The sequence below is a fragment of the Streptomyces sp. GDS52 genome (assembly GCF_052246875.1).
GTDB classification, from domain to species: domain Bacteria; phylum Actinomycetota; class Actinomycetes; order Streptomycetales; family Streptomycetaceae; genus Streptomyces; species Streptomyces cathayae.
In genome coordinates, this window is record NZ_CM125966.1 from 6580485 (window position 1) to 6694881 (window position 114397).

Sequence of the window (114397 nt, forward strand, 5' to 3'; positions counted from 1 at the left end):
GAAAGTCAGCGTGCTCAAGAACTCGAACCCCACCGTTTTCTGTACGATCTCGCGGGTGCAGACACCTCCCGAGGACGGCGCCGCCGATCTCCTCGCCCCTGTCCCCGCCGGACGGACGGGCGCCCTCGTGGGGTACGCACGCGTATCGACGAAGGGACAGCTGCTCGACCGGCAGATCCACGCACTCACCGAAGCGGGCTGCATCCGGATCTTCGCCGACAAGCAGTCAGGCAAGAACGCCGAGCGCGAGGAACTGTGGAAGACGCTCGACTACCTCCGCGAAGGAGACACCCTCGTCGTCCCCTCCCTGGACCGGCTCGGCCGCTCCATCCAGGACCTCATCGCCATCGTCTCCGGCCTGCGCAAGCGCGGCGTCGGCTTTACCTCGCTGCACGAGGCGCTCGACACCACCACGCCGGGCGGGCGTCTGGTGTTCCACGTATTCGCCGCCCTCGCGGAGTTCATTCGGGAACTCATCGTGCAGGGCACCAACAAGGGCCTGGACGCCGCCCGCGCCCGCGGCGCCCGGCTGGGCCGTCCGCCGGCCATGACCGAGGAACAGGTGCGTCACGCCCGAGACCTGCTCACCCGCCCGGGGAACACCGTCACGTCCATCGCGAAGCTCCTGGGCGTCAGCAGGAACACGATCTACAAGTACGTGCCCGACCTGAAGGGCGAACGGGTCGCGCTCGCGGAGGCGACAGCCACAGCCGAACTGCCCCGACCTGCGAAGTCGTCGGAGTAGTCCAGCCGTTTGCGGCTGGTGACGATCCTGCTGGCCAATTCAGGTGTGTGTGGCCCGCCTGAAGGGGCCTGCTTGACACCTGGCCGTAGACACCTCGCGATGCCAAGACGTCAAGTTGTCCGGGCCTTAACCGGGGGCGATCGAACAGTCGCGATCACCGGGCGCGAGAATCACGGCATGGTCATGGCACGCCATTTGTATGCCTCTACTCCCGTGGTCGACGGTCTGCCGCTGCTGGCGGAGCCGGAGTTCTGGGCCGCCCACCTGATCGACCTGTACGACGATGCACTGGTGGAGTCCTTCGGTGTTGACCCGGCGGACGTCGAGGGCATGCTGGAGCGCCTGTGTGACAAGGCCGCCTGGCCGATGTTCCGAATTCCGCTGGCGGGCGGACACAGCGTCCTCGTGCACTACAACAGCGGTGAGGAGTACACCTCCACCGACTACTTCATCGCCCACCCCGACTGGCGGACGAATGACCTGGTCCTCGCCAGCACCGACGAGGACCGCATCGGCCCCGGCCTGTGTTGGGCCGAGCTCGCTGCTCTCCTTGACACCCCAGGGGACGGAGAAGGAGTGACCGACCCGCACGCCCGGCTGCTTCTTCTGCTGCCCGTGCTGGGCGACACGAACATCCCGGCCGAAGCCGTCACCCTGGTGAAGGACGCACTCATCGCCCACGGTGCCCCGGACGACTGCGAGCCCCTGGCCCGCCTTCTTCTCCAAGGACACCCGATGTGGGGAGTCGCCCCCTGGTCCTACGACGAGGACGAGCGCGCCTGGATCTGCGCCGGCGAACAAAGTCCCCGCGAAACGCCGCTGGGCGATCACCTCCCTGACACGCAGCGCGCGGCCCTGGAGGACTGCCTCACGCCGGTGGGCAGCTGCTCCGGTCAGGCGGCACTGGCTTCCGGTACCGGCGCGGCCACGGGGAACGCTCGGAATTCGTCATAGTTCTCGCCGTGTTGGAGACAGTGGCTTTATCGAGCAGTAGTGACGTCGCTAGTCGATGAGTTTGGGAGGCACCAGGTCTCTTGCCAGGGCTGTCGGTGGCCAGTTAGATCTCCCCGCCCACGGCCGCCTGACGGGGAACCAAGTGGCCGTGGCTAGACTCACTGTCAGTGACGAACAGGGTCCCCTCATCTGGGTGGGCCCCGATGTCCACGGTTCTTGTGGTGGCGCCGTCGGCCAAGAGGCCTACTTGGGTTTGAGTGCTCTGCTATGCGGCGGGACGGTCGCTCGGACGTTCTTCAGCGGCCGTCACACGGGTCGTCGTCCGCAGACACCGGCTTGGTGTCGGCCGCCAGGCAGGAGGAGTACACCCGCGGCGGCGTGGGCCGCGGCTTCGGTTCCGACGTGGCGCCCACGGCAATGATCGCCCCGGCACCGACGAAGGTAAGCCCTGCCATCGCGGCGAGCCAGGTACCGCGGCTCACCGATCGCCACGGAAGTGGTTACGGAGATCGTCACGGCAGTCGCCCTCGGTGCCGACCTGGACTCGCGAGAAGACCAGCACTCCGTCTTCCTTGCCTTCCTGCTCGGCCTTGGCCCGCTGCGCCTCGATGTCCGCGATGCGCTCGGCGCACTCGGCACTGACGGACTTCTCGGGCTGCGGCTCCGGTGCTGAGGAGGCGTTCAGTGTGGCGGTGGCGGCGAGGCCAGCCGCGCACAGCACCGCCCACGCGGCAACCCACGAGCGGCGGCTCATCCGTATCGGCTTAGGTATCCAGGCATCCTACGAGGGCCGCGGCGGGCTATCGCCGAATCGCGGCTTCCTCGTCGACGAGACCAACGACGGAGCCAGCTGGCATCGCCGACGAGGGCGACGGTGTCCGACCGATCGCGCGTCAGCTTTGGCCGGCTGCCATTCAGCCTCGACCGCTCACCACATGTCGGGGTACGGGCTCATCTGCAGAGCGAAGTACAAGATCACGTACACAGTGCCGACGACCGGGGCGCGGTATGTCAGAGAGTGGTCCGCCAGCGGGGTGCCTCGTCGTCGGGCCGGTGTGGGCTGGCGAAGTGGAAGGGCACGTTGAAGTGTTCTGCCAGGGCGGTGCCGGTTTCCACGGCTTCCTGCGCCTCCGGCCAGGGCGGTACCTGCCTGTTGAGGGCCCGCAGATCCGACCCGTGACGGATCCAGGCCAGGTCGACCTCGTGCTGCGGATCGTCGAGGACGGCGATGAGCACCACGAACCAGCCGTCGGTGTCCCCGTCCCAGACCGCCTCCAGCGCGGCCAAGCGCCCGAGCAACCGACGGATTCTGGCGGCCAGCGTCTCCACATCCCGCGGTAGTGCCGGAGCGCGGTCGATCCGACCGGCCAGCTCCTGATACCGAGCCATCACCGCACGCTGACAGTCGTACAGGCCAGGTCGCGGCGCCGGGGCCTCCTCCAGGGCCTGCACGGCCTCCATCGTGACCCGGATTGCCCGCAGACGGTCATCGCGCAGGACAAGACCGTCCACCCGCTCGCGTACCGACTCCGGCAGCACGTCCCACCATGTCTCCATCCCGGCATTACAACCCTGCGGGGCACTGTCGACCGCACCGGGGCCACCGCCGTCGACACTGTGTACGTGATCTTGCACTTCGCTCTGCAGATGAGCCTGTACCCCGACACCACAGCTGCGGCGACGGCCGTAGGGCCGAGCCCGCGTGGTGGCCTGCCCCGGCACTGCCGTCATTTCTCTTCGACATTCACGAGCCGGCTGATCGACAACTGACTCCGGAACCGGTCGACAATCGCTGTTCCTTGAGATGCACGAAGCCAGAGACAGTGGTAGAGCTGGCCGATCATGCGGTTGAAGAGGTTTCTCTGGGCAGCTGCGCGCCAGTCTCCTTGCTCGCGTCGTCGCCGGTAGTGGGTGTTGGCACCGGCGGAGGCCCGGAGCGAGGCGAAGGCCTAGAGGTAGCCGGCGTGGTTCAGCCGGTCGTTCTTGACCCAGCGTCGGGTGATGGCCGACTTCTTGCCGGAGGCCCTGGTGATGGGTGAGGAGCCGGCGTATGCCTTCAGCCGGCGGGCGCCCTCGATCACGCTGACGCGATCGGCCGGGCCCCGCAGTCCGACCTGCAACCTCCCATCAGCCAATCCCTTCGAGAGAGCTGCACCTACTTCGAGTTATGCGGTGAGGGAGAGGTCGAGGCGGGCGAGGTGCCCGGTCCGGGTGCGGTCGAGCGGGTGGCCGTTCCACCAGGCGTCGAGACGGAGCAGGTTCAGCGCGACCGCGGAGAAGGCGTGTTCGAGGTGTGTCTTGGGCAGGCCGCGGTAGCGAGCGCGTCTCATGCCGGTGACCGCGACGGCCTGGTGGATGGTGCCTTCGATGCCGGCGCGGGTGCCGTACTTGGTGCGCCACTGCTCGCTGATCTGTTCGGCGCGGGCCTGGTCGAGGGCTTCTTGCCGTTCGCGAGGCTGGAGGGAGAGCGAGCGGCCTCCGGTCCTGGAGCGGGTGCACCGGTCGCGGACGGGGCAGGCCTGGCAGGTCTGCTTGTCGAACTTGACGACGATGGCCGGCGCCCCGCGCTGGCTGGCGGGGCTCCACCAGGTGCTGGTGCTTCCGCGCGGGCAGACGGCCTGGCGCTTGTCCCAGTCGATGGTGAAGGCCGTCCGATCGAATCCGGCACCGGCGCGGGCCTGGGGCGAGCTGTTCAACAGCACCGGGGTGACCAGGGCGACGCCGAAGTTGCGTTTCACTGCGACGATGAGTTCGGCCGACGGGTAGCCGGAGTCGAGGAAGTGCTCGGCCGGCAGCAGGTCACGGGCGGCCAGCAGCTGATGGATCGGTTCGGTCATCTCCGCGTCGGTGACCGTGGCGTCGGTGGTGGCGATGTTGGTGATGATCCGGGGCGCGGGTTCGCCGTCGGCCGGGTCAGGTACCGGATCGTCGCAGGTCTCGCTGATGTGGACCTTGTACCCGGTCCACCAGGAGCCTTGCTTGAGGCCGTAGCGTGCGTCGGTGTCGTAGGGAGAGGCGAGGCGGAGTCTCCCGGGCGGGAGATCCTCGCTCTCCCGCCGCTTCACCTCCGTCCCCGCCGCGGTGACGGTGCGGTGGTAGTTCTGCATCCACACCGTGCGCAGAACCCGTAGCGCCGGCAGATCGCGCAGCCACACCGGTGCGGCCGGCGAGCGGACCGCCTCCAGGAGTGCGAATCCGTCCCGGCCGTAGACCAGGGCCATCTCCGCGCGCTTGGCCTTCGAGGCAGGCGGGTGCCACGAGTCGGTTCGCTGCCCGTACCGTTCGGCCCACTCCCGAACCGGCACCGCATCGGCCGGCCAGTCCGGGGCGGCACAGGCCAGAGCCTCCAGCGCGGCCCGCAGCGTCTCCCCGGCCAGCTCCAGCCTGTTCAGAGGGCGTTTATGCAGGCCAAGGCACATACGCGCCTTATACGAGTGTCCCGCTTCATTACGGATAGCCCGATGCGCGAAGAACGTCGCCCGGCAGGGCGGTAGCCTCGCCACCCGTCTCATCCGCTTCTGGGTTCGGAAACCCGTCTGGCGTAGAGATGCAGCAGAACCTCCCAGCCATCAGCGGAACGAGAAGTTCCGGCATGCCCATGCTCAGGCTGTGCTGTGAGTGAGCGCAAGCCGTATCCCAGCGACCTGTCGGACGCCCGATGGGCCCTGATCGAACCGACGTTGACGGCCTGGCGCAATGCCCGTCTCGAACGTCGCCCCACCGGCCAGCCGGCGAAAGTCGACCTGCGCGACGTGTTCAACGCGCTCCTCTACCTCAACCGCACCGGAATCCCCTGGAAATACCTCCCGCACGACTTCCCCGGCCACGGCACCGTCTACTTCTACTACGCCGCCTGGCGCGACGAGGGAATCTTCACCCAGCTCAATTACGACCTCACCGCCCTGGCCCGCGTCAAGGAAGGCCGGAAGCCCGAGCCGACGGCCTCCGTGATCGACACCCAGAGTGTCAAGACCTCCACCAACGTGCCCGTGACCAGCCAGGGAACCGATGCCGCGAAGAAGATCGTGGGCAGGAAGCGAGGCATCCTCACCGACACCATCGGCCTGATCCTCGCCGTGACCGTCACCGCCGCCGGCCTCTCCGAAAACGCCCTGGGGATACGCCTCCTCGACCAGGCGAAAAACACCTATCCAACCATCGCCAAGAGCTGGGTCGACACCGGCTTCAAGAAGACCGTCGTCGAACACGGCGCGAAACTTGGGATCGATGTCGAAGTCGTCGACAAAAACCCAGGAACCCGCGGCTTTCACGTCCTGAAAAGACGTTGGGTGGTGGAGCGGAGCATCGGTTGGATCATGATGCACAGACGACTTGCCCGCGACTACGAGACCCTCGCCGCCAGCTCCGAAGCCATGATCCACATCGCTTCGATCGACAACCTCGCCAAGCGCATAACGGACGAGGTCACGCCAACCTGGCGAGGAACCTACTAGGGCATAAGTGGCAACCCGGTCACATTAAATGCCCTCTCAGGCCAGGGAGCACGTCAAGCCGTCCGTCAATCAGGGGCGCGGCATGCCGTCGAGGACCGCTTGGAACGCGTCGGTGACCGGACAGAGCGCGTTGTCGAGCTCGTCGATGTTGACCGCCGCTGCGCCCGCTGCGGCCCACTGCCGGAGCACCGCGACGTAGGCCGCCTGCACGGCTCCGCCGATCGCGGCCGGAACCGGAGCGCTCGCGTCGAGTCCCGTGCGCTCCTCCACGTAGCCGCTTACCACCTCGGCCCATACGCGCCAATGCGCAGCAGTCTCCGCGACGAGCGCGGCGTCCCGGTCGAGTACCCGGAAGCGATCGAGCCACGAGGTCGGTGCCGCCGCCTCGGACAGCTGTGTCGACCGGACGACCGCCGACCGCACGGCAGCCATCACGGGCGCGTCGTCGGCGTCATGGAGCGCTGATCGCAGTCGTTCGACGGCACGATCGAACTCGCTCCACACGATCCCCGCCTTCGAGCCGAAGTAGCGGAACAGCGTCGAGCGTCCGACGCCGCCCGCGATCATGATGGCTTGCAGTGTCGTTGCCTCATAGCCATCACGGAGCAGGAGTTCGAAGGCGATCTCCGTGAGCGCCTCGCGGGACGAGGCCGGGGGTCGTCCGCGGCGAGGACGGGAGGTAGTCATCATCCGAGCGTAGGGCAGGGTATTTTTGGGACTGGGTACCATTATAGATTCAGTGGTCGGTCACACACCGGCCATCCGCCGGGAGAAAAGTGCTGAAGGAGCGAATGATGCGCGCATGGCAGTTCACCGAAGTCGGAGCACCCCTCACGCTGAACGAGGTGCCGACGCCGACGCCGGCCGCGGACGAACTCGTGGTGCATGTCCGCGCCGCTGGGCTCTGCCACAGCGACATCGGGTTCCTCGACGGCACACTGACGCCGCTGCTGCCGTTCCGTCCGATCACGCTCGGCCATGAGATCGCGGGCGTCGTCTCCGCCGTGGGATCCGACGTCACCCAGTTCACCGTCGGTCAGAAGGTCGTCATCCCCGCGGCCATCGAAGGACCGGGCACCTCGAAGAACGGCGGGTTTGCGGACGAGGTTGTCGTCCTCGAACGACTCGTCGTCCCCCTGCCCGAGGGAGTGCCGTTCGACCAGGCGGCAGCTGCCACGGACGCAGGTCTCACCTCGTACCATGCGGTCTCGGTGCAGGGAAAGGTCACTGCTGGCTCCCGGGTCGGGATCATCGGCCTCGGCGGGCTCGGCTCACTCGGCGCGCAGGCTGCGCGCGCACTTGGCGCGACGTTGTTCGTCGCCGAGAAGAACGAACGCGTTCACGACTTCGCACGCTCGCTCGGCGCTGAGAGGGTCGCGAACGACATCACCGACTTCGCCGGCGAGGACCTCGACGTGGTCATCGACTTCGCCGGCTTCGGAACGACCACCGACGGCGCGATCCGCTCCGTTCGCCGGGGCGGCCGGATCGTCCAGGTGGGCCTCGGCCTCGCCCGAGCCGAGATTGACCTGCAGGCACTCACCCTCAACGAGGTCGAACTTGTCGGCTCGCAGGCCGGAACGAAGGAGGACTGCGCGGCGGTGCTGGACCTCGTCGCCGAAGGAAAGCTGTCCTCGCGCATCACCGAAATCGGGTTTGAGGAGATCGCCGACGGGATCGGCCGGCTCGAGCGCGGCGAAGTCATCGGGCGGCTGGTTGCCACGTTCGGATGACATAAAACAGCGTGACTGGCGCTGTCACAGTATTGGGTGCGTAAGTTTCTGACGGCCCGCCGGGGCTTGAGCGCCGGCCCGAAACCCCGGCCCCACCACGCCCCGACGCGCCGTCAGAGACCCACGTAATCAACAACGTGACAGTGCGCCCCTGGAGCGCTTCGGTGAGGTCGGCAAACGGTTGGCTGGGCGTTGTCACGTTGGTTGACCGGGTGGGATGATCTTCGGGTTGATCAGGCTGCGAGGGGTCGTCTGTGGACAGCGCACCGTCGTACAGGGGGCACCGGTACCCGGTCGAGATCATTGCCCACTGCGTGTGGTTGTACTTCCGCTTCCCGCTGTCGTTCCGCGAGGTGGAGGAGCTGATGCTTCAGCGTGGTGTGCTCGTCTCGTATGAGACGGTGCGGCGCTGGTGTGGGAAGTTCGGCCAGGCCTACGCAAACGGACTACGCAGTCGCCGGCCCCGGCCCCGGCCCCGGCGACACATGGCACCTGAACGAGGTCTTCATCAAGGTCAACGGTGAGCTGAAGTACCTGTGGCGGGCCGTCGACGCCGACGGCAACGTGCTGGACATCCTCGTGCAGAACCGGCGGGACACCGCCGCGGCCAGGCGGTTCTTCCGCCGCCTGATACAGAAGACCTGTTCGGTGCCCCGGGTGGTCGTCACCGACAAGCTCCGCTCCTACGGCGCCGTCCATCGCGAGGTCATGCCCTCCGTCGAGCACCGCAGTTCGAAGTACCTCAACAACCGGGCGGAGAACAGTCACCAGCCCACGCGGCAGCGTGAACGCGCTATGAAGGGCTTCCGCTCTGTCGGCGGGGCACAGCGATTCCTGTCCGCGTTCAGCGGCATCTCACCCCACTTCCGGCCCCGACGCCACCTGATGACAGCCTCCGGCTACCGAGCTGAGATGACCGTCCGCTTCGCCATCTGGGACCAGATCACCGACGCCGGCCGGCCCACCACGGCCTGAACACAGGCCCGAGCCGCAAGCCCCCACGCCCCGACACACCTTCAGGCAACGACCCACCCGACAACGTGACAGCGCCGCCGGTACTCAAGCCCCTCATCAGCGGTCTGGCGATGCCTTCGGTCCCGGTGACACCACCCCCGGATCATGAACGACAAGGGGGGAGGTCATGCCGGGCCCGAAGGCCGGAGGCCCCATTGCGGAGCCACGAAGAAGGTAACGGGGGTGGGAGGCCCGCAGTCGGAGTGCGGGAAACGGATGAATGCCCGCCCAGCCGGGAATAGCGGGCCCGGGTCGCTGTTGATCACACCATGACTTCTGAGACACGCGAGGCATTCGGACGGGTCGGCATCTGGAGCAGTGCCCTGCACGGGTCGCGGGCAAACGACGCGGGCAAAGAGGCGATCGCGGACGCGGTCGCCGAGCTCGAAGAGCTGGGGTACGGCACTCTCTGGATCGGGGGTAGTCCCTCGCCCGACGACGCCGCGGCTGTCGTCGCCGTCACCCGCACGGTCACCGTGGCCACCGGCATCCTCAGCATCTGGGACCACACCGCCGAGGAGGTGGCGGCGCGAATCGCAGCGATCGACGCGAGCGCGCGCGGGCGATTCGTCCTCGGCCTGGGCGTCAGCCATGGCCCGATGGTGCCGCAGTACGCGAAGCCGTACAGCGCGATGGTGGCCTACCTCGACGCACTCGACGCCGCCACCCCGCCCGTGAACTCCGGACATCGAATCCTCGCGGCGCTCGGCCCGAAGATGCTGAGGCTCGCGACCGGCCGGGCGCTGGGCGCACACCCCTATCTCGTCACCACCGAGCACACGGCGGAGGCACGCGAGGTGCTCGGCCCCGACGCGCTGCTCGCCCCGGAACTGTCGGTAGTGCTCGACACCGACCTCGACCGGGCCCGCACCACTGCGCGGAACATGCTGGGGATGTACCTTCGACTGCCCAACTACACCGACAACCTGCTGCGCCTGGGGTTCGCGGAGAGCGACTTCGAGGGCGGCGGCAGCGTCCGTCTTCTCGACGCCCTCTTTGCCCTGGGCGACGCCGAGCACGTGAAGGCCCGGACGCGGGAGTACCTCGACGCCGGCGCCGACCACGTCGCGCTCCAGGTGCTCACCGCCGACGAGGGCGGCGCCGGCCTGCCGCGGGCCGAATGGCGTCAGCTGGCCGGGGCACTCGCCGACGAACTGTAGAGGACGGCACGCACGGGCAGCCGGAGATGGGGGTGCTGCCACTGTTGACTCTCATCTCGTTGAGCTGGTCAATCTCACGAGGCGGACGAATGCTTCTCAACCAACGCCAGTAAAGTACCAGCTCAGCACCGCTCAGGCCCGACACCAAAGTGACCCAGCAGCACGGCAACGGAGCGAAAGCCAGCACGTGAAAAAGACTACGGATACGCCGGATGACGAGGAATTCGCTTCCGCCTGCGGCCGGGCGTGGGACATTCTGATCCCCGCCCGCTCCCGCCGAAATCCCAGTTTTTCTGATGCGTTCGGGATGTTCGAACTGGCAGCCTGCGGACAGGTGGGCGGGGTACCGAAGCTCGGAGGGCCTCAGCGCGCGACGCGTGACCGCCCATGCCGATGTTCGGGACAACAAGGACCAACTGCACCTCGCCGGTGGCGAACAGCTCGAGGTGCCCGCACTTGGGGCAGCGGAACGCCTCTATCTGTCGCCGGGGCCGACTCATCCGCTTGGCACCCCCCCCGAAAATCTCCCGCTCCAATGCGCCCTCGATCCAGCGCGAGTACCTGCGCGAGTGCAGTGGTTGAGTCCGATGTCCCGGTCCGCGGGGAGCGCCACGGACCGGGACTCCGGGCCGGAGCCGGCGGGATCACCAGCATCCCTGTCCCGCGGGGTCCGCGGACGGCCCCGCGGGTGAGAGGTGGCATCCGGGCCCGTACGAGGAGTCGGCGCTGAGCAGGGCCGCCCCCAGCGGGGTGAGGACATGGGTCACCGTGTTCGCTGTCCGCAGGGATGCGATCAGCCCGGCTTCCCGGAGGGCCGTCGCGTTGCGACTGGCCGTGGGCGCGGCGAGGCCGGTCCGCCGGGCCAGTTCACCCGTCGTGCAGCCCTCCTCGACCATGCGGAGGGTCAGCGCACGACCCGGGCCGAGCACGCGGGCCAGGGCGCGGTCCGCGGCCTGGCCGGTGCGGGCGACCGTCCACCATCCCGCCCCTCGGGAGACGGGATAGACGAGCGTCGGGTCGAGGGTCGGATCGATGAGGGCGACCGGGGTGCGCCAGCAGAAGACCGACGGGATCAGGAGCAAGCCCCGGCCGTCGAGGTGGACGTCACGCTCGACCGGGTAGTCGGCTTCCAGCACGGGCGAGTTCCAGCGGAGGGTCGGTCGCATGCTGTGCAGCAGGCCATCAGCTCCCCCGTCGAGCAGGGAGCGTGCGCGCACCGCCCGGTCTGCTTCGACGAGGGCCCGGATCCGGGGCCAGTACGGGGCGATCGCCACGCGGTGGTAGCCGAGCAGCGCGTGGCCGAGGTTGGTGACGGCAGCCAGGTCGCCTTCGGCCAGGGGGCGTATCCATGCCGGCAGGGCGGGAAGGACCGCCAGCTCCGCGCGTAATCGCTGGGCCGGGGTGGCGAGAACGGCGTCGACTCCTACCTCCGGGCCATGCATCCCTTCCGGCGGGGTGAGGAAGTCCGGGAAGTCACTGCGAGGCGGGGCGAGGCAGCGGATCAACTGAGCGTGTCCGGGGGCGAGGTGGCGGAGTCGAGCCCGGGTCCGCGCGCGCCAGGGGTCGAAAACCGCCTGCCCGTCGCGGTTGCCGAGCAGGTTGGCGCTGAGTACCGCCTCCCATAGGGGGTCCGGCCCCGGCGCCACCTTCGTACGGAGCAGGTCCTCAGTGGTGAAGTGGACTCTCAACATGCGACGTCCCGTCCCCTCGTCTGCTCTCGGCCCGGCAGAATTCTGCATGCCGTGCGCCGTACTGACCATGGTTATTGCAGCCAGAGGGAAAGTCGTGGCCCAAGGCTCCTCCTCCCGACACTCTGGGCGCACGACAGGGTTCCCGAACCCGACCCCCTTCGGAGGAGAGTTCATGCGCAAGGTAAAGGCTGCGGTTGCCGCGGCCACGACGTTCGCGGCAGGCATGATCGCACTGGCGCCCGCGAGTCCCGCTGCGGCCGCGACCCCCACATGCGACTGGGTGGCCTCGTACAGCGGAGCCTGGGTTCCCGTCTATCGGACGGGTACCAACGTCAACTGCAACCTGGTGCAGGGCACATACGGCGAAGCCGTCCGGCAACTGCAGACGACGCTCAACAAGTGCTACAAAGCGGGTCTGACGGTGGACAAGTCGTTCGGCCCCGCCACCCGGAACGCGCTCATCAAGGCCCAGCAAGCGGCCGGTACGCCGGCGGACGGGGAATATGGCCCGAACACCCGCAAGGCGATCAAGCACGAGCCGCTCAGCGGCAGCACGAACTGCGTCCGCGTTCCCTGAGGAACCTGACCGACCCCATGTGAGCCCCGGAGGCCTCGTCACCCGGCTCCACGCAGAGGCGATGCCCGGCGCCTCCGGCATCCGAAGCGGTGCCGGAGGCGCCTCGGCCTGTCCGGCGACAGCAGCACCGGGCACCTGGCCCCGGAGACCAGTTGCTCCGGGGTCCGGGAGAACCATGCCGGGGCCGTGCGGTCCTGGCCCGGCTCGGGGTCGGCTTCCGCAGTGTCGGCCTGGTCTGGGCGGACGCCGGATACACCAACTCCGTTGCCTCCAGGACCGTTACTCAGCGCTACACGCCACCTGGCCGTAGCTATGCAAGCACAGGGCCGTGATCCCCGTGGGTTCAGGGAAACCGAGGACTCTTCAGCTCGCCCCCCGGGCCCAACGGTGTGCTTCAGGTCTGTGCATCCGTGGGTTCGGTCGGAACACGAGAGTGCTGAGCGAGCAGGAGGGCTTCGGCCGTGACATCGGCGTCGACCTGCGCCGGTGTTCTGTCGCTGTATTCGAGGGTGTCGTACTCGTCATCGAGTTCCGCGAGCCGTTCGGTCAGCGGCAGCTCGTGTCCGAAGCGCTGGTGGATCCGGAAGGCCAACTCTCGTGGGGTCAGCTCGCCGGTCAGCATCCGGGCGGCAAGTGCTCGTGCGGCGGCTTCCTGGCCGCCAACGCTGCCAGGCGGACAGAAAGCGAGTCCCAGTTCGCCGAGTGCTGGGGGAAGGAGCTCGGGGACGTCGTAATCCGCCTCCGCGCGTGTGCAAGCGGCAAGGATCCGCAGGGCGGGACCGTCGAGGCCGGCAACGAGTGCATCACAGGCGGCGTTGACGACGTCAATGGCACGGCTCTCGCCGGTGCTCCAGAGAACGGCATGGTCCTGAAGCGCACGGGCTGCTGATTCGGTCGACGGCATCTGTCCATGATCTCGTCACAAGGTGGACCAGGGCGAACGCATTTGGTCACTGTGATGCCTGCTCGGCGGCCTCTCCCAGAAGTGCGCGAGCCGAGTCCGCGTAGCGGATGGCGGTCTTCTCGTCGATGCCGAAGGCGAGGTGGAGTGGGTCGGCGCCATGGGTGAGGGCCTCTTCGAGCTGGCGGTCGACGCGGAGCCGTTCGAGGGTGGCGGTGAGGTTGCGGGTGGCCCGGGTGGTCCAGAGCTTGCCGGCCGGGCCGAGTTCGACGGCGGTCTTCTGGGGGATCAGCAGGTGAGGGCTGGCCGTGGTCGGCCAGCGGCTGCGCCGGTAGTCGAGCCAGTCCAGGAGAGCACGGCGGGTGAGGTCGTCGAGCGGGCGGATGTGACCGCCGACGGTGATGCGCCGGTTGCCGATGTCCACATCGTCCAGCAACATCGTGCGGATCGTCTTGAGCCGTGCCGCGTGGACGGCGGCCAGGGCGATGATGAGCTGGAGGTCCGGGGTGGTGGCGGTGGCAATGACCTGGTCGAGGGCCTGGATCACGCGGCCGGCCTGCCGGGGGACACGGATCCGGATCGTGGGGTCGCGGAAGATCCACCCGTTCTTCTTCGCCTGCCGGAACAACGCCCTGGGTAGCCAGGCCGACGCCGTTGCGTTCCATGGTCTGGATGAAGTCCTCAACGACCTTGTGGTCGAAGGTGTTCATCCGCCGACTGCCCAGCAGCGAGTCCAGATGCACCACCGACGCCGGCCCCGGATCCCGCTGCCCGGCCTTCCACTCCGCGGTGTACTCCTCGAACCGCATCGCCCCGCACTTTGCCGATCCGGTCCACCCTCGCCTGAGCACGTGGCGCCGCCTTCATCGCGTTGTAGACCTTCGTCAAACGCGCGACGGCCTCGTCCTGGGTCGCAAAACCAGACTCCTTCACCTGCTTCCCGGCCGCAGACCGATACCGGATCTTGTAGGAGTGCGGGCACTCCGACCACCGCGACCGCGGATGCTCACACTCCTTGAAGAACGACCCCGTCCCGCGAACCAACGCAGCGGAAATCACGGTTGCTGATTCTTCCAGGACCGATGCTGACAGTTTGCTGACCGTCAGCAGTTCAGAAAGCCGCTGACCTGCACTGATGCGTGCAGCATTCGCTATGTTCTGGAACGGGATCGGCCGCACCCAGGAAGAGATCGAACAGGCCCGCCAGGACTGGATGACCGGCACCCGCTTCGGCGAGGTGAAGGGCTACGACGGCGCCCCACTGCCCGCCCCCGAGCTGCCGCCGGTGCCGCTGAAGCCGCAGGGAAGGGTGCGTTGACCTGCGGGAACGCCTGAGTCCTGGTGGCTGGTGGGCGGGAGGTGGGCGGGCGCTGCCTCCCGCCTTCCGGTCGCTCGCGGGAGGACGGCTGAGCGGGGTGCGGACCGGAGCCGGGATGGCAGGCGGTTCCCCGGTGTGGCCGTCTGTGAGCAGCTGTGGCCGGGCTCTTGCCGACCTGATGCTGACTTCACTGACGCCTCGTCAGCTGAGATCGAGGCACTCTTCTCGCAGCTCCCTCGCGCGCGGTGGCCTTTACGGATTCGGTGCCGGCCGGACGAATGCCGACCCGGTGGGATCCGGTGACGAGCGCGGCCAGGCGCTCCTCTTTCGGGGAATCCACTGTGACTGCCCGGGTGTTCACGAGATGTTCCCTTCCGCCAGTGCGCGCAGTCCCGCCGCCGCGAGCAGGGGCACCGCGTCGCCGACCGTTTCGAATCCGTGGCCGATGGTCATTCCGGCCTGGTGGCGGGCGTGGATGCCTTCGGCGATCACGGCGATCTTGAAGTAGCCGAGGCCGAGGTAGAAGGCGAGCCGTCCCAGATCCCGGCCGGAGACGCGGGCGTAGTGCTCGGCGAGGTCGCGGGGGGAGGGGAGCCGGTTGCTGGTGGAGGCGGCGGAGCCGCCCAGTACCGGGTCGAACGCGGGGTCCCGGTAGGCCAGGGTCATGCCCAGGTCGGCGAGCGGGTCGCCGATGGTGGCCATCTCCCAGTCGACGAGGGCGCGGATCGTACCCGGGTCGGCCGGATCCAGGATGGCGTTGTCGATGCGGTAGCCGCCGTGGACGATGGCCGCGCCGCTCTCGGCGGGCACCTCGGCGGCCAGGCGCTGGTGGAGGGTGTCGATGTCGGGCAGGTCGCGGGTGGCGACGCGTGACCACTGGTCGCGCCAGCGCCGGACCTGCCGGGTCAGGTAGCCCTCGGGCCGGCCGAAGCCGGTGAGCCCGGCCTCCTCGTACGGCACGGCGTGCAGCCGTGCGAGCACCTCGACGAGGGCGCCGGCGCAGTGGTCGATGTCCGTCTGGGAGAGGGCGTGGAGGTCGTCGTGGGTGCGCAGCACCGTGCCCGCCACGTGGGAGACGACGCAGAACGGCGCGCCGAGCACGCCGGGGTCCTCGCACAGCGCCACCGTCCGGGCGACCGGTATGCCGGTGCCCTGCAGCGCGGCGACGATCCGGTACTCGCGCCCCACGTCGTGCGCGGACGGCGTCAGGACGCCGAGCGGGGGGCGGCGCACGACCCACCGGGAGCGGCCGTCGGTGACCAGGTAGGTCAGGTTGGAGCGGCCGCCGTGCAGCAGTTCGGCCCGCAGCGGCCCCGCGGTCTCCGGCACACGGGCTTCGAAGTACTGCTGGAGGGCCGCCAGGTCCAGGCCCTGGGGGCTCGTCGCCTCGGAGCTCACGGCTGCGCTCCCGCGGTCCGGCCGTCCAGGTGGCGTCGGACGACCCGGCGGGCGATCGCCCAGCGGTGGGTCTCGGAGGGGCCGTCGTAGATGCGGAACGGGCGCACCTCGCGCAGGAAGCGGGAGAGCAGGATGTCCCCGGAGACGCCCAGCGCGCCGCAGATCTGCAGCGACCGGTCGACGACGCGCCACACCGCCTCGGCGGTGAACGTCTTGGCGATCGCGGTGGACTGCGCCCCGGAGCGGCCCTGGTCCAGCTCCCGGCAGGCCTGCAGGATCAGTCCGCGCGAGGCGGCGACGTCGATCTCGTTGTCGGCGATCATCTGCTGGACCATGCCGAGTTCCGCGAGCCGGGAGCCGAACAGTTGCCGGTCGGCGGCGCGGGCCACCGCGATGTCCTGGGCGCGGCGGGCGATGCCCAGCCAGCGCATGCAGTGCGTCATCCGGGCGGGGCCGAGCCGGACCTGCGCGTACTCGAAGCCCTTGTCGACCTCGCCGAGCACCGCCTCGTCCGGCACGACGCAGTTGTCGAAGAGCACCTCGCAGTGTCCGCCGAAGAAGGCCTCGTCCAGGGTGTCGATGTGCCGCACGATCTTCATCCCGGGGTTGTCGGCGTCGACGAGAAACATCGTCGCCCCGCCCCGGGCCCCGGGTTCGCCGGAGGTGCGGGCCATGCAGATCGCGTACGCCGCGCCGTCCGCGCCGGTGATGAACCACTTGCGGCCGTCGATCCGCCAGCCTTCGGGCACCTTCTCGGCGCGGGTGGTCAGTGCCGAGGGGTCCGAGCCGGCGCCGGGCGCCGGCTCGGTCATCGCGAAGCACGACCGCACCCGCCCCTCGGCGAGTGGGCGCAGGTAGCGCTCCTTCTGTTCCGGGGTGGCGATCGCCTCCAGCATGTGCATGTTGCCCTCGTCGGGGGCCGCGATGTTCAGGGCGAGTGGACCGAACAGCGAGTAGCCGGCCTCTTCGAACACCAGCGCGCGACCGCGCATGTCCAGACCGTGGCCGCCGTATTCCGAGGGGACGTGCGGGGCGAAGACCCCGGCCCCGCGTGCGGCCTCCTGAAGGCGCGTCCGCAGTACCTCCCCTCCGGTGGCGGGGACCCCGCCGTGCTCCTCCTCGGCCGGGATCACCACCTCGCGGACGAACTTGGCCGTCCGGCGGGCGAGCTCCACGACCTCGGGGCTGTGGTCCGGGTTCACGGGCAACGGTGCCTCCTGACGCCAGGCAGGTTCGTGCACTGCGCGACCCGGCAGCCTGGCTAATAGACGTTAGCCACATGAGAGCGGGCTATTGCGCTGCTTGTCAAGGGCAGCAGGGATTCACCCCCTGGTTGTCTTCAGATCCCGCTAACATGTACTAGCCGAATCTCGCAGCCCACGCCGAGGAGTCTTCCGTGCCGCAGCCCCGTATCCATCGAGACACTGCTGCGAACCGGCCCGACGGCACCTCGCGCGCCCACGCGATCCGCGCCGCAGCCCTGGAACTGTTCACCCAGCGCGGGTACCAGGCCACCACCATGGCCGACATCGGTGCGGCCGTCGGTGTCCGCGGGCCGAGCCTGTACAAACACGTCAGTTCCAAACAGGCGCTGCTCGCGCAGATCATGATCGGCACGATGGACGCGCTGCTCACCGCCCACCGGACCGCCGTCGCCGGGACCGAGGACCCCGCCGAACGGCTCAGGCGCGCCACCGAGGCCCACGTCCGCTACCACGCGCGGCACCGACTCGAGGCATTCGTCGGCAACCGGGAGATCCGCAGCCTCGAGGAACCGCACAGCACCGCGGTCCTGGACCGGCGCGACACGTACGAGAAGGCGTTCCGCGAGCTGGTCGAGGCCGGGGTCGCCGCGGGACGCTTCCACGTCGCCTCGGCCCGCCTGGCCTCGTACGCGATCCTGGACCTCGGGATGGGCGTGGCCGTCTGGTACCGCGAGGACGGAGAGCTGACGGAAGATCAGATCGTGTACCAGTACGGAGACTTCGCCCTCCTCCTGGTGGGCTCCGGGTGACCTGTTCGCGCCGGCTTTTGGGTGCGGGCCCGGGCCGGGAACGGGAAGGGCACGTCCGCCGGGACGGCGGAACCGTCCTGCGCCCCACGGCTCCCACCCGTGCCCGGGCGGGGAAGACGAACGGTTGACCCAAGGTCACTCGACGACGGCGTCCGACCGCCGTGAGGCTGATCGTCCGCGAGGTCGCGTCGCCGGGGACAGTGGACGGCGAGCCGTTCCCCTCGGCCCCGGTGCGGGCGGTGGCCGGGCGGCTGGCATGATCACGGCTTTGCTGGGCCTGCCCGGCGTCGAGCAGGCGTGCAAGGACCTGGCCGGGCTGACGGTGGCGGCGCACGGCCCGATGGCCGGCTGAAGCCGCGCCGAGTTCCCCCACTGGGCCGCGCAGAGCGAGTCCTGCGGCACCCGGGAGACGGCGCTGGAACGCTACGGCACCAGCGTCGTGCGGGACTTGATGGGCCGTGACGGCTGCCGGAACGCGGTCCGTGTCGGGGTCGGCGGGGACTTGAGTGCCGACATGAAGGTCACCGATCCCTATGGACGGCACTGGGTGATCCAGTGCGAGCACCGGCGCAGCGGCTTGGCCGGCTCTGCCGGGGGCACGCCGGACCTCTAGGTCCTCAACGGCACCGCCCGCTCCGTCCGTGGCGCCGACATTGAGGTGATCGTGACGAAGATTGGGTTCCCGCACCAGCCGTAACCTTCGCCCCACAGCAGTGCCTCCACGTGGTCGACCGCGCTGTCGTGAACATCCTGCGGCCGCATCCGGCCGCACCGGATGGCGTCCCGCCGGGTGGTGCAGCCGCTCAAGGCGCCGGAATCCGCAGGTCGGGGACGGTGGCTCCGCCGGGCCGGGCGTTCGACTCGCCTCAGCAGGGCGCTTCATGGACTGCCGCCTCTCCGGAGATCGTCAGGGGCCTCGTACCGGAACGCGTAACGCTTGATCCCCTGCACCACGATGCGGGACACGACCCCGCACCGGCGACGCCGGGTTCACCGGACGTCGGTTTCCGGTGCGGCCCCGCCCGTTCGGGTGCTCTCCGGGCTGCCGTACGCGTGCCGACCGCGGCCGGGCCTACGTCTGCCTGGACGTCGAGTGGCGCCCCGTATGCCGGGCTGCGACACCGTGCCCGGGTCGGCCTGTCCCCGTCGTGACCGGGAGTCGGGCAGGCTCTGCCGCTTTTTCCCCGGCCGGCCCCGTCTTTGGGGCCGGCCCCCGCGCTCCGCCGCCTCGCGATGGTTCCGTGAGCCTCCCCGCCCCCGGGCCGGTGCGTCCCGGCTCCGAAGACGCCCGGACGGGGGGGGAACCGTCTTCTTCGCGGAGGGGGTGGCGGTGGACGAGGGGGAGAGTTAATCTACAGCCATAAGGTTATTTGGTTGCGGCGGACGGAAGGTCCGCGACTGCTTGAGAGGTGAGAGCGGTGCCGGCGAACGAGAGTGTGCACGAACTGGTCGTCCGACGGCGTGACCGGGTGGCCCAGGACGTGGTGCGTCTGACCCTGGCGCGGCCCGACGGCGGCGACGTGCCGACGTGGGAGCCGGGCGCGCACCTCGACCTGCTGCTCGACGACGACCTGGTCCGTCAGTACTCCCTGTGCGGCGACGAGTCGGACCGGTCGCAACTCCAGGTGGCGGTCCTGCGTGAGCCGGCCGGTCGCGGCGGCTCGGCGCACGTGCACGACCGGCTGGCCGAAGGGGACGTGGTGCGGGTGCGCGGCCCCCGCAACAACTTCGCCCTCGTGGACAGCCCGGAGTACCTCTTCGTCGCCGGCGGCATCGGGATCACCCCGCTGCTGCCCATGATCCGCCGCGCGGAGGCGGCCGGAGCCCGCTGGACCCTGCTGTACGGCGGGCGGACGCGCTCCAGCATGGCCTTCCTCGACGTGCTCGCCGAGCAGCCCGGCGACCAGGTGCGCGTCCAGCCGCAGGACGAGTGCGGACTGCTGGACCTGGAGTCGGTGCTGGGGGAGCAGCGGGACGACGTCGCGGTGTACTGCTGCGGACCGGAACCGCTGCTGGCGGCGGTGGAGAAGCTCACCACGTCCTGGCCGGAGGGGAGCCTGCACCTGGAGCGCTTCGCCCCCAAGGAGTTCGAGGACGCCCCCGAGCCGGGGAGCTTCGTGGTGAAGTTGGCCCGCTCCGGCACCACGCTGACCGTGCCCGCCGACCGCTCCCTCGCCGACGTGCTGGACGACGCGGGGGCCGCGCTGACCACCTCCTGTCGCGAGGGCACCTGCGGCACCTGCGAGACCCCGGTGCTGGAGGGGCGTCCCGACCACCGTGACTCCCTGCTCTCCGAGAAGGAGCGGCAGGAGGGCAGGACGATGATGCCGTGCGTCTCCCGCTGCCTCTCCGCGACCCTGGTGCTCGACCTGTGAGCGGCGGGGTGGTCCGGCGCCCGGCGACCCCCGCGGGCGCCGAGGGACCCACCGGCCGTCCGACGCCGTCCCCACGTCCGGGACCTTCCGCCCGGACGGCCCGTCCCCTTCCGCCGCGACACCGCGGTCGTCCTTCCCCGCCCACGCGGACCGAGGTCGCTCGGTCGATCCGCGCGGTGCCCACCTTGCCCCGAACGAGGAGAACCGATGGACACTGACCTTTTCGAGCCCGACCACGAGGCGTACCGCGAGACCGCGCGGTCCTTCGTCCATCGGGAGGTCGTGCCGAACATGCAGCGCTGGGACGAGGAGCGCTGCGTGGACCGGGAGACCTGGAAGAAGGCGGGTCGCGCCGGACTGGTGGGCCTCTCGGTGCCGGAGCGCTTCGGCGGCGCGGGAGAGCCCGACTTCCGCTACCGCGTGGTGCTGTGCGAGGAGATCGCCCGCGTCGGCGCTTCCTCGCTGCAGTCCTCCTTCAGCACCAACGACGACATCGTCCTCGGATACCTGCTGAACCTCGCGACGGAGGAGCAGCAGGAGCGGTGGCTGCCCGGCTTCGTCACCGGGGAGACCGTCGGGGCGATCGCGATGAGCGAACCCGCGGCCGGAAGCGACCTGCGGGGCATCACCACCACCGCCGTCCGCGACGGCGACCACTGGGTGCTCAACGGCTCCAAAACCTTCATCACCAACGGCATCCTGGCCGACCTGATCGTGCTCGTGGCGCGGACCGACCCGGACGCCGGCAGCAAGGGCTACAGCCTCTTCGTGGTGGAGCGCGACACCCCCGGCTTCACCCGCGGGCGCAAGCTGGACAAGGTCGGCCTGCAGGCGCAGGACACCGCGGAGCTGTTCTTCGAGAGCGCCCGCGTCCCGGCCGCCAACCTGCTCGGCCCGGTCGGCAGCGGCCTGGCCTCCCTGATGCAGAATCTGCCCCGCGAGCGCCTGGGCATCGCGGTGGCCGCGCAGAGCTCGGCGGAGGCGGCGTTCCGCTGGACCCTCGACTACGTCCGTGAGCGGCAGGCGTTCGGCAAGGCGATCGCGGAGTTTCAGAGCGTCGGCTTCACCCTGGCCGAACTGCGCACCAGCATCGAGGTGAGCCGCGCCTACCTGGACCGCTGCGTCAGGGCCGTCAACGCCGGAACGCTGAGCGCGGTGGACGCCGCCAAGGCCAAGTGGTGGGCCACCGACATGCAGTGGAAGGTCATCGACGCCGGTGTCCAACTGCACGGCGGCTACGGCTACATGAAGGAGTACCCGATCGCCCAGGCGTTCATGGACGCCCGCATCCAGCGGATCTACGGCGGCACGAACGAGATCATGAAGGAGATCATCAGCCGCGATCTGGTGCGCAACTCCTGACCATCGGCGCGACCGCGGGCCACAACCCCTCGCCGTCCGCGCGCGAACGATCCGATCGCGCGCGGACGGGGGCCCGCGGTACGGCGTCGAGGAACCTCCGGCGGGCACGTGCGGGTGCCCGCCGGAGCCGGACCGGGCGGGACGGCGCAAGGGGCGCCGTCCGCCGGACGGACGACACGCGGCGGCAAGGCGACGGCCGGGCGCGGTGACGGGCGAAGGCCCGCACCGACGGCCGGGGCGACGACACACGACGGAGCGGGCATGACGAAGCGTTGGGGCATCACACTCCCGGTGGCGGGACTCTCGATCGCGGACCAGAAGGAGTTGGTCGCCTCCCTGCCCGACCTGGGCTACACCGACGTCTGGTCGGCGGAGGCGGACGAGACCGACGCCTTCACCCCGTTGGCGCTGGCCTCCGCCTGGGCGCCCCGGCTCCGGCTGGGCACCGCGATCGTGCCGGTCTTCACCCGGGGGCCCGCCACGCTGGCGATGAGCGCCGCGACCCTGGCCGCGGCCGCGCCGGGACGGTTCGCCCTGGGCGTGGGCACCTCCTCCGACGTCATCGTCGAACACTGGAACGACATCCCCTTCGAGGAGCCCTACAAGCGGGTCCGGGACACCGTGCGCTTCCTGCGCGCCGCCCTGCGCGGAGAGCGGGTGGACGAGACCTACGAGACCTTCGCGGTCCGGGGCTTCACCGCCCGGCTCGTCCCCGAGGAGCCGCCGCCGGTGCTGATCGCCGCGCTGCGCCCCGGCATGCTGCGGCTGGCCGGCCGGGAGGGGGACGGGGCGATCGTCAACTGGCTCTCCGCGCGCGACGTGCGCACGATCGCGCCTTACGTGCGCGAGCGCGACCCGGCCAAGGAGATCGTCGCGCGGATCTTCGTGATGCCCGGCGCGGACCCCGAGACGGCCCGCGCCCTGGGCCGAAGGATGCTCACCGCCTACCTCAACGTCCCGGTCTACCGGGCCTTCCACGAGTGGCTGGGCCGCGATGATGCCCTGGGACCGATGTGGCGGGCCTGGGGTGAGGGGGACCGCCGGGCGGCGCTGCGCGCGGTGCCCGACGAGGTGGTGGACGAACTGGTGATCCACGGCCCCGCCGAGCACTGCCGGGAGCGGATCGGTGAGTACGTCGACAACGGGGTCACCACGCCCGTGATCCACCTCGTGGGGGACCCGCAGGACCCCGTGCGCGCCGTGCGTGACCTGGCTCCCGACGGCTGAGCGGGTGCGGGTGCCGGGCCGGGCCTCGCGGGCGACGGACCTGCGCAGGGGCTGGCACCGGAACCCCCGCGCCTCTATGATTATCTATAGTCATTAGTTTAATGAAGGCAGGCTGCCCTCGCGCTTCGGCGCCCGTCGCCGTTCTCGCGAGCCTGCCGCGCACCCGCGCCGCCGCGCGCCCCTGGAGCCTGTCACCCCTGCCCGTCAGGGAGCCGGCACGTCCCGGCGGAACGGCCCACCCAGCGAGGCGGAAGAAACGAGGGAACTCCATGGAACTGGACCGACGGCAACTCTTCATCGGCGGACGGTGGACCGAGCCGGCCGACGCGAGCGGCCAGGACGTCATCGAGGCCGCCACCGGCAAGGTGCTCGGCCGGACCGCGATGGCCTCCGCCGCGGACGTGGACGCCGCCGTGGCGGCCGCCCGCACCGCGCTCGCCGGCCCCTGGGGGAGCATGCCCGCCCAGGAGCGGGCGGACCTGCTGGACCGCTTCGCCGCCGCGCTGAAGGCCCGCGGACGCGAGATCGCCCCGCTGGTCAGCCGCGAGAACGGGATGCCCCTGTCGCTCTCGATCCCGGTCAACGGGTTCAGCGCCTCGATGACCGTCGCCTACTACGCGCGACTGCTGCGCGAACTGCCCGAGACGGACGTGCGGCCGAGCCTCATCGGAGAGACCGTCGTGCGCCGCGAGCCGGTGGGCGTCGTCGGCGCCATCACGCCCTGGAACTACCCGCAGTCACTGGCCGCCATGAAGATCGGACCCGCGCTGGCGGCCGGCTGCACGGTGGTCCTCAAGCCGGCCCCCGAGACCGCGCTGGACGCCTTCTACTTCGCCGACGCCGCACAGGAGGCCGGACTCCCGCCCGGCGTCCTGAACGTCCTGCCGGGCGGCCGCGAGGCCGGGGAACAGCTCGTCTCCCACCCGGGCGTCGACAAGATCGCCTTCACCGGCTCCACGGCGGCGGGCCGAGCCATCGGCGAACAGTGCGGACGACTGCTGCGCCCGGTCACCCTCGAACTGGGCGGCAAGTCCGCCGCGATCCTCGCCGAGGACGCCGACCTGGCCGCCTTCACCGCCGCACTGCTGGACGTCAGCCTCACCAACAACGGCCAGACCTGCCACGCCAGCACCCGCATCCTGGCCCCCGCCGCCCGCTACGAGGAGATCGTCGACGCGGTCACCGACACCGTCCGCGCCCTGCGCGTCGGCGACCCGCTCGACAGGGCGACCGAGGTCGGCCCGCTCGTCAGCGCCGCCCAGCGGGACCGCGTGCGCGGCTACGTCGACCTCGGCGTGCGCGAGGGCGCCCGACTCACCACCGGCGGCTCGGCACCCGTCGACGGCCTGACGGACGGCTGGTTCGTACGGCCCACCGTCCTGGCCGACGTGGACAACGACTGGCGGGTGGCGCGCGAGGAGATCTTCGGCCCCGTGCTGTGCGTGATCCGCTACGAGGACGAGGACCACGCCGTCGCCCTCGCCAACGACTCCGACTACGGACTCGGCGGCACGGTCTGGACGGCCGACCTGGACCACGGCATGGACCTCGCGGCCCGCATCCGCACCGGCACCATCGGCGTCAACCAGTACGGCGTCGACCTCCAGGCCCCCTTCGGCGGCGTGAAGGCCAGCGGCCTGGGACGCGAGATGGGACCGGAGGGGCTGGCCCCCTACCACTCCCTGAAGTCGGTCTACCGGCCCGCGCAGGCCGCGACCGCCTGAGCCCGGCGCACGGGCCGCACCGGCGACAGCCGACCGGCCCCACCCGTACACCACAGGAGACAGGACACCCATGAGCAACTCGAAGGAGACGGCCGCGGCGGCCGCGACGCTGGAGCGGCGCGGCCACGTGGGCATCATCACCCTGAACCGGCCGCAGGCCATGAACGCGGTGAACGCCGCCCTCTCCGCCGCCGTCGGCGCGGCACTGGAGGAGATCGCCGCCGACCCCGACCTGCGCGTCGGCGTGATCACGGGCGCGGGCCGGGCGTTCTGCGCGGGCGCCGACCTGAAGGAACTCGCCGCCGGACGGCCGGTGTCGGCCGAGGACCACGAGGAGTGGGGCTTCGCCGGACTGGTGCAGCACCCCATCGACAAGCCCCTGATCGCCGCCGTCAACGGATTCGCGCTCGGCGGCGGCACCGAGATCGTCCTCGCCTGCGACCTCGTGGTCGCCGCCGAGGAGGCCCGCCTGGGCCTGCCGGAGGTCAAGCGCGGCCTCATGGCGGCCGCCGGCGGCGTGTTCCGCATGCCCCGACAGGTCCCCGCCAAGGTGGCCGCCGAACTCCTCTACACCGGCGAGCCGATGACCGCCCAGACCGCCCTGGAATGGGGACTGGTCAACCGCGTCGTGCCCGGCGAGCACGTGCTGGCGAGCGCGCTGGAACTGGCCGAGTCCATCGCCGCCAACGCGCCCCTGTCCGTGCAGAGCACCAAGCGGCTCCTGCGCGAGAGCCACGCCTACGGCTCGGACCTGGACCCGCAGCTGTGGACGCTCAACAACAAGGAGATGGGCGCCCTCATGGCCAGCGAGGACGCCAAGGAAGGCCCGCGCGCCTTCGCCGAGAAGCGCGCACCCCGCTGGACCGGCCGCTGACCTACGGTCCTTGACCACCCCGGACGCCCGCACAGCGACCCCGCGGACGTCCGCACCCCACCCCCGTCCGCACCTCTCCCAGGAAAAGGAAGTCCCATGAACGACGCCGTGATCGTGGATGTGATCCGTACCCCCTCGGGCAAGGGCAAGCCCGGCGGGCAGCTGTCGGGCATCCACCCGGCCGACCTCCTCTCCCGGGTGCTGCGCGCCCTGGTGGAGCGCAACGACCTCGACCCCGCACTGATCGAGGACGTCATCGCCGGCTGCGTCTCCCAGTCGGGCCAGCAGACGATGAACATCGCCCGCAACGCGATCCTCGGCGCGGGCCTGCCCGAGTCCGTCCCCGGCACCACCATCGACCGCCAGTGCGGCTCCAGCCAGCAGGCCGCGCACTTCGCCGCGCAGGGCGTCATGTCGGGCGCCTACGACATCGCCATCGCCTGCGGCGTGGAGTCGATGAGCCGGGTGCCGATGTTCAGCAGCTCGCAGGGCCAGGACCCGGCCGGCCCCGCGGTCGCCGCCCGCTACCCCGAGGGCCTGGTCAACCAGGGCATCTCCGCGGAGCTCATCGCCGCCCGCTGGAAGCTGGACCGCGACGCCCTGGACTCCTTCTCCGCCCGCTCGCACGCCCGGGCCGCCGCCGCTACCGCCTCCGGCGCCTTCGACAGCGAGATCCTGCCGATCACCGTCACCGACGCCGACGGCACCGAGCGCACCCTGACCACCGACGAGACCGTGCGCGCCACGACCACCGTCGAGGGACTGGGCGGCCTCAAGCCCTCGTTCCGCGACGAGGCCATGGGCGCGCGCTTCCCGGAGATCGACTGGTCCATCACCCCGGGCAACTCCTCCCCGCTGACCGACGGCGCCTCCGCCGCCCTGATCATGAGCGCGGCCAAGGCCGAGGCGCTGGGGCTGCGTCCCCGGGCCCGCTTCCACTCCTTCTCGGTGACCGGCTCCGACCCGCTGCTCATGCTCACCGGCGTCATCCCCGCCACCGAGAAGGTCCTGGCCCGCGCCGGCCTCGGCATCGACGACATCGACGCCTACGAGGTCAACGAGGCGTTCGCCCCGGTCCCCATGGTCTGGCAGCAGGAACTGGGCGCCGACCCCGAGCGCCTGAACCCGCGCGGCGGCGCCATCGCCCTGGGCCACCCGCTGGGCGGCTCCGGCACCCGCCTGCTGACCACCCTGCTCAACCACCTCGAGGCCACCGGCGGCCGCTACGGCCTGCAGACCATGTGCGAGGGCGGCGGCATGGCCAACGCCACCGTCATCGAGCGCCTCTGACCCTCCCCCTTTCACCCACCTCGTAAGAAGAAGGGAACAGCCGTGGACATCAACGGCAGCGTCGCCCTGGTCACCGGCGGAGCCTCGGGCCTGGGCCTGGCCACCGTCGAGAAGCTGGTCGCCTCCGGAGCCAAGGTCGTCATCGTCGACCTGCCCTCCTCGCCCGGCAAGGAAGTCGCGGAAAGGCTCGGCGACGGCGTCGCCTTCGCCCCCGCCGACGTCACCAGCGAGCAGGACATCACCGCCGCGCTGGACGTCGCCCAGGAACTGGGCACCCTGCGGGTGGCCGTCAACTGCGCCGGCATCGGCAACGCGATCAGGACCGTCGGCAAGCAGGGGGCCTTCCCGCTGGCCGACTTCACCAAGGTCCTCCAGGTCAACCTGATCGGCACGTTCAACGTGATCCGCCTGGCCGCCGAGCGCATCAGCCGCGCCGAGGAGATCGACGGCGAGCGCGGCGTCATCGTCAACACCGCCTCCGTCGCCGCCTTCGACGGCCAGATCGGCCAGGCCGCCTACTCCGCCTCCAAGGGCGGCGTCGTCGGGCTCACCCTGCCCGTCGCCCGCGACCTCGCCTCGCTGAAGATCCGCGTGGTCACCATCGCGCCCGGCCTGTTCGAGACGCCGATCCTGTCCGGACTGAGCGACGACGCCAAGGCCTCGCTCGGCGCGCAGATCCCGCACCCCGCCCGCCTCGGCAACCCCGTCGAGTACGCGGCGCTGGCCGCGCACATCGTGGAGAACCCGATGCTCAACGGCGAGACCATCCGCCTGGACGGCGCCATCCGGATGGGTCCGCGCTGACCTCCCGTCCCCCTGGCGTCCACGGCTCCGCACCTGCGTCGCGGACCCGTGGACGCCGTCCCCGCCCGGCACCGCCGGTGCACCCACCCGGCTCCCCACGGAAGGGAACCCCGTCATGCGCATCGGCATGAAACTGGACTACAGCGGCGGCTTCGTCGAGGCCGTCGAGGAACTGCGCGACCTGGAGCGCGTGGGGCTGGACGTCGTCTACGTCGCGGAGGCGTACAGCTTCGACGCCGTCAGCCAGCTCGGCTACATCGCCGCCAAGACCGAACGGCTGCGGATCGCCTCCGGCATCCTGCCGATCTACTCCCGCACCCCCACGCTGATGGCCATGACGGCCGCCGGACTCGACTACGTCTCCGGCGGGCGCTTCACCCTCGGCCTGGGCGCCTCCGGCCCGCAGGTCATCGAGGGCTTCCACGGCCTGCCCTACCAGGCGCCGCTCGGCCGCACCCGCGAACTGGTCGAGATCTGCCGCAAGGTCTGGCGCCGCGAGGCCGTCGTCCACGAGGGCAAGCACTACCGCATCCCGCTGCCCGCGGAGCAGGGCACCGGTCTCGGCAAGCCGCTCAAGCTGATCAACCACCCGCTGCGCGCCCGCATCCCGGTGCTGCTCGCCGCCATCGGCCCCAAGAACGTGTCGCTGGCCGCCGAGATCGCCGAGGAGTGGGAGCCGATCTTCTTCCACCCCGGCAAGGCGGCCGAGGTCTTCGGCCCCGCGCTGGACGAGGGCCGGGCCCGACGCGACCCGGAACTGGGCGAGTTGGGGATCAGCATCGGAGTCCCCGCCGCCGTCGGCACCGGCACCGAACAGGCGCTGCACGCGGTCCGCGCCCAACTCGCTCTCTACATCGGCGGGATGGGTGCCAAGGGCAAGAACTTCTACAACGACCTGGCCTGCCGCTACGGCTACGAGGAGGAGGCCGGGCGTACCCAGGACCTCTACCTGGCCGGGCGCAAGGAGGAGGCAGCCGCGGTGCTGCCCGAGGAACTGGTGCGCGCCCTGTGCCTGGTGGGCACGGAGGACGAGGTCGCCGAGCGGCTCGCCGCCTACGCCGCGGCCGGCGTCACCACCCTGTCCCTGCAGCCGGTGGGCCCCGACGCGGGCGACCGGGCCGCGCGCATCGCGCTCGTCGAGAGGGTCGCCGCACTCGCCGCCGGCTGACCGGCTCCCCCCCCCCGCACGTAACGTCGACAAACCCGCCCCGCACGCCGCGGGGCTCGAGGAGGACATGATGCCCGGACCTTTGGACGGCCTGCGGGTGGTGGAGTTGGGGGGTCTCGGGCCGGGTCCGCACGCGGCGATGCTGCTCGCGGACCTGGGTGCGGACGTGGTGCGGGTGGAGCGCCCGCGCGGGGGTCTGCGCACGGTGCCCGAGGGCGCGGCGGACTGGCTGCTGCGGGGCAGGCGTTCGGTGGCGGCCGACCTGAAGGACCCGGCGGGTCTGGAGGTGGTGCGGGCGCTGGTGGAGCGGGCCGACGTGCTGGTGGAGTGTTTCCGCCCGCAGGTGGCCGAGCGTCTCGGGATCGGGCCGGAGGCGTTCGTGGAGCGCAATCCCGGTCTGATCTACGCCCGGATGACCGGGTGGGGGCAGGACGGGCCGTGGGCGCAGCGGGCCGGGCACGACATCAACTACCTGTCGGTGACCGGTGTCCTGCACGCCATCGGCACCTCCGGCGCCCGCCCCACCGTCCCCCTCAACCTGTTGGGCGACTTCGGTGGCGGTTCCCTCTACCTGGTGATGGGCATCCTGGCGGCCCTGCACGAGCGGCACCGTTCGGGCACCGGCCAGGTCGTGGACGCCGCGATCGTGGACGGCACCACCTCGCTGGCCCAGATGATCTGGGCGTTCCGCGGCACCGGCGTGTGGGACGACACCCCCGCCCACAACCTCCTCGACTCCGGCGCCCCCTTCTACGACACCTACGCCTGCGCCGACGGCCGGCACGTCGCCGTCGGCGCCCTGGAACCCCAGTTCTACGCCCGTCTGCTGCAAGGGCTGGGCCTGGAGGCGGCCGATTTGCCCGATCCCCAGGACCGGGCGGGCTGGCCCCGACTGCGCGAGACGTTCACCCGTGTCTTCGCCACCCGCACGCGCGACCAGTGGGCCGAGGCCTTCGCCGACACCGACGCCTGCGTCACCCCCGTGCTGACCTTCGCCGAAGCCACCACCCACCCCCACCTCACCGCCCGCACCACCCACATCACCCCCGACGGCATCCCCCAGGCCGCCCCCGCACCCCGCTTCTCCCGCACCACCCCCACCCCACCCACCACCCCACCCACCCCCGGCGCCGACACCCACGCCGTACTCACCGACTGGGGCATCACCCCATGACGCCGGACGCACCCGCACCACGCCCCGAGGAGCCACGATGAGACGAGGCCTGTACACCGCCGACCACGAGGAGTTCCGCGAGGTCGTCGCCGAGTTCGTCCGAAGGGAGGTCGCCCCGAACCTGGAGCGCTGGGACGAGCAGCGTCTCATCGACCGGGACGTCTGGCTCGCCGCGGGCGAACAGGGCCTGCTCGGCCTCGCCGCACCCGAGGAGCACGGCGGGGCCGCCCTGAGCGACTACCGCTACCGCAACGTCGTCCAGGAGGAACTGGCCAAGGTCTTCGCCTCCTCGCTGGCGTCCGGCTTCTCCCTCCAGGACGACATCGCCATCCCGTACCTCACCTCGCTCGGCACCGAGGAGCAGAAGAAGCGCTGGCTGCCCGGGATGGCCGCCGGCAAGCTCATCGGCGCCATCGCGATGACCGAGCCGGGCACCGGCAGCGACCTGCGCGGCATCAAGACCTCCGGCACCCGCGTGGACGGCGGCTGGCTGGTCAACGGCAGCAAGACCTTCATCACCAACGGCATCCAGTCCGACGTGGTCATCGTCGTGGTGCGCACCGACCCGGAGGGCGGCTCGCAGGGCTTCAGCCTGCTGGTGGTCGAGCGCGACATGCCCGGCTTCACCCGCGGCCGCAAGCTCGCCAAGGTCGGCCTGCACGCACAGGACACCGCCGAGCTGTTCTTCGACGACGTGTTCGTCCCGGACTCCCACGTGCTGGGCACCGTCGGCGGCGGCTTCGGCCAGCTGGTCTCGCACCTGCCGCTGGAGCGCCTGTCGATCGCCGCGCACGCCCTCGCGCTCGCCGACGCGGTCCTCGCCGACACCATCGAATACACCCAGCAGCGCGTCGCCTTCGGACAGCCCATCGCGGACTTCCAGAACACCCGCTTCGAACTGGCCGAGCTGAGCACCGAACTCGACGTCACCCGGGCCTTCGTGGACCGGGCCGTTCTGGCCCACGGCGAGGACGACCTCACCGTGGTCGACGCCGCCAAGGCCAAGTGGTGGGCCACCGAGGTGCAGAACCGGGTCGTCGACCGCTGTCTGCAACTGCACGGCGGCTACGGCTACATGCTGGAGTACCCGGTGGCGCGCGCCTTCCAGGACTCCCGTATCCAGAAGATCTTCGGTGGGACCAACGAGATCATGAAGCAGATCATCGGTCGGGACCTCATCGGCCGCAAGTGACCCGCCCGAGCCCCTCGGTGCCCGCGCCACGCCCCTCGGGCGGCGCGGGCACCGGTGCGTGACGACGGCGTGCGACGACGACGCGTCCTGTCCCGGTGCGGGGTCGGTTCCGCACCGGTGCGTGACGTCGTCGCACACGTACGACCGGGCCCTCGCGCACGCGCGACCGCGGGAACGGACGACGCCCCGGTCGGTTCCGCCCTCTCCTCTTGCCTTGGAGGGTGCGGAACCGACCGGGGCGTCCTGCACGCGGACCGGTTCAGGGACCGGCTGCGTCCTCGGCGTCCGCCAGCCGGGCGGTGCCGTCCAGGGCCACCCGCACCGGGACGCCGGCCAGCTCCCGTCCGGTCATCTCGGCCAGGTCGTCCGCCTCCTGGCACACCGCCAGGGTCCGTCCGCCCTGCGGGGTGCGCACGCTCAGGAACGCCCGCTCGGGGCGGCCCTCCCGGTCGTGGAGCACCGTCCACGCCTCCAGCGCACCGGTGCCCTCCCACTGCACCAGCGCCCGGGTGCGCGGCTCGCGGTCCACCTCCGCCTGCACGTTCTGCGCCCGGAAACCGGCCTGCGGCGGCCGCGTCCCGTACACGCCCATCGCGTGCTTGGTCAGGTAGCCGCCGTTCGCGGTCACCAGTCCCACCGCCCCCGGCGCGTCCCGCAGCCGGGCGGCCATGGCGGCGATGGAGTGGCTGACGTAGTTGTTCCAGGGGCCGCCCGCGAAGGTCAGCCCCCCGGTCACGGTCAGCGGACGGGAGGCGTCGTCCAGCGCCAGCCCCAGTTCCCGGGCCGCGATCTGCACCGCGGAGGGGAAACACGAGTAGACGTCGACCAGATCCACGGAACCGGCGTCCGTGCCCGCCAGTTCCAGCGCCCGTCGCCCGGAGATCCGGATCGCCGGGGAGCGGTGCAGCTCCCCGCGCGCGCCCAGTTCGAGGGTGTCGTTCGCCTCCGCGCCGGACTGCGGGAAGATCCAGCGGTCGGACGGCACCCCGTGACGGCGGGCGGCCTCCACGGAGCACAGCAGCAGCGCCGCCCCCTGCTCCACCATGTTGTTGGAGTTCATCAGCTTCGGATAGGGCCAGGCGATCCAACGGTTGTCCGGCGAGGGCGTCAGGATCTCCTCCGCCGTGTGCGCCCGCCGGATCCAGGCGTGCGGGTTGTCCGCGGCCACCCGGCTGAAGTCCGCCCACAGCCGTGCGCCGACCCGCAGTTGCTCCTCGACGGTGCGGCCCGCGTCGATCCGGTGCGCCTGCTCGAACAGCGGGTACACCCAGGACGGCGGCTCCAGCCCGATCCGCTTCTCGCCCTGGCCCAGCAGCGGACCGGAGCCGCCCAGCAGCGGTGCGGCCGGCACCGTCTCGTCCTGCACGGTCCAGGCGGGGCGCTCGCCCCGGGCCCGCAGCCGCATCCGGGTCCGCCACGTCTCCGCCCCGCCGATCAGCACGACGTCGGCGCGTCCGGCGGCGATGTCCGACGCGGCACCGTTCAGCAGCGCCTGCGGGTTGTTGCCGCCGTCGGCGGTGTACGCGGTGTCCCGGGGGGAGGCACCGACCCGCTCCGCGAGCAGGGCGCCGGGGTCGCGGTAGCGCCAGGACAGCATGCGCACCAGGCGGACGGCGTCCAGCGACTTCAGCAGCGAGGTGCCGCCCGAGTCGCGCTCGGCCTCGCGGGCCGCCGCGGCCAGCAGGCCGACCGGTTCGAGGGCGTCGTCCCGCTGGTTGAGCTGCCCGGTGCCGACCAGGACGGGGGTACGGGGGTCGAGGTTCATCCGCGCACCGCCTCCAGGATGCGCCCGCGCGCCTCTGACCGGGGCCAGCCGGCAAGGATCATCGTGGTGACACAGGTGGGACGCCACGCGCGGGCGATCTCCTCGCAGATCTTGTCGACCGGTCCCACCAGTGCCACGTCCTCCACCATCGCCGTCGGTACGGCCTCCACCGCTGCCTCCTTGCGTCCCGCCAGATACAGGCCCTGAATCTCCGCGCACACCTCGCCCCAGCCCATCCGGGCGAAGACCTCGGTGTGGAAGTTGGCGTCCTTGGCGCCCATCCCGCCCGCGTACAGCGCGATCATCGGTTTGATCCTCCTCGCCGCGACCTCGACGTCGTCGTGCTCGACGATCGGGCAGACCGCGGCGACCTCGAAGTCCTCCGGTCCGCGCCGGGCACCGGGGCGGGTGAACCCCTCGTGCAACGCGTCCCGGTAGAACGCGTCGCTCCGGGGCGAGAACCACAGCGGGATCCAGCCGTCGGCGATCTCCGCCGCCAGCGCCACGTTCTTGGGACCCTCCGCTCCCAGCAGCACCGGGATGTCGGGCCGCAGCGGGTGGACCGTGGACCGCAGCGGCTTACCCAGCCCGGTGCCGCCCGGATGCGGCAGCCGGTAGTGGCGGCCCTCGTAGGTCACGGGCTCACGGCGCTCCCAGACGCTGCGCAGGATCTCCACGTACTCCCGGGTGCGCTCCAACGGCCGCGGGTAGGGCTGCCCGTACCAGCCCTCGACGACCTGGGGTCCGGAGGCGCCCAGGCCGAGCATCACCCGGCCCCCGCTGAGGTGGTCCAGGGTCAGTGCCGCCATCGCCGTCGCGGTCGGGGTGCGGGCCGAGATCTGGGCCACCGAGGTGCCCAGCCGGATCCGCGAGGTCCGCGCCCCCCACCAGGCCAGGGGGGTGAAGGCGTCGGAGCCGTAGGCCTCGGCGGTCCAGAAGCTGTCCACGCCCAGCGCCTCGGCCTCGTGCAGGCGCTGCTCGACCTTCGCCGGTGGGCCGGAGCCCCAGTAGCCGGCCTGGAATCCGACCTTCATGCGCGTGCCTCCGCGGTGTGTGGGAGCGACCGGGGGCGGCCGGCGCGCTCCGTGTCGGGTGCGTCCACGAGGGCCTCAGCGGTTGCGGTAGACGGGCGGGCGCTTCTCCAGGAACGCCTCGACCGCCTCCTGGTGGTCCTTGGTCATCGTGCTCAGGATCTGGGTGCGGTTCTCCAGCTGGACGGCCGAACGGAAGCTCGGGTTCTCCAGGTTGGCCCACAGCACGCTCTTGGTCATCCACACCCCGAACGGGCTGTTCTCGGCGATCGCCGACGCCCGGTCCAGCGCCGCCTCCAGCAGTTCCCCGTCCGGGACCACGGTCGACACCAGGCCGATGCGCTCGGCCTCGGCGGCGTCCAGGGTGCCGCCGGTGAGCAGCAGTTCGGAGGCGCGCGAGAAACCGATCAGACGCGGCAGCAGCCAGCTGACCCCGATGTCGCCGCCGCCCAGGCCGCGCTTGATGAACGAGGCGTGGAAGGCGGCCGAGGAGGCCATCACCCGGATGTCGCAGAACAGCGACAGGGCCATGCCGCCTCCGGCCGCGGCCCCGTTGACGGCGGCGATGATCGGCGCGCGCACCCGGCGGAAGGCCTCGCCCAGGTCGACGATGTGCTCCTGCACCCGCAGACCGGCCTGCGGGCGTCCCTCGTCCGGCACCGCGCCGGGCGCGTCGCCGTAGCCGCGGAAGTCGAAGCCGGCGCAGAACGCCCGGCCCGCCCCGGTGAGCACCACGGCCCGCACCCGCGAGTCGTCCCGGACGCGGTCGAGGACCTCGTGCAACCCCTGGATGAGCTCGGAGGTCATGGCGTTGAGTTTGTCCGGCCGGTTCAGCCGCACGAGCAGGATGCCCGGACGGGGCTCCTCCGTCTCGATCACTGTGCTGGTCATCGGTGCTCCTTGTCCCGTCACGATGAGATCGGCCCGGCCCGGCCGAGGCTGCCGCGGTGGTCGGCACGGCGGCGGGAAGGGCCGTCGAATTAACCTAATAGCATAAGATTCAACAGGCAAGGGTTGCGCTGGTGTCGCGGTTCAGTGCATGCGCTTGTCGTGGATAACCAGAAGGCTTTAGGTTGGTGTGGGGGAGTGGGCCGCCGAGGACCACCGGACCCGCCGACGACCACCCCGGACCGGACCGGCGCCGCCCCGTGGGCGCGGGCCCGCCGGTTCGGACCCGCACCGCGCCCGGCCCGGCCGCGGGGGCCCGACGGCCCCCGCGCGACCGCCCGACATCGAGGACCCGCCCCACCGCACGACGGAGGAAGGCCGACACCCGTGAAACTCTCCGAGGCACCCACCGCCGGACCGATCACCCCGGACCCCGACGGCCCCGACCGCCCCTACTGGGACGGACTGCGCCGGGGCGAACTGCGCATCCCCCGCTGCCGGGACTGCGGCCGCCACGTCTGGGCCCCGCAACGCATCTGCCCCGGCTGCCGAGGCGCCGCGTTCGACTGGCCGGTCGTCGCCCCGACCGCCACCGTCTTCTCCTGGACCCGCACCTGGCACCCCTTCCTGCCCGAACTCGCCGACCACGTCCCCTACACCGTGGTCCTGGCCCGACTCGACGAGGTCCCCTCGGTACGCCTGCTGGGCATGCTCGTCGACGACGAGAGCACCCTGCGGATCGGAGCCGCCCTGCACGGCGTGATCCAGCCCGCGGGCCCGCTCACCCATGACACCCCCGTCCTGCGCTGGAGGCTCTCGGCATGACGTTCCCACTGCGCGGCGCGACGGCCGTGGTCGGCATCGGGGAGACCCCGTACCACAAGCGCGGCAAGGCGCCGCTGGACGAGGACGGCCTGCGGTTGCAGGCCATCGTCGAGGCCTGCGAGGACGCGGGCGTGGACCCGGCCGACGTCGACGGCTTCTCCACCTACGGCCACGACGCCGACGCCACCGCGCTCGCCCCCGCACTCGGCACCCGCCGCCTGCGCTGGGCCTCCCAGGTGGCCGGCGGCGGAGGCGGCGGCCTGGGCGCCGCGCTCCTCCAGGGCGCCGCCGCCCTGGCCATGGGACAGGCCCGGTACGTGATCGTCTACCGCGCCCTGGCCCAGCAGCAGAGCGGACGACTGTCCGCCGCCGTCTCCAGCTACTTCTTCGACGAGCACTACCGCGCGCACGGACTGGTCTCGCCCGCCCAGGTCTGCGCCCTGCGCACCCAGCGCATGATCGAGCACGACGGCGTCCCGGCCGAGGCGCTGCGGGCGTTCGCCCAGGCCTGCTACGTCCACGCCGGGCGCAACCCGCTGGCCGCCGGACGGGACGTACGGCTGACCGACGAGACCTACCTGTCCTCGCGCATGATCTCCGAGCCGCTGCGGCTGTTCGACTCCTCCCGGGAGAACGACGGCGCCGGGGCCGTGCTGCTCACCACCGCCGAACGCGCCCGGGACCTGCGGCAGACCCCCGCCTACGTCCTGTCCGGGGCCCAGGGCGCGGGGGAGGACTGGGGCGAGCTGCACGAGAACGACCGTGACTACTCCTCGGCCGGCCTCGCCCCGCTGGCCGACGAGCTCTGGGCGGACGCGGGCATCCGCCCCGAACAGGTCGACGTCGCCCAGATCTACGAGAACTTCACCGGCCCCGCCGTCGCCGTCATGCTCGACCTGGGACTGGTGACCAGGGAGAACATCGGGGAGCTGCTCACCGTCGAGAGCCTCACCGCCCCCGGCGGCCGCCTCCCGGTCAACACCGCCGGCGGCAACATCGCGGGCGGGTTCGTGCACGGCATCGGTCTGGCCGCCGAGGCCGTCCGGCAACTGCGCGGCACCTCCTCCAACCAGGTCCCCGGGGCCCGCGTCTCGCTGCTCACCGGCGGCCCCGCGGCCCCCCTGGTCAGCGCCGTGGTGCTGGGCGGCGAGGACACCCTCTGATTCGTGGGGGCGGAGGTCACCGGGCGCGCCCGGTGACGTTCACGCGGGGTGATCCGGTCGGACGGGGTCGCGGGACCACTCCAGCCGGTCCGTCGTGGTGCCGCCCGTGCGGGTGGGACGCGGTTCGGTGTGCAGCACGAGCCGCGGACCTTCCCACGAGATCCGCCGGGTCAGGACGTCACCGACGTGTTCGACGTACAGCGACATCTCCACGTGGTGCAGGACCAGGTCGCCGCGGAGCGTGTACCGGCCCGCGTAGCCGACGAAGCCCAGGGCGGCCGCGCCCCGCTGCTCGTCGGTGGCCCGGGTGAAGGAGAGGCCGTCGGGCCAGGGGCGGTCGCGACGCATCAGCAGCGCGCTCATCCGCCCGTCGGGCCGGTACTCCAGCCGTCCCAGCGGCCCCGGCCCCAGCGGGTGCCCGACGACCTGTCCGTCGACCAGCCGGGTGTGGTCGACCAGGTTCCAGCCGCCGAGCAGCGAGGCGGCGAGGCCCTGGGCGGTGTGCTCGTCGGGGGCGTCCTCCTCGGGAGCCGGTGCCAAGGGGGAGGGGACGCGGCTGTCGGGCGGCGTCCGCCCGTCGGGGGTGTGTGCGGCAGGGGGCATGACGGTCCGATCGTTCGGCGGCGGACGGCCGCTCCCGGCGGTCGGCGGGTGGCCGACCGCCGGGAGGGCGGAGCTGGGTCGCGCGCGGGACGTGGGTCAGGCGGCGGGGGCGACCTCCTGCGGTTCGGTGGACGGGGCGGTGCGGTCGTGCATGCCGGTCCGCGGCACCAGCACGATCAGCAGCGCGGCCAGCAGCGCCGCCGCGGCGAAGAAGTAGAACACCCACGAGGTACCGAGCGAGGAACCCATGATCAGACCCACCAGGATCGGCCCGAAGACGGCTCCCAGCCGGCCCAGGCCCAGCGAGGCACCCAGAGCGGTGCCGCGCGCCGCGGCCGGGTAGTAGACGCCCACGAACCCGGCGACCGCGGCCTGCGAGGAGGCGCAGAACCCGACCACCAGCACCATGGCGAAGACGACGGCCTGCGGGGGATGCATCGTCAGGGAGGTCACCGCCAGGGCTCCGCACAGGAAGCCGCCCGCGATCACCGGGCGCGATCCCCAGCGGTCGGCGAGGCCGGCCAGGACCAGCATGCCGATCGTGCTGCCCAGGTAGAAGGCGACCAGGAAGGTCAGCGCGGAGCCCAGGTCGTAGCCGGAGGCTCGCAGCAGCTGCGGGATCCAGGTGTTCATGCCGTAGCCCAGCAGCAGACCGCAGAAGCCGATCACCGGGAACAGCAGCGTCGCGACCCGGAACCCGGGGGCGAACATCAGCTTCAGCGAGGAGGACCAGTTCGGCTTCTCCGTCACGGTACCGACCGCCGGCTCCGGAGGCAGCTCGACCCCGTAGCGCTCGGCGAGGGCGCGCGCCTCCTCGTGGCGTCCCCGGCTGCTGAGGAAGGCGAGTGATTCGGGGATCTGCCGGTAGACGATCGCGAACAGTGCCAGTCCGATGGCACCGCCGAGGACGAACAGGGAGACCCAGCCGAAGTTCGGCAGCATGAAGATGGCCAGGAAGGCGACCAGACATCCACCGATGGGGAAGCCGGTCTGGACGACGCCGTTGTAGAACTGCCGCCTCTCCACCGGCACGTACTCCATGGTCAGGGCGATGACCGAGGGCAGGGCACCGCCGAAGCCCAGGCCCGCGAGCAGGCGGAACAGTCCGAAGACCTCCACGCTCGGGGCCACCGCGCACAGCAGGGTGAACACGCTGAAGCTCGCGACGCAGGCGAGCACGGTCGGGCGCCGTCCGATGAGGTCGGAGACGTAGCCGGACAGCAGGGCGCCCACCATCATCCCGATCAGGGAGAGGCTGCCGATGACACCGGCCGAGGCGAGGGTGATGCCCCACTGCTTGTCCTGGAGCAGCGTCGGCAGCACCGCGCCGTACATGCCGCTGTCCAGTCCGTCGATGAGCGTGATCGCCAGACAGGCGAAGACCACCGACCGGGCACCCGCCGAGATTCTCGGACGCACTGCCGAGCTGGGTCGAGTCAAGGGAAACTCCTTGTCGTGGAGCAGACGTCCGCCGATCCGGGGGTCTGCGGACGGTTCTGGGTGGTGGAGCTCCCCTTCCGCGGGCACCCTCCCGACGGGAGGAGGCGGCGCGGACCCGGTGCCCCGGTGTCCCTCGGAGGCCGCCCCGAGGAAGGGGCGGCCGGGACACGACGGACCGCGTGCGGAGCGCGGCGGACCGTAGGTGTGTCAGGACGGGCCGACGGGCCTCGGCGACGGCACTCGGGGTGGCATCGACGGCGGCCGGTCGGGAGGATGGGGGTGCCGGACGGCTGCGGGCCGAACGGCGGGGGAGAGGAGAGCGTGGCGGAACTCAACGAGGCCGACGGTGCCTCCGGGAGAGGCGGCGGCCGGGAATACTCGGGTGAGACGTGGCCATTTAACTTATGCCCGTAGTTTAAGGTCAAGGGTCGGGCGGGGGGATTTTTCCGCCTCGCGCGATGCGCCCTCCCGGCGGCCGCGGTCGTGTCACGCTCCCGGTGCCCGCGGGGGGCCTCGTCGGGGTGGCGGCGGGAAGCGGGGGAGGGGCCCCGAATCGCATGATGGTGCAGGTCGGGGCGTTCCGCTGTGGAGTGCGCGGTGGACCTCGCGGTGCGCGGACGGGGGCCGGCGGGTCGTCACGGTCAGGCCGGTCCGCCTCCGGGGTCGCGTTGCCGCGGACGGGGTGTCGAACGTACACCCGTAAGGAAGCGCAGAGAATCTACGGAAAGAAGGTTAGTGGTCGTCCGCTCGAAGGCAACGACGAGCGCCGGCCCGGCCGACTCCGGTGCGAGAACCGGAGCGGGGCCGAGCCGGCGTACGGCGACGACGGTGGGGCGCGGGCGCTCAGTGCCCGGACATGCCCCCGTCCACGGCGAGGGTCGTGCCGGTGATGTAGCTGGAGGCCGGGGCCGCCAGGAACACCACGGCCGCGTCGAGCTCCCGCTGGGTGCCGGTGCGGGCCAGCGGGCTGGTCGCGCGCAGGAACTCGTCCAGCGTCTCCGAGGGCATCTCGGCGATCATCTCGGTGGCCACGAACCCGGGTGCGACGGCGTTGACCCGGATGCCGCGGCGCCCGGCCCACTGCTGGGACAGGTCCCTGGTCAGCCCGATGAGGCCGGCCTTGCTCGCGGCGTAGGCGGCCTGCGGCAGCACCGACTTGATCAGGCCCAGCACGCTGGCCACGTTCACGATGCTGGAGCCCGGCCCCATGACCCGCGCACACGACTGGGCCATCCAGTACGCGCCCATCAGGTTGACGTCCAGTACCTGACGGAAGTCCTCGGGCCGCTCGCGCAGCGCGGGCACCGCGGAGGAGACACCGGCGTTGTTGATCAGGATGTCGAGTTTCCCGAAGCGCGCGACGGCCGCCGCCACCGCCTCCTCGCACTGCTCCGGGTCGGTCACGTCGGTGGCGACGACCAGGCACTCGCCGCCGAGCGCCTCGATGCGCTCGGCCGTCTCGCGCAGGCGGTCCGCGCGGCGGGCCGTCAGGACCACCTGTGCGCCGGCCTCGGCCAGGGCGAGGGCGAAGCCCGCGCCCAGCCCCGAACTGGCGCCGGTGACCAGCGCGGTCCTGCCGTCCAGCCGGAACAGGTCCAGCACGCCGTTCTCGGGAAGGGGGCGCTGTGTCGTCGTGCTGCCCATGTGCCGTCCTTGTCTGTCCGGCCCGGACCGGCCCGTGAGCCGGGGTGGGGGAGAAGGGGTGCCGGGAGGTCTCCGGCACGGGGGAGGCGCGGGCGTCAGCTCGCGTCGTCGGCCGCGAGCAGCCGCTGGGTCTCCCGGTGGAAGACCTGGTTGGCGACCTCGTTGCGACCGAACACCATGGGGCCGGCGTCCTGGCTCGCCAGCGCCCGCTGGGAGCCGCGCAGCAGCGGGAAGTCCTCCGCGTGCAGCACGTCCAGCAGGATCTGCCAGTTCCGCTGCCAGCGCTTGTTCCAGGTCTCCTCGTCGTAGGGGGTCTCCTCCAGACGCGGCACGATGACCCGCATCTCCATCCGGCAGCGCCCCGGGTCGACCGGGTCGGGACGGAAGGTCAGCAGCTCGAAGTGGTTGTCGGGCAGGCGCAGCAGGGTGCTGTTGGGCAGCAGCAGGTGCGACTCGGTCACGTGCTTGGCGAGGCTCTGGTCGCCCGGGTCCTCGTCGATCCAGCGGTCGATCGTCTTGCGGGGCGCCAGCCAGCGGCAGTGCCGCCCGTAGTCCTCGAAGGCGTAGACGTTGGTGTGGACGATCTTGCCCGCGGTGTTCGGGTGCGCGTACTGGATGTGGTAGCCGTCCAGGAAGGCGTCCTGCATCAGCTTCCAGTTACACGGCTCGTCGAAGCCCTCGGCACGGAAGGAGACCAGGTTGTCCAGCTTGTACCCGGCCAGGACCTCGTCCATCTCCGGGCCGAGCCAGGCGGCGACGTCGATCTCGGCGCCGACCGAGTCGATCACCCAGATGAAGCCGTGTCGCTCCTCGGCGGGCAGTTCGAGCAGCCCGAACTGGCTGCGGTCGAGGTCGCCGAAGGTGTTGTCGCGGGTGATGGTGCGCAGGGTGCCGTCGGTGTCGTAGGACCAGCGGTGGTAGCCGCAGGAGAACAGGCGGCACTTGCCCGACGCCGCCTCCTCCAGCAGGGCGCCCCGGTGCCGGCACTGGTTGACGAAGGCCTTGATGCCGCCGTCCGGCTGACGCACCACGATGGCGTTGTTGCGCGGGAGCTGCAGGGTGATGAAGTCGTTGGGCTCGGGGATCTCCGAGCTGTGCGCGACGATCGACGGGACCCGCGCGAAGATCAGCTCGCGCTCACGGGCCGCGAGGTCGGCGTCGGTGAACTCCGTCGGGCTGAAGGAGACCGTTCCCTCGAACTGGTCGGTCGTGTCGTTCCGCAGGTGCTCGAGCAGGCGACGAATTCGCTCTTCGCGCTGTGCATCAAATTCCGTCACGTCGTCCTCCTGTACTGTCCGCGTTCCTTGCGCCGCTGCGGTGGCTCGGGACCTCAGAGGCGGATGCGGTCTCGCGACGCGGGATGCGAGACACGCGACGTCGGTTCCCCTTCTGCGTCGACCCCGCCGAGGAGGCACGGGAACGGCGACGAGTGGGGCGTGGGGCGTCTTGTGGGCGAGGTGGGCCCCGGTCCGCGGGCGGTCCGGTGGCGCATGCTCGCCGCCGGACGCACCCGTCTGCGAAAAAGCTCACTTAATCTTATGGCTGTAGGTTTCTGGGGTCAAGTACACGGCGAGGGGCTCTCGGTCGTCGGCCGGGTCGCGGCGCCCTCCCCCGGCCCTGGGCGACGGGTCCGCGAGGTCCGGCCCGGCCGGTGGGCGAAGGGGTGTGCAGGGTGGTCCCGGCGGCGGGTCGATCTGCGCCTGCCCGTGTCGGGGGGAGGCTGCCGGACGCGCCCGGGAGTCCGCGGAAGACGAGAGGCGGGGCCCCTTCCTCCTCGGGGAGCCCCGCCTCGCGTCCGCCGGTGCCGGTGCGCCCGTCAGGCGACCGTGGCAGGTGCGTCGACCGGCACGCTGAAGCACACGTCGGTCTGGTCGTGGTGGAAGCCGACGCTGCGGCAGGCCCGCACCAGCGGCTCGTCCAGCGGGTCCACCGACATCTCCACCTCCCGCGCGCCCGCCTCGGCCAGCCGCTTCAGCGCCGCCGCGAGCAGCGCCCGTGACACCGTGTGCGCCTCGCCCCGGGTCGGCGGCGCCAGCAGGTGCACCGATCCCGGACCGTCCGGCGCCTCCCCGGCCAGGGGGTGCGGGGAGTACGCCACGAAGCCCAGCACCTCCCCCGACGCCTCGACCGCCACCAGCACCTCCGGGCCGACCCGGCCGGCGCCGCGGCCGTCCTTCTCGGCGGCGGCGAGCGCGGCCACCACCGCCGTGTCCGACTCCGGGTGCAGCGGGCGCAGGTCCACCCCGGCGGGCGGTTCCGGCTCCGGCACGCTGCCCGGCCGGTGCATCGGCCGGATGATCCGCCACGCCGCGTCCTCGGGCACCGCGCCGAACCGGCGCGCCATCCGCTCCGCCGCGGGGTGCGAGCCGTGCGCCCAGGCGCGCAGCGACCGGACGCCCTCGCCGGCCCACCGGGCCGCCCCGCCGCGGGCCAGCCCCAGCTCCTCGAACAGCAGGGTCGCGATCCCCAGGGACCGGTACTCGGGGCCCACCACGAACTCGGTGGTGGCGGTGCCGTCGCCCTGCGAGGTGATCCGCAGGAAGGCCACGATCGCCTCCTCCCCGTCCGGCGAGCCGACGGCGCCCACCTCGTCGCTCATCCGGGCGACGAGTTCGGTGACCCGCCCGGGGCGCGCCCCGTCCGTGCCCGCGGCCGGGACCGGCTGCACGGCCGAGAAACCCTGCTCGGCGTCGAAGTCCGCCGCGTCGCGCAACAGACTGACGACCTCCGGGTCGGTGCCGAAGGAGGTGCCCCACTCGTACGTGATCACAGAACGTCCTCGGATGTCGGGTCGTCGCCCCGTGGCGCCGCCCGCGGTGGACGGTGCCGGGTGCCGGAGTTCGGGCGGCCGCGGATGCGGTGCGCGGGCGGCGGGTCCGAAAGGGGCGCTCCCACGCCGGTGCGCGGCGACGACGGTCTCAGCAGCTCATTACCTCCAAGCTATAGGCCGGATGTGGTGCTCACAAGCCCGGGTGTCTCGATGAATCCCTTGTGACGGCAGGCGAGTGTGGTGATCCGACGCCCGGGGAAGAGTGATCTGAAACCTATGGAAAGTCGGTTAATGGGAGGGTGTCCGCCGAGGGGATCGGGCGGTGATCTGTGAGGTGCGGGGGGTGGTGTGCGGCGCCCTGCCGGGTTCGCGCCCGGCGCCCTCTCGGCGCGTCGCCCGGGAGTGGGGTGCGGTGCCGGATCCGTCGGGGCGCCCGCGACGCCGGGTCCCATCCGCCGCCGGGGTGCGGGATACTGCGGCCATGGCCCGACCACTCCAACCTCTGCTCAGCCGCGAAGCGATCGTCGCGGCTACCTTGAAGATCATCGACGTGGAAGGGATCGAGGCGTTCAGCATGCCTCGACTGGCGAAGGTGATGGGAGTCCGAGCGCCCTCGCTGTATCACCACTTCAAGAACAAGACCGAACTCATGACCGAGGTGGCCCGGGCGATCATGGTGGACACGCCCTTCCCGCGCCGTCCCGCCGACGAGAACTGGCCTGACCTCTTCGTCGCCCTCGCCCTGAACTTCCGGCGCTCGATCCTGCGCCACCGCAACGCGGCTCCCATCCTGCTCGAGTACCTGCCGCGCGACGTCCTGATCGCCATGTACGAGAAGGTGGCCCGCTTCCTGGAGAAGGCGGGCGTACCGCAACACCTGCACGTGCTCATCCTGGACGGCATGGAGAAGCTGAGTCTGGGCGCCAGCCTCAGCGAGGCCATGAAGACCCCGGAGAGTCAGGCGCAGATCTTCCCGCACGTCGACGCCGAGGAGGAGCCCACCCTCACCTCGGCCCTCGCCGCCAACGAATGGAGCGCCGAGCAGATCTTCGAACAGACGATCCGGAGCTTCCTGGCCGGCGTCATGCAGCTGGACGCGGCCCCGCGGGCGGAGGCGCCCGCTGGGCATTGAGCCCCCTCCGGGCCCGAGCCCCCGCGCCGGGGAGCGAGGCCCCGCAGGGCGGTGCTCTCCGGCCGGGTGGTGAATCCCCGCCGTACCGCCGCGCCCCCTTCCGTTCGGGAGAGGGGTGCGGCGGCGTTCCGGCCCGGTCGCCACCTGTCGCGTCGCCCCGAACCCCCTGCGTACCGCCTGTCCGCCGAGGTGCGTGGCGGGGTCGGTGGGCGCACTCTCGCGGGTGCTTCCCTCCCGAACCCTTGCCGCCCGTTATCTAAGGGCTTTAGGCTGAGGATGAGTTCACGCCAGGAGCGTCGACTCTGGTTCCGCAGGGGGCGCGACGGCCCCCACGGTCACCGATGGGGAGGCACGTCCAGATGTCCACGCAGTCCCAGGAGTCGCAAGAGTCCCAGGAGTTCCACGAGCTCTACCGGCGGCATGTCCAGTACGTCCTCGACGGGAACGTCGAAGCGTCCTTGGCCGACATGGTGCAGGAGAACATCCCCCAGGTCTTCCGCGGAGTGACCGTCCCCCGCGGGAAGGTCGACTCGCTCCGCGTCGTCGACATCCGGCGCGAGGGCGCCACCTGGGTGGGGGAGACGGTGTACGACACCTCCGACGGTCGGATCGGCCTGCGGTCCGTGTGGGAGTCGCGCGACGGCTCCTGGAAGGCCGTCGCCCTCGAGAACTTCCCCCCGGAGGCCGGGGACTGACCCCGGCGGGCGCCTTCGACGCGGACCGGCGGGCGTCGAAGGGCCGGTGCGGGAGGAGTAAGTCCGCCCGATCGGGAGGACATCCCGCAAAAGCCTTGTCCGCGGTACCTGAAGCCCTTAGATTAAGCGACCACGGTCACACGAAGGATTCCCGCCACCTCGGGGATCGCGGGCCCGGTACGCCGAGCAGCCGGTGACGACCCCGTCCGCCCGTGCTCCGAACCACCGGTGCACGCCGTACCGGGCGGCCCGGCCGGGCACGAGACCGGCCGACGGCCCGCCCGGACCGTCCGCCGGCAGCCGGTGGACAGCAGGCCCCTCGACAAGGCACCCCCCGACCACACGACGTGTGACTCCCTTCATCAGAATTCTTCCGACATGTGCTCGGGTGTATCCGCTGCCGCTCCGCCAAAGGGGGCGACCCGTGGAACGGCTCGAGGTGGCGGAAGCGATCGTGGACAGAGCGCAGGAGGAACAGACGTGAGCGGAACGCTCGTGAGCACCCTGACCTGGTGGGCTCGGAACATTCCCGACCAGCCGGCCATCGATTTCGACGGCGACGTGCTCACCTACCGCCAGCTGGAGAGCTGGGCGGACGGGATCGCCGCCGATCTCGTCGCGGCGGGAGTGGGCCGAGGAGACCGGGTCGCCCTGGTGGGGCAGAACTCCCTGGAGTGGTGCGCGGCCACCCTCGGTGCGCTCAAGCTCGGTGCCGTCGTCGCCCCCTTCAACCACCGCATGGTGGCCCGCGAGCTCGCCGGGCTCCTGGAGGACTGCGAGCCGACCGTCGTCTACGGCGACGACGCGCTGCGCGAGCGCCTGGAGGAGGCCCGCCGGGAGCAGCCCGGGGTCGTCCTCAAGTCCTTCCAGAGCGACGTCCGGTCCCTGCGGGACGGCACCCACGCCCCCGTCGTGCCGCCGGTGTCCGACGTCTCCGAGACGGTCGCGATCGTCTACACCAGCGGCACCACCGGCAAACCCAAAGGCGTCATCTTCACCCACGCCACCATCGCCGGCGAGATGCACGAGTGGTCCCTCATGGAGCCGGTACTGCCCAACGGCCTCAGACCCCTGCTCGTGCTCCCGCTGTTCACCGCGGCCGGCCTCGTGTGGGGACTCTTCCGCACGATCCTGCACGGCGGCACGCTGCTGCTGCAGCCCCGCTTCGACCCGGCCCGGGCCCTGCGTGTGCTGGCCGACCAGAAGGTCACCACGTTCACCGGCCCGCCCATCCTGTTCGAGCAGGTCGCGGCACAGCCCGGCTTCGCGGAGGCCGACCTCACCAGCCTGACCACCGCCCACGTGGGCGGCGCGCGGGTGCCGGTGGACCTGCTCGCCTCCTGGCAGCGCAAGGGCGTCTCGCTGCGCCAGATCTACGGCCAGACCGAGATCGGCGGATCCGCCACCGTGATGCCGCGCGACGAGGCGATGGAGCACCCGGAGAAGTGCGGCTGGGGCGGCGCCTTCACCAGGATCAGGGTCGTCGACCCGGAGGGCGTCGACTGTCCGCCCGGCATCCCCGGCCAGATCCTCCTGCGCGGACCGGGGATGATGCCCGGCTACTGGCGCAACGAGGAAGCCACCCGCACGACCATCGTGGACGGCTGGCTGCACACCGGGGACATGGGCGTCCTCGACGAGCGCGGCTACCTGACCTTCGTCGACCGCATGAAGGACATGATCATCTCGGGTGGGCTGAACATCTCGCCGACCGAGATCGAGAACGTCCTCCAGGAGATGCCCGGCATCGAGGAGGTCGCCGTCATCGCCGTCGAGGACGCCAAGTTCGGCGAGACCCCGGCCGCCCTGATCAAGGCCGACGGTCCGATCGACCCCGCCGACGTGGTGGCCCACTGCAACGAGCGCATGGCCGACTACAAGGTCCCGCGCTACGTCGTCCTCCTCGACGAGGCCCTGCCGCGGATGGCCAGCGGCAAGATCGCCAAGCGCGACCTCAAGGCCACCTACGCCGACCTGCCCCGCACGCACGGCAAGGTGCGCTGACCCGAACACGGAGGCCGTTGCCGATGAAGGCCAGGAAAGTCGCGTTGGTGACCGGCGGCGGGCGGGGCATCGGAGCCGCGGTGTCCCGCAGACTCGCCGCCGACGGCTTCGCGGTCGCGGTCAACTACGCCCACCGCGCCCGCGAGGCGACGGACGTGGTCGAGGAGATCGAGGCCGCGGGCGGCCGGGCGGTGGCGCTGCGGGCCGACGTGTCCGACGCGGACCAGGCGGGCGACCTCGTCGCGCGGACCGCAGAACTCCTCGGACCCGTCGCCGTGCTCGTCAACAACGCGGGAGTCAGCGCGGCCGGCTCGGCGCGTTCCCTGCCGCCCGGACAGTGGGACCGCGTGCTGGGCGTCAACCTCAGCGGCGCCTACTACTGCACGCACGCCGCGCTGCCCGCCATGTACGCGGCCGGCTGGGGACGCGTCCTGTTCTTCGGCAGCCCGAGCGGCGGGCGCGCGCTCACCCCGACGACGGGTGCCTACGCGGCCTCCAAGGCGGGGCTGGTCGCCCTGGCCGGGGTCGTCGCCAAGGAGGTGGCCCGGCGCGGCATCACCGTGAACACCGTGGTGCCCGGTTACGTGGAGACCGACATGGTGCGCGCCGCCGGCGACCGGGCGCGGGAGAGCCTCCAGGACGGCTGGCCGCGGATCCCCGCCGAGGCGGTGGCCTCGGTGGTGTCCTTCCTCGCGGGCGACGGTGCCGCGCACGTCTCCGGCGAGGAGATCGGGGTGTGGGCGGGCGGCCCCGTCCAGTTGTGAGCCCCGGCAGCGGGTGTCGGCGCGACGGACCGTCGGTGCCCGCCCGGGGTCGACCTCCGCCCGGGGCCCTCGCCCCGGGCGGTGCCCTGCCCGTTCGTGGGCCGGGCGGTTCGGATCCCTCGTGAGACGTCGGCGCGGTCCGCGGTGCGGCCGCGCCGGACGTCCGCGGCAGAAAGGACCGTCGGATGACGACTTCCCGGCCCGCGCACGAATCGGCCGCGCACGACCCGACCGACCCCGACCCGCGTCCCCCGTCCCCGGACGCGGCCCGGCGGGCACGCCCCGCCGAGGGCGACACCGTGACCCGGAGGACGTCGTACTGCCGGTTGTGCCCGGCCAGTTGCGGGGTCGAGGTGGAGACCGACGGCACCCGCGTGCTGCGCGTGCTGGGCGACCGGCAGCACCCGATCTCCCGCGGCTTCACCTGCCCGAAGGGGCGCAGGGCCGCCGACCTCCTGCACGGCCCCGACCGGTTGACCTCCTCCCGGCGGCGGACGGCCGCGGGCGAGCACGAACCGGTCGACGCCGACACCGCGATGGTGGAGGTGGCCGCCCGGCTCACCGGGATCGTCGAGGAGCACGGGCCGGACGCGGTGGGCCTGTTCATCGGCACCCAGCACCACTTCGCCACCCTCACCCCCTTCATGGCGCGCGCCTGGTTCCGCGGCCTGGGCTCCCGCAAGCTCTTCTCCACCATGACCCTCGACCAGTCGGCGAAGTGGCTGGTGAAGTCGCGCATGGGGGTGTACGCGGGCGGCCCCCAGTCGCTCGACGAGGCCGACGTGTGGCTGCTGGCGGGCACGAACCCGCTGGTCTCCGTCAACGGGGGCGACGGGGACGGCGCGCTGGTCACCAATCCGTCGGCCAACCTCAAGGCCGCCCGGGACCGCGGGATGCGGCTGATCGTCGTCGACCCGCGCCGCACCGAGACCGCGGCACGCGCCGACCTGCACCTGCGACCCCGCCCCGGACACGACGCGCTGCTGTTCGCGGGGCTGCTGCAGGTGATCCTGGGGGAGGGGCTGCACGACCGGGACTTCTGCGACCGCCACGTGGAGGGACTGGACGACCTGCGGGCGGCGGTCGCCGAGGCCACCCCCGACAGGGTCGCCCGCGTCTGCGACGTGCCGGTCGAGGAGCTGGTGCGGGCGGCCCGGATGTTCGCCGCGGCCGAGCGGGGCATGGTGAGCACCGGGACCGGCGTCTGCATGGGGCCGCGCTCCAGCATCGCCGAACACCTGGCCGCCTGCCTCAACGTCGTCTGCGGACGCTATCTGCGCGAGGGCGAACCCGTGCCGGGGCGCGGCGTCCTGATGGGCGAGGGGCCGGCCCGCGCGGAGGTGGTCCCCGCGGACCGCGAGTGGGAACGGGGATTTCGCAGCCGGGTGGGCGGACACGGCCTGCTGCGCGGCGAACTGCCGGCGGCCCTGCTGCCCGACGAGATCCTGCGGCCCGGACCCGACCGGATCAGGGCGCTGGTGGTCTCGGGCGGCAACCCCCTGCTCGCCCTGCCCGACCAGGACACCGCGCGGCGCGCGCTGGAGAGCCTCGACCTGCTGGTGTCGATCGACACCCGGATGTCGCAGACCGCGCGCCTCGCCGACTACGTCATCGCCCCCACGATGCTGTACGAACGGGCCGACCACACCGGGCTGATGGAGACCTTCTTCCCCCGCCCGTTCGCCCAGTACACGCCCGCCGTGGTCGCCCCGCCCCGGGGCGTGGTCGAGGACTGGCGGGTCTTCTTCCGGCTCGCGGCCGAGACGGGAGGGCCCCTGCGGTTCGCGGGCCGGGACCTGGACACCTCCCGACCGCCCTCCTCGGAGGAGCTCCTCGACCTGGTCGCCTCCCGCGGCCGGATCCCGCTGGACGAGGTGCGCACCCACCCGCACGGCCTGCTCGCCGGGCACCCCGGCACCACGGTGGGCCCGGCCCGCGAGGAGCGGGCCGGGCACCGCCTGACCCTGCTGCCCGCCGACGTGGCCGCGGAACTCGCCGCCGCGCTGGCGCCCGTCGCCGCGACGGTACCCGTGGGGGCCCGGTCCGCGGGGGCCGAGGGCGGGGCGGGCGAGGGTGGGGCGGCGGGCGGCGAGGACGCCGAGGAGTTCCCGCTGCGGCTGGTCGTGCGGCGGATGAGGGAGGTGGTCAACTCCCTAGGGTCGGCGGTCGCCGGTCTGCCCCCGCAGTCGTACAACCCGGCCCACCTGCACCCGCAGGACATGGCGCACCTGGGCATCACGCACGGCGCCGCGGTGACGATCCGCTCGCCGCACGGAACGCTCGAGGCCGTGGCGCACGAGGACCCGAGCATGCGACCGGGGGTCCTGTCGATGACCCACGGCTGGGGAGGCCTGGAGACGGGCGGGGACCCGCGGACGACGGGCAGCAACGTCACAACCGGCTCACCTCCCTGCACCACGGCGCCCAGGCGGTCAACCACATGCCGACCCTGACGGCCGTCCCGGTGTCGGTCACCCCTGCCCCGCCGGGTCTCGCCGACCGTGAAGAACCTTCCCCTTAACCTAAAGCCTTGAGGTTATTATCTAACGTCTGTAGGATATTTTTCGGATGGGACGACGGCCACCGCTCCGGGCGGCGGCATGACGCGAAAGGGCTGACATGGCAGGCTGGGACTTCGCGAGTGTCTTCGAGGCCGTGGCCCGTGTGCACCCCGAGCGCACGGCGTTCGTTCACGGGCGACGACGAGGCACTTGGGCGCACTTCGACGACCGCGCGGCCCGGCTCGCCACGGTGCTGGAATCCGCGGGCCTCACCGCGGGCGACGTCGTGGCCGAGTACATGCGCAACGGTCCCGAGTACCTGGAGACCTTCTTCGCCGCCGGCAAGTCGGGCCTCGCCCCGATGAACACCAACTACCGCTACGTCGAAGACGAACTGGTGCAGATCTGGGCCGACGCCGACGTCAAGGCGGTCGTCTTCGACGCCGAGTTCCGCGAGCGGGTCGACCGGGTGCGCCACCGCCTGCCCGGCGTGCGGCTCTGGCTCGAGGTCGGCGAGGGCACCGACTGGGCCCCCTCCTACGCCCGCGAACTGGACGCGCACCCCCCGCGGCCGCACGGCGGCGGACGCGAAGACTCCCTGATCCTCATCTACACCGGCGGCACCACCGGACACCCCAAGGGCGTGATGTGGCGCCAGGGCGACATCCTCTCCCTGCTCAACGCGCAGAACCCCCGACCGCTGCCCGACCACGGCGACCGCGAGGCCGTCGAGGCGCACCTGGCCGGACTCACCCGGGAGATCCGCTCCCTGGTGGCGAGCCCGCTCATGCACGGCGCCGGACTCTTCTACGCCATCTCGGCACTCAGCGGGGCCGGCACCCTCGTCATGACCCCGGGGGCGCGCTTCGACGCCGAACAGCTCCTCGACGTCATGGACGGCGAACGGGTCCAGTCCCTCGCGATCGTCGGCGACGCCTTCGCCCGGCCGATGCTCGCCGCCCTCGACGAGAACCCCGGACGGTGGCGCCTCGACGGCCTGCGCGCCGTGTTCTCCTCCGGCGTGATGTGGAGCCGCCCGGTCAAGGAAGGGCTCCTGAACCACATGCCGGCGGCGCGCCTGCTGGACGGACTCGGCTCCTCCGAGGCCTCCGCCGTCGCCTCGACGGTGTCCGTGCGCGGGGACGTGGCCGACACCGGCTCGTTCGTGCCCTCCGACCGGGCCGCCGTGCTGCTCGACGACGGAACCCTCGCCGAACCCGGCGACGGCAAGGTCGGTCGCCTCGCGGTCACCGGCTGGATCCCGGTGGGCTACCTCAACGACCCGGAGAAGTCCGCCCAGGTCTTCGTCGAGGCCGCGGGCCGCCGCTGGTCCGTTCCCGGCGACCTGGCCCAACTCGACGCCGACGGGCGGATCCAGCTCCTCGGCCGTGGCTCCAGCTGCATCAACACCGGAGGGGAGAAGGTGTTCGCCGAAGAGGTCGAAGAGGTCCTGAAGCAGCACCCGGGCATCGCGGACGCCGCGGTCCTCGGCGTCTCCGACGAACGCCTCGGCAGGAAGGCCGTCGCCCTTCTCCGGGCGGGGGAGCGGCCGCCGTCGGAGGAGGAACTCCACACCCACGCCCGCGCGCACCTGGCGGGCTACAAAGTGCCCAAGCACATGGCCTACGTCGACTCGCTGGAACGCGCGGACAACGGAAAGCTCGACCACCGACGGCTGACCGGCATCGCCGAGAGCAAGTGGGGGGACGGCCACGCCTGACCCGGACCGGCGGCCGCAGCCCGGACCGCCTCCCCCGGCTTTCCCCGCCGACCGGGGAAAGCAGCCGGCACGGAGCGGACCCCCCCGCACGGCGGCGAGATTCCGGGCGAACGCGGGCAGCGGGCCGCCCCACGGGAAGGACGGCACCGGCTCACACCTGCCTCCCCTGGGGAAGCCGGCGTGAAGAGCGTGAGACCCCCATCGACGAAGAGGCACCCGATGACCACCGAAGACCCTCCGGCACCGCAGCCCGCCGGCCCGCTCGGGCCGTCACCGGTCCGCCCCCCGGGCAGCGTGCGCCGTACTTCGACGCTCGACACGCGGTGGCCCGGAGGATTCGGCACCGGGCTCCACATCGACGGGCGGGCCCGCGACCTCTACACCCCGGCCGACGGAAGGCCCCCGCTCGTCGTCGCCGAGGACCGGCTGCGCGTCCGATTCACACCGGCGAGCCGGGTGATCGAGGAGATCGAGTCGACCCCGGCCAGGAGCGAACTGACCCTCCTCACCGGCGCCCGCTGCGGCGGCGGATTCCGCACCCGGCTGGCGCAGGCCCTGCCGCGGGAACGGGACACCGGGACCCCGCTGTACCTCATGCTGGACGATCTCGCCGCGGTATCACTGATCGCGGACTTCGCCGCGACCCGGTGGCCGTCTGCCGGGCCCGGCACACACCGGGCCGCGGCGCGCCCGCAGGAAGGCGTCTGCACGGGATTCATGCCCGGATCCAGCGCCCTGAGCCCCGACCACGTCCGGAAAGGCGGCGACCGGACACGCCGGGTCGTACCGCTGCCGCACCCCGACGACCCGGCGGGCTGGCACGAACTGGCCGCACCCACCGAACCGTCGATGCGCCGGGCCCGGCGCATCGACGTCACACCGGGCGAGGTCATCGGCGTGGACGCGATGTTCCAGGACAGCGCGACGGTGCCCGAGGGCGGCAGGAGGGCTGTGCACGAATACCGGCTGCACGCCACGGCCCACGCACGCACCGGCGCCCTCCTCACCCTGCGGGCCGAGCCGCGCATCCTGCCCTACGACGAGTGCCCCCTGGCCGTGCTCAACCTGGACCGTCTGCTCGGGACACCCCTGGCGGACCTGCGCACCACCGTGCCCAGGGTGCTGCGCGGCACCGACGGGTGCACGCACCTCAACGACGCCCTGCGCGCGTTGGCCGAGGTGCCCGCCCTGGTGGCCGCGCTGCACCGGAGCGCGCAGGAGTGAAGACGCCGGGACGGCAGGCGAACACCCGGGAGGAACGGCCCGCCAGGAGCCTCGTCCCCGGAGGAACCCGACATCCCGGGCAGGCCACGCGAGGCGAGGAGAGAGGTCCCCACGTGCACTCACTGCAGGGGAAGGTCGCCCTGGTCACCGGAGGCGCCAGCGGAATCGGGGCGGGCGTCTGCCGCCACTTCGTCGACGCGGGTGCCTTCGTGGTGGTGGCCGATGTCGATGAGGAACGGGGCCGCGGCCTGGCCGAGGAGCTCGGTGATACGGCGGTGTTCCGCCGCGTCGACGTCACCCGCGAGGAGGACATCGCCGCGGCGGTGACGGACACGGCTGCCACCCGGGACGCCTGGACTGCCTGGTCAACAACGCCGGCCGGGTGGGGTCCCGGCGCTTCGCCGAGGACATCCCGGCCGACGAGTGGGACGAAGCCTTCCGGCTGCTGTGCCGCAGTGTCTTCCTCGGCATCAAGCACGCGTCCCGGGTCATGCGCGACCACGGCGGTGGCAGCATGGTGAACACCGGCAGCGTCGCCGGCCTGAGGGCCGGTTACGGCCCCCACCCTTACGGCGCGGCCGAGGCCGCCGTTGTCCAGCTGACCCGCAGCAGCGCGGTGGAACTCGCCCCTCACGGAATCCGGGTGAACGTGATGACGCCCGGCGGCGTGGCCACCCGCATCGTCGGCCACGGCGCCGGCCTCACGGGATCCGCCCTGGACGACAGCGTCGAACGGGTACGGGAGAGCCTGCGCGACTTCCAGCCGGTTCCCCGCAGCGGCGAGCCGCAGGACCTGGCCGCCGTGGCGGCCTTCCTCGCCTCCGACGCGTCGAGTTCCCTCACCGGACAGGAAAACGTCGTCGACGGCGGCCTGTCGCTGGGCAGGTCCTGGCCCCCGGAGATCCAGGCACACGCGAGGAAGGCGTCGTCCCGGACCGCGCCATGAGCATGGGCGGGGCGGCACGCGTGCCGCCCCGTCCCTCCCCCGGATCCCCGGGGACAGCCCGGACGACCGTGCTGTCCGCCCCTGCCCCTCACAAGGAGGAACACAACGTGAGCACACCAGACGCAACTCCCCCCGCCCCCGCGAAGGCCCCGGCCAAGGACCCCTGGGACCTGCCCGACGTCTCCGGGCTCGTGGTCGGTGTGCTCGGCGGCACCGGACCGCAGGGCAAGGGCCTCGCGTACCGGCTCGCCCAGGCCGGCCAGAAGGTGATCATCGGCTCGCGCGCCGCCGAGCGCGCGCGGGCGGCCGCCGAGGAACTCGGGTACGGCGTCGAGGGCGCCGACAACGCCGAGACCGCCCGCCGCAGCGACATCGTGATCGTCGCCGTGCCGTGGGACGGCCACGGCACGACCCTGGAGTCCCTGCGCGGGGAACTGGCCGGCAAGCTCGTCGTGGACTGCGTCAACCCGCTCGGCTTCGACAAGCAGGGCGCCTACGCGCTCAAGCCCGAGGAGGGCAGCGCCGCCGAGCAGGCCGCGGCCCTGCTGCCGGACTCCCGGGTCACCGCGGCCTTCCACCACCTGTCCGCGGTACTGCTCCAGGACCCGGAGATCGACCGGATCGACACCGATGTGATGGTGCTCGGCGAGGTCCGCGCCGACGTGGAGATCGTGCAGGCGCTGGCCGGGCGGATCCCGGGCATGCGGGGCGTCTTCGCCGGGCGGCTGCGAGGCGCCCACCAGGTGGAGGCGCTGGTCGCCAACCTGATCTCCGTCAACCGCCGCTACAAGGCACACGCCGGGCTCCGCGTCACGGACGTATGACATCCCGGGCGGCCCCGCACCGGGCCGCCCGGAAGACGCGCCCAGGCCCCGCGATCCGGCTGTCCAGGCCGCGGGAGCGCTCCGGCCATCGGGGCGCCCCGGCCACCGGAGCGGCGGCGGACCCCAGGTGCCTGGTCTTCTCCGGTTCGTTGATCGGGTGGGGGAGCGGTCGGAGCGGCGCGGCTCGGCCCAGGGCTCGGTGCGGGCGATGCTCGTTGTAGAAGGTTCCGAACCCGCGGAGCGCGTGGAGGAGGTGGCCGACGCTGCTCGAGGAGGACCTGGCCGCTGTCACGGAACTCCGGCCTCGGGCAGCAGGTCGGCCCCGGAGACGACACCGGTCACCTGGCCCTCGCTGTCCACCACGGGTACTGAGCCCAGGTGTTCGCGGGAGAGGGTGCGGGCGACGTCCGGAAACGGTGTGTCGCCGGTGACCGGGACGGTCGGGACGGCCATGACGTCGCGCACACGTGGTGCCTGCGGTGCCCGGTCGCGGTTCTGTGGCTGAGTGGGGGCCGGGGTCGGTGCTGCCGGAGACGCCCTCGCTCTCGCCTCCGACGCCGAGACGGAGGCGAGAGCACCGGGACAGCGTCGCAGCAGATCCTGGCGGTGCTCTTCCTCCGGTGTCCAGGAGCGGCGCGGAACGGCGTGACGGGCTTCTCGCGCGGCGGCTCGACGTTCGTGGTCACTCACCGCAACCTCCCGACGGAGCAGTCGGTCTTCCACGCGGCCCGTGTCACATTGATCCCGGGCTCATGCCCTGTGCCCTGCAGCGACCCACACAGCGCGACAGCGCCGACATGAGAGCGGAAACTTGGAACAGGGCCGGACGTGAGGGGAGCCCATGGCGGGATTCCGGGATTTCCTGACGCGTTTTCGCCGTCGGGTGCCGCCTGGCCGTGCGGCACCCGGGGGTGTGCCCGCGGATCGTTCAGCAGAGGCCGCCGCCGAACTGCAGTCGCCGTTGGTGCTACTGGAGCAGGCGGAGGCCGAGGCGCGGGCCGTGCGTGAGCGGGCCGCCCGGGACGCTGCGAGAGTGCGGGCCGAGGCCGCGCGGCAGGCCGAGGAGATCGTGGAGCAGGCACGTGCTCGCGCCCACGAGGTGCGGGCGGAGGCCGCCGTCCGGGCACACCGCTCCGCCGAGGCCGAGGCGGCCGTGCTTTTGAGCGACGCCGAGCAGGAGGCGGCACGCGTACGCCGGCGGGCTGCGGCACGCACACCCGCTCTTGTGAACCGCGTGGCCGCACTCGTCATCGAGGAACTCGGCACCGGGGAAGACGTCCCCTCTCCGATACTCACCCGGGACGGGCAGCCCGGGGAAAGGGGCCCGACGTGAGTGCCGGATGGGTGGCCGGGACCACGCGGGCCCGGACCATGCGGTCGCGATGCCTCGGCGCGACCGGACTCCGGGAGGTGGCCTCCGCCCCGACGCTCGACGCCGCGCTGCGCTACCTGGGAGGCACGGCCTACCGGCGCGACCTCGCTCCCGGGATGTCGCTCGCCGAGGCCCAGCAGGCAGTCGCGGCAACACTGCTGTGGCACCTGCGTGTCCTCGCGGGCTGGCAGCCACGCGGCGGCGCGGCGGTGATCCGAGTGCTGGCGGCAGGGTTCGAGATCTCCAACACCGAGGAGCATCTCCGCAGCATGTCCGGAGCGGTTCCCGCGCGGTCCCACCTGCCCTACGTCCTCGGCGCGCTGGCGACAGCGTGGCCCCGGCTGGCCCGGACCGGAGCGCCGGACGCGCTCAGGGCCGAACTGGCCACCTCCGTCTGGGGCGACCCCGGCGCCGACACGTCGGCCGCGGTAGCCACCGGGATGCGGGTCTCCGCCGCGGTGCGTACCGCTGACTCCGTACCCGAGGCCGCCCGTTGGGCAGCGGGACGGCTCGCTCTGCTGATCGCGCGCGAGGTGTTCCTCGTCGGCCGCCCGCTGACCGGACCCTCTGCCCGGACGGCCACCCGGCTGCTCGGGCGGGCGGCGGTTGCGGCTTCCTCGTTCGCCGGCTTCCAGCGGCGGCTGCCGGAGCCCGCGCGCTGGGCACTGGACGGGCTCGACGCCGCTGAGGACCTGTGGCGGGCGGAGACCCGGTGGTGGGAACGGCTCGCTCGGGACGGCTCCGAGCTGCTGCGCGCATCTCGCCCCGGCTCCGGGCCGGTGGTGGGCGCGGTCGCGGTGCTGTCCACGGACGCCTGGAGGGCACGCGGGGCATTGGAGCTGGCCGCGCGGGGCGGCGGATCGCCGGAGGCGCCCGATGCTCCGTCCTGATGCCATGGGCCCTGTCCGCATGCAGCGGGTGGCGGTCGTCGCCCCTCTGCACGCTGTGCGGGAGGCCCTGGTGCGCGTCGCAGAGGCGGGTTGTGTGGAGCTCGACCGTTCCGACGGCGCAGCCAGGGGTGAGGCGGCCGACCGTCTGCGGCGCCTGCGCTCCGGGCCCGCGAAAGCCGTCGTCAGCGCCAGTCCCCCCGACCTCGACGCCCTGGAGCGCGCGGGCCGAGCCGATCTGCTGGCGGGGGAGGCACAGCTCGAGGAACGGCTCTCCGGCGTGGTGCGGCACGGTGAGGTCGGGGCGCTCGCCGGCTGGTGCCCCGTCGTCGACGTGCCCGCGACCGCCGAGCGTTTGGCCGGGGCCGGGGCGTCGCTGGTGCCGTTGAAGGCACCACGCGGGGCCGACCCTCCGACCCTGCTGCGCGACGACACCAGCGCGATACGGCGCTCGTTCACGCCGCTGGTGCGCACCTACGGGACAGTGCCCTACTCCGACCTTGATCCCACAGTGCCCGCGGGCCTCGTGTACGCGGTGATGTTCGGCGTCATGTTCGGCGACGCCGGACACGGCGCGCTGCTGCTCCTGGCCGGGCTCCTGCTGCGCACCGGCCGCCCGCGCCGGGCGGCGTCGCTGCGCCCGCTGTGGCCGTTCGTGGCCGGTGCGGGCCTGACCAGCGCACTGGCCGGGGTGGCCTACGGCGAGTTCTTCGGCCCGACCGGCGTCCTGCCGGTGCTCTGGCTGAACCCGCTGGACGAGCCGATACGGCTGCTGGCCGCGGCCGTCGTGCTCGGCGCCGTACTCCTGGCGCTGGCGTACGGGGCCGGGGCGGTGAACCGCTGGAGAGAGAGCGGGCCGTCCGGCGCCCTTCACGCGGTGTCCGGCATCGCGGGAGGGGCGCTCTACCTCGGACTCGTGGTGGTCGCCGGAGCTGTCTGGCTCGGCCGCTCCGGGTACGCCCTCGCCGGGGCGGGCATCGCGATCACGGGGCTGGTTCTGGCCGGAACCGGAATGTACGCCGCCACGGCCGGCGGCCCGGGCGGCGTCGCCCAGACCGGTGTCCAGCTCTTCGACGCCGTCGTACGGATCGGCTCGAACCTGCTGTCCTTCGCGCGGCTGGCCGCCTTCGGGCTCACCCATGCCGCGCTCGGCGACGTCGTGTGGCGCGGCACCACGGCGCTGGCGGGCGGAGGGCCTGCCGCACTCGTGGGGGCCGTGGCGCTCTTCCTCGTCGGCAACGGCCTGACCTTCGCGCTGGAGCTGCTGGTCGCCGGTGTGCAGGCGCTGCGGCTGGAGTTCTACGAGCTGTTCTCCCGGGTCTTCGAGACACAGGGCCGGCCCTTCCGGCCCTGGAAGGTGCCCGTTCAACGCACGGAGGTGATGTCGTGATCGCCTGGCTCATCGCTCTTCCCGTCATCACGGTGGTCTGGCTCGTCACCCGGCTGCTGGTGCGCCGGTCCGCCCGCGCGGCCTTGCGGCTGGTCCTGGCCGCCGACGCCCTCCTGTTCGCCGGGGCGCTCGCGCTGCTCATGGTGGCCCTCAGCGGCGGGGACGCACGAGCCGCCGCCGCAGCCGAGACGGCACAGAACTCCGGATCCGGCTCCGCCGCACTGATCGGCGCCGCGATCTCGGTGGCCGCGGCCTCGATCGGGGCGTCGATCGCCGTCGCCTACACCGGCGCAGCGGCGCTGGCGGCGCTCAGCGAGCGGCCCGAGCTCTTCGGCCGGGCCATGGTCATCGTCGGCCTCGCCGAGGGCATCGCCATCTACGGCCTGGTCGTCGCGATCATCCTGATCGGAAAGGCCTGACATGGGACGCGTGGCCGCCCTAGGCGAACAGGTGCGGGTGGCCGGATTCGCGCTGGCCGGAGTCACCGTGCTCCTCGCGGAGGGGCCGGACGCCGTGCGGGCGGCGTGGCGGACCCTTCCCAAGGACGTGGAGCTGGTGATCCTCACCCCGGCGGCGGCCGCCGCGCTCGGCCCGGAGCCGTCGGAGGCCACCGCGCCGCTGTCTGCGGTGATGCCACCGTGAAGGCACCCGTCCCGGGCCGGGTCGAGAGCGCACTCGAACCGGTCCGTGCCGAGCTGCTGCGGGCCGCCCGGGCAGAGGCCGCCGACCTGCTGGCCCGAGCCGACCGGGACGCCACGGCGCTCCTCGAACACGCCCGCGCCGAGGCCCGCGCCCTGCTGGAGGACGCCCACCACGAGGGGGAGGCCCAAGGGGCCGCTGCCGGACGGGTCACACGCGCGCGGGCCCGGCGAACGGCGCGGGCGCGTGAACTGACCGCCCGCAGGGAGGCGTACGAGGAACTGGGCCGCCGTGCCACCGCCCACGTCCGGGAGCTGCGGCACACGGCCGACTATCCGCTGCTGCTGGAGCGGCTGACCCGGCACGCGCGCCGGCTCCTGGGACCGGACGCCGAGACGGCCGTGCACTCCGGCGGAGGCCTGGTCGCCCACGCCGCAGGCCGGCGGGTCGACTGCACCCTCGATGCCCTGGCCGCGCGGGCGCTGGACCGGCTCGGAGCGGAGGTGGAGAGCTTGTGGACGCCGTGAACGCCGACCCCGCCGCGCGGATTCTGCGGGTGGCCGGACCGCTGGTCGAGGCGGAGTACACCGACGGCACGGCGATGCACGACCTGGTCTTCCTCGGCGAGGCGGGGCTGCCCGGCGAGGTGGTCGCGATCAGCGGTGGCGTCGTCACCGTCCAGGTGTACGAGTACACGGGTGGGCTCGCCCCCGGAGACCTCGCACGGCCGGGCACGGGGCCGCTTTCCGCACAGCTCGGTCCCGGGCTGCTCGGAGGCGTCTTCGACGGCTTGCTCCGGCCGCTCTCCGGTGCGGGCGACTGGCTGGCCCCCGGCACGAACCGGTCCGCCGGTGAGGAGCGCGCCTGGCCGTTCGTCCCCGGTGTGGAGCAAGGGGCACGGGTCGCGGAGGGCGAGGCGCTGGGGGAGGTGCGAGGAACGGGGCCGGTCCGCGTGCGGGTACTCGTACCGCCGGGCGTCGCGGGCGTGGTGGAGCGGATCGCGCCGGAGGGAACCCGTCCGCAGGACGCGGTCGTGGCCCGGGTCGACGGCACCGACGTACGCATCGGTGCCACCTGGCCCGTACGCCGTCCGCGGCCCGTACGTGAGCGCGGGGGAGAGCCGGAGGCCCTGAGCACCGGGCAGCGCGTGATCGACCTGCTCTTTCCCGTCGCCCGCGGTGGCACGGTCGCCGTCCCCGGCGGCTTCGGCACCGGGAAGACCGTGCTGCTGCAGCAGATCGCCAAGTGGTGCGACGCCGACGTGATCGTCTACGTGGGCTGCGGTGAGCGCGGCAACGAGATGGCGGACGTCATCGCCGAGCTCCCCGAACTGGAGGACCCCCGGACCGGCGGACGGCTCGCCGACCGGACCGTGACCATCGCCAACACCTCCAACATGCCGATGATGGCCCGTGAGGCGAGTATCCACACCGGGACCACGGTCGCCGAGTACTTCCGGGACATGGGGCTCGACGTCGTGGTCATCGCCGACTCGACCTCGCGGTGGGCCGAGGCGCTGAGAGAGTTCGCCTCCCGGACCGGCGCGCTGCCCGCCGAGGAGGGGTATCCGGCAGGGCTGGCCTCGGCGATCGCCGCGTTCTACGAGCGTGCGGGAGCCGTGACCACACTCGGCGGCGAACGCGGCTCGATCACCGTGATCGGCGCGGTCTCCCCGCCGGGCGGTGACACGACCGAACCGGTCACCGCCCACACCGAGCGGTTCGTGCGCTGCCTGTGGTCACTGGACCGCGACCTCGCCTACGCCCGGCACTACCCGGCCCTGTCCTGGTCGGGATCGTTCTCCCGCGACGCGGCGGCCCTCACCGCCCGGCAGGCGGCGGACGACCCGGCCTGGCCCGCGCGGCGCGCACGCGTGGCCGCCCTGCTCGCAGAGGCGGACCGGCTGGCCGCTCTCGTCGATCTGATCGGCATCACCGCACTGCCCGACCGGGAACGTGTCGGCGTCCTCGCCGGACGGCTCGTCCGCGAGGGCCTCCTCCAGCAGAGCGCCCTGTCGGCCGAGGACGCCCACTGCGGCGCCGACAAGACCGCCGCACTGGTCGACGCGGTGCTCGCGGTGGTCGACCGGTGCCGGGAACTCGTCGACTCCGGCACCCCCGCGGCCGTCCTCGAGGACGTGGACTTCGGTCCGGTGCTCCGAGCACGCGAGGAGGTCGGCCCGCACGACACCGAGGGCGTGCGGGCACGACGGGACGCCCTGCTCACCCGGCTGCAGGAGGTGCGGTGACATGAGCCTCGGGGACGGAGGCGACCGGCCGTGACCCTGTGGGGCGATGTCGAGTACACGTCCGTCCGTGAACTGCGCGGTCCGCTCGCCGTCCTCGAAGGGGTCGAAGGCGTCGGCTACGACGAGTTCGCCCGGATCACGCTGGAGACCGGCGAACAGCGGCACGGACTCGTCCTGGAAGTGGACCGGGACCTCGCCGTGGTGCAGGTGCTGGAGGACACCACCGGCATGGACCCGCGAGGCACCCGCGTGGCTTTCACCGGAGGACCGCTGCGCATTCCGGTCGGTCCCGCCTGGCTGGGCCGGGTCTGCAACGGGCGCGGCGAGCCGGTCGACGGAGGGCCTCCGGTCTTCGGACGGACCAGCGCCCCGGTGGGCGGCGACCCCCTCAATCCCGTACGGCGTGAGCCGCCGTCCGAGCCGGTCCTCACCGGTGTCGGCGTGGTCGACGCGCTGACCACACTGGTGCGCGGGCAGAAGCTCCCGGTGTTCTCCGCCGCCGGACTGCCCCATCTGGAACTGGCGGCCCAGATCGCGGCCCAGGCCACCGCCGGCGGTGAGCCGTTCAGCGTGGTCTTCGCCGGCATGGGACTCACCCACCCGGACGCCTCCTTCGTCCGGGACGCGCTGGAGGAGCGCTCCGCCACCGGCGACCTCGTGCTGCTGCTCAACACCGCCGACGACCCCGTCATCGAACGGATCCTCACCCCGCGCCTCGCCCTGACCGTCGCCGAGGACCTCGCCTTCACCGGCGGGCGGCACGTCCTCGTCGTCATGACCGACATGACCAGCTACGCGGAGGCCCTGCGGGAGGTCTCGGCGGCGCGCGGCGAGGTCCCGGCCCGTCGTGCCTACCCCGGTTACCTCTACAGCGACCTCGCCTCTCTCTACGAGCGCTGCGGCCGGCTCCGCGGACGGCCCGGCTCGGTGACCGTCCTGCCCGTCCTGACCATGCCCGCCGGTGACATCACCCACCCCGTTCCGGACCTGACCGGCTACATCACCGAGGGACAGATCGTCCTCTCCCGCGAAACGCACGCCCTGGGCGTGTATCCGCCCGTGGACGCCCTCTCCTCACTGTCCCGTCTGATGCGCAAGGGGGCCGGACCGGGCCGCACCCGCGCCGACCACCTCGACGTCGCCGCGCAGATCCTGGCAGCACTCGCCCGGGCCCGGCAGGTCCGTGAACTCGCCGACCTGGTCGGCCGACCGGCGCTGAGCCCGGCCGACCGCCGCCATCTGGTCTTCGAGGAGGCATTCCTGCGCGGTTTCGTGAACCAGCCGAGCGACGCGTCGCGGTCTCTGGAGCAGACGCTGGAGGACGCCTGGCAGGCGCTGTTGACGCTGCCGCGCGGCCAGCTCTCCATGCTGCCCGCCGCCCTGCTCGACGAACACGGCGCGCGGGAGGCCCCGGAAGACCGGGACGAAGTGTCCGACATGCCCGGGGAAGAAGGGACGCCTCCATGACGGCCCCGCCCCGGATCCCGCCCTCCCGTGCCGGGCGTCTGCACCTGCGGCACCGTCTGACGGTCGCCCGCCGGGGCGCCGACCTCCTCGAACAGAAGCTGCGCATCCTGCGCGCCCGCCACGAGCACCTGCGCCGCGCGGAGGAGAGCGGTGCCCGCCATTGGCACGACAGCGCGGAGAAAGCGGACACCTGGCTGCTGAGAGCAGTCCTGCTCGGCGGCGAATCAGTGCTCGACAGCGCGGCCGCCGGGGTCGGCCCGGCGAGCATCGCGGTCGTCGAAACCGTCACCATGGGGGTTCGTCACCCGTCCGAGGTCACCTGCTCCGTGCCCGACCGCACGCCCACCTCGGCCCCGCCCGCCAACACCGCCCTGATCCACGCGGAGGCCGCCTTCCGCGAAGCACTCCGAGCGGCAGCCGAGTACGCCGGAGCCCGGGCGGCCCGGAGGATCCTCGAGGCCGAACTGACGCGTACCCGCCGACGCGCCCGAGCCCTGCGACGGCACTGGATACCCCGCCTCGAGTCAGCGCTCGCCCGCGTCGAACTCGCCCTGGAACAGGCCGAGCACGAGGACGCGGTGAGGCGCCGCTGGGCGGCTCGTATCCGGGAGGGCGGCGGAGGGGGCGGTGAGTGAGGGGAGCCGCGACGGCCGAGCCCGGCTCGCAGGGTCGTCCCCGTTTCCCCGGTTCCCCCACCGTGGTGCCGTCACCGATGCGACCCGGCAGGGGTGCCGTATCCGAGCGGCCGGACCGCCCACCGGAACGGAGAAGCGCCATGCACCACCGCACGGTCGCGGAACTCATGACCCGGAACGTGGTCCGGGCACCGCGTGAGCTGCCGACCGCTGTCGACACGTCTGCTTCGCGGACATCGAATCCTCCTCGGTCATCGAGGGGTGCACGGCGCCGGGGGGGAAGTGGCAGCCGTGGTTCAGCCTTTGGCGAGCGGGTCGGAGTGCAGCGTGCTCAGACGACGCCGGTACTCCTCCTCGTCGATCTCCCCCCGGGCCAGCCGCTCGCGAAGGATGTCCTCCGGGGTGGGTGGGGGCGTGGCGAGGGTGTGGGTGTGTTCATGGGGACTGTTGACGGCTCGGAGGAGCAGCACGACGGCCGTGATGATCAACGCCCAGAACAGAACCATGCCGACCGACATCGCGAACCAGCCCCAACCGCTGACGCCGTGGTCGTACCAGAACATCATCGCCACTCACCTGCTTCGGTCTGTCGGCAATCAGGGCCGACCGGGCTCCCGAAGGACTTCCTGCCTTCACCTGCATTGTCCCTCTGCCCGGTGCGGCGCTCCGGGGCCGGACGGCCCAGGACCAGTGGGCCGTTCAGCCCCTATGCGGCAGGGGCACCCGAGCGCAGGCTGGAGAATGATCCACCGGGGGAGGCCAGAAGCGCCCATGGGCGCTCTCGAAATCGTCGGGCTCCTCGCCTCGGCCGTGCTGATCGCCGCACGGGGCCGGTGCTTCCTCGGGCCGCGCCGGGCCGGCATCGCCCGGCTGCTGGGTGACGGCGGTGTCGACACCGCCCCTGGACCCTGCCGCCGCCACCCGTCGGCTGAGGGGAAGGCCCCCGTGCCCGTGGCCGTCGCCGGACGACCCGCAGGAGTCCTGGCCGTTGCCGACACCGTCAAGGACGACTCCGCGGCCGTCATCACCGTGCTGCAGCGCCTGGGTGTCGACGTCGTCATGCTCACCGGGGACAACGCCCGCACCGCCGCCCAGGCGGGCGTGGACCGGGTACTGCCCGAGCACACGGACGAAGAGATCCGCCGCCTCCGGGGCGGGGGCCGCACCGTCGGCATGGCCGGCGACGGCATCGACGACGCCCCGCCCGGCCACCGTCGACGGCGTCCTGGCCATCGAGGCCGCCGACCTCACTCCCGTCTCCGGCTCTCTGAGCGGTGTCGTCGCCAGCGCCTCCCGGCTGCGCCGCCGGCACACCCAGCCGCTGCCCGAGACCGAGCCGCCCGTATCCAGCCCTGGGCCGAGTCCACTGCCGACCGTGCCCCGACAGCACAGCACAGCCACCGCGGCCGCGGGCCGACACCGCCCGGCCTTCCGGGGCGGCGACACCACGGTCGCGGACCCGGTGTGAAGCATGCGGGTGGACAAGGCGACCGCCACCGAACACCGGCAGACCGAGCACGGCACCCACTACCTCTGCCGGGGACCTCCGTGCGGCCTTGGGCCGACCGGCCCTTGTATCGCCCCCGGACAGCCCATGGGGTCTCGACCCGATCCGGCGGATGCTCGAGGTGGCATGAGGTTCGGAGGAGTTTCGCGATGACACAGCACGACGTGACCGACCGACCCCCCGTCCACGCCCTGCTCGCGGACGGCGCCACCGTGTGCATCCGTCCCCTGCGGCCCGGTGACCACGATCAGATCGCGCGCACCTGCGCCGATCTGCTGGGCTGCTACGGCATCCCACAGATCCCGTGGGCCTGGGCCGTGACCGAGGACGACGCAGTCCTGGCCGCCGACCGGCTGCGCGGTGCCGACGGCCGGGTGGTCATGAAGGCCCACTGGCCCGGGCTGGTGCACAAGAGCGAGCAGCACGCCGTCCACCTCGACCTGCGAGGCGATGCGCAGATCCGGTCCGCCTTCCGGGACCTCAGGACCCGCTTCGCCGGGCTGATGACCGGTGTCGTGCTGCAGCCGCTCGCCGCTCGCGGCACCGAGCTGTTCGCCGGTGTCGTCCAGGACCAGGTCTTCGGTCCCCTCGTCCTGTTCGGGCTCGGCGGCACGGCGACCGAGGTGCTCGCCGACCACGCCGCCCGCCTCGCTCCGCTCACGGACCACGACGTACACGACTTGATGACCTCCCCGCGCTGCGCCCCGCTCCTGTTCGGCGCGCGCGGCGACGGTCCCGTCGACCTCGGCCGGCTGGAGCAACTGCTGCTGCGGCTGTCCCGCATGGCGGCGGATCTGCCGCAGCTCGCCGAGGCCGACTTCAACCCGGTTCTGGCGACACCGGACGGTGTCACCGTGCTGGACGCCCGGGTCCGGCTGGTGCCGTGCGGGCCACAGGACCCCTATCTGCGCCGACTCCGGTGAGGAGGGAACAGACATGATGCACAACAAGGTCGGCTCCGTCATGACCACGGATGTCGTCCATGCCGATTACGGCACCCCGTTCAAGGAGGTCGCGAGGATGCTCGCGGACCGCCGGATCAGCGGACTGCCGGTGATCGACGAGGACGACAAGGTCATCGGCGTCATCTCCGAAACCGACCTGGTGGCGCGCCAGGCGGCCACGCCCGGCCGTCACGGACGGCGCCTCGCCAGGCTGACGCGCGGTGCCCGGCGTCAGACCGCGAAAGTGCACGCCCGCACCGCCGGCCAGCTGATGACGCGGCCGCCGGTCACCTCGCACGCCGACGACACCATCGCCGAGGCCGCCCGCACCATGGCCCGGCGCCAGGTGGAACGGTTGCCGGTGCTCGACGAGGCGGACCGGCTGGTGGGCATCGTCACCCGCCGCGATCTGCTCCAGGTCTTTCTGCGCCCCGACGCGGAGATCCGCACCGAGGTGATCGAGGACGTACTGGTGGACACCCTGGGGCTGCCGCCCCGCGCCGTCGACGTGTTCGTGGTCGAGGGCGTCGTGACGCTCACCGGTCATGTGGAACGCAAGAGCGAGAAGAGCGTGGCCCTGTTGATGACCGCGCGGATCGACGGTGTGGTCGGGGTCGTCGACGAGCTCACGTACCGACTGGACGACGCGCGTCTGCGTACCGGGGAGCCGCAGATACGGCACGGCGTGGCCGACGACCGGCCGCGCCGGTGAGGAGAGGAGGCGCAACGCCATGGCCGGCACCGTGTTGGTCACCTACGGAACCACGAACGGATCGACGGCACGGATCGCCGAAACCGTCGCCGACGTCCTGCGGAAGGAGGGGTTGACGGTCGAGACCCTGCCCGCCCGGTCCGTCGCCGGTGTGACGTCGTACGACGCCGTGGTGGTCGGTGGCGGGCTGTACGCCGGACGCTGGCACAAGGACGCCCGTCGGTTCGTCCGCCGGCACCGCCACGAACTGGCGGAACGCCCGGTGTGGCTGTTCAGCAGCGGCCCGCTGGACGCTACGGCCTCGGAACGGGACATCCCGCCGGTACCCGGTGTGAGGAAGGCCGTCGCCGAGCTTGATGCCAGGGAGCACGTCACCTTCGGCGGCTGCCTCGAGGAGGGCGCGAAGGGATGGGTCGCCCGGATGATCCTCCGCAACGGAAAGGGCGGGGACTTCCGCGACTTCACGGCGATCGAGACGTGGGCGGCACATGTCGCCGACGACCTGACCCGCGGATGAGGACCGGTCCCCGTGCCCGCGACCGGCCGCTGTGCCGTCCGTGAACTGCCGCCCCACCGGCTGCCCGCCCCACGCGGTACCGGCCGCTGTGGTCCTCCGCACACGCCTTCGACGGTCATCGCGGAGAGTCGGACCGGGCGGCGCCGGCAGAGCCCACGCCCAGAAGCAGGGCATGAGTCCGGCTGTGGCCGGGGCGAGCATCCACGGCGGTTGCGCGGACACCGCCGGCCCACTGGCGTGCGGTGCTGACGTGCGGCTCAAGGCGCCTTCTCCTTGCTTCACGGAAGGGATCGCCCCGTTCCCGGACTCGCGCAGCTGCCGAGCAGCCGGACACGAGAACGCCCCGGCGATCCGGTCAGTGACGCGCGTCCGATCCCCGTACCACGGCGACCGGGCAGTGCGCGTGGTGCAGCAGGGCCTGGCTGACCGAGCCGAGCAGCAGGCCGGCGAAACCGCCGCGCCCCCGCGCGCCGAGGACCAGGAGCTGGGCGGTCCTGCTGGCCTCGATCAGAGCCTCACGGGTACCGCCGTGCACCACCCTGGGCTCGACCTGGACTCCCGGGTACGTGTCCCGGTGACCCGCGAGTGCCTCGGACAGCAGGCGTTCCTCGCTCTGCGCGAGCGCGCCCGGCTCATTCGCGTACGGCAGCGCGGGGTCCTGTGGCGGGGGCACCGGCGCGTTCCACGTGGTCCAGGCGTGCAGGGCGATGATCGAGGTCCCGCGCAGCTCGGCCTCGGCGAAGGCGAAATCGATCGCCTTCTCGCCCGCGGGTGAGCCGTCGACCCCCAGCACGATCGGTCCGGCGGCGTCCGGCTGCTCCCGCACCACCAGCACAGGGCACGGTCCGTGTGCCGCCAGGTGCACCGCCGTCGAACCCGCGAGCAGCCCCACAAAGCCCCCCATGCCCCGGGATCCGACGACCACCAGCTCCGCGGCACGCGACTGCGCCTCCAGTACCGTCAACGGCTCGCCCGCCACCATGACATGCGTGACGTGCACCTCCGGCACCGCCGACCTGGCGCGTTCCACCGCCTCGGCCGTCAGCCGCTCGGCCTGGTTGCGCACATCGCTTTCGGGCGGGCCGAAGGGCGACGGCCCCAACGGCGCATGCAGGGCGGGCCAGAGGAACGCGTGGACCACGCGCAGTCCCGCGCCCCGCCACCGGGCCTCGCGAGCCGCCACCTCCGCCGCGGCGAGACCCGACGCCGAGCCGTCCACTCCCACTACCACCAGGCCGCTGCTCACCCGCGCCTCCCTGCCCGCCAGCCTGCCTTCCTCAAGCCTCACCCGGATGATGCGCTGCCGCCAGAGGACCGGGCGGCCGAGCGTGGTGCACCGGCACCCTGACGCCCCTGGCGCGAACGGCATCCGCCCGAAGCCCGGATTGTGGCGCTCCGGAACTGCCACCACGATGAAGACATGGCTGCCATGCGTCCCGCCGGCCGTTCCGACGCCTTCCGTGCCCTCTCCGAGCGGCGCGGAAGAGCCGGTGAGCGGCTGGTGGAAAACCTGGCCCGGGCCAGGGCCGGCACGGTGGACCGCCCCGAGAGCTGGGCCCCGGCGGTCGCCGCCGGCCTCGGCCTGCCTGCCGCCGCAGCACTCGGACCGGCCGCCTACTACGCGGACCTCGTCGCCCCGCACGGGCGCCGTCACATCCGGGTCTGCTCGGCGACGGCGTGCTTCGCGGCGCGGTCAGGACGGCATCTCCCCCAGGTGGAGCAGGAACTGGGCGTCACCGTGGGCACCGTCTCACCGGACGGAGAGACGTCACTGCAAACCGTCCGCTGTCTGGGGTACTGCTACGCCGGCCCCGCCGCGCTCGACGGGGCCGTGCCCTGCACGGGTCCCGCTCTCGCCGCCCAACTGGCAGGGCACGAGCCACCGTCGGATCCGCAGATGCCAGTGGCCGACGACACCGGGGCCCCCGTGCTGCTGGCCGGAGTGGTCGCGGATGAGCCGGCGTGGCAGGTGTGGCCGCGGAGCGTGGTGGCCGGCAGCCCTGAGCAGGTCCACGGGGAGGTGGCCGCCTCCGGGCTGCGCGGACGCGGGGGAGCGGGCTTCCGGGTGGCGGCGAAATGGGAGGCGGCGGGCCGGGCGCCCGGCACCGTGCTGGTGGCCAACGGAGATGAGGGGGACCCCGGGTCGTACGCCGACCGGTTGCTGATGGAGGCCGACCCGCGGCGGGTGCTGGAGGGCCTGGCGCTGGCCTGCTTCGCCTGTGGTGCCCGCCGGGGCGTGGTGCTGGTCCGCTCGGAGTACCCGCGCGCGCTGGCACGGATGCGGGAAGCGGTCGAGGAGGCGTACGCGGACGGGCACTTCGGCCCGTCCGTGCACGGCACGGACACGGCCCTGGACGTCGAGGTGGTGCGGGGCGCCGGATCGTACGTCGCCGGTGAGGAGACCGCGCTGATCGCGAGTCTGGAAGGGGACCGGGGCTGCGCCCGGCCGCGCCCGCCGTACCCGACCGCGCGCGGGCTCCGGGGCGCGCCGACCGTGGTGAACAACGTGGAGACCCTCGCAGCCGTCCCCTGGATCGTGGCCCGGGGCGGCGACGCGTACGCCCGGCGCGGGACGCCGGAGGAGACCGGCACGAAACTGGTCTGCCTCTCGGAGCGGTTCGCCCGGCCGGGGGCCTACGAGGTCGAGCTGGGTACCTCGCTGCTGCGGATCGTCACCGAGCTGGGCGGTGGCATGAGGGACGGCAGCGAGCTGACCGCCCTCCAGGTCGGTGGACCACTGGGCGGATTCCTCGCCCCGGACGCGCTGGACGTGCCGCTCACCACGGCCGGCCTGGCAGCCCGCGGTGCCGCACTGGGCCATGCCGGCCTGGTCGCCTTCGACCGGCGTGTGGCGCCGCAGGACGTGCTGCGGCACGTGTGGGAGTTCGCGGCGGCGGAGAGCTGCGGCGCCTGCTCCCCCTGCCGGGTGGGCTCACGCCGCGGTCTGGAGCTGGCCGGGGCCGGCACTGCGCCCGGTGCCGAGTGGGGACGACTCGCGCGGGTACTGGCCGAGGCGAGCCTGTGCGCGTTCGGGCGGCGCATCCCGCCCGCCGTGCGCAGCCTCGCCCGCGTCTACGGCGACCGACTGGCGGTATGGGAGCCATGACCGGAACCGAGATCCAGGTCGACGGCACGAGCGTTGCCGTACCCGAGGGAGCATCCCTGCTCGCGGCCGTGCGGGCGGCCGGGAGCGATCTGCCCGCCCTGTGCTCCGACGACCGGCTCAGCCCGGTCGGCTCCTGCCGTACCTGCCTCGTACGCGCCGCCGGGCAGACCGTGGCGGCCTGTGTGACCCCGGCCGCCCCTGGTGTCCACGTCGAGACCGCGACCGACGATCTGCGGCAACTGCGCCGGGAGGCGGTGGAGGTCATCGCCTCCGCCCTGCCGCACCGAGCCCTCGCCGACGGCAACCCCGGTGAACTGGCCGAGGTCTGCCGGTCGATGGGCATCGGCCCCGACACCGCACAGGGTGCCGGAGGCCGGGGCGGGGACGACTCCCACCCCTACGTCCATCTGGACCGGGACCTGTGCATCGCCTGCGGCCGGTGCGTCCGCATGTGCGCCGAGGTACAGGGCACCTTCGCCCTGACCCTGGTCGGCCGGGGCGCCGACACCGTGGTCGCGCCCGGCACCGGCGGGCCCTGGGCCGAGTCGGACTGCGTCGCCTGCGGCGGCTGCGTCGACACCTGCCCCACCGGCGCGCTCACCGAACCCGGCCCGGCGCGCGGACTCACCTCCGCCCACCGGCCGCCGGCGACCCGTACGACGTGCGGCTACTGCGGTGTCGGCTGCGCCCTGGACGTCGTCACCGCCGGCGGCGAGATCACGACCGTACTGCCCGCCCGTGACGGCCCGGTCAACCAGGGCCACGCCTGTGTCAAGGGCCGCTTCGCCCACGGCTACATCACCTCCCCCGAACGGCTCACCCGGCCCCTGCTGCGACGTGACGGCCGGCTGGAGCCCGTCAGCTGGGACGAGGCGCTCGGGCATGTCGCCCGAGGGCTGCGCGCGGCCGTCGCCGCCGGTGGCCCGGAGTCTGTTGCGGCGATCTCCTCGGCCCGCGCCACCAACGAGGAGAACTACCTCGTCCAGAAGTTCATGCGGGCCGTCATCGGCACGAACAACGTGGACAACTGCTCCCGCCTGTGCCACTCCCCGTCCGCCGCCGGTCTGACCGCCTCCTTCGGTCTGTCCGGCGGCACCGACAGTTTCGACGACGTCGAGCGGTCCGACTGCCTGCTCGTGGTGGGGGCCAACCCCGTCGAGGCCCACCCGGTGGTCGGGGCACGGCTGCTGCGGCGCGTGCTGCACGGGGCCGAGCTGGTGGTCGCCGATCCGCGCGCCGTGGGCCTCGCCGCGCACGCCGATGTGCATCTGCGGCCCCGCCCGGGCACCAACGTGGCGCTCTTCCACGGGCTCGCCCACGTCCTGCTCGCGGAAGGCCTGACCGACGAGGCGTTCCTGCGGGAGCGGGCCACCGGTCTGCCGGAGCTCACCGAACTGCTGGCCGACTACCCGCCGGACCGGGTCGCGGACATCACCGGTGTGCCCGCCGCCGACCTGATCGCCGCCGCCCGGCTCTACGGCGGGGCCCGGAGTCCCGCGATCGTCTACGGCCTGGGGGTGACCGAGCACCTGCACGGCACGGACGGGGTGCGGACGCTGGCCAACCTGGCGATCCTGCGCGGTGCCGTGGGCACCGACAGAGGGCACGGAGTCAATCCCCTGCGCGGCCAGAACAACGTGCAGGGCGCCTCCGACATGGGCGCGCTGCCCGACCTCCTGCCCGGCTACGGCGAAGTGACCGACTCGGCGGCGCGGGCCCGGGCCGAGGCGGTGTGGGGGGTCCCGGTACCCGAGCGGCCCGGCCTGCGCATCCCGGACATGTTCGCCGCCGCGCGAGCGGGACGGCTGCGGGCGCTGTGGGTCATCGGAGAGGACGTGTGCGCCACCGATCCCGACGCGAACAAGGTGGCCGAGGCCCTTCGGGCGTGCCCGCTCGTGGTGTGCAGCGAACTGTTCCTGTCCGAGACCGCACGCCGTGCCGATGTGGTGCTGCCCGTCGCCTCCTGGCTGGAGAAGGACGGCACCTTCGTCAACTTCGACCGCCGGTTCCAGCGGGTCCGCCCCGCCGTGCCCCCGCCGGGAGAGGCGCGCAGCGACTTCGACGTCGTGCACGCCGTCGCCTCGGCGATGGACGCCGACCTCGGCTGTCCGACACCGGCCGCCGCCCTGGCCGAATGCGGCCGCGTCGCGCCCCTCTTCGCGGGCTTGTCGCACGACCGGCTGGACCGGGAAGGCGCTGTGCCGTGGCCCTGCCGGGACCCCGGCCGGCCCGGTGAGGCGAAGCTCCACCGGGACCGGTTCGCCACCGCCGACGGCCGCGCTCACCTGGCCGCGGCTCCCTACCTACCGCCGGGCGAGCACCCCGACGACGACTACCCGCTCATCCTGGTCACCGGACGCCGCTGGGCGCACTACAACTCCGGCAGCATGACCCGGCGCGGCGCCAACCTCGCCCTCGACCCCGTCGACCTCCTCGATCTCCACCCCGGCGACGCCCACCGCTACGCCGTGCGCGACGGTGAACCGGTCACGGTGGAAAGCCGGCACGGCAGGGCCCGCCTCATCGCCCGCGTCGGCGAGCAGACCGCGCCCGGCCAGGTCTTCTGCTCCTTCCACTTCCCCACGAGCGGGGTCAACCGCCTCACCTCCCACCACGCCGACACCGTCACGTCCTGTCCCGAATACAAGGTCACGGCGGTCCGCGTGGTCGTGACGTGACAGAGAAGGAAGCCGGACGCTCCGCAACAGGTACAGGGATTCCTCTGCGGACAACAGGGGGTGGGGACGGCGAACCGACGGCTTCCGGCACCGTGGACGCGCCCCTGGTCCAGACCCTGCCGACCGGGGAGGTCTTCGCTGCGCTGAACACCTCGCCGCGAGGGCTGACCCCGGCGGCCGCGACGGCGTTGCAGGCTCGTCTGGGCCCCAACGAACTTCCCTCCGCGCACCGCAGGCGGCTGTGGCGGGATCTGGCCGGTCAGTTCACCGACCTGTTCGCCGTCGTCCTGCTCGTTGCCTCCGCGATCACTTTTCTGGCCTACGGGCTTCAGGAACCGCGGGATACCGGCACGCTGCAACTCGCCGTGGCGATCCTGTGTGTGGTGGTGCTGAACGCCGCCATCGGCTTCGCCCAGGAGTACTCCGCGGAGCGCACGGCCGAATCGCTGCAGGCGATGGTCAGACACACCTGCCGGGTGCTGCGCGACGGAGAGAGACGCGAGGTGTCCTCTCAAGAGGTGGTGCCCGGGGACGTGGTCGTCCTGGAGGCCGGGGACGCGGTGCCCGCGGACTGCCGTCTCGTGGAGGCACACGAGGTCTCCGTGAACAACGCGGCGCTGACCGGGGAGAGCGGTGCCGTCGGTCGCACCGCCCACCCCGTGGCGGCGTGTCCGGTGCTCCAGGCCCGTAACTGCGTGTTCATGGGCACCGATGTGGTGGCCGGTTCCGCCAAGGCCGTGGTGTTCGCCACCGGCGCGGCCACCGAGTTCGGCAGGATCTTCCGGCTGACGGCCGCGGCACCCCGCCGGCGGACCCCGCTGCAGCGCCAGGTCGCCCTGATGGCACGCAGGGTCGCGGGGACGGCCCTGGCGATCGGAGCACTGTTGTTCCTGGTGCGCCTGCCGACGGGGCAGCCGTTCGTCGAGACCTTCGTCTTCGCCCTCGGCGTCATGGTCGCGCTCGTCCCCGAGGGACTGCCCGCAACCATGTCGGTGTCCCTGGCGATCGGCGTACGGCGCATGGCCCGGCGGCACGCCCTGGTCAAGCGGCTGCTGGCGGTGGAGGCACTGGGGTCCACCACGGTCGTGTGCACGGACAAGACCGGGACCCTCACCCGGGCCGAGATGACCGTCGTACGGGTGTGGGCAGACGGAACGGAGCACGCCGCGACCGGCGTGGGCTACGCACCCGACGGCGAGGTCACCGACCCGGCACCGGTGCGCGGACTGCTGCGGGCGGCGGCCCTGTGCTGCAACGCCCGATTGGTTCCGCCGTCGGACGGGGCGGGCTGGCGGGTGCTGGGCGACACCACCGAGGGGGCGCTGCTCGTCGCCGCGGCGAAGGCCGGGCTCGACCTGGCCGTCGAGGAAGCCGCGGCACCGCGCGTCGCGGAGTATCCCTTCGACTCGGGCCGCAAGCTCATGAGCACCGTGCACCAGGACACAGACGGCGGCGGCCACCGTGTGTACGTCAAGGGCGCACCACAGGAGCTTCTCGACCGTTGCGTCGCCGCCGACCGGGCGGGGGAGTGCCGCCCCCTGACCGACGCGTTGCGAGCCGAGGTCATCGCCGCCGACGATGCGCTGGCCTCCCAGGGACTGCGCGTGCTGGCGGTGGCTTGGCGGCCGGTGCCCGACCCCCGGCCGGGCCGGGCGACGGCCGAGTCGGAGCTGACGCTGCTGGGGCTCGTCGGGATGCTCGACCCGCCGCGACCCGAGGTCAGCGACGCGGTCGCCGCCTGTCGGCGGGCCCGCATTCGGATCGTGATGGTCACCGGGGACCACCCGTTGACCGCCGAGGCCGTCGCCCGAAGGGTCGGCATCGTCACCGGACCCACCCCCACCGTGGTGACCGGTGCCGAGTTCGAGGCGCTGGACGACGACGACCTGGACGCGTTGCTCGACCGGCCGGTGGAACTGCTGCTGTGCCGGGTCAGCCCTGAGGACAAGATGCGGGTCGTGGCCGGCCTGCACCGGCGTGGCGAGGTCGTCGCCGTCACCGGCGACGGCGCCAACGACGCCCCGGCCCTCAAGCACGCCGACATCGGCGTGGCGATGGGCGCCTCCGGCACCGATGTCGCCAGGGAGGCCGCGGTGATGGTGCTCCTCGACGACTCGTTCGCCTCCATCGCCGCAGCGGTGCGGCTGGGCCGGTCGGTCTACCAGAACATCCGCAAGTTCCTCGTCTACCTCTTCAGCCACAACATCGCCGAACTCGTCCCGATCCTCGCGGCGACCTTCGCCGGCTTCCCGCTGGTGCCCATCAGCGCCGTGCAGATCCTCGCCATCGACCTCGGCTCCGACGTCCTGCCGGCCCTGGCGCTGGGCGCCGAGCCGCCGGAACCCGACGTCATGGACCGCCCACCACGGTCACGGAAGGAACAGCTGTTCTCCAGGGCCGTCATGGGCCGCATCCTGTTCCTGGGCGGCATTCAGGCAATCGGTGTGACCGCCGTCTTCTTCTGGCACATCCATGCCTCAGGGATTCCGTATTCCGAGTTCACCAAGGACGACACCGCCTACCGGGAGGGGATCACGATGGTCCAGGCCGGGATCGTGGTCAGCCAGTTCTTCAATGCCCTCGCGGTGCGCACCGACCGGCAGAGCCTTTTCCGTATCGGTGCCCTGTCCAACCCCTGGCTGCTGGCCGCCGGCTGCTTCGGCATCACCGTCATGGCGGGTATCAGCTACCTGCCCCCGCTCCAGGCCCTGTTCAACACCGCCCCGCTGGGCCTCGGCGACTGGGCCGTCCTCGCCGGCCTCGGCGCGCTGCTCCTGGTCGCCGAAGAGCTCAGGAAGGCGTGGGTGCGTCACCGCCGGCGCACGGCCCCGAAAGGAGAGTGGCGATGAGAGTGATCATCGTCGGCTGCGGACGGGCCGGTTCCCTGCTCGCCGCCCAACTCGCCGTCGAGGGCCATGACGTACGGATCGTGGACCGTGCGGCCAGGGCTCGCAGGCTGCTGCCCGCGGGGTTTCTGGGCCGGTTCCACGAAGGCAACGGATACAGCCGTACGGTCCTTGAGGCCGCCGGAATCGAGCACGCGGACGCGTTCGTCGCCGTCACGTCGGGCGACAACAGCAACATCGTCAGCGCGCGGACGGCCAAGGAGACCTACCGGGTGCCGATCGTCCTCGCCCATGTCCACGCCCCTCGCAGCGCCGACATCTGCCGCGAACTGGGTATCCCCGCCATCGCCAGTGTCCGCTGGACGGTGCACCGGATCCACCAGATGCTGCTGCACCGCCACCTCACCCCCGATCTCGCCTTCGGCAACGGCGAGACACTGCTGATCCGCTCACAACTGCCCGGCTACCTCACCGGGCGGCGCCTGACCGAGCTCGATGCCGACGGCGAGATCCGCGTCATCGAGGTGACCAGGGCGGGCCGTTCGTTCGTCCCCGCGCACAACACCCCTGCCGAGCCCGGAGACCTGGTCACCTTCGCCGTCGCCGCCACGTCGCTCGGCCGGCTGCGCGGCTTCCTGGACAAGGAGCTGGGTACGTGAAGGTCCTCATCGCCGGCGCCGGACGCCTGGGCACACAGATCGCGCAGGTCCTCGCCGCCGCCGGCAACGACGTCGTCCTCGTCGACATCGACGACGACCGCATCGCCGAGCTCGAAGGCCGGCTGCCCGTGCGCCTCCTGGCCGGGGACGCCTGCGAACCCGGCTTTCTCGAGCATGCCGGGGCCCTCACCGCCGACCTCGTCATCGCCACCACGGGCGACGACGAGGACAACCTCGTCATCAGCTTCCTCGCCAAGCGGCGGTTCGCCGTGCCGCGCGTCGCCGCCCGCGTCAACGACGCGGAGAACAACTGGCTCTTCGACCAGAGCTGGGGAGTGGACACCGCGGTCCCCGTTGCCATGCCCCTGATCTCCCTCATCGAGGAGGCGACCGGTGCCGCCGACACCGTCGCGCTGCTGCGGCTGAGCAAGGCGGGCGTCGACGTCATCGAAACCGCCATCACCGCGCGGTCCCGTGCCGCGGGCCGCACACTCGCCGAGATCCCCCTCCCCGAGGGCACGGTCGTCGCGACCGTCGTCCGGGAGGGACGGCCCACGGTTCCCGCGTCCGGGATGCGGCTGCGGCCCGGCGACGAACTTCTCCTCGTCTCCCACGCCGCCACCGAGCAGGAGATCCGCGCGGCCTTCCAGTAGACGGAGACTCGCCGGTCAGGGCTGGACGTCGAGTACGTCCGGCACCGGGCGTCGCGGGGTGTCGGGGCCCTTGGGGCCGTATCCCAGGCGCAGCACGATCTGCATGTGTCCGGCCCTGGAGCGCGGCGGAGCGTGGTGGGCAGGTGCCGTGGCCGCTCACTGTTCGGCCGGAGTGATGCGGCGTCCGGTCAGGCGGGTGGGCCGGATCGACACCCACATCTCGCGTCCGTCCCCGGCCCACGGTGCGGTGTGGGCGCGTTCGGTGAGCCGTCGCACCTGGTCGGGCTCGGTGACCACCCGGGCGGGGCCGACGGCGAGCACGCTCCAGCCGCGGCTCATGGCGTCGTCCACATGGTCGACCTCGAACGCGATCTCCGATCCCACGGCCGCCGCGGGCACGGAGTCGGGAGCGGTCCGGAAGGCGATCGTGTCGTCGAGGACCTCGTAGTTCACCGGGACCACCGCCGGCCCCTCGGGCGTGGTCACCGCGATGCGTCCCACCCCGTGTGTGGACAGCAGGGCCCGGCACTCCTGTGGTGCGAGGTCGCGCAGTTCGGGGTGGAGCAGCGCGGTGCCCCGGCCGGGTGGCAGGCCGACGCCGCTGCCGCGCAGTGCCTGGACGCTGGTGCCCAGGGCCGCGGCCAGCCGGAGGAGGGTCGCCGGGCTCGGATCGGCGGGGTGTTCCTCGAGGTAGGCGAGGTAGTCCGGTGCCATCCTGGCGCGGCGGGCCGTCTCCTCCCGGCTCAGGCCCCGCCGGGTGCGTTCGGTGGCCACCCGCCGGCCGAGGTCGCCGGGGTCGGGTGCGCCGGCGGGCGGGGGCGCCCCGGCCCCGGCCCCGGCCCCGGTCTCGGTTTCGGTTTCGGGTTGGTGTCCGAGGTGTTTGATGTGGGCGTCGGGGCCGGGGAAGACGAGTGTCACCGCCTGGGTGTCCGACCAGCGCACGTCGTAGGGAGGGGTGCCGTCCTCGTGGTGGAGTCCGACGATCTCGCCGTCGCGCCGGGGGGCGCCGGTCGCCGGGCCTTCGATGACGAGTTGATCGCCGAGGTGAGCTCGCATGATCGCCGCCCTCAGCCGGTGATCTCGATGCGGTGCGGCTCGGTCTTCCGGGCCTTGGGGACGCGCACCGTGAGGACCCCGCCGGTCAGTTCCGCGGTGATGTGCTCGGTGTCGACGTTCGGAGGCAGACTCGTGCGGTAGTCGAACCGCCCGACGTGCCGGGTCTGCCGGCGGACCACACCCGTGCGTTCCCTCTCCTTGATCTCGCCGTGGACGTTGAGCTCGCCGTCGCCGACCTCCACGCTGATCTGGTCCTTCTCCACGCCGGGAAGTTCCAGCTCCATCAGGTAGGCGTCCTCGGTGTCCTCGACGTCGGCCAACGGCGCCCACGCCCCTTCCCCGGCCTCGGCCTCGGGAAAACCACGGCCGGGGAAGGAGGCGTGCATGAGCTGATCCACGCGGATGCGCAGGTCCTCGAGTTCCTGGAGGGGGTCCCATCCGGAGAGCGAGCCCCTGCCGCGGTGTGCTGGAAGCGTCATCGGTCATCCTCCTTGGTTTTCGATCCACAGCGCATCCGGCCGCAGAGACGGATCCGCTCCTCACGAAGCCGGGGACCTGGACGGGCGTCCGACCCACAAGGTGTCCCCGGCCGGGGCGCGGACCGGGTCACATGGACCACCCGACTGCCGGGCGGGGGCCCGGTCGCGTCGTGCCCGTGCCCTCGACGTCGCGCTCGGCGATGTCCACCAACTGCCGGCCCAGGTCCTGCAGGGCCCGGCCGGCCGCCAGCTCGTCACCGATCTCCGGCACGTCCGGGTCCGCCGGATTCCGGCGTGCGGTGCCGTGCCCGGTGAGCACCGTGATCCCGGTGTCGACCACCGCGCGGGCCTTTGTGGTTCCCCCCTCCTCGAAGAGGTAGAGGCGAGCCTTCCATTCCAGGGTGTGCGACATCCGCTCTACTCCTCAGCTCGGGACTGACCTGTAGGGCCCGGACGCGGCTCGTTCGGACATCCCGTGCCGTGTGGCGGGGCTCCCGTCTGCTCCGCGATACGGCGCCGGACCCGGTCGGTGAGCGCGCGCAGCCGCTCGGAGGGCATCATCCGGGGCGCTACGGGGGCCCGGATCCGGCGGGCGGACGGCGGCAGCGCGGCCAGGTCGGCAGCCAACCTCTCCCGGCACCCGTCGAGCGCGGACCTGCCACCGGTGCGCTGTCCGTGTCGCATCACCGTCTCCAACAGAGGTGTGCCGTCGTGCGGTGGCCGCTCGTCGGCGAGAGCGATCACGTCGGAACAGCCGGGACGACGGAACACCTGTTTCTGCCCGGGCGCCGTCACCTTCGCCGACGACAGCTTCATCACCGGCCGCCCTTCGTACTCCACCATTTTGTAGGCCGAGTCCAGATACGGCGCGTCGGCCGAGACCCCGATGCGAGTGCCGACCGCGTACACGTCGATCGGTGCCCCGGAGCGGACCAGATCGTCCACCGCGTACTCGTCGAGACCGCCGCTGACGGTGATCTGCACGTCCGGCAGGCCCGCTTCGTCGAGGACGGACCGGGCCCGCACGGCCAGGGCTCCCAGATCACCGCTGTCCAGGCGTATGGCGCAGCCCGGCCCGCGGTCCAGATCCCTCAGCACACGTGCCGCGACGCGGACGCCCGCCTCGGTGTCGTACGTGTCCACCAGGAAGGTCACGGGGCCGGGGTGGGCACGGGCGAAGGCGCGGAACGCCTCCTCCTCGGACGAGAAAGCCTCCACGAAGGAGTGGGCCATCGTGCCGACGGCGGGTATGCCCGTGGCCGTGGCCGCGGCCACGTTGCTGGTCCCCGCGAAACCGGCCATTGCGCCGAGCCGGGCGGCCTGGAAACCGGCCTGCGGACCGTGGGTCCGCCGCAGGGAGAAGTCCACGACCGGGCGCCCGGCCGCCGCGATCACACAGCGCGCGGCCTTCGAGGCGATCATCGTCTGATGGCTGAGCAGGTTGAGCACGTACGTCTCGGCCAACTGGGCCTGCGGCAGCGGAGCCGTCACCTCCAGCAGGGGCTCCCCGGCGAGCACGACCCTGCCCTCCGGCACCCCCCGCACGCTGCCGGTGAACCGCAGGCCGAGCAGGGGTTCCAGATCCCGCGGCGGACGGTGCAGCGCGGCGGCGAAGGCGAGGACGTCCTCCGGGCCGACCCGCAGGCTGGACAGGTGGTCCAGGGCCGACTCCAGCCCCGCGGCAACCAGGAAGCCCCGCTCGGCGGGCAGATCGCGGACGAACAGGCTGAATGTCGCCGGGCCGGTCATCCCTTCCCGTAGATAGGACATGGCCATTGTCACTTCGTACAGGTCGGTGGTCGTGGCATCGGACATCAGCGCCACCTTCTCCATCCCGTCGCGTTCGCCCGAGCGTCACCGGTGGAATCGACCGGTCCACAGGGGCTCCACCAGATCCCACTCGGCGTCCCACTGCACGAACCTCCTCCGGTCCAGCACGTGGCGCATTCCTGCCCGCGCCACGAAGGCCCCCGTCGCCACACTGGTCACCGCCATGCCTCCGACGAACCAGCCATCGGCCACGGCCCGGGTCCTGGTCAGCGGCGGGCCGACGGCGGTTCCGCCCCGGTCCGCCCACACCCGCACGGTGGAGCCTTCGGACGTATCCGGCTTCACGAGTACGGTTACCGTCCGCCCCGTGTCCCTGCCGTCGGTCCAGCGGACCTGTGCCTGCGCCATCTGTCCGACATTCCCGGAGACCGACATCACCCGGGCACCGACCTGCTGCCGGTCGGCTGACCGGGCCTACACCGTGAGCATCGAGGACCTGTACGTCGCCCTGCCCGCGACGAATCCTGCCAACGGCAGTCCGACGACAAGGACGATCACCAGCACGCGACGCATCCAGAACTCGATCCGGTCCGACGTACGGATCAGGGGGTTCCGCCCTCGGAGGGCCTCATCCCCGCGCGGTGGCAGCGGACCGAACGCGTACGGTGAATGTCGGGTACTCATCGTCGAGCCTCCAGCGGATCGCCGGTCGCTTCTCTTTCCACCGTCGGACGGCGGCGGACCTCGGTCACCGGGCCGAAGGTCCCCGGCAGGTGGCCTTTCAGGCCTTGGGGGTCGGCCCCCGGAGCGGTTTCCTCCGACGTATCGGCACGATCGCGACCGGACACGGTGCGTGATGGAGCAGGGCGTGGTTGATCAGGCCGAGTTGCAGGCCGGGACGGACATGCCGTTCACCGGCACCGACAACGAGCAGGTCCGCTTCCGTCGCGGCCTCCCACAGCGCCTGTCGTGCTGATCCCTCGACCACCCGGCGTGTCACGTCGGTCCCCGGGTACTGCTTCTCAGGGTTGCGCAGAGCGTCGTCGAGCACCTGTGCCGGTGGGCGACGGTGGGCCTCGAGGGCGTACCACGGCCCGGGGAGAGGTTCGGAGAGTGCGCCAAGCGGCGCACTCCAGGCGTGGACCGCTACGAGTTCGCAGCGCCGCACATGAGCCTCGCGGAAGGCGAACCCCACGGCCGTGTCGCTTCCCTCACCGTCCTCGACCCCCACGACGACGTTCCCGAACCGGCCGGCCCGGTGCTCCTGCGAGCCACGCACGACGATGACCGGGCAGTCCGCCCGCGCCGCCACGGCGAGGCTGACCGAACCCAAAAGCAGCCCGGTGAGTTCCCCGAGCCCTCTGGACCCGAGCACCAGCGCGAAGGCCTTGTGTCCCTCGTCGACCAGGGCGGAGGCCGCGTCGTCGCGCAGCACCTCGCTCGACAGCCGCACGCCGGCGGCGCCCCCTCCGGCCCGTTTTGAGGCGGCGGTGATCAGACCGGACGAGTCCTGGCCCGGCGCCGCCGCGTGCAGCAGGTGGAGCGGCACCGCGTGCCGGGCCGCCTCGTCGACCGCCCAGTCCACCGCCTCCAGGCTCGACTCCGACCCGTCGACCCCGACCACCAGGGGAACCACCACAGCCACACCTCATCCCTCGCCGGACTCCGTCCTTCGAGCCCCGACCCACATCGGGTCCGCGTGCGCCGCAGAAGGGTTTGCGGTAACTCTCGGATGAGTGGCAGGCACTGCGCGGCCCGCCACGCCCCGGAAGGACGACCCCGGTCATCGTCATGTCCAGCTTCCTACGAGACGGAGGCAGGCGCCATGGAGCCTGTGATCACCGTTGGTCTCGACGGCTCACCCGAGAGTCTTTCCGCCGCCCGCTGGGCCGCGGACGAGGCCGAGCACCGCAAGCTGACGCTGCGCCTGTTGCACGCGTGGCCCATGCTCGCGCCGGAACCCACCAAGGTGCCCTCCGAGATCGACCAGAACTACTGGGCGAAGCGGCTGGTGCACAACGCACAGGCGGAACTTCAAAGGCGCCATCCCGGTCTCGCCATCGTCGGCAACCTGGTTGCCGACGAGGCCCAGGACGCGCTGTTGCACGCGGCGTCGGAGTCCGCCATGACCGTGCTCGGTTCGCGCGGGCTGGAACTCGTCGAGAGCTACTTCCTCGGCGACACCGGCATGTCCGTCGCGGCACAAGCCGAGCGGCCGGTGGTCCTGGTCCGTGCCGGAACCCGCGCGGAAGTCCCGCCGGCCGCACCGGCCGGGACAGGCGATGTCGTGGTCGCGTTGAAGCTGCACGGCCCCTGCGACGACCTGCTCGGGTTCGCCTTCGCCGCGGCCTCGGCGCGGAATGTGCCGCTGCGGGTCGTGCACGGCCGGAGCCTGCCCGTGCACGCCTATGTTCCCTGGGGGGTGGATCACGACGTCGCCGAAGGCGTCGCGCAGGAGGCGAGGAAGCAGCTGGACCAGGTCCTTCGCCCCTGGCGTGAGAAGTTCCCGCAGGTGGAGGTGGCCGACAGCATCGGGCTGGAAAGCCCCGCCAGGGCGGTCCTGCGGTCCGCCGGGAGCGCCGGGCAGCTGGTCGTCGGCCGACGTCGGCACCGTCGCGTTCTGGCACCTCGCCTGGGTCCCGTCGCCCAGGCGGCCATCCATCACGCACGCTGCCCCGTCGCCGTCGTCCCCCATGACTGAGCCCGATGCCCCGAGGGGAGCGAGGCCGGTCGCACACCGGATCGACGCGTCCGCACTCCGGTCGGGCTCCGGCCCCGACGGTGCGACGTTTCCGCGCGCGGAGCTGCACGAGACGCACACCGCGATCGTGCTCCTCTTCGGCGATCACGCCTACAAGATCAAGAAACCGGTCGATCTGAAGTTCCTGGACTACACCACGGTGACGGCCCGCCGGGCCGCCTGCGAACAGGAGATCTCCCTCAACCGCCGCTTCGCCGCGGACGTCTACCTGGGCCTGGGCGAGATCCGCACCCCGCACACGGACGTGGCCGAACCGCTCGTCGTGATGCGCCGCATGCCGGCGGACCGCCGACTGTCCCGGCTGGTACGAGAGGGAGTCGCCGTCGACGACGTCCTGCGGGCCGTGGCCCGGCAACTCGCCGCACGCCACGCGGACGCGCACCGCAGCCCGGAAGTGGACGTACAGGGAACCCGCGACGCTCTGTACTCGAGGTGGGAAGCGAGCTTCGCACAGGTCCACGCCCTGGCCGAAGACGTCTCCTTGCCCGACGGCATCGACGAGGTCGAGCGGCTGGCGCGCCGCTATCTGGCCGGCCGCGAGCACCTGTTCGACACGCGGATCCGGCAAGGACGGATCGTCGACGGCCACGGCGACCTGCTGGCCGAGGACGTCTTCTGCCTCGACGACGGCCCCCGCATCCTGGACTGCCTGGAGTTCGACGACCGCCTTCGCCACGTCGACGGCCTCGACGACGCCGCCTTCCTCGCCATGGACCTGGAACAGCTCGGCGCCCCGGAGTCCGCGGCCCACTTCCTCGCCCGGTACAGCGAGTACTCCGGAGACCCCGCGCCCCCGTCGCTGTGGCACCACTACGTGGCCTACCGCGCGTTCGTCCGCGCCAAGGTCTCCCTGATCCAGTCAGGCCAGGGCGCGCCCGGTGCCGAGACGGCGTCCCGGCGACTGGTCACGGCGACGCTGCGCCACCTGCGCACCTCCGCCGTCGGTCTGACGCTGGTGGGCGGCCTTCCGGGCAGCGGGAAGTCCACGCTCGCCGGCGCACTGGCCGACCGCCTGGGGGTGAGCCTGCTCAGCAGCGACCGCCTCCGCAAGGAACTGGCCGGCCTCCCCGCGGAGCAGCCCGCGGCGGCCGGCTACGGCGAAGGCCTGTACACACCGGAGTGGACCGCCAGGACCTACGCCGCGCTGCTCGACCGTGCCTCCACCCTGCTGTCCTCGGGAGAATCCGTCGTCCTGGACGCCACATGGTCCGACGCGGGACAACGCGAAGCCGCCCTGCGCACGGCCGAACGCACCGGCGCCGACCTCGTGGCCCTGCACTGCCAGGTCCCCGGCGACGTGTCGGCGGCCCGCCTCACCTCCCGTGCCCCAGGAGCATCGGCATCCGACGCGGGCATCGCCGTGGCCACCGCCATGGCCGACAAGGAGCCACCGTGGCCCGAGGCCGTCACGGTCGACACCCGTGGCCCCCTGGAAGCGGCGGTCGTCCAGGCGCTGGCAGCCCTGCGCCCGTGGGGCACCGGCCAGGCCCCGGTATTCCGCCGCCCCCACCCGCGGCCGGACTGACGGACATGGGCGACGTGGTTCCCGTGTTGCCGGGGAGGCTTCGGGGGGTGACGGTGGAGAGGAACCGGCGAGGGGGACGAGGGAGGCAGCGGGCATGCGAGGACTCGTCTACCACGGTCCCGCCCGGACCTCCTGGGACACGGTGCCGGACCCGGTGCTCGAGGCCGACACCGACGCGATCGTGCGCGTCGACGCGACCACCGTCTGCGGCAGCGACCTGCACATCCGGCAGGGCGACCTCGCCGAGGTGAAACCGGGAACGGTCCTCGGCCACGAGGCCGTCGGCGAGGTGGTGGAGGCCGGCAGCAAGGTGCACAGCCGGCGCCCCGGACAGCAGGTGATCGTGTCGGCCGTCTCGGCCTGCGGGCACTGCCCGTCCTGCCGCGACACCCTGTACGGGCAGTGCCGCGGGGGCGGCGGGTGGATCCTGGGCAACACCGTCCACGGCACGCAGGCCGAGTTCGTCCGCGTCCCCTTCGCCGACCACTCCACACACCGGCGGCCCTTGGACCTCCCCCTGGACGAGGCGGTCCTGCTCGCCGAGCTCCTGCCCACCGCCTACGAGGTCGGGGTGCGCAACGGGCACGTGGGCCCGGGCGACACCGTGGTCGTGGTGGGCGCGGGACCGGTGGGGCTGGCCGCCGTCCTGGTCGCCCGGCTCTACTCGCCGCGCCGGATCGTCGCGGTGGACCTGTCCCGCCCCCGGCTGGCGGCCGCCGCCCGGCTGGGGGCCGACGCCGCCGAACTGCCCGGCCGGATGGTCGCCGAACTGTCCGAGGGGCCCGGCGCCGACGTGGTCATCGAGGCCGCGGGCACCCCGGACGGCTTCGTCCTGGCGACCCGCGTGGTGCGCGCGGGAGGGCACATCGCCAACATCGGCATGCCCGGCAGGCCGGCCACCCTGCACCTGGAGGCCCTGTGGCGCAAGAACGTGACGATCAGCACCGGCCAGGTCGACACCTCCTCCACCCCGTGGCTGCGCGACCTGCTGCTCTTCAAACGGCTGGCGGCCGCCCCCCTGGTCACCCACCGGTTCCGCCTCGAGCGCATGGAGGACGCCTACGAGGTCTTCGCGCACGGTCCGGACACCGGCGCCCTCAAGGTCGTGCTGCACCGCGAGACACCAAAACCACCCCGGTAACCGGTCCTCCGATCCGCACTGGGCCGACGACGACAGCTCTCACCTCCCGTGGGCGACGAGGAAGTCGGCGCTGCCGGACAGCGTGGTGAGCTGCGGTGTGTCCTCGTCGTCGATCCGCATGCCGGTCCGTTCGCCCAGGATCTCGATGTAGGTCAGGAAGTCCAGCGAATCCATCTCGAGCGCGTCCCGAAACGCCTCGTCGGGACCCAGAGTGGCCAGGTCGGCGTCAGGAATGACCTGGGCGATCGACTCCTTGACCACGTTCAGCGCGTCGGTTCGGTTCACAGCTTCTCCGGATTCTGCAAGAGACGGTCGAGCGTTGTCAGATAGCGGGCCCCGACGGCGCCGTCCGTCGCCCGGTGGTCCGCCGAGAGGGTGGCCGTGACGACGGGACGTACGCCCAGCAGGCCGTCGACGGCGCACGGCCGGTCGACCACCCGCCCGAAGCCGACCAGGGCCACCTGCGGCGGATGAATCACGCCGAACACGGTTTCCACGCCCTGGTCGCCCAGGTGGGTGACCGTGATCGTGGCGTCGGACACTTCGGAACCGCGCAGCCTGCCCGTGCGGGCGCGTGACACCAGGTCTTTCAAGGCGGTCATCAGCTCGGGCAGTCCGAGGGTGTCTGCCCGGTGCAGGGCGGGTGCGACGAGTCCCCCGCCCCGAAGGGACACCGCCACGCCGAGATGGATGTCCTGAGCAGCGGCGAAGCGGTCGTCGGTCCAGAAGCCGTTGAGCTCGGGCACCTCGTGTGCCGCGAGGGCGGCCGCCTTGAGCAACAGGGCCGCCGGAAGCAGTCGTTCGGACATCGGACTGCGCCGGTTGTGGTCGTGCAGCCAGTCCATCGCGGTGGCCATGTCGACGGTGGTGGACAGGTAGTAGTGCGGGATGTCCCGGTTGGCGCGGGTCATCAGGCGTGCGATCACCTGGCGCATGCCCGACGCCTGGTCCTCGGGAGGGTGGGAAGCACGCACGGCAGCGGTGGTCCGGCGCGGCGGTGGGGGCGCGGCAGCATGACCGGAGGCCGCCTTGCTCACGTCTTCGGCGCGGATGGCGGAATCTTTGCCGGTGCCGGTCACCGCGGACAGGTCGACACCCAGCTCGGCGGCGCGTCGGCGGGCGAGGGGAGTGGCCCGTATGCGCGAGGGCCGGGCAGCGGTCGTGGCTGCCGCTGCCCGCTCGATGTCGGCCCGGGTGACACGCCCTGCCGGCCCGGAGCCGTCGAGGGCCGTGAGATCGACGCCGCTCTGCTCCGCGAGGCGCCGGATCAACGGGCCGGCCCCGACGTGTCCGCGGTCCCGGCCCCCGGACGGCACCGGCGTGCGGGCAGGGGAGGGCTCGGAGGTTCTGGCGGGCCTCGCGTGCTCAGGGGCGGGCGGGGCCTGTGGTTTCCCCTGGGCCTTCCGGGCTCTCTCCGGTTCCCCGCGCCCTTCTGCCGCCGACTCGATCAGCGCGAGCGGCGTGCCCACCGGTACCGTCGTGCCCGGCTCGACGAGCAGCCGTCCCATCGCTCCGCTCTCGAAGCACTCCACCTCGATCGTGGACTTCGCGGTTTCGATGACCGCGACCGGATCGCCTCTGCGGATGCGGTCGCCGGGTCCCACCAGCCATTCCACCAGCGTGCCCTCGTCCATGTCGGCGCCGAGTGACGGCATGGTGAACTCGCCCATGATCAGTCCACCGCCCGGTGTGCGGCCGCGACGATGTCGGCGGTCTGTGGCAGGGCGGCCTCTTCCAACTGCCGGGCGTACGGGATGGGCACCTCGGCGCTGCACACCCGCTCGACGGGGGCGTCCAGGTCGTAGAACGACTCCTCGGCGATGCGGGCGGACACCTCGGCGGCGAGACTCCCCGTGCGCCATGCCTCGTCGACGATCACCGCACGGTGGGTACGGGCCACGGACGCGGTGACGGTCGCACTGTCGAGGGGCCGCAGCGTGCGCAGGTCGATCACCTCGGCGTCGATACCCTCGGCGGCCAGCTCGTCCGCCGCCGCGCGTGCCTTGGGCAGCGAACCGCCGTACGTGATCAGGGAGATGTCGGTGCCGGGTCTGCGGATCGCGGCATGGTCCAGGTCCACGGGGGCCGTCGGCGGGAGGAGTTCGCCGGAGGCGTTGTAGAGGCTGCCGTGCTCGAAGACCACCACCGGGTCGGGGTCGGCGAGCGCGGGGGCGAGCATGTGGCGTGCGTCCTCGAGCGTGGCCGGGGCGAGCACGCGGATGCCGGGAATGTGTGCGTAGAAGCCTTCCAGGCTGTGCGAGTGCTGCGCCGCGAGCTGCCGCCCCGCGCCCGTCGTCATGCGGATGACCAGCGGCACGGGCAGCTGGCCACCCGACATGTGCAGCAGGGTGGCGGCGTTGTTGAGGAGCTGGTCGAGGGCGAGCAGGCTGAAGTTGACGGTCATGATCTCGACGACGGGCCGCATCCCGGCCAGAGCGGCGCCGATGCCGGCCCCCACGAACGCGGACTCCGAGAGCGGGGTGTCGCGAACGCGGTCCGGTCCGAACTCCTCCAGCAGCCCGAGGCTGACGCCGAAACAGCCGCCGTACCTGCCGACGTCCTCGCCCATGAGGAAGACCCGGTCGTCGGAGCGCAGGGCTTCCCGCAGGGCCTCGCGCATCGCCTCCCGGTACGTCGTCTTCGTCCCCTCCGTCGCGACCGCGTTCACGGTCGGCTCACTTCCTCGGCCGAGGTACTGGTGACGTGGCGGAGCAGGTCCTCGACCGGCTCCTCGGGTGCTTGCTCGGCCGCATCCACGGCGCGGTCGATCTCGTCGGTGATCCGCTGCTCGATCCGGGTGAGTTCTGAGTCGTCGAGCTCGCCGTTGTCACGCATGAGGTGCGTCAGCCGGTCGATCGGGTCCCGGGACTTCCACTCCTCGATCTCCGCCTTCTTGCGGTAGCGGTCCGGGTCGTACATGGAATGGGCGCGGAACCGGTAGGTGCGCAGCTCCAGGAAGTGTGGTCCGGTGCCTGCCCTGATGCCTTCGACGGCCCGCCGGGCGGACTGTTCGACGGCGTCGACGTCCATGCCGTCCACGGCCCAGGCGGGCATGCCGTAGGAGGCGGCGCGCATCGCCAGGTCGGTCTGGGCGTGTTCGCGCGTGAGCGCCGTTCCCATGGCGTACAGGTTGTTCTCGCAGACCAGTAGCAGGGGCAGGTTCCACAGGGCGGCGAGGTTCGCCGTCTCGTGGAACTCGCCCTCGGCGAAGGCGCCGTCGCCGAAGAAACAGCAGGTGACGCGGGGCATGCCGCGCATCCGGTCGGCGAGGGCGAGACCGGCGGCCAGGGGAAGACCACCGGCGACGATCGCGCTGCCGCCGTAGAAGCGGCGGCTCGCGTCGAACAGGTGCATGGATCCGCCCCGGCCGCCGCTGCAGCCGGTCGCCTTGCCGTACATCTCGGCCATGACGGCCTCGGCCGTGAGGCCACGGGCCAGCGCGTGGCCGTGTTCGCGGTAGGTGGAGACGACCGCGTCCTCGGGGGTCAGCGCCTCGTTGACGCCGACGGCGACGGCCTCCTCACCGATGTAGAGGTGGACGAAGCCGCGGATCTTCGCGGCGCTGTACAACTCGACGCATCGCTCCTCGAAGCGCCGGATGCGCAGCATGGCCGTCAGCAGGTCCGTTCGGCGCCGGACATCCGGTCGGCCGACCGGTGGGGGTCCGGTGTCCGCCTTCCGCTCGGCCGTCGCGGTCTTCCTGCCGGGCTTCGGGGGCGCCGAGTCCTTGCCGGTGCGGGTGGTGGGTCGGGCCGCGCTCATGCGGATCCCTCCAAGGTCGACAAGTCGCCGGTAGGCAGACCGAGTTCACGCGCACGCAGCAGCCGGCGCATGACCTTGCCGCTGCGGGTCCTGGGCAGGTTCTGGTCGAACGCGATCTCCCTGGGCGCGACGGCCGGGCCCAGCCGCCGACGGGCGAAGCCCAGCAACTCGCGCTCCAGATCCGGGGAGGGGCCGACGCCGGGGCGCAGCGACACGAAGGCCTTGACGATGTTCCCGGCCACGGGGTCCGGCCGTCCGATCACCCCGGCCTCCGCGACCGCCGGGTGCTCCATCAGAGCGCTCTCCACCTCGAACGGGCCGATCAGATGCCCCGCCGACTTGATCACGTCGTCGGCGCGTCCCACGAACCAGTACCAGCCGTCCGCGTCCCGTCGCACCAGGTCGCCGGTCAGGTACCAGCCGTCGGTGAAGGCGGCGTCGTAGCGCTCCTTGTCGTGCAGATAGCCGCGGAACATCGACGGCCAGCCGGGGCGCAGCGCCAGCTCACCCTTTTCGTCGGGGCTCTGCACTTCCGTGACCCGGCCGTCGCTGACCAGCGTCCGGCCGTCCTCGCCGGTCCTCAGCACGGTCGCCTCGACGCCGGGCAGCGGGCGGCCCATCGAGCCGGGCCGGATGTCACAGGCCGCGTAGTTCGCGATCATGATGCAGCCGGTCTCCGTCTGCCACCAGTTGTCGTGCACCGGCAGGCCCAGCACATCCCGGCCCCACACGACGGCCTCGGGGTTGAGGGGTTCCCCGACGGAGGCGATGAGGCGCAGGGCCGACAGGTCGTAGGAGCGCGGCAGGTCGTACGGGCCCTGACGTGGTGTCGCACGCATGAGCATGCGCAGCGCGGTGGGCGCCGTGTACCAGACGGTGACCCGCTGCTCGCCGAGGATCCGGTACCAGCGGCGGGCGTCGTAGTCGCCCTCGTCGACGACCACCGTCACGCCGTGCACCAGCGGGGCGACGATGCCGTACGACATGCCCGTGACCCAGCCGGGGTCGGCGGTGCACCAGTACACGTCCCCGGGGTGCAGATCGAGCGCGTACGCGGCCGTGGCATGGTGGGCGACCACCGCCTCGTGGACATGGACCGCGCCCTTGGGGGTGCCCGTGGTGCCGCTGGTGAAGTGCAGCAGGGCCATGTCTCCGGGCGAGGTCGGCGGGATCGTGAAGGTGTCCGCGGCGGCGGACAGCAGCGCGTCGAAGGAGACGGTGCCGGGCAGATCCTCGGCGCCCGGCCCGACGATCAGGACGTGTTCCAGGCCGGGCAGCGAGTGCCGGCGGTCGGCCACCTTCTTCCGGTAGAGGGCCGCCGTGGTCACGAGCACCCGGGCGTCGCCGAGACGCAGCCGCTGCTCCACCGGGTCGGGGCCGAACGCGGAGAACAGCGGGCAGAGCACGCCGGTGTTCTTCAGCGCGCCCAGCACCGTGGTGTAGAGCTCGGGGCAGCGGCCGAGCAGCGTGAACACCCGGTCGCCGTGGCCGACGCCGAGTGTCCGCAGCACGTTCGCGAAGCGGGCCGTACGCCGGGCCAGTTCGGCGTACGTGACATCGGCGACGGCGTTGTCCCGGGCGATGCACCGCAGCGCGACCTTGTCCGCCCGATCCGAGGCCGCATGCCGGTCCACTGCCTCGTGTGCGATGTTCAGCCCGCCGCCGGGCAACCCGGCCAGCGCAGTGCGGGCCTGAGCCCAGGTGAACGTCGAGCGGACCCGTTCGTAGTCGGTGAGCCGAGGCGGAACGACCGGTGCGGTGTCCTTGTGGATCGTTTCCCAGTCCATGGGTGCTCCTCGCGGCACTGCCCTTGATCTCCAGGGTCGCGGAGCATGGCGCCGGTCGCACGTCGGCCCGCGTGGAGCGCCCGGACCAATGGACGGGCGGCATCTGCCGGCCTCGATGGAGCCGAGGGCCGCCCGCTTCTTGCGGGCCCTCATTGCACGGTGCGCGGTTTCGCTCCGCTCCTCCGTGTCTTTTGTGGCCCTCGGCTCATTTCCATGACACCGCTGCCCGCCCGCCGGCTGTAGGGCCGGACGGCCCTGCCGAGAGGGCCGGCCGACCCTCTCGGCGGAGAGCAGGAACGGCCGGATCCGCTCAGGGACCAACGGCACCTCCCGTCACGGGTTGAGGGCCACGAGAGGGGAGCCACACCTCACCGGGAGGCCCATGACGCTTCCCACCGTCACCATCGGTTCGGACGGCTCGTGCGAAAGCCTCACCGCTGCCGATCGGGCCGCCCGTGAGGCAGCCCTGCGGCAGTGTGAAGAAAGGTGGTGGACACCATGACCCAATGGCCCTTGGTCGTGGGCGTCGACGGATCGGGTCCCAGCCTCCTGGCGGTCGACTGGGCCGTGGACGAGGCGGCCCGGCACAAAATGCCGCTGCGGCTGGTGCACGCCTCCCTCTGGGAGGGCTCCGAAGGCACCTTTTCCCCGGTGGGCGAAAGGCCCTCGGCGCGTGTGTCGGCCGAGCACATCGTCGCCTCCGCCGCGGAACGTGCTCACCGGCGCAATCCGCAGATCAAGGTCTCCACCGCGATCCTCCCTGAGGAGGCGGCCCACGTCCTACTGCGCGAGGGCGACAGCGCCTCGCTCCTGGTGACCGGATCGCGGGGTCGCGGCGAGTTGAAGGGACTGCTCCTGGGCTCGGTCGGGCTCGCCGTGGCCGCGCGGGCGCACTGCCCGGTGGCCGTCGTGCGAGGCGACACGGCCGGTCTGGCCGGCGCCCACGAGCGGATTCTGCTCGGCGCGGGGGACCCCGGCACGAGCGGTGAGGCGGTGGATTTCGCCTTCCGCGAGGCGGAGGCCCGCGGGTGTGTCCTGGACGTCGTGCGCGCCTGGCGCTGCCCGGCGTACGAGACCACCGACCACCCGGCGTCGGCCGGGGGACCGGAGCGTCAGCACGAGGAGGAGGCTTCCCTCCTGCTCGACGAGCTGCTGCGCGACGCGATGGCCGCCCACCCGGGCGTCCGGGTGCGCCGCGCGACGGTCGAAGGCCCGGCCTCGAAGGTCCTCGTGCTCCGGTCGGCCGCCGCCGATCTGGTGATCGTCGGCGCGCGGCGCCACCAGGGCCGCTTCGGCCTCCAGCTCGGCCGGGCGAGCCACACGCTGCTGCACCACGCGCAGTGCCCGGTGGCGGTCGTGCCGCACGATCCGGGTGGCCGTCCCGTGGGCGGGCAGGAGACATGGGTCTGATGGCCCCTCGGGCGCACCCGGTAGCCCCTGTTCCGAACGTCGCTTCCCGCGTGACGCTGGTGGCGAGGGGGAAGGCCTTGTTCTGGAGGTGTATGTCATGCTGTCGCCCGTTGTCGTCGGCGTCGACGGTTCCGCCGAAAGCCTGGCAGCCGCCGAGTGGGCGGCCCACGAGGCCGTGCGCCGCGGGCGGGCCCTGCGGCTGCTGCACGCGCGCAGCTGGCACCCGGACCAGGAGCGGGCGGAGAGCGCGCAGGCGAGCGAGCGGCACCTGGCGCGGCGGGTCCTGCGGGAGGCGGAGGACCGCGTCCGCGCCGTGTGCCCCGAGGTGCCGTTGCACGCCGAGCAGGTCGCGGGACCGGCGACCGCCGCCCTGGTGGAGGCGGCGGACGGCGCCGACCTGCTGGTGCTGGGCTCGCGCGGGCTGGGGCGCGTCACCGGTCTGCTCCTGGGGTCGGTCGCGCTCGGCGTGGTGGCGAAGGCCACCCGGCCCGTCGTCCTGGTACGGGCCGGTACGGCCGGGGCAGAGCAGGCGGCCGGCACCGGGCGGCGGGACGTGGTCCTCGGCGTCGACGTCACGGAACCGTGCGACGAGGTGATCGCGTTCGCCTTCGCGGCGGCCCGCCTGCGGCACGCGCGGCTGAGGGTCCTGCACGCCTGGCGCGTGCCCGGCCCGCTCACCCTGGGCCCCGGCGAGGTGGGCCTGGTGGGCGGTCCGCAGCGGGCCGAGGAGTGGCTGGGCTTCCTGTCCGCCGTGCTCCAGGTGTGGCGCGAGAAGTACCCCGAGGTCGAGGTGGTGGAGACGACGGTGGAGGCCGAGCCGTCCGGAGCCCTTCTGAAGGCGGCGTCCGGAGCGGAACTGCTGGTCGTCGGCCACCGGCTCACCGACCGGCCGAAGGTCTCGCGCACCGGCCCGGTCACCCACGCCGTGATCCACGACGTCGGCTGCCCGGTGGTGATCGTGCCGCACGACTGACGGGGGCCGGCCCACGGGTCGACCGAGGGGGCATGCCCACGGTCAGGGAGCCAGGGAGAAGTAGTTCTCCTCCTCCTGCGTGAAGTGCAGCCGCAGCACGGTGTGCAGACCGTACAGGCAGGCGCGCAGGTCCTCGAGCTGCTCGGACTTCAGCGCGCCCTGTGCTTCGGCGAGTGCCACGTGGGTGGCCACCCGCCCGGAGAGCCGTTCGATCTCGGCGTGGGCGCGGCTCATGGTCGCCGTCGCCTCGGGGCCGCCGAGTGTGGGTCCGAGAGCCGGATAGAGCTGGTGCTCCTCGGCGTACTCGTGCGGCAGCAGCCGCTCGATGAGCAGCCGGTTCACCTCGCGTACCAATTCCAGGGCCTGCGCTTCCTGGCCGGGAGCCGAGAGCCGGGCCGCCGCGTCGCGCACGGCCTGCAACACGTCCTGCAGGTCCTCGTGCTCGGCCGCGAAACGGTGGATCAGGGCCTCGGCGGCGGGTTCCAGGGCGGGCCGGGCCCCTTGGTCCACGCGCAGGGCGCGCAGCGCGTTGAGGATGACCGCCACGTCGATTGCCTCCTGCAACAGGGCACCCACCGTCGGCGGCAGCAGTCCCATGGCGGCCGCGCCCATGGCAGCCAGGGACAGCAGCATGCCTCCGAGGGCGCTCTGCACGGCGATGCGGCGCGCCCGTACCGCGATCGACGTGGCGTCGGCCAGCCGGTCCACGCGGTCGGTGGTGAGGACGATGTCCGCGGCCTCGGAGGAGGCGGTGGAACCCCGTGCCCCCATCGCCACGCCGACGTCCGCGGCGGCGAGCGCGGGCGCGTCGTTCACCCCGTCGCCGACCATGACGGTGACGGCACGCCGGCGTTCCGCGCGGACCTCGGCCACCTTGTCCGCCGGGGTCAGTTCGGCCCGTACGCCGTCGAGTCCGAGGACGGCGGCGAGCTCGCGGGCGGGCTCGGGCCGGTCGCCGGTGAGCATCACGATCCGCTCCATGCCCGCCGTACGCAGCCGTCGCAGGGTCCGCGGCGCGTCGTGGCGCAGTGGATCACGCAGCAGGACGGCCCCCACCGGGAGGCCGTCGACGGTGAGCCAGGCGACGGCGGCCCCGTCCAACAGCGCCCGGTTCTCCGCCGCCCGCGCCCAGTCCGGGACCGGCGTACCGGGCTCCAGGCGGCCGACGGTCACCCTGCGGCCCTCGACCACGCCGTGCGCGCCCCGGCCGGCCTCCTCCGACACGTCCGTCGCCACCGACGGCTCCAGCTCGCGCTCATGGGCCGCGTCGACGATGGCGTGGGCCAGGACGTGTGGCGAGTACTGGTCGACGGTGGCCGCCAGCCGCAACACCTCGGCGGGTTTCCAGCCGGGGCCCGCGGTCACATCGAGAACGCGCGGGCGACCGCCGGTCAGGGTGCCGGTCTTGTCGAGCAGCAGCGTTCGGGCCCGTCCCAGGCGCTCCAGGGCGCCACCGTCCCGGACCACCACACCCAGCCGGGACGCCCGGGACAGTCCGGAGACGATCGCCACCGGGGCGGCGAGCAGCAGCGGGCAGGGAGTGGCGACCACCAGCACCGCGACGGCCCGCACTGCGGAGCCGCTGAACAGCCAGGCCAGCCCTGCGACCGCCACCGAGAGAGGCAGGAACCACGCCGCGTAGCGGTCGGCCAGGCGGACGACCGGGGCCGCCTCCGCACCCGCCTGCCGGGCCAGCCGCACGATCCCGGCATAGGTGCTGTCCTGCTCGGTCGCGGTGGCCCGCAACTCGAAGGCCCCGCCCGCGTTGACGACTCCGCTGCGCACGGTGTGCCCGGACCCCCGCTCCACCGGCGCCGACTCGCCCGTGAGTACCGACTCGTCGAGGACGGCCGCCGGGCCCACCACCTGCCCGTCGACCGGAACGACCTCGCCCGCGCCGACGACGAGCAGGTCCCCCACGGCGACTTCGGCGAGGGGGACCGGGCGGACCTCGGTGCCGGTGCGTCGGCGGGCGGTGCGGGGCGCGTGCGCGAGCAGCGCACGCAGGTCACGGGAGGCACGCCGCTGGGCGGTGGCCTCCAGTGCGCGGCCGGTGGCCAGCATCAGACCGATCAGCGCACCGGCGAGGTACTCGCCGACGGCCAGGGTGCCGCCGAGTGCCAGGACCGCGATGAGGTCCACACCGGCGTGACCGCGCCGCAGCGAGGTCAGAACCCAGCCGACCGCGGGGACGACGGCGGAAGCCGTGCCCAGAGCCCAGCACAGATCGGCGGCGTCGGTGTCGCCCAGCAGCCAGAGAACGCCCCCCGCCGTCAGCGCCGAGGCCGTGACGGCCAGGAGAGCGGGTTCGAGCCAGGATGCCGCCGTCTGCGCCGAGGCAGGTCCGGGCACCGGCTTCTCCCTGCCGGCCCGGTGGGAACGGCCGGCGCGGTTGACGTGACCCATGGCAGTCCTCACCGTCGGCGGGCTCGCGGCGTGGAGCAGCCGGCAACGACGCCACCTGCCCGGTCGGCCGCGTGCGTACTCTCCTCTCCTCGCGTCCAGGATCCGACGATTCATCGGGCGGATCCAGGGCCGCATGGCCCCATGCTCCTCGCCTGGCCTCCGGCCCGCCACGCCCAGGGTCCGTCACGGTGCTCCTCGTCGGAAAGCCAGGGGCAGCGTGCAGTCGGCCGGATCGGGCGATGGCGGGTACGCGTGGGTGCGGTGGGCGACCCGGGTGAGGAGAGCACTCCCCCCGCCCGGCTCCCGTACCTGCCTGGTCAGGGCCTGGGCGGCGGCAGGCCGGCCGCCGCGGGTGCCGCAGGTACCACCGCCGTCGTGCATCGTGAACGCCGTGGGGCAGCGCTCCGCTCGATCTCCGTCCTCGATCCGGAGGTCTCCTGGAGGGCGCGCCCCCGACCAGCACCACGAGCGCACCCCCACCCCAGCCGAAGGAGACCCGTGACGAACGCGGCGCCCGGCCGCAGCCGTGCCCGAACGGCAGTGAGCAGGTCGCGGCATGCTCCGATCTGAGGGCTGACGGGTGACGGCTCTTGGCTGAACGCGTGAGGGCGTGGGATCCGACCGGACGACCCGCTTTGCGTACGGCGACGCACCGCCGTCCGTCATGCCGCCGGATGCGCACCTCTGGCGCTGTGGCGACGGCTCCCGCAGCGTGGAGAGCAGGGGCGGACCGGCGCGGTGGGCACGTACGCTGAAGGAGAGGTGGGACGCATGGACAAAGATGCCTCCGAACGCCGGGTGGTGGTCGGTGTCGACGGGTCGCAGTCCTCGTACGAGGCTCTGCGCTGGGCCGTGCGCTACGCCGGTCTCGTCGGCGGCACCGTGGACGCGATCGCGGTGTGGGAGCTGCCGGGCCTGTACGGCTGGTCGGCGCCCGCCGTGGACATGGACGTCGACGAGGACGAGACCCGGCAGAAGATGAGCCGGGAGCTGACCGACGTGCTCGGCGCGGACACGGCCGACTCGGTCCGGACCCGTGTGGTGCACGGCAATCCCGCCGACGTTCTGCTGCGGGCCGCCGAAGGAGCCGAGGTCCTGGTCGTCGGCAGCCGGGGCAGGGGCGGATTCGCGCGCGCACTGCTCGGCTCCGTCAGCCAGCACGTGTCCCAGCACGCGAGCTGCCCGGTGGTGATCGTGCGCTCCGAGAAGCAGTGACCCCGAAGCAGTGACCTGCGGCCCGGTACGGTGCAGGGCCCCAGGTCACCGGAACGCCGCGTGGACCTCCTGCTCGCTCGCTTCGCGGGACACGGTCAGCAACTCGTCGCCGGGGAGCAACCGCACCTCGGGGCCGGGGACCGTGGGCCGGCCGCCGCGGTCACCGCGGAGGAACCGGTGATCACCCCGGCCGTGACCGTCACCGCCGACGTCCCCCTCGCCGGGGCCGCCCGCGTCATGACCCGGCAGCGGGTCGAGCCGTTGCCGGTGGTCGACGACGAAGCCATGGTGAAGGGCGTCGTCAGCCGTACCGGTCTGCTGGAGGTGTTCCTCCGCGACGACGAGGAGATCTCCAGGGAGATCAGCGCCGAGGTGGTCGCCGACCGGTTCCCGGTGCCGATGGAGCCGGTCCGTGTGGAGGTGTACGACGAAGTGGTCATCCTCTCCGGCCACGTTCCCGCCGCCCCCTCGTGCCGCTCGCTGTGCGTCTGCTCCGTGCCGTGGAAGGAGGCGTGCACGTGCCTGCGCGCTGTCGGCGCCGCACCGTCGCCCGGCTCTCGACCCGGATCTCCCGGACGACGGAGAACTCCGACGGCCACCACAGGCCCCAGCGGGTGATGACCACCTGACCGGGCCCAGCAGGGCCCGGTGAGGGGCCGATCGGCCCACGACCTGCACCACGGGTGCGCGGCCGGTGCGCTGCAGCCCGACGAGACACTTCACACCGGTTCACCTGCTGTCGCTTATATCGGCCTCCTCCAACGCTGCCCGCCCGGCCTCCAACCGTGCCACCGGAACCCGGAACGGCGAGCAGGAGACGTAGTCCAGGCCGGCGGCGTGGAAGAAGTGAACCGATTCGGGGTCGCCGCCGTGTTCGCCGCACACACCGATCTTCAGCTCCGGCCGGGTGGTGCGGCCCTCGGCGACCGCGATCCCGACGAGCCGGCCCACGCCGTCCTGGTCGATCGTCTCGAACGGGGAGGTGGGGAAGACACCCTTGTCGAGATAGGCGGAGAAGAACTCCGCCTCGACGTCGTCGCGGGAGAACCCCCACGTGGTCTGGGTCAGGTCATTGGTGCCGAAGGAGAAGAACTCCGCCTCCTCGGCGATCCGGCCCGCCGTCAGCGCCGCCCTGGGCAGCTCGATCATGGTCCCGACGGGGCAGGTGACGGGGACGCCGGACGCCTCGGAGACCTCGGCGAGCACCCGCTGCACCTCCTCGCGCACGATCCGCAGTTCCCGCACGTCCCCGACGAGCGGGACCATGATCTCCGCCTGGGGAGCGCCGTCGGCCCGGGTGCGTTCGGCGACGGCCTCGCCGATGGCCCGTACCTGCATGGCGACCAGGCCGGGAACCACCAGACCGAGGCGCACGCCCCGCAGCCCGAGCATCGGGTTCTCCTCGTGCATCCGGTTCACCGCGGCCAGCAGTTCGACGTCGCGCGCGACCGGCAGGTCGCCGCGCGCCTCGGCCGCGGCGATCCGCACCGCGAGTTCTGTCCGGTCGGGCAGGAACTCGTGCAGCGGCGGGTCCAGCAGGCGAATGGTGACCGGAAGGCCGTCCATCGCCTCGAGGATGCCGACGAAGTCCTGACGCTGGAGCGGCAGCAACGCCGCCAGAGCCCCGTGGCGTTCGGTGTCCGAGCGCGCCAGGATCATCTCCTCGACAAGCTTGCGGCGCTCGCCGAGGAACATGTGCTCGGTGCGGCACAGCCCGATGCCCTGAGCACCGAACCGGCGGGCTCGCACGGCGTCCTCAGGGGTGTCGGCGTTGGCCCGCACCTCCAGCCGCCGGACGGTGTCGGCCCGGGCCAGGGCGCGCGCCACCGCGTCGACCACCCCGGCTGATCCCTCGCCGGTGTCGCCGGTGTCGCCGGTCTCCAGGAACCGCATGACCGCCGAGTCGACGAGGGGCACCGACCCCGGATACACGGCACCGGCGGAGCCGTCCACGGAGATGACCGTGCCCTCTTCGACGACGGTGCCGTCAGGGGCGGTGAAGCGCTGGGCCTCCGTGTCCACCTCGAGATCCTCGGCGCCGCACACGCAGACTTTGCCCATGCCGCGGGCGACCACGGCCGCATGGCTGGTCTTGCCGCCGCGGCTGGTGAGTACGGCCTGGGCGGCGATCATGCCGGGCAGGTCGTCGGGGGTCGTCTCCTGGCGGACCAGGATCACCTTCTCGCCGGCCGCGGCACGTCGTACGGCCTCCGCCGAGTGGAAGACGGCCGCTCCGACCGCGGCACCCGGAGACGCCGGGAGGCCGCGGGCGAGCGGATCTCCGTTCCCCGAGGTGTCGAAGCGTGGGAACATGAGCCGGGTCAGTCCCTCGCCGCTCACCCGGGCAAGGCTCTCGTCCGGGGTGATGAGTCCCTCGTCGGTGAGGGCGGCGGCAAGGGCGAAGGACGCCTCGGCGGTGCGCTTGCCGACCCGGGTCTGGAGCATCCACAGCGTGCCGCGCTCGATGGTGAACTCGATGTCGCACAGATCGCGGTAGTGCCGCTCCAGCGTCCGCATGTGGGCGCACAGCCGGGCGTACGACGTGGGGTCCAGCCGCTCCAGCTCGCTCAGGGGCACGGTGTTGCGGATGCCGGCGACGACATCCTCACCCTGGGCGTTGGACAGGTAGTCGCCGTACGGTCCGGGGTGCCCGGTGGCCGGGTCACGGGTGAAGGCGACGCCGCTGCCGGAGTCGGAGCCGAGGTTGCCGAAGACCATGCGCTGCACGCTGACGGCGGTGCCCAGATCGTCGGGGATGTGCTCGCGCCGGCGGTACAGGCGTGCCCGCTCCCCGTTCCAGGACTCGAAGACGGCCAGGATCGCCCGGTGCAGTTGCTCGGCGGGAGACTGCGGGAAGCTCTCACCGGTTTCCCGACGGATCACGGTCTTGTACGTCTCCACCAGCTCGGCGAGGTCACCGGCATCCAGGTGCATGTCGTCCGGGGCGCCACGCAGGTCCTTGAGCTCGGCCATGGCCTGCTCGAACAGGGCGGCGTCGACACCCATGACCGTGCTGCCGAACATCTGGACGAGGCGGCGGTAGGAGTCCCAGGCGAAGCGTTCGCTGCCGGAGACCTTGGCCAGGCCCAGGACGGAGTCGTCGTTCAGCCCGATGTCGAGGATCGTCTCCATCATGCCGGGCATGGAGAAGCGGGCCCCTGAGCGGACGGACAGCAGCAGCGGGTCGTCCCGCTGTCCCAGCCGTCGGCCTGCGGCCTTCTCGACGGCCTTCAAGTAGTCGGAGACCTCCCGCGACATGCCCATGGGCTCGCCCCCGGTGGTGAGGAAGGCCCGGCAGGCCTCGGTGGTGATGACGAAACCCGGCGGGACCGGCAGCCCGAGCCGTGTCATCTCGGCCAGGTTCGAGCCCTTGCCGCCGAGCAGGCCGACCATCTCACGACCGCCCTCGGTGAAGTCGTACACGTAACGGACCATGACACCGTCCTCCTCCGTCAGGGGCCTGATGTGTCCAGCGTCCGACCGCGGGGCCCCTGGTGGGAGGTGCCGGCAGGCCCGGGCAAGGGGGGCCGTTGGGCCCCGACATCGCCCGCTGACGGTGCTCCCTGACGAAAAGGAGGGGGCGGGCGAAGATCCGTGCAAGGGCTGTGCGGCCTCTGGGCATCCACCTCGGCGGGGAAGAGGTTCGAGGGCGTCAGGAGCACCGGAAGCGATCCGGGGCCGAGAGGGATGCACGATGCCTCGCAACCTGGGTAGGGGGAGTCGCCGGATCCTCCGGGAATCCGGCGGCCGCACACCGGGTGGCCCGGGAGGCTCTGCGCCGTGCACCGGGCACGACTGGGCCGAGCAGACCGTCCGGGGGTCGTCCACAGCGGCTGCGCAACCCGTCCCGGGCCACGGATCGCCGACCCCCCTCGGGTACGACCAGCCGGTCGCCGCCGCAGAGGACAGTACCCAGGAGAGGGCCGTCGCTCCCGGCGAGGAACGGGTCGCCTCGGGGCTCGCATCGTGCGGATCGTCGCGGCCACCATCTCGCCGGAGTCCTTCGGGATCACCGCGAAGACATCGCGCAGGAAGTCAGGAAGTCAGGAAGTGAACGCGACACCGCCGGTGGGCGGCGCCGAGCACGACCTCGCGGACGGCCTGATTCCCCGGGTGCCGGGTCCGGAGGTCGCGGCGGGCCGTGGGCAGTGCGACGGTATGGGCAGGGAGTCTCGTGAGCGGCAGGACGGGAAGGCGGTGGTGACCATGGAACTCTCGCTGGTGGTGGGGGTCGACGGTTCGGATCCCAGCCTGGAGGCGGTGGACTGGGCGGTGGAGGAGGCGGCGCGGCACAAGCTTCCTCTGCGGTTGGTCCATGCCTCGCTGTGGGAGCGGTACGAAGGAGGCGTCCCGTCCTTCGGACGGGAGCGTCCCGCCGAAGCCGTCCTTGCCCAGCACATCGTCGCCTCCGGAGCGGAACGGGCCCGGCAGCGCCGCCCGGAGGTCAAGGTGTCGAGCGATGTGCTCCCCGACGACCCCGTGTCGGCGCTGCTGGCGGCCGGACAGGAGGCGTGGTCCCTGGTCACGGGCTCCCGCGGGCGCGGTGAGTTGGCCGGGCTGACGCTGGGGTCGGTCGGTCTCGCGGTGGCCGCTCGCGCGATGTGCCCGGTCATCGTGGTCCGTGGCGGGGAACGGAACCGGCAGGGAGCCTTCGGACGGGTGGTGGTCGGGGTGGGCGACCTGCCCCACGGTCCGGGTGCGGTGCGGTTCGCCTTCCGCGAGGCCGAGGTGCGCGGCTCGGCCCTGGAGGCCGTGCGGGCCTGGCGCAGTCCGGCTCCTGAGCACGCGGACCCCCACCGCGCGGACGACGGCAGGCCCGCGCCCGAGGAACGGGCGTCGGCCGGCCTCGCCGAGGCGTTGAGTGAAGCGGCACGGGAACACCCGGACGTCGACGTACGCCGCACACCGGTCGAAGGTCCCGCCCACAAGGTCCTCCTGGAGGCATCGGCCGATGCCGACCTGATCGTCGTCGGAGCCCTGCGGCGGCACGGCCACTTCGGTCTCCAGCTCGGCAGGGTCGCCCACACCTTGCTGCACCACGCCGAGTGCCCGGTCGCCGTCGTTCCGCAACGGGGCTGAGCCCGAGGGGCGTCGTACTCCTGCACGGTCCGGCAAGGAGAGATGCGAGGGCGGCCGATGTCGGAGTGGACGTGGGAGTACGAGGGGTACGACCCCGCCGCCGAGCGGTTGCGGGAATCGCTCTGCACGCTCGGCAACGGCTACTTCGCCACCCGTGGCGCGGTGCCCGAGTGCAGGGCGGGCCTGGTGCACTGCCCGGGGACCTACGCGGCCGGGTGTTACAACCGCCTCGAGTCGACCGTGGCGGGGCGCCAGGTCGCCAACGAGGACATGGTCAACCTCCCGAACTGGCTGCCGCTGCGTTTTCGTCTGCGTTCCCGGGGAGGGACATGGGGGCCGTGGCTCACCCCGGACTCCACAGCCCTGCTCGACCACCGGCAGGTCCTGGATCTGCGCGGGGCCGTGCTCATCCGTACCTCGCGCTACCGGGACGACGCCGCGAGAGCGCTCCGGGTGGAACAGATCCGCCTGGTGCACATGGGGGACCCGCATCTGGCGGCGCTGCGGACGGTACTCACCGCCGAGGACTGGACGGGAGACGTCGAGGTCGAGTCCGCCCTCGACGGCGATGTGATCAACGCCAACGTCCACCGTTACCGGTCTCTCAACCGGCACCACCTGGCCCGCGTACGGACCGGCGTGCGGGAGCCCGGGACGGTGTGGCTGCGCTGCCGGACCAGCACCTCGGACATCGGGATCGCCATGGCCGCCCGGAGTGCCGTCGTGGGGCTGCCCGCGTCCTCCTCACAGCTGCGTCCCGACCGGCACCGCGCGGTCCACCGCCTGGTGATCCCGATCGGTCCGGGCCGGCCCGTCGAGGTCGAGAAGACCGTGGCGCTGCACACCTCACGCGACACGGCGATCGCCGACCCGCTCGAGGCTGCCGTCGACCGGGTGACCGAGGCATCGGACTTCGCCGCCCTGCTGCACTCCCACGTCGCCGCCTGGAAGCGGCTGTGGCGGCGCGCGGAGGTCCGGGTGCCCGGCGAGGCGGGCCGCATCCTGCGCCTGCACCTGTTCCACGTGCTGCAGACGCTGTCACCGCACACCGCGGACCTGGACGTGGGAGTGCCGGCCCGGGGACTGCACGGCGAGGCCTACCGCGGGCACGTCTTCTGGGACGAACTGTTCGTGCTGCCGTATCTGAACCTGCACTTCCCGGAGGTCTCCCGGGCACTGCTGACCTACCGCCACCGGCGCCTGCCGCAGGCGTGCCGGGCGGCGGCCGCGGCCGGCCGGACGGGGGCGATGTACCCGTGGCAGAGCGGCAGCGACGGCCGTGAGGAGACCCAGGAGCTGCATCTGAACCCCCGCTCGGGCCGCTGGCTGCCGGATCACTCCCGGCTCCAGCACCATGTGGGCTCGGCGATCGCGTACAACGTGTGGCAGTACTGCGAGGCCAGCGGCGACACGGAGTTCCTGCACACCAAGGGCGCGGAGATGCTGCTGCAGATCGCCCGCTTCTGGGCGGACACGGCGGTCCACGACCCGGAGTCGAACCGTTATCGCATTCGTGGGGTGGTCGGCCCCGACGAGTACCACGACGGTTACCCGGGCTCCTCCCGGCCCGGCCTGGACGACAACACGTACACCAATGTCACCGCCGCCTGGGTCATCACCCGCGCCCTGGACCTCGTACGGCGGCTTCCCGCGTGGCGCAGGGAGGAGCTGTTCGAGCACGTGTGCCTGGACCGTGACCAGCTCCCCAGGTGGGAGGAGGTGTCCCGGCGGTTGCGGGTGCCCTACCACCAGGGCGTGATCAGCCAGTTCGAGGGCTACGGCGACCTCGCCGAGCTGGACTGGGACGGCTACCGCGCCCGGTACGACAGCATCCGCAGACTGGACCGGATCCTCGAGGCCGAGGGAGACTCGGCCAACCGCTACAAGGCCTCCAAACAGGCCGACGTCCTCATGCTCGGCTATCTCTTCTCGCCCACGGAACTGCAGCGGTTGTTCCGGCGGCTGGGGTACGCGATGGACGACGCGATCTGGCGCGGGACCGTCGACTACTACCTCCGGCGCACCAGCCACGGCTCCACCCTCAGCGAACTCGTCCACGGCTGGGTCCTCGCCCGGGCCAGACGGGCGGAGGCGTGGCAGTACTTCCATGAGGCCCTCGAGTCGGACGTCGCCGACGTCCAGGGCGGCACGACCGGCGAAGGCGTCCACCTCGGCGCCATGGCGGGGACCCTCGACCTCGTCCAGCGCTGCCTGACCGGACTGGAGACCCGCGAGGACGCCCTGTGGCTCGACCCGGTGCCGCTTCCGGCGCTGTCCGAGTACGGGTTCTCCCTGCGCTACCGCGGTCACTGGGGCATCAGCCTGCGGCGCCACAGCGGGCAGCTGGAACTCGGCGTACCGGACTCGGAGGAATCGCCGGTCCGCGTGGTGCTCGCCGACCGAGCCGTCACCATCGCTCCCGGAGAGACCTGCACGCTCCAGCTGCCGCCGAGCTGATCGGTGCCGCCGACGGGAGAAGCCCGAGGTGCCCTCACGAGCCGCCGGAGCCCACGCCGCCGGCCGGGCGGCAGGGGCGCGGCGTACTCGGACGGACGCGACGCCGACCACGCCGATCACGGGGCGGACACCGTGGGTACGGAGCCCCGCACCGCGGACCGACACGGACACCCCGCCGGGCCGGGACAGCGCGAACGCTTCTTTGTGGGAAGGCGTACCGGTCAGGGAGCCAGGGAGAAACAGTCCTCCTCCAGGGTTCGCAGAACCGCCCGGTGCCCCAGCGGTCCTTCGCTGTCGGAGCCGCCGAACAGGCGGAGAGCCAGAACGAAGCAGACCACCGCGCGGGCCGGGAGAAGCCTGCGGCGGCGCCCGCTCTTCCGGTCGACTCCAGTACTTCGTCGACCCGTGGACGGCCCGCCGCGTGAAAGCGCGAGGCTAGTCGTACCGGCGAAGGGTCCGTGTCGCGAGCTCGCGGATCCGGTCACGGGCTTCGGGGGGATCGGTCACGGTGAGGTCGTCCGCGAAGGGCAGCAACTGGCGCACGTCCTCGATCTCCCGGCATGCCACCGTGATCGTGGCTTCCTCGCCTTCGTGGGACCGCACGGTCAGACGGGAACCGAGGATGCGCCTGGCGCGATCGAGCTGGCGGGCGGCGAGTCGTGCGTGTATCCGGACGGCATCGCTCGTCTCCCAGCGCGAGGTCAGTTCCGTCACCACGTCGGCGAGGGCCGTTCCGGGGCGCAACCGGCGCGGGGCGCGCATCGGTCGCCATTCGACAAGCCGTTCAAGGGCGTACAGCCGGGGAACTCCCGAGCGATCGGCGACGAGGTACCACCGGCCCGCTTTGGCCAGCAGGCCGTACGGATCGACGACCTGCCAGGCCGGCTCGACGTCCTCGGAACGCCGGTAGCGGATGCGCAGCCGCACACCGCGGCGTACGTCACCGACGACGGCGCTCGGATCGGCCCCCTCGGCGTCCCGGCCGAACCAGGGCCTGTTGTCGGTGGTGACGACAGCGCTGATCGGCAGTCGAGACGACGCCGGATGTCGCCGTGCCGCGACCTTCGCTCGGGCCCGGCGGCTCTCGGTACCGGCGCCCAGCTGGTGGCGCTGCTCGTCGTCCAGACCGTGGAGCACGAGATGGTCGCGCTCGGTCGGGGTGAGCCGCGAGGTGTCGAGCGCGCCACCGGGCAGCAGCGTCACCCCGCCCCAGCGGCCGCGCTCGACCAGTATCGGAAAGCCCGCCTCCTGCAGCCATCGCAGGTCCCGCAGCACGGTGCGCACCGAGACCCCGACCCGCTCCGCGAGAACGGCCGTGGTGATGACCTCGCGGGTCTGGAGGGCCAGCAACAGGGAGAAGAAGCGATCCGGGGTCATGACGCCGAGGTTCTCACGGGAACACGACAGGATCTGTCATGTATGACCGGCAGGCTCCTCTCGCCCGGACCGACCGGATCGTCCGGATCGACCGGCAGAACCGAAGGAGCCACTCATGGCAGTCCCGAACATGGTCATCGTCCACGTCTCCGACGCACCGGCGTCCGCCCGCTTCTACGCGGAACTGTTCGACATCGAGCCGAGCTTCGAAACGCCCAGGTTCATCTCGTTCCCCCTCACCGACGGGTTCGACCTGGCCCTGTGGAGCGGGGTCTCGGGCCATCTGACGGCGCCGCGCACCAGTGAACTGTGCGTGACCGTGAACGGCGGTCCCGAACAGATCGACCAGCAGTTCCGGGACTGGACGGCGAAGGGCGTCAAGACGGTGGAGGAACCCCACGACGAGGTGTTCGGCCGTACATTCGTCGTCGCCGACCCCGACGGCAACCTGATCCGGGTGGCACCCGTCGACTGACGCCCCCTGCCGGCGGCACGCGGCTCCGCGGTCCCCGACCGTCCCGGGGTTCGGCCGCGCACCCTGGCGGGCGGATTCGCCTGCACCGAGGCCGAGGGGACCACGCTGCGGATCGACGGAGCCGAGACCAGGCCCACCGACCCCGGGCCGACCGGCCCGGACGGGGGTGAGGACATCCCGCTTCCGGCTGCCGCCCGGGGGAGCGACCTTCCTTCACCCGGGCCAGGCCGGTGGGGGCGTGGTTGAGCCGGGCTTTCCTCCAGACCGGCAGGGTCGGCCGGACCAGGGTCCTGCGCGGGTGTCTCTCGCCCGCACGGAGGAGGGCGACGGGCAGGTCGCCCGCGTACGCGACCGCCCGGGCCGGGCGGGACCGACTGCCGGTCGCCCGGGTGCCTCCGTGGGACCACCGAGCGGCGGGGCGGGTCACCTCTTGACCGCGACACCGCACACGGAGACGTCGGCCGTGTCCTCCTCGGCCCGGTCGGCGTCCGGGCGCCAGGCGGTCGTGGACACGACCCCCGGCTCCACCGGATCCAGACCGGCGAAGAAGGAGGCGATCTCCTGCGGCGAGCGCAGGTGGTAGGTGTTGGCCGACTGCCCGTTGTAGACCCCGACCGCGGTGTTGAGCGCCTCGTTGGTGTTCGTGCCGTCGCTCAGGGCCAGGTAGCTGCCCGGGGGCAGGGCCGACATCAGCGTGCTCACCAGATCGGCGGGGCGCTCGGCGTCGGAGAGCTGCCCCATGACGCCCAGCATGGTCAGGGCGACCGGGCGGCTGAGGTCCAGGGTCTTCGCCGCCTCGGCGAGGATGTGTTCCGGGTCCCTGGCGTCGGCGTCGATGTAGGCGCAGGCGCCCTCGGTGCTGCTGGTGAGCAGGGCGTGGGCGTGCACCAGGACGAGGGGGTCGTTGTCGACGTACACGATGCGGCTCTCCGGCGCGATGCGCTGGGCCAGTTCGTGGGTGTTGTCGGCGGTGGGCAGTCCGCTCCCGATGTCGAGGAACTGGCGGACACCGGCCTCGCCCGCGAGGAAGCGCACGGCGCGCGCGAGGAACCTCCGCTGCAGCCGTGCGACGGCGGCGAACTCCGGAAAGGTCTTCAGGATGACCTCACCGGCCTCGCTGTCGACGGGGTAGTTGTCCTTGCCTCCCAGCAGGTAGTTCCAGACACGGGCGGAGTGCGGACGATCGGTCTGCAGCCTGTCCCTGACTTCTTCACGCGGGTGAGTCATGGGGAAAGCTTCACACAGAGCTGTGCATCCGTAGGTCAACTACCGTGATACCGGCTTGACTTCGCTCGGGCTGAGGAACGTCGCCAGGGCCGCGACGGCCCGCTGGTGGCCGGACATCCACAGCACCGTCAAAAGATACGGAACCCTTGGCGCAGCCAACCGGGGAAGGGGCGGGCATGGCGCGGACGAGGACCCGACGGGGCGCGGCCACGTCCAGCGAGCCATGGCCAAGCTGCATGCCCGGGACCGCGCCCGTGTCCCTCTGTACGAAACCGGAGCACTCCATGCGGCGCGAAGCGGCGGAGAACTGCTGCGGATGTGCTGTTTCAGACGGCGGACCAGCCGTCGTCGACCGGAAGGATCGCGCCGTTGACGTTGCTCGCGGCATCCGAGGCGAGGAACAGGATCACCGCCGCCTGCTCCTCGGGCTGCGAGACACGGCCGAGGTTGACGAAGTGCGGGCCCAGTGCCGCCGGACCGTGTGCCGTTCGATCGGCGTCCACCGTGATGGCGGTCGCGGTGCCGCCCGGGCAGATCGCGTTGGCACGGATGCCGTTCTTGCGGTACATCACCGCCAGCGACTTCGTCAGCCCCACCACACCGTGCTTGGCGGCCGTGTACGCGGCGCCCGCCGCGCTGCCGCGCAGGGAGGCCTCGGAGGCGGTGTTCACGATGGCGCCGCGTCCGGCGGCCAGCATGAGCGGCAGCACGGCACGGGTCAGCATGAAGGGCGCGGTGAGGTTGACCCGGATGAGCCGTTCCCATTCGGCGTCGCTCACGTCGGCCAGTGCCGACATGCCGTCCATGATCCCGGCGTTGTTGACCAGGACGTCGACGCCGCCGAACCGTTCCGCGGCCGTCGCCGTCACCCGATCGACGACGGTCTGTTCGCTCAGATCACCCGTGACGGCCACCGCCGTGCGGCCGGCCTTCTCGATCTCCTCGACGACCGCGGCGGCCCCCTCGGCATTGAGGTCCGCCACCACGACGCGGTCCCCCTGAGCGGCGAACGCGAGCGCGGCCGCACGTCCTATGCCGGATCCCGCTCCGGTGACGATCACGCTGCGTCCGTTCCGCTCGCCGGTCATGAAGTGCTCCGTCCAGTGAAGTGCCGACGCGGTGGACCGGTGTCGCACCGCGGCAGCAGCCTACTTCTTTATGTCTCTGAGTGACATAAAGTCTGTGTGGAGAATGGACGCACCATGGACCACCGCAGCCGGAGGGACGGATGACCGCATCCCGTGGACGGACGGGGCGCCCCCCGTTGACCGAGGAACGCAAGGCCGCCATCCGGCTGGAGATCGCCGGTGCCGCGGTCGACCTGTTCATCACCCAGGGCGTCGCCGCGACCACGGGTGAGCAGATCGGGCAGGCGGTCGGCGTCTCGGCGCGGACCGTCTGGCGCTACTTCCCCACCAAGGAGAGCTGCGTACGGCCGCTGCTGACGACCGGTGTCGACACGATCGCCACCGCCCTGCGGCGGTGGAGCCCCGGCAGGCCTCTGCAGGACGCCTTCGACCACCTGTGGACCACCGACGTGCTTCTGCCCGGACCGGACGTCGGCGCCCTGCTGCGCCTGGCCCGGACCGAACCGGGTCTGCGCGCCGTCTGGCTGCAGACGCACGACGAGGCGGAACCCGTCTTCTCGCGCGCCCTCGCCGAGCGGGCCGGACTGCCCGCCGATGACGTGCGGCCGGCCGTGTGGGCCGCGATGCTCAATGCCGCCCTGCGCGCGGCCGTCGAACACCACGCCTACCGAACGGCAGGGCCCGACACCGGTTCCGCGGCCGCCCGGGCCGACCTCGTGTCGACCGTACGGACCGCTCTGGCCGTCGCGGCGACCGGCATCGCCTGACCTCGTCAGGTACGCACTCCTTCCGTCCGTACGCGGGGGCATCGGGTCATGTCCACCGGAGCGGCCGTCGAAGACACCGCTCCAGCGGACGTGACCACCGCGTTCCGCGCGGGGCGCGGTCACGGCGGTTGCCGCAGGGGCACCCTTTCCCGTGAGCACGGGGAGCCGTTCTGTGGGGAGCCGTGCTATGCCGTCTCCCGGTAGGCCGCCGCCTCCTCCAGGTCCAGCCGCCGCAGCAGGGTGCGCAGCATCTCGTCGTCGAGGTAGCGGGCGTCGCGGAGTCTGACGAACACGTCACGCTCCGCGCTGATCATCTCCCGCGACAGCCGCCGGTAGGTGTCGTCCACGGACTCCCCGGTGACCGGGTTGGTCTGGCCCAGACGTTCCCAGACGGCGTTGCGGCGGCGCTCCAGGACGGTGCGCAGCCGGTCGGCGAGCGGGGCCGGAAGGGCGTTGCGCTCGTCGGACAGGAGCTCGTCCAGCCGCTGCTCGGCGATCCGCGAGGCCTGCGCCTGGGCGTTGGCCTCCGCGAGGGTCTCGGCCTGGACGTCGCGCCCGGGGAGCTTCAGCAGGCGGATCAGCGGGGGCAGCGTCAGCCCCTGCACCACCAGCGTGCCGATGACCGTGGTGAAGGTCAGGAAGAGCAGCAGGTTGCGCTGCGGGAAGCCGGTGCCGCCGGCGGTGAGCGGGATCGAGAAGGCGATGGCCAGCGAGACCACGCCGCGCATGCCGGCCCAGGCGATGACGAACGGCGACTTCCAGCCGGGTCTCCCCTCGCGTTCCCGGATCCGGGCCGACAGCAGCGGTGGCAGAAAGGTGGCCGGGTACACCCACACGAACCGCGCGACGACGACCACTGCGAAGACGGCCAGCGCGTACCAGAGGGCCTCGGCGCCCGCGTACTCCCCGAGTCCCCTGAGGACGATCGGCAGTTGCAGCCCGATGAGCGCGAACACGGCGGCCTCCAGGACGAACGCCACCATCTTCCACACCGCCTCCTCCTGGAGCCGGGTGGCGAAATCGACCTCCCACGCACGGTGTCCCAGGTAGAGCGCGACGACCACGACCGCGATGACCCCGGAGGCGTGCACCTGCTCGGCGGCGGCGTAGGCGACGAACGGGATCAGCAGGGAGAGCGTGTTCTGCAGCAGCGCCTCCTTCACATGGGTGCGCAGCCAGTGCAGCGGAACCATCAGCAGCAGACCGACCACGAGGCCGCCGAACGCCGCGAGCAGGAACTCGCCGATCCCCCCGGCCCAGGTCGTGCCCTCGCCGATGGCCGCCGCCAGGGCCACCCGGAACGCGGTGATCGCGGTGGCGTCGTTCAGCAGGGACTCGCCCTGGAGGATCGTGGTGATCCGGGACGGCAGTCCGACCCGGCGCGCCACCGCCGTCGCCGCGACCGCGTCCGGCGGGGCCACCACGGCACCGAACACCAGAGCCGCGGTGAGCGGCAGACCCGGCACGAGCAGGTACAGGGCCCAGCCGACGACGAGGGTCGCGAACAGCACGTACCCCACCGACAGCAGCGCGACCGGCCGCAACTGCGCCCGCAGACCGAGGTAGGAGCTGTCGGTGGCAGCCGTGTACAGCAGCGGGGGCAGGATGAGCGGAAGGACGATGTGCGGGTCGAGCGTGTAGACGGGCACACCGGGCACGTAGCTGACCGCGAGGCCGGCGGCGACCACCAGCAGCGGGGCCGGCACCGGAGTGCGTCTGGCGGCGGCGGAGAGCGTGGCACTGCCCGCCACCAGCAGCAACAGCGGCATCACGTCCATGCCGTGCCCACCTCCGAATCTCCGCGCAGCGATCCGTGCAACCGTCGTAATCTGGCCATCATGAAACAGTGCACGCACGCCGACGCGCTGCCGCTCCCGGAACCCGCCCCGCTCACCGAGACGTGTCCGGAGTGTCTGCGGGACGGCACGGATCCGGTGCAGTTGCGCCTGTGTCTCAGCTGCGGTCACATCGGCTGCTGCGACTCGTCGCTGGGACGGCACGCGACGGGGCACCACCGGGCGACGGGTCACCCCGTGATACGGACCCACGAGCCCGGAGAGAACTGGCGCTGGTGCTTCGTCGACCAGGTGCTCGTGTGACCGGAGGGTTCGACCGTCCGGTGTCCGGGTACGCCGATCCGGCGCACGCTCTTCCCGATGATCGTCAGCGGGAAGAGCGTCACGCCAGGGGATAGGGCGGCGGGGTGCCGCCGAACGCCGGGCAGAAGCTCTGATAGCCGCACCAGTCGCAGAGCCGACTCGGGCTGGGCTGCCACTCGCCCGTCGCCACCGCCTGCTGGATCGCCGCCCACAGCGCCTGCAGCTTCCGCTCCACCGCCCGCAGGTCCGCCTCGTCCGGGTCGTACGTCACCACGTCGCCGCTGCCCAGGTAGACCAACTGGAGGCGGCGCGGTACCACCCCGCGCCGCCTCCACAGGACCAGGGCGTAGAACTTCATCTGGAACATGGCCCGGTACTCGAAGTCCGGTGGGGGCGCCCGGCCGGTCTTGTAGTCCACCACGCGGATCTCACCGGTCGGGGCGACGTCCACCCGGTCGATGATCCCGCGCAGTTCGAGACCCGACTCCAGCACCGTCTCCACGTGCAGTTCGCGCCCGGCGGGCTCCAACCGGTTCGGGTCCTCCATCCGGAAGTACCGGTCGAGCAGCTGTTCCGCCTCGGCCAGCCAGGCGGCCAGCGACGCGCCGTCCGCGTCCTCCGGGAAGAGGCCGGCCAGCTCGGGCCGTCTGCTCAGCAGCCGCTCCCACTCCGGACGCAGCAACGCGCGGGCGCGGCCCGGGGTGCGCTGCCCGGCCGGCACGTCGAAGAGCCGCTCCAGCACCGCGTGCACCACGGCGCCCCGGGCCGCCGCCTCGTTCGGTGGCTCCGGCAGCTTGTCGATCACCCGGAGCCGGTAGCGCAGCGGGCAGGTCATGAAGTCGTCCGCACGCGAGGGCGACAGCGACGACGGCCTCCTCGGGGCGGACCGAGGTGTCGGGGGCGGGGCCGCGTCCGATGCGGCGGAACTCTCGGACGGAGGCATACTCCGACCCTACGCCGGGCCCTTCCCGAGTCCACCGGACCGGTTCCGAGGCGATCGGTCCGGACGGTTCCTGGCGGCCACGACCTTTCCTCGTACACCTGTTCGAGTTACCATGAAATCCTGGCCAGAGTGGACATATGGGGAAATGTGCACTTCATGGGCCGGGGCCCGCGGAAGATCTTCCCGTGTCCGCATCGGGCTCCGCAGACGGGGTCCGTCTGCGGAGCCCGATGCGCCCGGAGGGCCCGTCCCGCACCCGCACGACTTCAAAGGGGCACGATCCGATGATCGCCTTCGTCAGCGGCACGGTCGCCGCGCTCGCCCCCGACGCCGCGGTCGTCGAGGTCGGCGGCGTCGGCATGGCCGTCCAATGCACGCCCAACACGCTGTCCGCGTTCCGCATCGGCAGGCAGGCCAGGCTGGCCGTCTCCCTGGTGGTGCGCGAGGACTCGCTCACCCTGTACGGCTTCGCGGACGACGACGAGCGGCAGGTCTTCGAGCTGCTGCAGACCGCCAGCGGCGTGGGCCCGCGCCTGGCCCAGGCCATGCTCGCCGTGCACACCCCGGACGCGCTGCGCCGGGCGGTCGCCCAAGGCGACGAGAAGGCGCTCACCGCCGTGCCCGGCATCGGCAAGAGGGGTGCCCAGCGGCTGCTGCTGGAGCTCGCCGGCCGGCTCGGCGAGCCGGCCGGGGCCGCCGAGACCGGCCACCCGGCCGGCGCCGCCGCTCCCGCGCCCTGGAGCGAACAGCTGCGCGCGGCGCTCGTCGGCCTCGGGTACTCCGCGCACGAGGCCGAGGAGGCGATCGCGGCCGTCACCCCCGCCGCCGAGGCCGCCGCGGCCGACGGTGCCGCCCCGAGGGTGTCGCAGCTGCTGCGTGCCGCCCTGCGCACCCTGAACCGCGCCCGCTGAGAGGAGTGGACCGCATGACCCGGGACGAAGCCGAAACCGCCGCCCTCATCGGACGGCTCGTCAGCCCCGCCGCGGAGCGGTTGGTGGGGTCTGTCGCCGACGGGGAGGACCAGGCCGTCGAGGCCGCCCTGCGGCCCAAGGACCTGGACGAGTTCATCGGCCAGGAGAAGGTCCGCGAGCAGCTCGACCTGGTGCTGCGCGCCGCCCGCGCGCGGGGTGCCACCGCCGACCACGTGCTGCTGTCCGGCGCCCCCGGTCTCGGCAAGACCACCCTCTCCATAGGTGCTGCATGCTCCTTAGTCAAAGCTCTTGTTAACCTTAGCAATACGTAACTGAACGAA

At 72.1% G+C, this 114397-nt stretch carries 94 protein-coding genes and 10 pseudogenes; 64 read left to right on the plus strand and 40 right to left on the minus strand.

Translation table 11 applies throughout. The features are described from left to right. The first annotated feature begins 55 nt into the window (after positions 1 to 55). Positions 56 to 745 carry a recombinase family protein gene (locus ACTWJ9_RS30160; protein WP_341483704.1) on the plus strand — a complete coding sequence of 230 codons (690 nt, stop codon included), beginning with the start codon at positions 56 to 58 and terminating at the stop codon, positions 743 to 745. A gap of 177 nt (positions 746 to 922) precedes the next feature. Further along, the gene (locus ACTWJ9_RS30165) at positions 923 to 1699 is read left to right on the plus strand and encodes a hypothetical protein (protein WP_279337440.1); all 777 of its coding nucleotides are present in this window, start codon (positions 923 to 925) and stop codon (positions 1697 to 1699) included. A gap of 478 nt (positions 1700 to 2177) precedes the next feature. Here the strand turns inward: ACTWJ9_RS30165 and ACTWJ9_RS30170 are convergent, their stop codons facing one another. The 4 genes and pseudogenes from ACTWJ9_RS30170 to ACTWJ9_RS30185 form a co-directional block, all read right to left on the minus strand. Next, positions 2178 to 2453, minus strand: a complete 276-nt coding sequence (locus ACTWJ9_RS30170; RefSeq protein ID WP_387036986.1) for a hypothetical protein — start codon at positions 2451 to 2453, stop codon at positions 2178 to 2180. A 257-nt stretch (positions 2454 to 2710) separates the two neighbouring features. Next, a complete protein-coding gene (locus ACTWJ9_RS30175; protein ID WP_279337443.1) occupies positions 2711 to 3256 on the minus strand; it encodes a hypothetical protein in 546 nt (181 codons plus the stop codon). A 170-nt stretch (positions 3257 to 3426) separates the two neighbouring features. Continuing rightward, positions 3427 to 3768 (minus strand): annotated as a pseudogene (locus ACTWJ9_RS30180) (hypothetical protein); the annotation flags it as partial. Between the two features lie 96 nt (positions 3769 to 3864). Further along, positions 3865 to 5118 carry a transposase gene (locus ACTWJ9_RS30185; RefSeq protein WP_279337444.1) on the minus strand — a complete coding sequence of 418 codons (1254 nt, stop codon included), beginning with the start codon at positions 5116 to 5118 and terminating at the stop codon, positions 3865 to 3867. Positions 5119 to 5313: 195 nt separating this feature from the next. On the opposite strand from ACTWJ9_RS30185, the gene ACTWJ9_RS30190 reads away from it, so the two are divergent. Beyond that, positions 5314 to 6153 (plus strand): IS5 family transposase, encoded by an 840-nt coding sequence (locus tag ACTWJ9_RS30190; RefSeq protein WP_279337445.1) that lies wholly within the window; start codon positions 5314 to 5316, stop codon positions 6151 to 6153. A 69-nt stretch (positions 6154 to 6222) separates the two neighbouring features. Here the strand turns inward: ACTWJ9_RS30190 and ACTWJ9_RS30195 are convergent, their stop codons facing one another. Continuing rightward, entirely contained in the window at positions 6223 to 6882 is a 660-nt protein-coding gene (locus ACTWJ9_RS30195; RefSeq protein WP_443294971.1) for an acyl-CoA-like ligand-binding transcription factor, read from the minus strand. A gap of 47 nt (positions 6883 to 6929) precedes the next feature. On the opposite strand from ACTWJ9_RS30195, the gene ACTWJ9_RS30200 reads away from it, so the two are divergent. The 3 genes and pseudogenes from ACTWJ9_RS30200 (at position 6930) to ACTWJ9_RS30210 (ending at position 10060) form a co-directional block, all read left to right on the plus strand. Next, entirely contained in the window at positions 6930 to 7886 is a 957-nt protein-coding gene (locus ACTWJ9_RS30200) for a zinc-binding dehydrogenase (RefSeq protein WP_443294972.1), read from the plus strand. 254 nt (positions 7887 to 8140) lie between these two features. Continuing rightward, a pseudogene (locus ACTWJ9_RS30205) lies at positions 8141 to 8861 on the plus strand (IS6 family transposase). Between the two features lie 308 nt (positions 8862 to 9169). Further along, complete coding sequence (locus tag ACTWJ9_RS30210) at positions 9170 to 10060, plus strand: LLM class F420-dependent oxidoreductase (protein WP_387042253.1); 891 nt, start codon at positions 9170 to 9172, stop codon at positions 10058 to 10060. A 644-nt stretch (positions 10061 to 10704) separates the two neighbouring features. On the opposite strand, the gene ACTWJ9_RS30215 is transcribed toward ACTWJ9_RS30210, so the two are convergent. After that, positions 10705 to 11751 (minus strand): ArsR/SmtB family transcription factor, encoded by a 1047-nt coding sequence (locus ACTWJ9_RS30215; RefSeq protein ID WP_279337450.1) that lies wholly within the window; start codon positions 11749 to 11751, stop codon positions 10705 to 10707. 172 nt (positions 11752 to 11923) lie between these two features. Here ACTWJ9_RS30215 and ACTWJ9_RS30220 point away from each other — a divergent pair, with 172 nt between their 5' ends. After that, a complete protein-coding gene (locus ACTWJ9_RS30220; RefSeq protein WP_279337452.1) occupies positions 11924 to 12328 on the plus strand; it encodes a peptidoglycan-binding domain-containing protein in 405 nt (134 codons plus the stop codon). A 394-nt stretch (positions 12329 to 12722) separates the two neighbouring features. Here ACTWJ9_RS30220 and ACTWJ9_RS30225 read toward each other — a convergent pair whose 3' ends face one another. Together ACTWJ9_RS30225 and ACTWJ9_RS30230 are read right to left on the minus strand one after the other, a co-directional pair. Further along, on the minus strand, positions 12723 to 13232 hold the full coding sequence (locus tag ACTWJ9_RS30225; protein WP_279337453.1) for a hypothetical protein: 510 nt from the start codon (positions 13230 to 13232) through the stop codon (positions 12723 to 12725). A 46-nt stretch (positions 13233 to 13278) separates the two neighbouring features. Continuing rightward, positions 13279 to 13857, minus strand: a complete 579-nt coding sequence (locus tag ACTWJ9_RS30230) for a hypothetical protein (protein WP_279337455.1) — start codon at positions 13855 to 13857, stop codon at positions 13279 to 13281. Positions 13858 to 14382: 525 nt separating this feature from the next. Between ACTWJ9_RS30230 and ACTWJ9_RS30235 the strand changes: the two are divergent. Then, positions 14383 to 14547: pseudogene (locus ACTWJ9_RS30235) on the plus strand (pirin family protein); the annotation flags it as partial. A 357-nt stretch (positions 14548 to 14904) separates the two neighbouring features. On the opposite strand, the gene ACTWJ9_RS30240 reads toward ACTWJ9_RS30235, so the two are convergent. Together ACTWJ9_RS30240 and ACTWJ9_RS30245 are read right to left on the minus strand one after the other, a co-directional pair. Then, positions 14905 to 15945, minus strand: coding sequence for a phosphotransferase family protein (locus ACTWJ9_RS30240; RefSeq protein WP_443294973.1), 1041 nt, complete (start codon positions 15943 to 15945; stop codon positions 14905 to 14907). Beyond that, the gene (locus tag ACTWJ9_RS30245) at positions 15942 to 17153 is read right to left on the minus strand and encodes an acyl-CoA dehydrogenase family protein (protein ID WP_387040299.1); all 1212 of its coding nucleotides are present in this window, start codon (positions 17151 to 17153) and stop codon (positions 15942 to 15944) included. Before ACTWJ9_RS30245 ends, ACTWJ9_RS30240 begins: the two co-directional genes overlap by 4 nt. Before the next feature lie 188 nt (positions 17154 to 17341). Between ACTWJ9_RS30245 and ACTWJ9_RS30250 the strand changes: the two genes are divergently transcribed. From ACTWJ9_RS30250 to ACTWJ9_RS30305, 12 genes and pseudogenes are all read left to right on the plus strand, one after another. After that, positions 17342 to 17959 carry a TetR/AcrR family transcriptional regulator gene (locus ACTWJ9_RS30250; protein WP_279337459.1) on the plus strand — a complete coding sequence of 206 codons (618 nt, stop codon included), beginning with the start codon at positions 17342 to 17344 and terminating at the stop codon, positions 17957 to 17959. A 439-nt stretch (positions 17960 to 18398) separates the two neighbouring features. Next, positions 18399 to 18703, plus strand: a pseudogene (locus ACTWJ9_RS30255) (restriction endonuclease); the annotation flags it as partial. Positions 18704 to 19377: 674 nt separating this feature from the next. After that, positions 19378 to 20334, plus strand: a complete 957-nt coding sequence (locus tag ACTWJ9_RS30260; protein WP_443294974.1) for a PDR/VanB family oxidoreductase — start codon at positions 19378 to 19380, stop codon at positions 20332 to 20334. Positions 20335 to 20541: 207 nt separating this feature from the next. Continuing rightward, positions 20542 to 21696 (plus strand): acyl-CoA dehydrogenase family protein, encoded by a 1155-nt coding sequence (locus ACTWJ9_RS30265; protein ID WP_279337461.1) that lies wholly within the window; start codon positions 20542 to 20544, stop codon positions 21694 to 21696. 261 nt (positions 21697 to 21957) lie between these two features. Then, the gene (locus ACTWJ9_RS30270) at positions 21958 to 22923 is read left to right on the plus strand and encodes an LLM class F420-dependent oxidoreductase (RefSeq protein ID WP_387042321.1); all 966 of its coding nucleotides are present in this window, start codon (positions 21958 to 21960) and stop codon (positions 22921 to 22923) included. A gap of 269 nt (positions 22924 to 23192) precedes the next feature. Further along, positions 23193 to 24647, plus strand: coding sequence for an aldehyde dehydrogenase (locus tag ACTWJ9_RS30275; protein WP_443294975.1), 1455 nt, complete (start codon positions 23193 to 23195; stop codon positions 24645 to 24647). Between the two features lie 70 nt (positions 24648 to 24717). Continuing rightward, complete coding sequence (locus ACTWJ9_RS30280) at positions 24718 to 25521, plus strand: crotonase/enoyl-CoA hydratase family protein (protein WP_279337464.1); 804 nt, start codon at positions 24718 to 24720, stop codon at positions 25519 to 25521. 96 nt (positions 25522 to 25617) lie between these two features. Further along, on the plus strand, positions 25618 to 26811 hold the full coding sequence (locus ACTWJ9_RS30285; protein ID WP_279337465.1) for a thiolase family protein: 1194 nt from the start codon (positions 25618 to 25620) through the stop codon (positions 26809 to 26811). A 42-nt stretch (positions 26812 to 26853) separates the two neighbouring features. Beyond that, a complete protein-coding gene (locus ACTWJ9_RS30290; protein WP_016828289.1) occupies positions 26854 to 27615 on the plus strand; it encodes a 3-hydroxyacyl-CoA dehydrogenase in 762 nt (253 codons plus the stop codon). Between the two features lie 115 nt (positions 27616 to 27730). Then, entirely contained in the window at positions 27731 to 28783 is a 1053-nt protein-coding gene (locus tag ACTWJ9_RS30295; protein WP_387040807.1) for an LLM class F420-dependent oxidoreductase, read from the plus strand. A 67-nt stretch (positions 28784 to 28850) separates the two neighbouring features. Then, the gene (locus ACTWJ9_RS30300; RefSeq protein ID WP_443294977.1) at positions 28851 to 29957 is read left to right on the plus strand and encodes a CaiB/BaiF CoA transferase family protein; all 1107 of its coding nucleotides are present in this window, start codon (positions 28851 to 28853) and stop codon (positions 29955 to 29957) included. Between the two features lie 37 nt (positions 29958 to 29994). After that, positions 29995 to 31149 (plus strand): acyl-CoA dehydrogenase family protein, encoded by a 1155-nt coding sequence (locus ACTWJ9_RS30305; RefSeq protein WP_202279027.1) that lies wholly within the window; start codon positions 29995 to 29997, stop codon positions 31147 to 31149. Positions 31150 to 31408: 259 nt separating this feature from the next. Here the strand turns inward: ACTWJ9_RS30305 and ACTWJ9_RS30310 are convergent, their stop codons facing one another. From ACTWJ9_RS30310 to ACTWJ9_RS30320, 3 genes are all read right to left on the minus strand, one after another. After that, positions 31409 to 32914: an acetyl-CoA acetyltransferase gene (locus ACTWJ9_RS30310; protein WP_279337469.1), complete on the minus strand. Its 1506-nt coding sequence runs from the start codon at positions 32912 to 32914 to the stop codon at positions 31409 to 31411. Continuing rightward, the gene (locus tag ACTWJ9_RS30315; RefSeq protein WP_279337471.1) at positions 32911 to 33948 is read right to left on the minus strand and encodes an LLM class F420-dependent oxidoreductase; all 1038 of its coding nucleotides are present in this window, start codon (positions 33946 to 33948) and stop codon (positions 32911 to 32913) included. Before ACTWJ9_RS30315 ends, ACTWJ9_RS30310 begins: the two co-directional genes overlap by 4 nt. A gap of 75 nt (positions 33949 to 34023) precedes the next feature. Further along, positions 34024 to 34836: an enoyl-CoA hydratase/isomerase family protein gene (locus ACTWJ9_RS30320; protein ID WP_279337473.1), complete on the minus strand. Its 813-nt coding sequence runs from the start codon at positions 34834 to 34836 to the stop codon at positions 34024 to 34026. A gap of 384 nt (positions 34837 to 35220) precedes the next feature. On the opposite strand from ACTWJ9_RS30320, the gene ACTWJ9_RS30325 reads away from it, so the two are divergent. Next, complete coding sequence (locus ACTWJ9_RS30325) at positions 35221 to 35658, plus strand: Zn-ribbon domain-containing OB-fold protein (protein WP_016828296.1); 438 nt, start codon at positions 35221 to 35223, stop codon at positions 35656 to 35658. Beyond that, on the plus strand, positions 35655 to 36821 hold the full coding sequence (locus ACTWJ9_RS30330; RefSeq protein WP_279337474.1) for a thiolase C-terminal domain-containing protein: 1167 nt from the start codon (positions 35655 to 35657) through the stop codon (positions 36819 to 36821). The genes ACTWJ9_RS30325 and ACTWJ9_RS30330 overlap by 4 nt, the downstream gene beginning before the upstream one ends. Positions 36822 to 36860: 39 nt before the next feature. Here ACTWJ9_RS30330 and ACTWJ9_RS30335 read toward each other — a convergent pair whose 3' ends face one another. The 5 genes from ACTWJ9_RS30335 to ACTWJ9_RS30355 form a co-directional block, all read right to left on the minus strand. Then, the gene (locus ACTWJ9_RS30335) at positions 36861 to 37424 is read right to left on the minus strand and encodes a lipocalin-like domain-containing protein (protein WP_387040795.1); all 564 of its coding nucleotides are present in this window, start codon (positions 37422 to 37424) and stop codon (positions 36861 to 36863) included. 96 nt (positions 37425 to 37520) lie between these two features. Continuing rightward, positions 37521 to 38864, minus strand: coding sequence for an MFS transporter (locus tag ACTWJ9_RS30340; protein ID WP_388708889.1), 1344 nt, complete (start codon positions 38862 to 38864; stop codon positions 37521 to 37523). Positions 38865 to 39707: 843 nt separating this feature from the next. After that, positions 39708 to 40508: an SDR family NAD(P)-dependent oxidoreductase gene (locus tag ACTWJ9_RS30345; RefSeq protein WP_016828300.1), complete on the minus strand. Its 801-nt coding sequence runs from the start codon at positions 40506 to 40508 to the stop codon at positions 39708 to 39710. A gap of 95 nt (positions 40509 to 40603) precedes the next feature. Beyond that, positions 40604 to 41785 carry an aromatic ring-hydroxylating oxygenase subunit alpha gene (locus tag ACTWJ9_RS30350; RefSeq protein WP_279337477.1) on the minus strand — a complete coding sequence of 394 codons (1182 nt, stop codon included), beginning with the start codon at positions 41783 to 41785 and terminating at the stop codon, positions 40604 to 40606. Between the two features lie 539 nt (positions 41786 to 42324). Beyond that, positions 42325 to 43278, minus strand: a complete 954-nt coding sequence (locus ACTWJ9_RS30355; protein ID WP_443294979.1) for a GNAT family N-acetyltransferase — start codon at positions 43276 to 43278, stop codon at positions 42325 to 42327. A gap of 481 nt (positions 43279 to 43759) precedes the next feature. Between ACTWJ9_RS30355 and ACTWJ9_RS30360 the strand changes: the two genes are divergently transcribed. From ACTWJ9_RS30360 to npdG, 10 genes and pseudogenes are all read left to right on the plus strand, one after another. Beyond that, positions 43760 to 44410 carry a TetR family transcriptional regulator gene (locus tag ACTWJ9_RS30360; RefSeq protein WP_279337479.1) on the plus strand — a complete coding sequence of 217 codons (651 nt, stop codon included), beginning with the start codon at positions 43760 to 43762 and terminating at the stop codon, positions 44408 to 44410. Between the two features lie 359 nt (positions 44411 to 44769). Continuing rightward, a complete protein-coding gene (locus ACTWJ9_RS30365) occupies positions 44770 to 45105 on the plus strand; it encodes a hypothetical protein (protein ID WP_443294980.1) in 336 nt (111 codons plus the stop codon). 480 nt (positions 45106 to 45585) lie between these two features. Continuing rightward, the gene (locus tag ACTWJ9_RS30370) at positions 45586 to 47109 is read left to right on the plus strand and encodes a class I adenylate-forming enzyme family protein (protein WP_443294981.1); all 1524 of its coding nucleotides are present in this window, start codon (positions 45586 to 45588) and stop codon (positions 47107 to 47109) included. Between the two features lie 23 nt (positions 47110 to 47132). After that, a complete protein-coding gene (locus ACTWJ9_RS30375; RefSeq protein WP_279337483.1) occupies positions 47133 to 47873 on the plus strand; it encodes an SDR family NAD(P)-dependent oxidoreductase in 741 nt (246 codons plus the stop codon). Between the two features lie 185 nt (positions 47874 to 48058). Next, entirely contained in the window at positions 48059 to 50326 is a 2268-nt protein-coding gene (locus ACTWJ9_RS30380; protein ID WP_443294982.1) for a molybdopterin-containing oxidoreductase family protein, read from the plus strand. Between the two features lie 166 nt (positions 50327 to 50492). Then, positions 50493 to 52094 (plus strand): AMP-binding protein, encoded by a 1602-nt coding sequence (locus ACTWJ9_RS30385; protein WP_388708873.1) that lies wholly within the window; start codon positions 50493 to 50495, stop codon positions 52092 to 52094. Between the two features lie 219 nt (positions 52095 to 52313). Further along, the gene (locus ACTWJ9_RS30390) at positions 52314 to 53318 is read left to right on the plus strand and encodes a DUF2889 domain-containing protein (protein ID WP_388708870.1); all 1005 of its coding nucleotides are present in this window, start codon (positions 52314 to 52316) and stop codon (positions 53316 to 53318) included. A gap of 113 nt (positions 53319 to 53431) precedes the next feature. After that, a pseudogene (locus ACTWJ9_RS30395) lies at positions 53432 to 53647 on the plus strand (SDR family NAD(P)-dependent oxidoreductase); the annotation flags it as partial. Between the two features lie 23 nt (positions 53648 to 53670). Further along, on the plus strand, positions 53671 to 54264 hold the full coding sequence (locus ACTWJ9_RS30400) for an SDR family oxidoreductase (protein WP_279338147.1): 594 nt from the start codon (positions 53671 to 53673) through the stop codon (positions 54262 to 54264). A gap of 107 nt (positions 54265 to 54371) precedes the next feature. Then, positions 54372 to 55088: an NADPH-dependent F420 reductase gene (gene npdG / locus ACTWJ9_RS30405; RefSeq protein ID WP_388708867.1), complete on the plus strand. Its 717-nt coding sequence runs from the start codon at positions 54372 to 54374 to the stop codon at positions 55086 to 55088. Positions 55089 to 55376: 288 nt separating this feature from the next. Here the strand turns inward: npdG and ACTWJ9_RS30410 are convergent, their stop codons facing one another. Beyond that, positions 55377 to 55553 carry a CBS domain-containing protein gene (locus ACTWJ9_RS30410; RefSeq protein WP_279337488.1) on the minus strand — a complete coding sequence of 59 codons (177 nt, stop codon included), beginning with the start codon at positions 55551 to 55553 and terminating at the stop codon, positions 55377 to 55379. 448 nt (positions 55554 to 56001) lie between these two features. On the opposite strand from ACTWJ9_RS30410, the gene ACTWJ9_RS30415 reads away from it, so the two are divergent. The 9 genes from ACTWJ9_RS30415 to ACTWJ9_RS30455 are packed head-to-tail and all read left to right on the plus strand — an operon-like array spanning position 56002 to position 63726. Then, positions 56002 to 56421, plus strand: coding sequence for a hypothetical protein (locus ACTWJ9_RS30415; protein ID WP_279337489.1), 420 nt, complete (start codon positions 56002 to 56004; stop codon positions 56419 to 56421). Next, on the plus strand, positions 56418 to 57350 hold the full coding sequence (locus ACTWJ9_RS30420) for a hypothetical protein (RefSeq protein WP_279337491.1): 933 nt from the start codon (positions 56418 to 56420) through the stop codon (positions 57348 to 57350). The genes ACTWJ9_RS30415 and ACTWJ9_RS30420 overlap by 4 nt, the downstream gene beginning before the upstream one ends. Beyond that, positions 57337 to 58737 carry a V-type ATPase 116kDa subunit family protein gene (locus ACTWJ9_RS30425; RefSeq protein WP_443294983.1) on the plus strand — a complete coding sequence of 467 codons (1401 nt, stop codon included), beginning with the start codon at positions 57337 to 57339 and terminating at the stop codon, positions 58735 to 58737. The genes ACTWJ9_RS30420 and ACTWJ9_RS30425 overlap by 14 nt, the downstream gene beginning before the upstream one ends. After that, the gene (locus ACTWJ9_RS30430) at positions 58734 to 59156 is read left to right on the plus strand and encodes an ATP synthase subunit C (RefSeq protein ID WP_279337493.1); all 423 of its coding nucleotides are present in this window, start codon (positions 58734 to 58736) and stop codon (positions 59154 to 59156) included. Before ACTWJ9_RS30425 ends, ACTWJ9_RS30430 begins: the two co-directional genes overlap by 4 nt. A 1-nt stretch (position 59157) precedes the next feature. Continuing rightward, the gene (locus ACTWJ9_RS30435) at positions 59158 to 59379 is read left to right on the plus strand and encodes a hypothetical protein (RefSeq protein ID WP_279337494.1); all 222 of its coding nucleotides are present in this window, start codon (positions 59158 to 59160) and stop codon (positions 59377 to 59379) included. After that, entirely contained in the window at positions 59376 to 59903 is a 528-nt protein-coding gene (locus tag ACTWJ9_RS30440) for a hypothetical protein (protein WP_387037703.1), read from the plus strand. Before ACTWJ9_RS30435 ends, ACTWJ9_RS30440 begins: the two co-directional genes overlap by 4 nt. Beyond that, positions 59891 to 61624 (plus strand): V-type ATP synthase subunit A, encoded by a 1734-nt coding sequence (locus ACTWJ9_RS30445; RefSeq protein WP_387037705.1) that lies wholly within the window; start codon positions 59891 to 59893, stop codon positions 61622 to 61624. Before ACTWJ9_RS30440 ends, ACTWJ9_RS30445 begins: the two co-directional genes overlap by 13 nt. A 30-nt stretch (positions 61625 to 61654) precedes the next feature. After that, complete coding sequence (locus ACTWJ9_RS30450) at positions 61655 to 63091, plus strand: V-type ATP synthase subunit B (RefSeq protein WP_443294984.1); 1437 nt, start codon at positions 61655 to 61657, stop codon at positions 63089 to 63091. Next, complete coding sequence (locus ACTWJ9_RS30455; RefSeq protein ID WP_443294985.1) at positions 63088 to 63726, plus strand: V-type ATP synthase subunit D; 639 nt, start codon at positions 63088 to 63090, stop codon at positions 63724 to 63726. The genes ACTWJ9_RS30450 and ACTWJ9_RS30455 overlap by 4 nt, the downstream gene beginning before the upstream one ends. 296 nt (positions 63727 to 64022) lie before the next feature. Here ACTWJ9_RS30455 and ACTWJ9_RS30460 read toward each other — a convergent pair whose 3' ends face one another. Then, entirely contained in the window at positions 64023 to 64292 is a 270-nt protein-coding gene (locus tag ACTWJ9_RS30460) for an SHOCT domain-containing protein (protein WP_443294986.1), read from the minus strand. Positions 64293 to 64497: 205 nt separating this feature from the next. Between ACTWJ9_RS30460 and ACTWJ9_RS30465 the strand changes: the two are divergent. The 4 genes and pseudogenes from ACTWJ9_RS30465 to ACTWJ9_RS30480 all read left to right on the plus strand — a co-directional run. Then, positions 64498 to 64875 (plus strand): annotated as a pseudogene (locus ACTWJ9_RS30465) (HAD family hydrolase); the annotation flags it as partial. A gap of 615 nt (positions 64876 to 65490) precedes the next feature. After that, positions 65491 to 66156, plus strand: a pseudogene (locus ACTWJ9_RS30470) (acetate--CoA ligase family protein); the annotation flags it as partial. 13 nt (positions 66157 to 66169) lie between these two features. Then, positions 66170 to 66889: a CBS domain-containing protein gene (locus tag ACTWJ9_RS30475; RefSeq protein WP_388708850.1), complete on the plus strand. Its 720-nt coding sequence runs from the start codon at positions 66170 to 66172 to the stop codon at positions 66887 to 66889. Positions 66890 to 66908: 19 nt separating this feature from the next. Then, positions 66909 to 67406 carry a flavodoxin domain-containing protein gene (locus ACTWJ9_RS30480; protein ID WP_279337502.1) on the plus strand — a complete coding sequence of 166 codons (498 nt, stop codon included), beginning with the start codon at positions 66909 to 66911 and terminating at the stop codon, positions 67404 to 67406. A gap of 355 nt (positions 67407 to 67761) precedes the next feature. On the opposite strand, the gene ACTWJ9_RS30485 is transcribed toward ACTWJ9_RS30480, so the two are convergent. Next, entirely contained in the window at positions 67762 to 68652 is an 891-nt protein-coding gene (locus ACTWJ9_RS30485) for a universal stress protein (RefSeq protein ID WP_387037712.1), read from the minus strand. Between the two features lie 174 nt (positions 68653 to 68826). Here ACTWJ9_RS30485 and ACTWJ9_RS30490 point away from each other — a divergent pair, with 174 nt between their 5' ends. From ACTWJ9_RS30490 to ACTWJ9_RS30510, 5 genes are all read left to right on the plus strand, one after another. After that, entirely contained in the window at positions 68827 to 70512 is a 1686-nt protein-coding gene (locus ACTWJ9_RS30490; RefSeq protein ID WP_443294988.1) for an NAD(P)H-dependent oxidoreductase subunit E, read from the plus strand. After that, positions 70509 to 73190: a formate dehydrogenase subunit alpha gene (gene fdhF / locus ACTWJ9_RS30495; RefSeq protein WP_443294989.1), complete on the plus strand. Its 2682-nt coding sequence runs from the start codon at positions 70509 to 70511 to the stop codon at positions 73188 to 73190. The genes ACTWJ9_RS30490 and fdhF overlap by 4 nt, the downstream gene beginning before the upstream one ends. A 92-nt stretch (positions 73191 to 73282) precedes the next feature. Then, a complete protein-coding gene (locus ACTWJ9_RS30500) occupies positions 73283 to 76039 on the plus strand; it encodes a cation-translocating P-type ATPase (RefSeq protein ID WP_443294990.1) in 2757 nt (918 codons plus the stop codon). Further along, positions 76036 to 76695, plus strand: a complete 660-nt coding sequence (locus ACTWJ9_RS30505; RefSeq protein WP_279337509.1) for a potassium channel family protein — start codon at positions 76036 to 76038, stop codon at positions 76693 to 76695. Before ACTWJ9_RS30500 ends, ACTWJ9_RS30505 begins: the two co-directional genes overlap by 4 nt. Continuing rightward, positions 76692 to 77348, plus strand: coding sequence for a potassium channel family protein (locus tag ACTWJ9_RS30510; RefSeq protein WP_443294992.1), 657 nt, complete (start codon positions 76692 to 76694; stop codon positions 77346 to 77348). Before ACTWJ9_RS30505 ends, ACTWJ9_RS30510 begins: the two co-directional genes overlap by 4 nt. A 156-nt stretch (positions 77349 to 77504) precedes the next feature. Here the strand turns inward: ACTWJ9_RS30510 and ACTWJ9_RS30515 are convergent, their stop codons facing one another. From ACTWJ9_RS30515 to ACTWJ9_RS30540, 6 genes and pseudogenes are all read right to left on the minus strand, one after another. Further along, the gene (locus ACTWJ9_RS30515; protein WP_443294993.1) at positions 77505 to 78404 is read right to left on the minus strand and encodes a pyridoxamine 5'-phosphate oxidase family protein; all 900 of its coding nucleotides are present in this window, start codon (positions 78402 to 78404) and stop codon (positions 77505 to 77507) included. Positions 78405 to 78415: 11 nt separating this feature from the next. Then, the gene (locus ACTWJ9_RS30520; protein ID WP_443294994.1) at positions 78416 to 78883 is read right to left on the minus strand and encodes an Hsp20/alpha crystallin family protein; all 468 of its coding nucleotides are present in this window, start codon (positions 78881 to 78883) and stop codon (positions 78416 to 78418) included. A gap of 127 nt (positions 78884 to 79010) precedes the next feature. Next, positions 79011 to 79295 carry a DUF1876 domain-containing protein gene (locus ACTWJ9_RS30525; RefSeq protein ID WP_279337513.1) on the minus strand — a complete coding sequence of 95 codons (285 nt, stop codon included), beginning with the start codon at positions 79293 to 79295 and terminating at the stop codon, positions 79011 to 79013. Positions 79296 to 79300: 5 nt separating this feature from the next. Next, positions 79301 to 80698 carry a nicotinate phosphoribosyltransferase gene (locus ACTWJ9_RS30530; protein ID WP_443294995.1) on the minus strand — a complete coding sequence of 466 codons (1398 nt, stop codon included), beginning with the start codon at positions 80696 to 80698 and terminating at the stop codon, positions 79301 to 79303. Between the two features lie 39 nt (positions 80699 to 80737). After that, positions 80738 to 81337 (minus strand): annotated as a pseudogene (locus ACTWJ9_RS30535) (Rv1733c family protein). A gap of 97 nt (positions 81338 to 81434) precedes the next feature. Then, positions 81435 to 82292: a universal stress protein gene (locus tag ACTWJ9_RS30540; protein WP_443295933.1), complete on the minus strand. Its 858-nt coding sequence runs from the start codon at positions 82290 to 82292 to the stop codon at positions 81435 to 81437. A gap of 186 nt (positions 82293 to 82478) precedes the next feature. Here ACTWJ9_RS30540 and ACTWJ9_RS30545 point away from each other — a divergent pair, with 186 nt between their 5' ends. From ACTWJ9_RS30545 to ACTWJ9_RS30555, 3 genes are all read left to right on the plus strand, one after another. Then, positions 82479 to 83354, plus strand: a complete 876-nt coding sequence (locus ACTWJ9_RS30545; RefSeq protein WP_279337517.1) for a universal stress protein — start codon at positions 82479 to 82481, stop codon at positions 83352 to 83354. A 103-nt stretch (positions 83355 to 83457) separates the two neighbouring features. After that, on the plus strand, positions 83458 to 84939 hold the full coding sequence (locus ACTWJ9_RS30550; protein WP_388708894.1) for a bifunctional aminoglycoside phosphotransferase/ATP-binding protein: 1482 nt from the start codon (positions 83458 to 83460) through the stop codon (positions 84937 to 84939). A gap of 94 nt (positions 84940 to 85033) precedes the next feature. Further along, positions 85034 to 86080, plus strand: a complete 1047-nt coding sequence (locus ACTWJ9_RS30555) for an alcohol dehydrogenase catalytic domain-containing protein (RefSeq protein WP_443294996.1) — start codon at positions 85034 to 85036, stop codon at positions 86078 to 86080. A gap of 39 nt (positions 86081 to 86119) precedes the next feature. On the opposite strand, the gene ACTWJ9_RS30560 is transcribed toward ACTWJ9_RS30555, so the two are convergent. Genes ACTWJ9_RS30560 through acsA form a run of 5 tightly spaced genes read right to left on the minus strand, consistent with a single transcriptional unit; the run spans position 86120 to position 91629 of the window. Continuing rightward, positions 86120 to 86365 carry an acyl carrier protein gene (locus ACTWJ9_RS30560; protein WP_279337519.1) on the minus strand — a complete coding sequence of 82 codons (246 nt, stop codon included), beginning with the start codon at positions 86363 to 86365 and terminating at the stop codon, positions 86120 to 86122. Further along, on the minus strand, positions 86362 to 87750 hold the full coding sequence (locus ACTWJ9_RS30565) for a 2-oxo acid dehydrogenase subunit E2 (RefSeq protein ID WP_388708983.1): 1389 nt from the start codon (positions 87748 to 87750) through the stop codon (positions 86362 to 86364). The genes ACTWJ9_RS30560 and ACTWJ9_RS30565 overlap by 4 nt, the downstream gene beginning before the upstream one ends. Before the next feature lie 2 nt (positions 87751 to 87752). Then, positions 87753 to 88748, minus strand: a complete 996-nt coding sequence (locus ACTWJ9_RS30570) for an alpha-ketoacid dehydrogenase subunit beta (RefSeq protein WP_443294997.1) — start codon at positions 88746 to 88748, stop codon at positions 87753 to 87755. After that, positions 88745 to 89842 (minus strand): pyruvate dehydrogenase (acetyl-transferring) E1 component subunit alpha, encoded by a 1098-nt coding sequence (gene pdhA / locus ACTWJ9_RS30575; protein WP_279337523.1) that lies wholly within the window; start codon positions 89840 to 89842, stop codon positions 88745 to 88747. The genes ACTWJ9_RS30570 and pdhA overlap by 4 nt, the downstream gene beginning before the upstream one ends. Beyond that, positions 89839 to 91629 (minus strand): acetate--CoA ligase, encoded by a 1791-nt coding sequence (acsA, locus tag ACTWJ9_RS30580; protein ID WP_443294998.1) that lies wholly within the window; start codon positions 91627 to 91629, stop codon positions 89839 to 89841. Before acsA ends, pdhA begins: the two co-directional genes overlap by 4 nt. Before the next feature lie 498 nt (positions 91630 to 92127). Between acsA and ACTWJ9_RS30585 the strand changes: the two genes are divergently transcribed. Both ACTWJ9_RS30585 and ACTWJ9_RS30590 read left to right on the plus strand, forming a co-directional pair. Continuing rightward, a complete protein-coding gene (locus ACTWJ9_RS30585) occupies positions 92128 to 93039 on the plus strand; it encodes a universal stress protein (protein ID WP_443294999.1) in 912 nt (303 codons plus the stop codon). Between the two features lie 97 nt (positions 93040 to 93136). Next, positions 93137 to 94012, plus strand: coding sequence for a universal stress protein (locus ACTWJ9_RS30590; protein ID WP_443295000.1), 876 nt, complete (start codon positions 93137 to 93139; stop codon positions 94010 to 94012). Between the two features lie 42 nt (positions 94013 to 94054). Here the strand turns inward: ACTWJ9_RS30590 and ACTWJ9_RS30595 are convergent, their stop codons facing one another. Then, entirely contained in the window at positions 94055 to 96418 is a 2364-nt protein-coding gene (locus ACTWJ9_RS30595; RefSeq protein WP_388708971.1) for a heavy metal translocating P-type ATPase, read from the minus strand. 771 nt (positions 96419 to 97189) lie between these two features. On the opposite strand from ACTWJ9_RS30595, the gene ACTWJ9_RS30600 reads away from it, so the two are divergent. Together ACTWJ9_RS30600 and ACTWJ9_RS30605 are read left to right on the plus strand one after the other, a co-directional pair. Further along, positions 97190 to 97633 (plus strand): universal stress protein, encoded by a 444-nt coding sequence (locus tag ACTWJ9_RS30600; RefSeq protein ID WP_279337528.1) that lies wholly within the window; start codon positions 97190 to 97192, stop codon positions 97631 to 97633. 60 nt (positions 97634 to 97693) lie between these two features. Further along, the gene (locus tag ACTWJ9_RS30605) at positions 97694 to 98251 is read left to right on the plus strand and encodes a CBS domain-containing protein (RefSeq protein ID WP_443295001.1); all 558 of its coding nucleotides are present in this window, start codon (positions 97694 to 97696) and stop codon (positions 98249 to 98251) included. A 111-nt stretch (positions 98252 to 98362) separates the two neighbouring features. Here ACTWJ9_RS30605 and ppdK read toward each other — a convergent pair whose 3' ends face one another. Both ppdK and ACTWJ9_RS30615 read right to left on the minus strand, forming a co-directional pair. Next, a complete protein-coding gene (gene ppdK, locus ACTWJ9_RS30610; protein WP_443295002.1) occupies positions 98363 to 101068 on the minus strand; it encodes a pyruvate, phosphate dikinase in 2706 nt (901 codons plus the stop codon). Positions 101069 to 101562: 494 nt separating this feature from the next. Next, positions 101563 to 101734: pseudogene (locus tag ACTWJ9_RS30615) on the minus strand (IS256 family transposase); the annotation flags it as partial. 105 nt (positions 101735 to 101839) lie between these two features. On the opposite strand from ACTWJ9_RS30615, the gene ACTWJ9_RS30620 reads away from it, so the two are divergent. Then, positions 101840 to 102712, plus strand: a complete 873-nt coding sequence (locus ACTWJ9_RS30620; RefSeq protein WP_387039937.1) for a universal stress protein — start codon at positions 101840 to 101842, stop codon at positions 102710 to 102712. Positions 102713 to 102769: 57 nt separating this feature from the next. Beyond that, on the plus strand, positions 102770 to 105169 hold the full coding sequence (locus tag ACTWJ9_RS30625) for a glycoside hydrolase family 65 protein (protein ID WP_387039933.1): 2400 nt from the start codon (positions 102770 to 102772) through the stop codon (positions 105167 to 105169). Between the two features lie 435 nt (positions 105170 to 105604). On the opposite strand, the gene ACTWJ9_RS30630 is transcribed toward ACTWJ9_RS30625, so the two are convergent. After that, positions 105605 to 106546, minus strand: a complete 942-nt coding sequence (locus tag ACTWJ9_RS30630; RefSeq protein ID WP_279337533.1) for a helix-turn-helix transcriptional regulator — start codon at positions 106544 to 106546, stop codon at positions 105605 to 105607. A gap of 115 nt (positions 106547 to 106661) precedes the next feature. Here ACTWJ9_RS30630 and ACTWJ9_RS30635 point away from each other — a divergent pair, with 115 nt between their 5' ends. Further along, positions 106662 to 107021: a VOC family protein gene (locus ACTWJ9_RS30635; protein WP_279337534.1), complete on the plus strand. Its 360-nt coding sequence runs from the start codon at positions 106662 to 106664 to the stop codon at positions 107019 to 107021. A gap of 423 nt (positions 107022 to 107444) precedes the next feature. On the opposite strand, the gene ACTWJ9_RS30640 is transcribed toward ACTWJ9_RS30635, so the two are convergent. Together ACTWJ9_RS30640 and ACTWJ9_RS30645 are read right to left on the minus strand one after the other, a co-directional pair. After that, the gene (locus tag ACTWJ9_RS30640) at positions 107445 to 108248 is read right to left on the minus strand and encodes an SAM-dependent methyltransferase (RefSeq protein ID WP_443295003.1); all 804 of its coding nucleotides are present in this window, start codon (positions 108246 to 108248) and stop codon (positions 107445 to 107447) included. A 326-nt stretch (positions 108249 to 108574) separates the two neighbouring features. Continuing rightward, positions 108575 to 109336 carry an SDR family NAD(P)-dependent oxidoreductase gene (locus ACTWJ9_RS30645; RefSeq protein WP_387039931.1) on the minus strand — a complete coding sequence of 254 codons (762 nt, stop codon included), beginning with the start codon at positions 109334 to 109336 and terminating at the stop codon, positions 108575 to 108577. 140 nt (positions 109337 to 109476) lie between these two features. On the opposite strand from ACTWJ9_RS30645, the gene ACTWJ9_RS30650 reads away from it, so the two are divergent. After that, positions 109477 to 110103: a TetR/AcrR family transcriptional regulator gene (locus tag ACTWJ9_RS30650; RefSeq protein WP_279337538.1), complete on the plus strand. Its 627-nt coding sequence runs from the start codon at positions 109477 to 109479 to the stop codon at positions 110101 to 110103. 185 nt (positions 110104 to 110288) lie between these two features. Here the strand turns inward: ACTWJ9_RS30650 and ACTWJ9_RS30655 are convergent, their stop codons facing one another. Continuing rightward, positions 110289 to 111881, minus strand: a complete 1593-nt coding sequence (locus ACTWJ9_RS30655) for a Na+/H+ antiporter (protein WP_279337539.1) — start codon at positions 111879 to 111881, stop codon at positions 110289 to 110291. Between the two features lie 60 nt (positions 111882 to 111941). Here ACTWJ9_RS30655 and ACTWJ9_RS30660 point away from each other — a divergent pair, with 60 nt between their 5' ends. After that, positions 111942 to 112202 carry a UBP-type zinc finger domain-containing protein gene (locus tag ACTWJ9_RS30660; RefSeq protein WP_279337540.1) on the plus strand — a complete coding sequence of 87 codons (261 nt, stop codon included), beginning with the start codon at positions 111942 to 111944 and terminating at the stop codon, positions 112200 to 112202. Positions 112203 to 112281: 79 nt separating this feature from the next. Here ACTWJ9_RS30660 and ACTWJ9_RS30665 read toward each other — a convergent pair whose 3' ends face one another. After that, entirely contained in the window at positions 112282 to 113145 is an 864-nt protein-coding gene (locus tag ACTWJ9_RS30665) for a RecB family exonuclease (protein WP_279337541.1), read from the minus strand. A gap of 284 nt (positions 113146 to 113429) precedes the next feature. Here ACTWJ9_RS30665 and ruvA point away from each other — a divergent pair, with 284 nt between their 5' ends. After that, the gene (gene ruvA, locus ACTWJ9_RS30670; RefSeq protein ID WP_443295004.1) at positions 113430 to 114056 is read left to right on the plus strand and encodes a Holliday junction branch migration protein RuvA; all 627 of its coding nucleotides are present in this window, start codon (positions 113430 to 113432) and stop codon (positions 114054 to 114056) included. Positions 114057 to 114070: 14 nt separating this feature from the next. After that, positions 114071 to 114355 (plus strand): annotated as a pseudogene (locus ACTWJ9_RS30675) (Holliday junction branch migration DNA helicase RuvB); the annotation flags it as partial. Between the last annotated feature and the right edge of the window lie 42 nt (positions 114356 to 114397).

Coding starts and splice junctions, on each gene's coding strand:
- ACTWJ9_RS30165 (WP_279337440.1), top strand. CDS start 923: ATGGTCATGGCACGCCATTTGTATGCCTCTACTCCCGTGGTCGACGGT.
- ACTWJ9_RS30170 (WP_387036986.1), bottom strand. CDS start 2,453: ATGAGCCGCCGCTCGTGGGTTGCCGCGTGGGCGGTGCTGTGCGCGGCT.
- ACTWJ9_RS30175 (WP_279337443.1), bottom strand. CDS start 3,256: ATGGAGACATGGTGGGACGTGCTGCCGGAGTCGGTACGCGAGCGGGTG.
- ACTWJ9_RS30185 (WP_279337444.1), bottom strand. CDS start 5,118: ATGTGCCTTGGCCTGCATAAACGCCCTCTGAACAGGCTGGAGCTGGCC.
- ACTWJ9_RS30195 (WP_443294971.1), bottom strand. CDS start 6,882: ATGGTACCCAGTCCCAAAAATACCCTGCCCTACGCTCGGATGATGACT.
- ACTWJ9_RS30210 (WP_387042253.1), top strand. CDS start 9,170: ATGACTTCTGAGACACGCGAGGCATTCGGACGGGTCGGCATCTGGAGC.
- ACTWJ9_RS30215 (WP_279337450.1), bottom strand. CDS start 11,751: ATGTTGAGAGTCCACTTCACCACTGAGGACCTGCTCCGTACGAAGGTG.
- ACTWJ9_RS30220 (WP_279337452.1), top strand. CDS start 11,924: ATGCGCAAGGTAAAGGCTGCGGTTGCCGCGGCCACGACGTTCGCGGCA.
- ACTWJ9_RS30225 (WP_279337453.1), bottom strand. CDS start 13,232: ATGCCGTCGACCGAATCAGCAGCCCGTGCGCTTCAGGACCATGCCGTT.
- ACTWJ9_RS30265 (WP_279337461.1), top strand. CDS start 20,542: ATGGACACTGACCTTTTCGAGCCCGACCACGAGGCGTACCGCGAGACC.
- ACTWJ9_RS30270 (WP_387042321.1), top strand. CDS start 21,958: ATGACGAAGCGTTGGGGCATCACACTCCCGGTGGCGGGACTCTCGATC.
- ACTWJ9_RS30275 (WP_443294975.1), top strand. CDS start 23,193: ATGGAACTGGACCGACGGCAACTCTTCATCGGCGGACGGTGGACCGAG.
- ACTWJ9_RS30280 (WP_279337464.1), top strand. CDS start 24,718: ATGAGCAACTCGAAGGAGACGGCCGCGGCGGCCGCGACGCTGGAGCGG.
- ACTWJ9_RS30285 (WP_279337465.1), top strand. CDS start 25,618: ATGAACGACGCCGTGATCGTGGATGTGATCCGTACCCCCTCGGGCAAG.
- ACTWJ9_RS30295 (WP_387040807.1), top strand. CDS start 27,731: ATGCGCATCGGCATGAAACTGGACTACAGCGGCGGCTTCGTCGAGGCC.
- ACTWJ9_RS30300 (WP_443294977.1), top strand. CDS start 28,851: ATGATGCCCGGACCTTTGGACGGCCTGCGGGTGGTGGAGTTGGGGGGT.
- ACTWJ9_RS30305 (WP_202279027.1), top strand. CDS start 29,995: ATGAGACGAGGCCTGTACACCGCCGACCACGAGGAGTTCCGCGAGGTC.
- ACTWJ9_RS30310 (WP_279337469.1), bottom strand. CDS start 32,914: ATGAACCTCGACCCCCGTACCCCCGTCCTGGTCGGCACCGGGCAGCTC.
- ACTWJ9_RS30315 (WP_279337471.1), bottom strand. CDS start 33,948: ATGAAGGTCGGATTCCAGGCCGGCTACTGGGGCTCCGGCCCACCGGCG.
- ACTWJ9_RS30320 (WP_279337473.1), bottom strand. CDS start 34,836: ATGACCAGCACAGTGATCGAGACGGAGGAGCCCCGTCCGGGCATCCTG.
- ACTWJ9_RS30330 (WP_279337474.1), top strand. CDS start 35,655: ATGACGTTCCCACTGCGCGGCGCGACGGCCGTGGTCGGCATCGGGGAG.
- ACTWJ9_RS30335 (WP_387040795.1), bottom strand. CDS start 37,424: ATGCCCCCTGCCGCACACACCCCCGACGGGCGGACGCCGCCCGACAGC.
- ACTWJ9_RS30345 (WP_016828300.1), bottom strand. CDS start 40,508: ATGGGCAGCACGACGACACAGCGCCCCCTTCCCGAGAACGGCGTGCTG.
- ACTWJ9_RS30360 (WP_279337479.1), top strand. CDS start 43,760: ATGGCCCGACCACTCCAACCTCTGCTCAGCCGCGAAGCGATCGTCGCG.
- ACTWJ9_RS30365 (WP_443294980.1), top strand. CDS start 44,770: ATGTCCACGCAGTCCCAGGAGTCGCAAGAGTCCCAGGAGTTCCACGAG.
- ACTWJ9_RS30375 (WP_279337483.1), top strand. CDS start 47,133: ATGAAGGCCAGGAAAGTCGCGTTGGTGACCGGCGGCGGGCGGGGCATC.
- ACTWJ9_RS30380 (WP_443294982.1), top strand. CDS start 48,059: ATGACGACTTCCCGGCCCGCGCACGAATCGGCCGCGCACGACCCGACC.
- ACTWJ9_RS30385 (WP_388708873.1), top strand. CDS start 50,493: ATGGCAGGCTGGGACTTCGCGAGTGTCTTCGAGGCCGTGGCCCGTGTG.
- ACTWJ9_RS30390 (WP_388708870.1), top strand. CDS start 52,314: ATGACCACCGAAGACCCTCCGGCACCGCAGCCCGCCGGCCCGCTCGGG.
- ACTWJ9_RS30425 (WP_443294983.1), top strand. CDS start 57,337: ATGCTCCGTCCTGATGCCATGGGCCCTGTCCGCATGCAGCGGGTGGCG.
- ACTWJ9_RS30435 (WP_279337494.1), top strand. CDS start 59,158: ATGGGACGCGTGGCCGCCCTAGGCGAACAGGTGCGGGTGGCCGGATTC.
- ACTWJ9_RS30455 (WP_443294985.1), top strand. CDS start 63,088: ATGACGGCCCCGCCCCGGATCCCGCCCTCCCGTGCCGGGCGTCTGCAC.
- ACTWJ9_RS30460 (WP_443294986.1), bottom strand. CDS start 64,292: ATGATGTTCTGGTACGACCACGGCGTCAGCGGTTGGGGCTGGTTCGCG.
- ACTWJ9_RS30475 (WP_388708850.1), top strand. CDS start 66,170: ATGATGCACAACAAGGTCGGCTCCGTCATGACCACGGATGTCGTCCAT.
- ACTWJ9_RS30480 (WP_279337502.1), top strand. CDS start 66,909: ATGGCCGGCACCGTGTTGGTCACCTACGGAACCACGAACGGATCGACG.
- ACTWJ9_RS30490 (WP_443294988.1), top strand. CDS start 68,827: ATGGCTGCCATGCGTCCCGCCGGCCGTTCCGACGCCTTCCGTGCCCTC.
- fdhF (WP_443294989.1), top strand. CDS start 70,509: ATGACCGGAACCGAGATCCAGGTCGACGGCACGAGCGTTGCCGTACCC.
- ACTWJ9_RS30505 (WP_279337509.1), top strand. CDS start 76,036: ATGAGAGTGATCATCGTCGGCTGCGGACGGGCCGGTTCCCTGCTCGCC.
- ACTWJ9_RS30515 (WP_443294993.1), bottom strand. CDS start 78,404: ATGCGAGCTCACCTCGGCGATCAACTCGTCATCGAAGGCCCGGCGACC.
- ACTWJ9_RS30520 (WP_443294994.1), bottom strand. CDS start 78,883: ATGACGCTTCCAGCACACCGCGGCAGGGGCTCGCTCTCCGGATGGGAC.
- ACTWJ9_RS30525 (WP_279337513.1), bottom strand. CDS start 79,295: ATGTCGCACACCCTGGAATGGAAGGCTCGCCTCTACCTCTTCGAGGAG.
- ACTWJ9_RS30530 (WP_443294995.1), bottom strand. CDS start 80,698: ATGTCCGATGCCACGACCACCGACCTGTACGAAGTGACAATGGCCATG.
- ACTWJ9_RS30545 (WP_279337517.1), top strand. CDS start 82,479: ATGGAGCCTGTGATCACCGTTGGTCTCGACGGCTCACCCGAGAGTCTT.
- ACTWJ9_RS30555 (WP_443294996.1), top strand. CDS start 85,034: ATGCGAGGACTCGTCTACCACGGTCCCGCCCGGACCTCCTGGGACACG.
- ACTWJ9_RS30565 (WP_388708983.1), bottom strand. CDS start 87,750: ATGGGCGAGTTCACCATGCCGTCACTCGGCGCCGACATGGACGAGGGC.
- pdhA (WP_279337523.1), bottom strand. CDS start 89,842: ATGAGCGCGGCCCGACCCACCACCCGCACCGGCAAGGACTCGGCGCCC.
- acsA (WP_443294998.1), bottom strand. CDS start 91,629: ATGGACTGGGAAACGATCCACAAGGACACCGCACCGGTCGTTCCGCCT.
- ACTWJ9_RS30585 (WP_443294999.1), top strand. CDS start 92,128: ATGACCCAATGGCCCTTGGTCGTGGGCGTCGACGGATCGGGTCCCAGC.
- ACTWJ9_RS30590 (WP_443295000.1), top strand. CDS start 93,137: ATGCTGTCGCCCGTTGTCGTCGGCGTCGACGGTTCCGCCGAAAGCCTG.
- ACTWJ9_RS30595 (WP_388708971.1), bottom strand. CDS start 96,418: ATGGGTCACGTCAACCGCGCCGGCCGTTCCCACCGGGCCGGCAGGGAG.
- ACTWJ9_RS30600 (WP_279337528.1), top strand. CDS start 97,190: ATGGACAAAGATGCCTCCGAACGCCGGGTGGTGGTCGGTGTCGACGGG.
- ppdK (WP_443295002.1), bottom strand. CDS start 101,068: ATGGTCCGTTACGTGTACGACTTCACCGAGGGCGGTCGTGAGATGGTC.
- ACTWJ9_RS30620 (WP_387039937.1), top strand. CDS start 101,840: ATGGAACTCTCGCTGGTGGTGGGGGTCGACGGTTCGGATCCCAGCCTG.
- ACTWJ9_RS30625 (WP_387039933.1), top strand. CDS start 102,770: ATGTCGGAGTGGACGTGGGAGTACGAGGGGTACGACCCCGCCGCCGAG.
- ACTWJ9_RS30630 (WP_279337533.1), bottom strand. CDS start 106,546: ATGACCCCGGATCGCTTCTTCTCCCTGTTGCTGGCCCTCCAGACCCGC.
- ACTWJ9_RS30635 (WP_279337534.1), top strand. CDS start 106,662: ATGGCAGTCCCGAACATGGTCATCGTCCACGTCTCCGACGCACCGGCG.
- ACTWJ9_RS30640 (WP_443295003.1), bottom strand. CDS start 108,248: ATGACTCACCCGCGTGAAGAAGTCAGGGACAGGCTGCAGACCGATCGT.
- ACTWJ9_RS30645 (WP_387039931.1), bottom strand. CDS start 109,336: ATGACCGGCGAGCGGAACGGACGCAGCGTGATCGTCACCGGAGCGGGA.
- ACTWJ9_RS30650 (WP_279337538.1), top strand. CDS start 109,477: ATGACCGCATCCCGTGGACGGACGGGGCGCCCCCCGTTGACCGAGGAA.
- ACTWJ9_RS30655 (WP_279337539.1), bottom strand. CDS start 111,881: ATGGACGTGATGCCGCTGTTGCTGCTGGTGGCGGGCAGTGCCACGCTC.
- ACTWJ9_RS30660 (WP_279337540.1), top strand. CDS start 111,942: ATGAAACAGTGCACGCACGCCGACGCGCTGCCGCTCCCGGAACCCGCC.
- ACTWJ9_RS30665 (WP_279337541.1), bottom strand. CDS start 113,145: ATGCCTCCGTCCGAGAGTTCCGCCGCATCGGACGCGGCCCCGCCCCCG.
- ruvA (WP_443295004.1), top strand. CDS start 113,430: ATGATCGCCTTCGTCAGCGGCACGGTCGCCGCGCTCGCCCCCGACGCC.